The organism is Vineibacter terrae, from assembly GCF_008039615.1.
Classification (GTDB): domain Bacteria; phylum Pseudomonadota; class Alphaproteobacteria; order Reyranellales; family Reyranellaceae; genus Vineibacter; species Vineibacter terrae.
In genome coordinates this window covers 1-110,787 of record NZ_VDUZ01000002.1, presented here as the reverse complement: position 1 = coordinate 110,787, position 110,787 = coordinate 1, and the positions used below count along the sequence as shown (strand labels likewise).

Annotated in this window: 113 protein-coding genes (1 of these 113 only partly in view); 55 read left to right on the top strand and 58 right to left on the bottom strand. The window is 68.2% G+C overall.

All coding sequences use genetic code 11. The features are described from left to right. A protein-coding gene (locus tag FHP25_RS02310) for a Bug family tripartite tricarboxylate transporter substrate binding protein (RefSeq protein WP_178133220.1) crosses the window boundary here: on the bottom strand, positions 1-423 show its 5' end (the start). The gene continues 540 nt to the left of window position 1, outside the view; the window shows 423 of its 963 coding nt (coding positions 1-423); the start codon lies at positions 421-423; its stop codon lies beyond the left edge, outside the window. A 340-nt stretch (positions 424-763) separates the two neighbouring features. Here FHP25_RS02310 and FHP25_RS02305 point away from each other — a divergent pair, with 340 nt between their 5' ends. The 3 genes from FHP25_RS02305 to FHP25_RS02295 all read left to right on the top strand — a co-directional run bounded on the left by FHP25_RS02305 (position 764) and on the right by FHP25_RS02295 (position 4,063). Next, a complete protein-coding gene (locus FHP25_RS02305) occupies positions 764-988 on the top strand; it encodes an acetyl-CoA carboxylase biotin carboxyl carrier protein subunit (RefSeq protein WP_147845271.1) in 225 nt (74 codons plus the stop codon). 192 nt (positions 989-1,180) lie between these two features. Further along, the gene (locus FHP25_RS02300; RefSeq protein ID WP_147845270.1) at positions 1,181-2,407 is read left to right on the top strand and encodes a CaiB/BaiF CoA transferase family protein; all 1,227 of its coding nucleotides are present in this window, start codon (positions 1,181-1,183) and stop codon (positions 2,405-2,407) included. Positions 2,408-2,836: 429 nt separating this feature from the next. Next, positions 2,837-4,063 (top strand): CaiB/BaiF CoA transferase family protein, encoded by a 1,227-nt coding sequence (locus FHP25_RS02295; protein WP_218578137.1) that lies wholly within the window; start codon positions 2,837-2,839, stop codon positions 4,061-4,063. Positions 4,064-4,095: 32 nt separating this feature from the next. Here FHP25_RS02295 and FHP25_RS02290 read toward each other — a convergent pair whose 3' ends face one another. The 3 genes from FHP25_RS02290 to FHP25_RS40605 form a co-directional block, all read right to left on the bottom strand. Continuing rightward, positions 4,096-5,928, bottom strand: a complete 1,833-nt coding sequence (locus FHP25_RS02290) for a glycoside hydrolase family 15 protein (protein WP_147845269.1) — start codon at positions 5,926-5,928, stop codon at positions 4,096-4,098. 280 nt (positions 5,929-6,208) lie between these two features. Continuing rightward, positions 6,209-6,424 carry a DUF1127 domain-containing protein gene (locus FHP25_RS02285; protein ID WP_147845268.1) on the bottom strand — a complete coding sequence of 72 codons (216 nt, stop codon included), beginning with the start codon at positions 6,422-6,424 and terminating at the stop codon, positions 6,209-6,211. Between the two features lie 39 nt (positions 6,425-6,463). After that, positions 6,464-6,640: a hypothetical protein gene (locus tag FHP25_RS40605; protein ID WP_178133219.1), complete on the bottom strand. Its 177-nt coding sequence runs from the start codon at positions 6,638-6,640 to the stop codon at positions 6,464-6,466. 159 nt (positions 6,641-6,799) lie between these two features. On the opposite strand from FHP25_RS40605, the gene FHP25_RS02280 reads away from it, so the two are divergent. From FHP25_RS02280 to FHP25_RS02265, 4 genes are all read left to right on the top strand, one after another. Beyond that, positions 6,800-7,702, top strand: a complete 903-nt coding sequence (locus tag FHP25_RS02280; RefSeq protein ID WP_147845267.1) for a transcriptional regulator GcvA — start codon at positions 6,800-6,802, stop codon at positions 7,700-7,702. Positions 7,703-7,819: 117 nt separating this feature from the next. After that, the gene (locus FHP25_RS02275; RefSeq protein ID WP_147845266.1) at positions 7,820-8,917 is read left to right on the top strand and encodes an LLM class flavin-dependent oxidoreductase; all 1,098 of its coding nucleotides are present in this window, start codon (positions 7,820-7,822) and stop codon (positions 8,915-8,917) included. Positions 8,918-9,070: 153 nt separating this feature from the next. Next, the gene (locus tag FHP25_RS02270) at positions 9,071-9,508 is read left to right on the top strand and encodes a MarR family winged helix-turn-helix transcriptional regulator (RefSeq protein ID WP_147845265.1); all 438 of its coding nucleotides are present in this window, start codon (positions 9,071-9,073) and stop codon (positions 9,506-9,508) included. 472 nt (positions 9,509-9,980) lie between these two features. Next, entirely contained in the window at positions 9,981-11,201 is a 1,221-nt protein-coding gene (locus FHP25_RS02265; RefSeq protein WP_147845264.1) for a hypothetical protein, read from the top strand. Positions 11,202-11,233: 32 nt separating this feature from the next. Here the strand turns inward: FHP25_RS02265 and FHP25_RS02260 are convergent, their stop codons facing one another. The 3 genes from FHP25_RS02260 to FHP25_RS02250 all read right to left on the bottom strand — a co-directional run bounded on the left by FHP25_RS02260 (position 11,234) and on the right by FHP25_RS02250 (position 14,590). After that, positions 11,234-12,235, bottom strand: a complete 1,002-nt coding sequence (locus tag FHP25_RS02260; protein WP_147845263.1) for a 4-hydroxyproline epimerase — start codon at positions 12,233-12,235, stop codon at positions 11,234-11,236. An 18-nt stretch (positions 12,236-12,253) separates the two neighbouring features. Next, entirely contained in the window at positions 12,254-12,835 is a 582-nt protein-coding gene (locus FHP25_RS02255) for a P-loop NTPase family protein (protein WP_147845427.1), read from the bottom strand. 378 nt (positions 12,836-13,213) lie between these two features. Beyond that, on the bottom strand, positions 13,214-14,590 hold the full coding sequence (locus tag FHP25_RS02250; RefSeq protein WP_147845262.1) for an RICIN domain-containing protein: 1,377 nt from the start codon (positions 14,588-14,590) through the stop codon (positions 13,214-13,216). 254 nt (positions 14,591-14,844) lie between these two features. On the opposite strand from FHP25_RS02250, the gene FHP25_RS02245 reads away from it, so the two are divergent. The 7 genes from FHP25_RS02245 (at position 14,845) to FHP25_RS02215 (ending at position 22,863) form a co-directional block, all read left to right on the top strand. Continuing rightward, positions 14,845-15,837, top strand: coding sequence for an AraC family transcriptional regulator (locus FHP25_RS02245; RefSeq protein ID WP_147845261.1), 993 nt, complete (start codon positions 14,845-14,847; stop codon positions 15,835-15,837). A gap of 145 nt (positions 15,838-15,982) precedes the next feature. After that, entirely contained in the window at positions 15,983-17,215 is a 1,233-nt protein-coding gene (locus tag FHP25_RS02240) for a metal-dependent hydrolase family protein (protein ID WP_147845260.1), read from the top strand. A gap of 175 nt (positions 17,216-17,390) precedes the next feature. Next, complete coding sequence (locus FHP25_RS02235; protein WP_147845259.1) at positions 17,391-18,626, top strand: metal-dependent hydrolase family protein; 1,236 nt, start codon at positions 17,391-17,393, stop codon at positions 18,624-18,626. Positions 18,627-18,734: 108 nt separating this feature from the next. Next, complete coding sequence (locus FHP25_RS02230; protein ID WP_147845258.1) at positions 18,735-19,562, top strand: ABC transporter permease; 828 nt, start codon at positions 18,735-18,737, stop codon at positions 19,560-19,562. Continuing rightward, entirely contained in the window at positions 19,562-20,635 is a 1,074-nt protein-coding gene (locus FHP25_RS02225) for an ABC transporter ATP-binding protein (protein ID WP_147845257.1), read from the top strand. Before FHP25_RS02230 ends, FHP25_RS02225 begins: the two co-directional genes overlap by 1 nt. Before the next feature lie 53 nt (positions 20,636-20,688). Beyond that, positions 20,689-21,738: an extracellular solute-binding protein gene (locus FHP25_RS02220; RefSeq protein ID WP_147845256.1), complete on the top strand. Its 1,050-nt coding sequence runs from the start codon at positions 20,689-20,691 to the stop codon at positions 21,736-21,738. A gap of 201 nt (positions 21,739-21,939) precedes the next feature. Next, positions 21,940-22,863 (top strand): ABC transporter permease, encoded by a 924-nt coding sequence (locus FHP25_RS02215; protein ID WP_178133218.1) that lies wholly within the window; start codon positions 21,940-21,942, stop codon positions 22,861-22,863. Positions 22,864-23,085: 222 nt separating this feature from the next. Here FHP25_RS02215 and FHP25_RS02210 read toward each other — a convergent pair whose 3' ends face one another. Beyond that, positions 23,086-24,651, bottom strand: coding sequence for an alpha/beta hydrolase (locus FHP25_RS02210; protein ID WP_147845255.1), 1,566 nt, complete (start codon positions 24,649-24,651; stop codon positions 23,086-23,088). Positions 24,652-24,793: 142 nt separating this feature from the next. On the opposite strand from FHP25_RS02210, the gene FHP25_RS02205 reads away from it, so the two are divergent. Then, positions 24,794-26,032, top strand: coding sequence for an MFS transporter (locus FHP25_RS02205; protein ID WP_147845254.1), 1,239 nt, complete (start codon positions 24,794-24,796; stop codon positions 26,030-26,032). 15 nt (positions 26,033-26,047) lie between these two features. Next, positions 26,048-26,203 (top strand): hypothetical protein, encoded by a 156-nt coding sequence (locus FHP25_RS40600; RefSeq protein WP_178133217.1) that lies wholly within the window; start codon positions 26,048-26,050, stop codon positions 26,201-26,203. 7 nt (positions 26,204-26,210) lie between these two features. On the opposite strand, the gene hslU is transcribed toward FHP25_RS40600, so the two are convergent. The 3 genes from hslU to FHP25_RS02190 all read right to left on the bottom strand — a co-directional run bounded on the left by hslU (position 26,211) and on the right by FHP25_RS02190 (position 29,062). Then, positions 26,211-27,521, bottom strand: coding sequence for an ATP-dependent protease ATPase subunit HslU (gene hslU / locus FHP25_RS02200; protein ID WP_147845253.1), 1,311 nt, complete (start codon positions 27,519-27,521; stop codon positions 26,211-26,213). Positions 27,522-27,585: 64 nt separating this feature from the next. Next, on the bottom strand, positions 27,586-28,134 hold the full coding sequence (hslV, locus tag FHP25_RS02195) for an ATP-dependent protease subunit HslV (RefSeq protein ID WP_147845252.1): 549 nt from the start codon (positions 28,132-28,134) through the stop codon (positions 27,586-27,588). Positions 28,135-28,228: 94 nt separating this feature from the next. Next, positions 28,229-29,062 (bottom strand): helix-turn-helix domain-containing protein, encoded by an 834-nt coding sequence (locus FHP25_RS02190; protein WP_147845251.1) that lies wholly within the window; start codon positions 29,060-29,062, stop codon positions 28,229-28,231. Between the two features lie 149 nt (positions 29,063-29,211). Between FHP25_RS02190 and FHP25_RS02185 the strand changes: the two genes are divergently transcribed. The 4 genes from FHP25_RS02185 (at position 29,212) to FHP25_RS02170 (ending at position 31,732) form a co-directional block, all read left to right on the top strand. Next, the gene (locus FHP25_RS02185) at positions 29,212-29,640 is read left to right on the top strand and encodes a hypothetical protein (protein WP_147845250.1); all 429 of its coding nucleotides are present in this window, start codon (positions 29,212-29,214) and stop codon (positions 29,638-29,640) included. A gap of 128 nt (positions 29,641-29,768) precedes the next feature. Continuing rightward, positions 29,769-30,374 carry an imidazoleglycerol-phosphate dehydratase HisB gene (gene hisB, locus FHP25_RS02180; RefSeq protein WP_147845249.1) on the top strand — a complete coding sequence of 202 codons (606 nt, stop codon included), beginning with the start codon at positions 29,769-29,771 and terminating at the stop codon, positions 30,372-30,374. A gap of 61 nt (positions 30,375-30,435) precedes the next feature. Next, entirely contained in the window at positions 30,436-31,080 is a 645-nt protein-coding gene (gene hisH, locus FHP25_RS02175) for an imidazole glycerol phosphate synthase subunit HisH (RefSeq protein ID WP_147845248.1), read from the top strand. A gap of 73 nt (positions 31,081-31,153) precedes the next feature. Next, entirely contained in the window at positions 31,154-31,732 is a 579-nt protein-coding gene (locus tag FHP25_RS02170) for a DUF1003 domain-containing protein (protein ID WP_147845247.1), read from the top strand. Positions 31,733-31,742: 10 nt separating this feature from the next. On the opposite strand, the gene FHP25_RS02165 is transcribed toward FHP25_RS02170, so the two are convergent. Together FHP25_RS02165 and FHP25_RS02160 are read right to left on the bottom strand one after the other, a co-directional pair. Then, positions 31,743-32,972, bottom strand: coding sequence for a polyhydroxyalkanoate depolymerase (locus FHP25_RS02165; protein WP_147845246.1), 1,230 nt, complete (start codon positions 32,970-32,972; stop codon positions 31,743-31,745). 208 nt (positions 32,973-33,180) lie between these two features. Further along, positions 33,181-33,765, bottom strand: coding sequence for an SCO family protein (locus FHP25_RS02160; protein ID WP_147845245.1), 585 nt, complete (start codon positions 33,763-33,765; stop codon positions 33,181-33,183). A 156-nt stretch (positions 33,766-33,921) separates the two neighbouring features. On the opposite strand from FHP25_RS02160, the gene FHP25_RS02155 reads away from it, so the two are divergent. Then, the gene (locus tag FHP25_RS02155) at positions 33,922-34,557 is read left to right on the top strand and encodes a flavin reductase family protein (RefSeq protein WP_147845244.1); all 636 of its coding nucleotides are present in this window, start codon (positions 33,922-33,924) and stop codon (positions 34,555-34,557) included. Positions 34,558-34,584: 27 nt separating this feature from the next. On the opposite strand, the gene FHP25_RS02150 is transcribed toward FHP25_RS02155, so the two are convergent. Together FHP25_RS02150 and FHP25_RS02145 are read right to left on the bottom strand one after the other, a co-directional pair. Further along, entirely contained in the window at positions 34,585-35,499 is a 915-nt protein-coding gene (locus FHP25_RS02150; protein ID WP_147845243.1) for an SMP-30/gluconolactonase/LRE family protein, read from the bottom strand. Positions 35,500-35,523: 24 nt separating this feature from the next. Next, a complete protein-coding gene (locus tag FHP25_RS02145) occupies positions 35,524-36,786 on the bottom strand; it encodes an NAD(P)/FAD-dependent oxidoreductase (RefSeq protein ID WP_178133216.1) in 1,263 nt (420 codons plus the stop codon). Between the two features lie 102 nt (positions 36,787-36,888). Between FHP25_RS02145 and FHP25_RS02140 the strand changes: the two genes are divergently transcribed. Beyond that, positions 36,889-37,824 (top strand): NAD(P)H-dependent flavin oxidoreductase, encoded by a 936-nt coding sequence (locus FHP25_RS02140; protein WP_147845241.1) that lies wholly within the window; start codon positions 36,889-36,891, stop codon positions 37,822-37,824. A gap of 9 nt (positions 37,825-37,833) precedes the next feature. Here the strand turns inward: FHP25_RS02140 and FHP25_RS02135 are convergent, their stop codons facing one another. The 9 genes from FHP25_RS02135 to mutM all read right to left on the bottom strand — a co-directional run bounded on the left by FHP25_RS02135 (position 37,834) and on the right by mutM (position 48,699). Continuing rightward, positions 37,834-38,592 carry a GNAT family N-acetyltransferase gene (locus FHP25_RS02135; RefSeq protein WP_147845240.1) on the bottom strand — a complete coding sequence of 253 codons (759 nt, stop codon included), beginning with the start codon at positions 38,590-38,592 and terminating at the stop codon, positions 37,834-37,836. A gap of 72 nt (positions 38,593-38,664) precedes the next feature. Continuing rightward, a complete protein-coding gene (gene gyrB, locus FHP25_RS02130; protein ID WP_147845239.1) occupies positions 38,665-41,133 on the bottom strand; it encodes a DNA topoisomerase (ATP-hydrolyzing) subunit B in 2,469 nt (822 codons plus the stop codon). 15 nt (positions 41,134-41,148) lie between these two features. Further along, on the bottom strand, positions 41,149-42,384 hold the full coding sequence (gene recF / locus FHP25_RS02125; protein WP_147845238.1) for a DNA replication/repair protein RecF: 1,236 nt from the start codon (positions 42,382-42,384) through the stop codon (positions 41,149-41,151). Beyond that, entirely contained in the window at positions 42,381-43,496 is a 1,116-nt protein-coding gene (gene dnaN, locus FHP25_RS02120) for a DNA polymerase III subunit beta (RefSeq protein WP_147845237.1), read from the bottom strand. The genes recF and dnaN overlap by 4 nt, the downstream gene beginning before the upstream one ends. Positions 43,497-43,779: 283 nt before the next feature. Then, complete coding sequence (gene dnaA / locus FHP25_RS02115) at positions 43,780-45,213, bottom strand: chromosomal replication initiator protein DnaA (RefSeq protein WP_147845236.1); 1,434 nt, start codon at positions 45,211-45,213, stop codon at positions 43,780-43,782. Positions 45,214-45,301: 88 nt separating this feature from the next. After that, the gene (locus FHP25_RS02110; RefSeq protein ID WP_147845235.1) at positions 45,302-45,766 is read right to left on the bottom strand and encodes a rhodanese-like domain-containing protein; all 465 of its coding nucleotides are present in this window, start codon (positions 45,764-45,766) and stop codon (positions 45,302-45,304) included. Between the two features lie 803 nt (positions 45,767-46,569). Then, a complete protein-coding gene (rpsT, locus tag FHP25_RS02105) occupies positions 46,570-46,833 on the bottom strand; it encodes a 30S ribosomal protein S20 (protein ID WP_147845234.1) in 264 nt (87 codons plus the stop codon). A gap of 148 nt (positions 46,834-46,981) precedes the next feature. Next, positions 46,982-47,761: an enoyl-CoA hydratase gene (locus tag FHP25_RS02100; protein ID WP_147845233.1), complete on the bottom strand. Its 780-nt coding sequence runs from the start codon at positions 47,759-47,761 to the stop codon at positions 46,982-46,984. A 101-nt stretch (positions 47,762-47,862) separates the two neighbouring features. Further along, on the bottom strand, positions 47,863-48,699 hold the full coding sequence (gene mutM / locus FHP25_RS02095; RefSeq protein ID WP_147845232.1) for a bifunctional DNA-formamidopyrimidine glycosylase/DNA-(apurinic or apyrimidinic site) lyase: 837 nt from the start codon (positions 48,697-48,699) through the stop codon (positions 47,863-47,865). A gap of 120 nt (positions 48,700-48,819) precedes the next feature. Between mutM and FHP25_RS02090 the strand changes: the two genes are divergently transcribed. The 8 genes from FHP25_RS02090 to FHP25_RS02055 all read left to right on the top strand — a co-directional run bounded on the left by FHP25_RS02090 (position 48,820) and on the right by FHP25_RS02055 (position 56,247). After that, on the top strand, positions 48,820-49,821 hold the full coding sequence (locus FHP25_RS02090; protein ID WP_147845231.1) for an endonuclease/exonuclease/phosphatase family protein: 1,002 nt from the start codon (positions 48,820-48,822) through the stop codon (positions 49,819-49,821). 73 nt (positions 49,822-49,894) lie between these two features. Continuing rightward, on the top strand, positions 49,895-50,668 hold the full coding sequence (gene ubiE / locus FHP25_RS02085; RefSeq protein ID WP_178133215.1) for a bifunctional demethylmenaquinone methyltransferase/2-methoxy-6-polyprenyl-1,4-benzoquinol methylase UbiE: 774 nt from the start codon (positions 49,895-49,897) through the stop codon (positions 50,666-50,668). Between the two features lie 52 nt (positions 50,669-50,720). Next, a complete protein-coding gene (gene ubiB / locus FHP25_RS02080; protein ID WP_147845230.1) occupies positions 50,721-52,256 on the top strand; it encodes a 2-polyprenylphenol 6-hydroxylase in 1,536 nt (511 codons plus the stop codon). Positions 52,257-52,259: 3 nt separating this feature from the next. Further along, the gene (locus FHP25_RS02075; protein WP_147845229.1) at positions 52,260-52,970 is read left to right on the top strand and encodes a DUF2461 domain-containing protein; all 711 of its coding nucleotides are present in this window, start codon (positions 52,260-52,262) and stop codon (positions 52,968-52,970) included. Positions 52,971-53,108: 138 nt separating this feature from the next. Beyond that, the gene (locus tag FHP25_RS02070) at positions 53,109-54,377 is read left to right on the top strand and encodes a bifunctional phosphopantothenoylcysteine decarboxylase/phosphopantothenate synthase (RefSeq protein WP_147845228.1); all 1,269 of its coding nucleotides are present in this window, start codon (positions 53,109-53,111) and stop codon (positions 54,375-54,377) included. A 92-nt stretch (positions 54,378-54,469) separates the two neighbouring features. Then, a complete protein-coding gene (dut, locus tag FHP25_RS02065; protein ID WP_147845227.1) occupies positions 54,470-54,928 on the top strand; it encodes a dUTP diphosphatase in 459 nt (152 codons plus the stop codon). Between the two features lie 15 nt (positions 54,929-54,943). Next, the gene (locus FHP25_RS02060; protein ID WP_147845226.1) at positions 54,944-55,399 is read left to right on the top strand and encodes an RrF2 family transcriptional regulator; all 456 of its coding nucleotides are present in this window, start codon (positions 54,944-54,946) and stop codon (positions 55,397-55,399) included. An 11-nt stretch (positions 55,400-55,410) separates the two neighbouring features. Further along, positions 55,411-56,247, top strand: coding sequence for an aldo/keto reductase (locus tag FHP25_RS02055; protein ID WP_147845225.1), 837 nt, complete (start codon positions 55,411-55,413; stop codon positions 56,245-56,247). Between the two features lie 176 nt (positions 56,248-56,423). Here FHP25_RS02055 and ybeY read toward each other — a convergent pair whose 3' ends face one another. From ybeY to FHP25_RS02020, 7 genes are all read right to left on the bottom strand, one after another. Then, positions 56,424-56,900, bottom strand: a complete 477-nt coding sequence (gene ybeY / locus FHP25_RS02050; protein ID WP_147845224.1) for an rRNA maturation RNase YbeY — start codon at positions 56,898-56,900, stop codon at positions 56,424-56,426. Between the two features lie 53 nt (positions 56,901-56,953). After that, positions 56,954-57,958, bottom strand: a complete 1,005-nt coding sequence (locus FHP25_RS02045) for a PhoH family protein (RefSeq protein ID WP_147845223.1) — start codon at positions 57,956-57,958, stop codon at positions 56,954-56,956. Then, positions 57,955-59,394 carry a tRNA (N6-isopentenyl adenosine(37)-C2)-methylthiotransferase MiaB gene (miaB, locus tag FHP25_RS02040; RefSeq protein WP_147845222.1) on the bottom strand — a complete coding sequence of 480 codons (1,440 nt, stop codon included), beginning with the start codon at positions 59,392-59,394 and terminating at the stop codon, positions 57,955-57,957. The genes FHP25_RS02045 and miaB overlap by 4 nt, the downstream gene beginning before the upstream one ends. A 99-nt stretch (positions 59,395-59,493) precedes the next feature. Beyond that, positions 59,494-60,240: a lysophospholipid acyltransferase family protein gene (locus FHP25_RS02035; RefSeq protein ID WP_231712182.1), complete on the bottom strand. Its 747-nt coding sequence runs from the start codon at positions 60,238-60,240 to the stop codon at positions 59,494-59,496. A 110-nt stretch (positions 60,241-60,350) separates the two neighbouring features. Next, a complete protein-coding gene (locus FHP25_RS02030; RefSeq protein ID WP_231712181.1) occupies positions 60,351-61,103 on the bottom strand; it encodes a GNAT family N-acetyltransferase in 753 nt (250 codons plus the stop codon). 123 nt (positions 61,104-61,226) lie between these two features. Further along, positions 61,227-61,712 carry a Fur family transcriptional regulator gene (locus FHP25_RS02025; RefSeq protein ID WP_408068515.1) on the bottom strand — a complete coding sequence of 162 codons (486 nt, stop codon included), beginning with the start codon at positions 61,710-61,712 and terminating at the stop codon, positions 61,227-61,229. 131 nt (positions 61,713-61,843) lie between these two features. Further along, positions 61,844-62,272 (bottom strand): MucR family transcriptional regulator, encoded by a 429-nt coding sequence (locus tag FHP25_RS02020; protein ID WP_147845218.1) that lies wholly within the window; start codon positions 62,270-62,272, stop codon positions 61,844-61,846. Positions 62,273-62,381: 109 nt separating this feature from the next. Here FHP25_RS02020 and FHP25_RS02015 point away from each other — a divergent pair, with 109 nt between their 5' ends. Beyond that, complete coding sequence (locus tag FHP25_RS02015) at positions 62,382-62,618, top strand: sulfurtransferase TusA family protein (RefSeq protein WP_147845217.1); 237 nt, start codon at positions 62,382-62,384, stop codon at positions 62,616-62,618. A 37-nt stretch (positions 62,619-62,655) separates the two neighbouring features. Here the strand turns inward: FHP25_RS02015 and FHP25_RS02010 are convergent, their stop codons facing one another. Beyond that, positions 62,656-63,135: a GNAT family N-acetyltransferase gene (locus FHP25_RS02010; RefSeq protein ID WP_218578136.1), complete on the bottom strand. Its 480-nt coding sequence runs from the start codon at positions 63,133-63,135 to the stop codon at positions 62,656-62,658. Further along, positions 63,132-63,881: a tRNA (adenosine(37)-N6)-threonylcarbamoyltransferase complex dimerization subunit type 1 TsaB gene (tsaB, locus tag FHP25_RS02005; protein WP_147845424.1), complete on the bottom strand. Its 750-nt coding sequence runs from the start codon at positions 63,879-63,881 to the stop codon at positions 63,132-63,134. Before tsaB ends, FHP25_RS02010 begins: the two co-directional genes overlap by 4 nt. Between tsaB and ddpX the strand changes: the two genes are divergently transcribed. Then, on the top strand, positions 63,880-64,443 hold the full coding sequence (gene ddpX / locus FHP25_RS02000) for a D-alanyl-D-alanine dipeptidase (protein WP_408068514.1): 564 nt from the start codon (positions 63,880-63,882) through the stop codon (positions 64,441-64,443). The two genes, tsaB and ddpX, sit on opposite strands and share 2 nt — an antisense overlap. A 140-nt stretch (positions 64,444-64,583) precedes the next feature. Here ddpX and FHP25_RS01995 read toward each other — a convergent pair whose 3' ends face one another. From FHP25_RS01995 to FHP25_RS01970, 6 genes are all read right to left on the bottom strand, one after another. Beyond that, a complete protein-coding gene (locus tag FHP25_RS01995; RefSeq protein WP_147845214.1) occupies positions 64,584-65,753 on the bottom strand; it encodes a glucosaminidase domain-containing protein in 1,170 nt (389 codons plus the stop codon). A 115-nt stretch (positions 65,754-65,868) separates the two neighbouring features. Then, entirely contained in the window at positions 65,869-66,423 is a 555-nt protein-coding gene (locus tag FHP25_RS01990; protein WP_147845213.1) for a NifU family protein, read from the bottom strand. A gap of 282 nt (positions 66,424-66,705) precedes the next feature. Next, on the bottom strand, positions 66,706-67,182 hold the full coding sequence (locus FHP25_RS01985) for a universal stress protein (protein WP_147845212.1): 477 nt from the start codon (positions 67,180-67,182) through the stop codon (positions 66,706-66,708). Positions 67,183-67,194: 12 nt separating this feature from the next. Next, on the bottom strand, positions 67,195-67,974 hold the full coding sequence (locus tag FHP25_RS01980; protein ID WP_178133214.1) for a TIGR02186 family protein: 780 nt from the start codon (positions 67,972-67,974) through the stop codon (positions 67,195-67,197). A gap of 149 nt (positions 67,975-68,123) precedes the next feature. Further along, complete coding sequence (locus FHP25_RS01975) at positions 68,124-69,047, bottom strand: sulfite exporter TauE/SafE family protein (protein ID WP_147845210.1); 924 nt, start codon at positions 69,045-69,047, stop codon at positions 68,124-68,126. Between the two features lie 146 nt (positions 69,048-69,193). Next, complete coding sequence (locus FHP25_RS01970; RefSeq protein ID WP_147845209.1) at positions 69,194-69,796, bottom strand: GNAT family N-acetyltransferase; 603 nt, start codon at positions 69,794-69,796, stop codon at positions 69,194-69,196. A gap of 83 nt (positions 69,797-69,879) precedes the next feature. Here FHP25_RS01970 and FHP25_RS01965 point away from each other — a divergent pair, with 83 nt between their 5' ends. Beyond that, a complete protein-coding gene (locus tag FHP25_RS01965) occupies positions 69,880-70,959 on the top strand; it encodes a phosphotransferase (RefSeq protein WP_147845208.1) in 1,080 nt (359 codons plus the stop codon). A 181-nt stretch (positions 70,960-71,140) separates the two neighbouring features. On the opposite strand, the gene araD is transcribed toward FHP25_RS01965, so the two are convergent. After that, positions 71,141-72,877, bottom strand: a complete 1,737-nt coding sequence (gene araD / locus FHP25_RS01960) for an L-arabinonate dehydratase (RefSeq protein ID WP_147845207.1) — start codon at positions 72,875-72,877, stop codon at positions 71,141-71,143. Between the two features lie 89 nt (positions 72,878-72,966). Here araD and FHP25_RS01955 point away from each other — a divergent pair, with 89 nt between their 5' ends. Further along, complete coding sequence (locus FHP25_RS01955; protein WP_218578135.1) at positions 72,967-73,536, top strand: GNAT family N-acetyltransferase; 570 nt, start codon at positions 72,967-72,969, stop codon at positions 73,534-73,536. Positions 73,537-73,578: 42 nt separating this feature from the next. Here the strand turns inward: FHP25_RS01955 and FHP25_RS01950 are convergent, their stop codons facing one another. Further along, positions 73,579-74,601 carry a DUF2333 family protein gene (locus FHP25_RS01950; RefSeq protein WP_147845205.1) on the bottom strand — a complete coding sequence of 341 codons (1,023 nt, stop codon included), beginning with the start codon at positions 74,599-74,601 and terminating at the stop codon, positions 73,579-73,581. A 152-nt stretch (positions 74,602-74,753) separates the two neighbouring features. Between FHP25_RS01950 and FHP25_RS01945 the strand changes: the two genes are divergently transcribed. From FHP25_RS01945 to FHP25_RS01935, 3 genes are read left to right on the top strand one after another with little or no spacing between them, the layout of a single operon-like run. Further along, on the top strand, positions 74,754-75,707 hold the full coding sequence (locus FHP25_RS01945; RefSeq protein WP_147845204.1) for an alpha/beta hydrolase: 954 nt from the start codon (positions 74,754-74,756) through the stop codon (positions 75,705-75,707). An 11-nt stretch (positions 75,708-75,718) separates the two neighbouring features. Continuing rightward, positions 75,719-76,672, top strand: coding sequence for an alpha/beta hydrolase (locus tag FHP25_RS01940; protein WP_178133213.1), 954 nt, complete (start codon positions 75,719-75,721; stop codon positions 76,670-76,672). A gap of 49 nt (positions 76,673-76,721) precedes the next feature. Continuing rightward, the gene (locus tag FHP25_RS01935; RefSeq protein ID WP_147845202.1) at positions 76,722-77,771 is read left to right on the top strand and encodes a uroporphyrinogen decarboxylase/cobalamine-independent methonine synthase family protein; all 1,050 of its coding nucleotides are present in this window, start codon (positions 76,722-76,724) and stop codon (positions 77,769-77,771) included. Between the two features lie 128 nt (positions 77,772-77,899). Here FHP25_RS01935 and FHP25_RS01930 read toward each other — a convergent pair whose 3' ends face one another. From FHP25_RS01930 to trpS, 4 genes are all read right to left on the bottom strand, one after another. Further along, positions 77,900-78,268, bottom strand: coding sequence for a VOC family protein (locus tag FHP25_RS01930; protein ID WP_147845201.1), 369 nt, complete (start codon positions 78,266-78,268; stop codon positions 77,900-77,902). Positions 78,269-78,284: 16 nt separating this feature from the next. Continuing rightward, positions 78,285-78,659, bottom strand: coding sequence for a DUF1127 domain-containing protein (locus tag FHP25_RS01925; RefSeq protein WP_147845200.1), 375 nt, complete (start codon positions 78,657-78,659; stop codon positions 78,285-78,287). A 113-nt stretch (positions 78,660-78,772) separates the two neighbouring features. Further along, on the bottom strand, positions 78,773-79,462 hold the full coding sequence (locus FHP25_RS01920) for a helix-turn-helix transcriptional regulator (RefSeq protein WP_147845199.1): 690 nt from the start codon (positions 79,460-79,462) through the stop codon (positions 78,773-78,775). 228 nt (positions 79,463-79,690) lie between these two features. Then, the gene (trpS, locus tag FHP25_RS01915; protein WP_147845198.1) at positions 79,691-80,755 is read right to left on the bottom strand and encodes a tryptophan--tRNA ligase; all 1,065 of its coding nucleotides are present in this window, start codon (positions 80,753-80,755) and stop codon (positions 79,691-79,693) included. A 426-nt stretch (positions 80,756-81,181) separates the two neighbouring features. Between trpS and FHP25_RS01910 the strand changes: the two genes are divergently transcribed. Next, the gene (locus tag FHP25_RS01910) at positions 81,182-82,123 is read left to right on the top strand and encodes a M14 family metallopeptidase (protein ID WP_147845197.1); all 942 of its coding nucleotides are present in this window, start codon (positions 81,182-81,184) and stop codon (positions 82,121-82,123) included. 216 nt (positions 82,124-82,339) lie between these two features. Here the strand turns inward: FHP25_RS01910 and murJ are convergent, their stop codons facing one another. From murJ to FHP25_RS01870, 8 genes are all read right to left on the bottom strand, one after another. Next, a complete protein-coding gene (gene murJ, locus FHP25_RS01905; protein WP_147845196.1) occupies positions 82,340-83,923 on the bottom strand; it encodes a murein biosynthesis integral membrane protein MurJ in 1,584 nt (527 codons plus the stop codon). A 460-nt stretch (positions 83,924-84,383) separates the two neighbouring features. After that, the gene (locus FHP25_RS01900; protein ID WP_147845195.1) at positions 84,384-84,698 is read right to left on the bottom strand and encodes a type II toxin-antitoxin system RelE/ParE family toxin; all 315 of its coding nucleotides are present in this window, start codon (positions 84,696-84,698) and stop codon (positions 84,384-84,386) included. Then, positions 84,695-84,973: a ribbon-helix-helix domain-containing protein gene (locus tag FHP25_RS01895; protein WP_218578134.1), complete on the bottom strand. Its 279-nt coding sequence runs from the start codon at positions 84,971-84,973 to the stop codon at positions 84,695-84,697. Before FHP25_RS01895 ends, FHP25_RS01900 begins: the two co-directional genes overlap by 4 nt. A gap of 84 nt (positions 84,974-85,057) precedes the next feature. Next, on the bottom strand, positions 85,058-85,717 hold the full coding sequence (locus tag FHP25_RS01890) for a septation protein A (RefSeq protein WP_147845194.1): 660 nt from the start codon (positions 85,715-85,717) through the stop codon (positions 85,058-85,060). Positions 85,718-85,901: 184 nt separating this feature from the next. After that, entirely contained in the window at positions 85,902-86,840 is a 939-nt protein-coding gene (ftsY, locus tag FHP25_RS01885) for a signal recognition particle-docking protein FtsY (RefSeq protein ID WP_218578133.1), read from the bottom strand. Next, on the bottom strand, positions 86,837-88,126 hold the full coding sequence (gene mtaB / locus FHP25_RS01880; RefSeq protein WP_147845192.1) for a tRNA (N(6)-L-threonylcarbamoyladenosine(37)-C(2))-methylthiotransferase MtaB: 1,290 nt from the start codon (positions 88,124-88,126) through the stop codon (positions 86,837-86,839). Before mtaB ends, ftsY begins: the two co-directional genes overlap by 4 nt. A gap of 26 nt (positions 88,127-88,152) precedes the next feature. Beyond that, positions 88,153-89,010: a diaminopimelate epimerase gene (gene dapF, locus FHP25_RS01875; RefSeq protein ID WP_231712177.1), complete on the bottom strand. Its 858-nt coding sequence runs from the start codon at positions 89,008-89,010 to the stop codon at positions 88,153-88,155. 231 nt (positions 89,011-89,241) lie between these two features. After that, positions 89,242-90,162, bottom strand: coding sequence for a hypothetical protein (locus FHP25_RS01870; protein ID WP_147845191.1), 921 nt, complete (start codon positions 90,160-90,162; stop codon positions 89,242-89,244). A 139-nt stretch (positions 90,163-90,301) separates the two neighbouring features. Here FHP25_RS01870 and FHP25_RS01865 point away from each other — a divergent pair, with 139 nt between their 5' ends. Further along, entirely contained in the window at positions 90,302-90,904 is a 603-nt protein-coding gene (locus tag FHP25_RS01865) for a 2-hydroxychromene-2-carboxylate isomerase (RefSeq protein ID WP_147845190.1), read from the top strand. 158 nt (positions 90,905-91,062) lie between these two features. Here FHP25_RS01865 and FHP25_RS01860 read toward each other — a convergent pair whose 3' ends face one another. Continuing rightward, entirely contained in the window at positions 91,063-91,845 is a 783-nt protein-coding gene (locus FHP25_RS01860; protein ID WP_147845189.1) for a CPBP family intramembrane glutamic endopeptidase, read from the bottom strand. 78 nt (positions 91,846-91,923) lie between these two features. Then, positions 91,924-92,733, bottom strand: coding sequence for a helix-turn-helix transcriptional regulator (locus FHP25_RS01855; protein ID WP_331461658.1), 810 nt, complete (start codon positions 92,731-92,733; stop codon positions 91,924-91,926). 103 nt (positions 92,734-92,836) lie between these two features. Here FHP25_RS01855 and FHP25_RS01850 point away from each other — a divergent pair, with 103 nt between their 5' ends. From FHP25_RS01850 to FHP25_RS01785, 14 genes are all read left to right on the top strand, one after another. After that, complete coding sequence (locus tag FHP25_RS01850) at positions 92,837-93,610, top strand: class I SAM-dependent methyltransferase (RefSeq protein WP_147845421.1); 774 nt, start codon at positions 92,837-92,839, stop codon at positions 93,608-93,610. A 469-nt stretch (positions 93,611-94,079) separates the two neighbouring features. Further along, positions 94,080-95,486 carry a signal recognition particle protein gene (ffh, locus tag FHP25_RS01845; RefSeq protein WP_147845187.1) on the top strand — a complete coding sequence of 469 codons (1,407 nt, stop codon included), beginning with the start codon at positions 94,080-94,082 and terminating at the stop codon, positions 95,484-95,486. A 136-nt stretch (positions 95,487-95,622) separates the two neighbouring features. After that, positions 95,623-95,982, top strand: a complete 360-nt coding sequence (gene rpsP / locus FHP25_RS01840) for a 30S ribosomal protein S16 (RefSeq protein WP_147845186.1) — start codon at positions 95,623-95,625, stop codon at positions 95,980-95,982. Positions 95,983-96,001: 19 nt separating this feature from the next. Beyond that, on the top strand, positions 96,002-96,544 hold the full coding sequence (gene rimM / locus FHP25_RS01835; RefSeq protein WP_147845185.1) for a ribosome maturation factor RimM: 543 nt from the start codon (positions 96,002-96,004) through the stop codon (positions 96,542-96,544). Positions 96,545-96,550: 6 nt separating this feature from the next. Next, on the top strand, positions 96,551-97,264 hold the full coding sequence (gene trmD / locus FHP25_RS01830; RefSeq protein ID WP_269434375.1) for a tRNA (guanosine(37)-N1)-methyltransferase TrmD: 714 nt from the start codon (positions 96,551-96,553) through the stop codon (positions 97,262-97,264). 39 nt (positions 97,265-97,303) lie between these two features. After that, positions 97,304-97,786 (top strand): 50S ribosomal protein L19, encoded by a 483-nt coding sequence (gene rplS, locus FHP25_RS01825; RefSeq protein ID WP_147845184.1) that lies wholly within the window; start codon positions 97,304-97,306, stop codon positions 97,784-97,786. 186 nt (positions 97,787-97,972) lie between these two features. Further along, positions 97,973-99,427 carry a 3-isopropylmalate dehydratase large subunit gene (gene leuC / locus FHP25_RS01820; RefSeq protein ID WP_147845183.1) on the top strand — a complete coding sequence of 485 codons (1,455 nt, stop codon included), beginning with the start codon at positions 97,973-97,975 and terminating at the stop codon, positions 99,425-99,427. A gap of 106 nt (positions 99,428-99,533) precedes the next feature. Beyond that, entirely contained in the window at positions 99,534-100,076 is a 543-nt protein-coding gene (locus FHP25_RS01815) for an RDD family protein (protein WP_218578131.1), read from the top strand. Between the two features lie 43 nt (positions 100,077-100,119). Further along, positions 100,120-100,827: an RDD family protein gene (locus FHP25_RS01810; RefSeq protein ID WP_178133212.1), complete on the top strand. Its 708-nt coding sequence runs from the start codon at positions 100,120-100,122 to the stop codon at positions 100,825-100,827. A gap of 89 nt (positions 100,828-100,916) precedes the next feature. Next, entirely contained in the window at positions 100,917-101,816 is a 900-nt protein-coding gene (locus FHP25_RS01805) for a TIGR00266 family protein (RefSeq protein ID WP_231712176.1), read from the top strand. Positions 101,817-101,822: 6 nt separating this feature from the next. After that, complete coding sequence (locus FHP25_RS01800) at positions 101,823-102,344, top strand: RDD family protein (RefSeq protein WP_147845181.1); 522 nt, start codon at positions 101,823-101,825, stop codon at positions 102,342-102,344. A 54-nt stretch (positions 102,345-102,398) separates the two neighbouring features. Next, positions 102,399-103,013, top strand: coding sequence for a 3-isopropylmalate dehydratase small subunit (gene leuD, locus FHP25_RS01795; RefSeq protein WP_147845180.1), 615 nt, complete (start codon positions 102,399-102,401; stop codon positions 103,011-103,013). A gap of 81 nt (positions 103,014-103,094) precedes the next feature. After that, complete coding sequence (gene leuB, locus FHP25_RS01790; RefSeq protein WP_147845179.1) at positions 103,095-104,237, top strand: 3-isopropylmalate dehydrogenase; 1,143 nt, start codon at positions 103,095-103,097, stop codon at positions 104,235-104,237. A gap of 51 nt (positions 104,238-104,288) precedes the next feature. Beyond that, positions 104,289-104,801: an SPFH domain-containing protein gene (locus FHP25_RS01785; protein WP_147845178.1), complete on the top strand. Its 513-nt coding sequence runs from the start codon at positions 104,289-104,291 to the stop codon at positions 104,799-104,801. 23 nt (positions 104,802-104,824) lie between these two features. On the opposite strand, the gene FHP25_RS01780 is transcribed toward FHP25_RS01785, so the two are convergent. Next, the gene (locus FHP25_RS01780; RefSeq protein WP_147845177.1) at positions 104,825-107,038 is read right to left on the bottom strand and encodes a N,N-dimethylformamidase beta subunit family domain-containing protein; all 2,214 of its coding nucleotides are present in this window, start codon (positions 107,036-107,038) and stop codon (positions 104,825-104,827) included. A gap of 265 nt (positions 107,039-107,303) precedes the next feature. Between FHP25_RS01780 and FHP25_RS01775 the strand changes: the two genes are divergently transcribed. After that, positions 107,304-107,675 (top strand): ArsR/SmtB family transcription factor, encoded by a 372-nt coding sequence (locus FHP25_RS01775; protein ID WP_147845176.1) that lies wholly within the window; start codon positions 107,304-107,306, stop codon positions 107,673-107,675. Continuing rightward, positions 107,665-108,156: an SRPBCC family protein gene (locus tag FHP25_RS01770; protein WP_147845175.1), complete on the top strand. Its 492-nt coding sequence runs from the start codon at positions 107,665-107,667 to the stop codon at positions 108,154-108,156. Before FHP25_RS01775 ends, FHP25_RS01770 begins: the two co-directional genes overlap by 11 nt. A gap of 137 nt (positions 108,157-108,293) precedes the next feature. Here the strand turns inward: FHP25_RS01770 and FHP25_RS01765 are convergent, their stop codons facing one another. Beyond that, a complete protein-coding gene (locus FHP25_RS01765) occupies positions 108,294-108,854 on the bottom strand; it encodes a GNAT family N-acetyltransferase (RefSeq protein WP_147845174.1) in 561 nt (186 codons plus the stop codon). A gap of 10 nt (positions 108,855-108,864) precedes the next feature. After that, a complete protein-coding gene (locus FHP25_RS01760) occupies positions 108,865-110,565 on the bottom strand; it encodes a helicase HerA-like domain-containing protein (protein ID WP_147845173.1) in 1,701 nt (566 codons plus the stop codon). Between the last annotated feature and the right edge of the window lie 222 nt (positions 110,566-110,787).

Below are 110,787 nucleotides of genomic sequence, written 5' to 3'. Positions count from 1 at the left end.
CACCAGGTCCTGCACGGAGCGATACGGGCTCTCCTTTCCGACGACGAGGCCGAAAGTCGAACGCAGGAGCTGGCCGATCCCCATCAGCTCGGTGGCGGGATTCACCGACAGCTGGACGCCCGGCAGCTCGGTGATGATCGTCATGTTGCCCGTGGTGCAGAACAGCACGGTGTGTCCATCGGCGGGGCTGCGAGCGGTCGCCTCGGCGGCGATCATGCCGTTGGCGCCGGTTCGGTTCTCGACCACCACGCGCTGGCCGAGCACCTTGGTCGCCACGTCGGCCAGCAGCCGTGCTGCCATGTCGCCCGATCCGCCGGCCGCAAAGCCGTAGTTCATTCGGATCGGCCGGTCTGAAAATGCGGGCTGCTGTGCTGTAGCCGCCTGGAGAGTGACTACGGTGAGCGCCAGTCCCACCAGTGGCATTGCTAGAGCGAGCATCCTGTTGCGCATTACTTTCCCCCGACATGCTTCCTGCGGTCTGCGACCGCAGGCGAAGGGCGGGACCTTATCACTTTCTGGTTGGTAAACAAGTAAATGATCGCCGCATTGATGCGCGCGAGACGCGGTTGGAACCGGGCATCCATTGGCTCGCGAGCTGGCAGGGACATGCTCTGTCTTTGCAAACTTACTTGTACACCAGCAAGTTTAAAGATCTAATCAATTCCGAAGACGGGACGAACCTTAGCCGTTCTCATCTGCAAGACGGGTCCGCTGTCCATCGAAGAAAGCCGGGACCTCGACACAGAGCCTTGAGTAGGGACACATGAGCCACCTTCAAATCAAATCAGAGATCCCGGGAACTGTCTGGAAGATCGAAGCAAAGCCGGGCGATGAGCTGGAGCCTGACGGGACATTGCTGATTCTGGAGGCGATGAAGATGGAGATCCCCGTCTCGTCCCCGCGAAAGGGACGCGTTGTCGACATCCGGGTCGCTGAAGGAGAGGTCGCGGCGGAAGGCCAGCTGCTCGCTGTCATCGATCCAACCTGAGCTTCGGACTCGCCAGAACGGGGTTCGGGCGGGTTCAATGTCGCGGCCGTCGCTGGAGCCGGGCTGCAGGGCGATCGATGCGTCCGTCGATAGCCCGGGTCTGGCTGGATTTTGAAGGTGGTGGCGGCGGCGACGGGGTGGCCGCCATATGCCGCGGCAGGGAGAACGGACGATGAATCGATGGAGGAACGCATGAGCGACGACACGCCGCTTGATGCCGAGCTGCCGTTGGCTGGCCTCACGGTGCTCGACGTCAGCTCCTTCATTGCCGCGCCGGCGGCGGCGACGGTGCTGGGCGATTTCGGCGCCGATGTCATCAAGGTCGAGCCGCCGGGCAGCGGCGATCCGCACCGCAACAGCTTCCAGAACCCCAACTACCCCAGGGCCGATGTCAATTTCGTCTGGCAGCTCGATGGGCGCAACAAGCGCTCGGTCGCGCTCGATCTCAAGCATGCTGACGGCCGTGCCTGCTTCGATCGGCTGGTGAGCCGCGCCGACGTGATGATCGTGAACTTCCCGGCGCCGGTGCGCGAGCGTCTGCGGCTGCGCTGGGAGGATGTCGCACCGGTCAATCCGCGCCTGATCTACGCCTCGCTCACCGGCTACGGCGAGACCGGACCGGATCGCGACATGCCGGGCTTCGACGTCAACGCCTACTTCGGTCGCGCCGGCATCCTCGATGCCCAGCGTACCGAGGACGGGCCGCCGGGCTTCTCGCTGCCGGCACAGGGCGACCGTTGTGCCGCCATGACGATCGTGGCTGCCATCCTGATGGGATTGCGTCGGCGCGACCGTACCGGCCAGGGCGGCTGGGTCGGCACGTCGCTCTACGCCAACGGCGTGTGGTCGAACGGCACGCTGGCGCAGGCGGCCCTGGTCGGCGCCTTTGTCGAGCCGCGTCCGCCGCGCACCAGGCCGCGCAATGCGCTGGCCAACATCTACCGCACGCGCGACGACCGCTGGGTCCAGCTCACCCTGGTGCGCGAGGACAAGGGCTGGGAGCGGCTGTGCCGGGCGCTGGACCGCGCCGATCTGCCGGCCGATCCGCGGTTTGCCACGCGCGATGCGCGCCGGGCCAACAGCGCGGCGCTGGTGGCGATCCTCGATGCTGCCTTCGCGGCCCAGGACTGGGCCCATTGGCGGCGCGTGCTGCGGGCGCACGAGGTGACGTTCGGTGTCGTCGAGCGGCTGCAGGAGCTGCCCCGCGACGAGCAGGCCCGCCACGCCGGCATCATCGCGGAAACCACCAGCCCCAGCGTGCCCTACACGATCAACAACCCCGTGCGACTGGGGTTCGCGCGGCCGCGCCCCGCCGGGGCGCCGCCGGCCGTCGGCCAGCATACCGGCCAGATCCTGCGCGAGATCGGCCTGTCCGACGCCGAGATCGCGGCGCTGCGTGCAGCAGGCGCCGCGGATTAAGCGCTTCAGTGCAGATTGTGACATTTGTCCAAATTGCTTTTTTTCGCTGAGGCTTAGCGGCACGGCGTTGATTTGACGCGGATCATGTGCTCTTCAAATGCCGGAATGAGCGTTTCTTCACGATCGTCTCACGGCCATGGCGCACGCTCCATTCTGCGCATGCGCACTTGTGGGCGCAGCGACTGGACGCGAGATAGCGGGCTGAGTTTGGCCGCGGCGCGTCCGCCTCCTCAGGGACGTTGTCCGGAGCGACCCCGGATGGCGTCCCGCACAAGGGCAATGCGTGGGACTCGCGGCAACGCGTGTCCCACGCGGCCCGTACTGCCATCGCCTCATCCTGTGGTCTTGGCCATCGCGACGCGGGGTTGACCCGCCGCTGCGCCGCCGCGATCCTTGCCGCAATCGTGAGCAATCTCAGGGGAGGAGACTGTGTCCGATACCGCCGACACGGGGGGCGACACCCCGCCGCTGGCAGGCGTGCGCGTCCTGGACGTCGCCTCCTTCATTGCCGGGCCGGCCGCCGCGACGGTGCTGGCCGACTTCGGCGCCGATGTCATCAAGGTCGAGCCGCTCGACGGCGATCCGCTGCGCCGCATGGGCGACGGTGCCGGGATGCCCAAATGCGACGTCGACTATTCGTGGGCGCTGGACAACCGCAACAAGCGCTCGATCGCGCTCGACCTGAAGCGCGCCGACGGCCGCGCGGTGCTCGACCGCCTGATCGCGCGGGCCGATGTGCTGATCACCAACTATCCATTCCCGGTGCGGGCGCGCCTGCGGCTGCGCTACGACGACGTGGCGCCGGTCAATGCCCGCCTGATCTATGCCTCGCTGTCGGGCTACGGCGAGACGGGGCCGGAAGCCGACCAGCCTGGCTACGACATCACGACCTATTTCGGGCGCTCCGGCATTGTCGATGCGATGCGCGTGGCCGATGGGGCGCCGTCGCTCACCCTGCCCGCGCAGGGCGACCATCCCACCGCGATGACGCTGTTCGGCGCCATCATGCTGGCGCTGTTCACGCGCGAGCGTACCGGCCGCGGCGGCCAGGTCGCGACCAACCTGCTGCATAACGGCATCTGGTCGAACGGCATCTTCGCGCAGGCGGCGCTGCTGGGCGCCTATCCCGAGCCGCGGCGCGGCCGTCAATACGCAAAGAACGCGCTCGCCAACGCCTATCGTGCCCGCGACGGACGCTGGCTGTCGCTGGTCATCGTGCGCGAGGAACGGCTATGGGCGGGCTTCTGCCAGGCCATCGGCCTGCCGGGGCTGATCGACGATCCGCGCTTCGCCACGCGGGCGGCCCGGGCCCAGCGCGTGCCCGAGCTGATGGCGATCCTGGATGCGCAATTCGCCACGCGCGACCTGGCGGACTGGCGGCCGCGCCTGGAGGCCGCCGGCATCACCTTCGGCACGCTGCCTGGCTTGCGCGACCTGCCCGATGATCCGCAGCTCGCGGCCAACGGCACCTTCATCGCCACCAGCGATCCGGACGTGCCGCGCACCATCGCCAACCCCATCAGCATGGCCGGCGCGCCGCAGGTGGCGCCGCGCCGGGCGCCGGCGCTGGGCGCGCATACCGACGACATCCTGCGCGAGGCTGGCCACGCCGCGGCCGATATCGCCGCGCTGCGGGCCTCAGGCTCGGTGGGGTGAGGCGCCAGACGTAGAATCGGCACTCCGGCCTGTTACACCCGTTGCGACTCCGCCTTGTCGGCAGTCTTGCCGTCGCGCTGGGCGCGCTGCTCGACCGGCTTCTGCACCTGCGTCAGGTTATAGGCAGTGTTGACCAGGGCGATGTGGGAGAACGCCTGCGGGAAATTGCCCACCAGCCGCTGACGGACCACGTCGTACTCTTCCGACAGCAGCCCGACATCGTTGCGCAGCGACAGCAGCCGATCGAACAGCCGGCGAGCATCGGCGTGGCGGTTCATCAGCACGTAGGCGTCGGCCAGCCAGAAGCTGCAGGCCAGGAACACGCCTTCGCCCGGCGGCAGGCCATCGAGCGATGCCGTCGTGTCGTAGCGCAGCACGAAGTCGTCGACCAGCAGGTGGCGCTCGATGGCGTCGACCGTGCCGCGGATGCGCACGTCGGTGGGCGGCAGGAAGCCGACTGCCGGCAACAGCAGCAGGCTGGCATCGAGCTCCTTGGTGCCATAGGCGCGCACGAAGCTGCCGAGCTGCGGATCGAAGCCATTGGCGCAGACATCGCCGTGGATGGTGCGCGCCAGCTGCCGCCAGCGCTGCAGCGGTGCGTCCAGGCCGAAGGTCTCGGCCCCCTTGATGGCACGGTCGAGGGCCACCCAGGCCATGACCTTGGAGTAGGTGAAATGCTCGGTTGCGTCACGCACTTCCCAGACGCCGGCGTCGGGTTGGTCCCAGATCGTGGCGAGGTGCTCGATCAGGGCCCGCTGCGTCGCCCATGCCGCCGCGCCGCTGTCCAGCCCGCCGCGTCGGGCCTGGTGCAGCGCGTCCATCACCTCGCCATAGACGTCGAGCTGCAGCTGGTTGTGGGCGGCATTGCCGATGCGCACCGGAGCCGAGCTCTCGTAGCCCGGCAGCCAGCCCACCACCCACTCCGTCAAGCGCCGCTCGCCGGCGACGCCGTACATGATCTGGGTCTGGGCCGGGACCCCGGCGATGGCGCGCAGCAGCCACGCCCGCCATGCCTGCGCCTCGTCGTAGTAGCCGGCATTCATCAGCGCCAGCAGCGTCAAGGTGGCATCGCGCAGCCAGCAGTAGCGATAGTCCCAGTTGCGTGCGCCGCCCAGGCGCTCGGGCAGCGAGGTCGTCGGCGCCGCGACGATGCCACCGGTGGGCGTGTAGATCAGGGCCTTGAGCGTGATCAGCGACCGCTTCACGGCATCGGTCCATTCGCCCGCCGGCTTGCATTGCGCAGCCCAGCGGCGCCAGAAGGCCTCGGTGGTGGCCAGCGCGCTGCGCGGATTGACCGGCGGCCGCGACATCGATTGATGCGAGGCGCAGTAGGTGAGCACGAACGGGATCGTGTCGCCCGGCGTGACCAGGAATTCGGCGACGGTGCGCAGACCCTCGCCCCGCAGCGCCACCGGCGTGCGCAGCAGCGCCATGTCCGGGCCGGCCACCGCGCGCAAGGTGCCGTCCTCCATGCGCGTCACCCACGGCACGGTCGCGCCGTAGCCAAAGCGCAGCACCAGCTCGGTGCGGATCGGCACGCGGCCTTCCTCGCCGATCACGATCCGGATCAGCGCCGCCTGCGGATCGCGCGGCGGCATGAAGTCGAGCATGGTCACGACGCCGGTGTCGGTGACGAAGCGGGTCTCCAGGATCAGCGTGTCGGGCCGGTAGCGGCGCGAGACACGCGCCGGCTGGGTCGGCGCCAGAAGCCAGCGGCCATGGTCGGGCGTGCCCAGCAGGGCGGCGAAGCAGGCATCCGAATCGAAGCGCGGCAGGCACAGCCAGTCGATCGAGCCGTCGCGCCCGACCAGGGCCGCGGTCTCGCCATCGCCGATCAATGCGTAGTCTTCGATCTTCAACGCCACGGCGAGCTCCCGTACCGCACGACGGCGATGAGGAGCAAATCCCTGCCGTCTTGCTGATCACGCCACGCGCGGGAACGCACGTCGCCTGGCCATGTTAACGGTGCAGCGCGCGGCCGGTTGCGGCCTTGAGGAGACGGCGTGTGCCGAGCGTATGGCTACGACGGAGGGAATGATGAGTCACGTCTGCGCGATCAACGAGATCGTCGGCACATCCTGACGAAGGAACGCCGGCGGCCGGGGAGGGGCGGCCGCCGGCGTGGACGGCGACGCGGTGCCGTCCTCAAGCCTGCCAGAACGGCTTGCTGGCTTCGTAGCTGATCACGCCGGGGTCGATACCGAGGTCACGCGCGTCGCGGGCGCTGAGCTGCGCCAGCTCGGCGCGCTGCTGCGCGCGCTGGCGCCAAAGCCGCATGACGGCGACAAGCCGGGCTGGCAGGCTTTCGCGCGGCGTTGCGGTTGAGCTGCGGTGTGCGTGGCTGAACGTGATGTAGGCCATGTGACTCTCCATCGAATCGCTGCTGTGACCCACGATGCCTCAGGCGGCTTCCCCGCGGACGCGACCGGCGGCGCTGGGAGCGAACCAGCCATGGATTGCTGCTGATGCGGCCCGCGCGATCCGGCGGATCGCCTCGATCCGCAGCGCGCGGGCGTCGGCCTCGATGGTCGGACGGTCCGGCCGATGGATGAATTTCCCTTGTGACAGGATGGTCATCGTCGTTGTCCGGGTCGGCATCGCGGCCTCCATGGTTGAGGCTTCAATGCTGGCGGATATGCGGCCAAGCGCGGGTCTTTACAAACGACGAAGGGTCTGGGCAGGATAAGAAAACCTCATGTATCGGGCGCGGAATGCCGCGTCGTCCGGGAGAGTCCGATGCGTCGTTCCCTGCCACCGCTCAATGCCTTGCGCGCCTTCGAAGCGGCCGCGCGCCATCTTTCCTTCACGGATGCGGCCGACGAGCTGGCGGTGACGCAGGCCGCGATCAGCCACCAGATCCGCGGCCTCGAGGATCGGATGGGGTTGAAGCTGTTCGTGCGGCGCAACCGCGAGATCCTGCTGAGCGAGGCAGGGCAGGCCTATCTGCCGGGCGTGCGCCAGGCGTTCGACCTGCTGCACGACGCCACCGAGCGCCTGCTGAAGGCCGATGCCAGCGGGCCGCTCACGGTCACCACCACGGCGTCTTTCGCCACCAAATGGCTGGTGCCGCGGCTGGGCTCGTTCCAGCAGGAGTATCCGGATATCGACGTGCGCATCTCGACCAACACGACGCTGGTCGACTTCTCGCGCGACGATGTCGATATCGGCATCCGCTATGGCCGCGGCCAGTGGGCTGGGGTCGCCGCCGAGAGGCTGGTCGCCGAGGATGTCTTCCCGGTCTGCAGTCCCGCCTTGCTGAAGGGCGCCAAGGCATTGCGCCGGCCGTCCGATCTCAAGGGCCACACGCTGCTGCACATCTCGACCTGGCGCGATGACTGGCAGGTCTGGCTGACGGCTGCCGGCGTGAAGAGCGTCGATCCGACCCGCGGCTTGAAGTTCGACCTCGCGCTGGCCGCGATCCAGGCCGCGGTGGACGGGCTGGGCGTGGCGCTGGGCCGCGGCCCCCTGGTCGAGGCCGACATGAAGGCCGGCCGTCTGGTGGCGCCGTTCGACGTCAAGCTGCCCAGCGACAGCGCCTATTACGTGGTGGCGCCGGCCGAACGCCTGCGTCGCCCCAAGATCAAGGCCTTCGTGACCTGGCTGCGCAACACCGTCGCGCGCGAGAAATCGGCAAGCTGATGTCACGCTGACCTGATCGGGCGCCGGTGTCCGCCTGCTCATGCCGGATATATATTTGCATTTACAAATAACATCGATCCAGGTAGGCTTGGTCCCAAGATCAGGGAGGATCGTCTCATGGCGCTTGACTTCGGCTACTTCACGCTGAGCGACAACCGCTACCCGAACAACCCGCGCAGCGCCGAGCAGTTCCTGAAGGATATCTACGCCGAGGCGCTGTGGGCCGAGGCGGTAGGCATGAACTCGGCCTGGATCGGCGAGCATCATTTCAACCTGCTGGGCGTCAATGCCTCGCCGATCGCCATGCTGGCGCAGATCGCCGGGGCGACCAAGCGCATCCGCCTGGCGCCGGCCGTGACCTTGCTGCCCGTGCATCATCCCCTGCATGTCGCGGAGGAGTGGGCGACGCTGGACCTGCTGTCCGGCGGCCGGGTCGATTTCGCCGCCGGCCGCGGCTATGACCGCCTCGAGTACGGGCCGTTCCAGGCCCCGTTCGAGGACTCGGCGGAGCTGTTCGCCGAGGGGCTGGAGGTCGTGTGGCGGGCGTGGACCGAGCCCGGCAGATGGTCGCACAAGGGCCGCTTTTATCAGTTCGACGACATCGAGGTGCGGCCGCGGCCGCTGCAGGCGCCGCTGCGTCCCTACGTCGCCTGCTTCTCGCGGCCCTCGATGGAGCTGGCGGCGAAGAACGACTGGAACATCATCTACGCGCCGTTCGCTGCGGCGATGGTCTACGGCTCGCTGGCGGATGCGGTGCGGGCCTATCGCGAGGAGTGCGAGGCCAGGTTCAATCGGCCGGCGCGGCGTGCGATGTGCTCGTACTTCGTGCACGTGGCATCGACGCCGCAGGAGGAGCGCTACGGCAAGGAAGCGCTGATCCGCTACTTCCACGATGCGCTGATCGCGGCGTTTCCGTCGAACGCCGGCGAGAAGGTGCCGCCGACCTACAGGTACTTCGTCGAGATCGTCAATATCCTGCGTGGCATGAAGGCCGACACGCTGACGACCAAGTCGGTCATCTGCGGCTCGCCGCAGCATATCGTCGATACGCTCAAGGGCGTCGAGGCCGCCGGCATTGCCGAGGTGATCCTCTATTTCAACTACGGCGCCCAGCCGCATGCGATGGTCAAGGAGCAGATGCAGCGCTTCATGGAGGAGGTGGCGCCGGCCTTCGACGGCAGCCATGCCGCCCTGCGCCTGAAGGCCGCGGAGTAAATACCCGGCGGCTGCGCTACAGCACCGCCCGTCATCCTGGGTGCAGCGTGGAATCTTGCCGGTGGCGCACGGTGTGCGTTCTGGGAAGATCCCGCGCGGCGTTCGGCGTGACAGCGAGGCCGCAGCTACGTTCGACGTCAATAGCCCAATCCGATGCTCCCCCTCGACAACTACATTCCCTACCTGCTGAACCGCGCCGGCGCGCGTATCGCGCAGTCGTTCTCCGACGAGATGCGGGCGCTGGGCACCACGCTGCAGGCCTGGCGCGTGCTGGCGGCCTTGCGCGACCGCGACGGCCCGCGCGTATCGGAGCTCTCGGACCGCACCAGCATTGAGATCTCGACCCTCTCGCGCGTGCTCGACGGCATGGAGACGCAGGGCCTGATCGCACGCCGGCGCGCCGCCGATGACGGCCGGGTCGTCACGCTGCACGTCGCGCCCGCGGGCCGACGCCTGACCGACCGCATCGTGCCGATCGCCGAGCGCTATGAGCGCGTCGCCGTCACCGGCCTGAGCAGCTCGGAGACCGAGACGCTCAAGCAGCTGCTGCGGCGCGTCTATGCCAACATGGACGGCCTCGGGGCCCCTTGATCGACAAGAGCGCTCAGTAGGAGGTCGGCCCCCTCAGGCAGCACCCGGATGGGGCGTCGTTCGATGTGGTGTTGCAGGCACCAAGCAGCGCGACAGCGCCGACGAGAAGACAAGCACGCAAAAACAGCCGCATCCCGATGCCCCACGGATAGGAACCCGGGACATGGAACCGGCAGCGGCGCGACGCAAGTCACACCGTCGAGAGCCGGGTCATGGGCGCTGGCGGCGTAACGCTATTGCACCAGGAAACCGCGCGCCGGCCGTCTCGGTCGTCGGCGAAAATGGTGCTACTGTCGTGCCGGCAGCCTTGAGTAATCGCGACAACCAGCACGTTGGGGCCGGGCGAGGGGATGCGGCACGCAGACCTCGCCCGCCGCTGCGGCGTGCCGTGCTGGCCGTACGCTTACCCTCATCCGTTCGGCGGATGACGGCAACAAGCAATTTGCACAATTATGCCGAAAGTGGCTCGTGAGTGGCCGCGGCGGCACAACGGGAGGACGATATGGACCTGACGGAGATCAGCTTTTCGGTCGGTAGAAACGGCGGCAACCTGCCGCTCGACGTCTTCAACGTCGTCACGCGCCTGAACTCTGTCCCGCCGGGGAAGGGCGGGCCTGAGGCGCCGCTCGATGTCAACCGCCTCGTCGGCGACCCCGGCGCTTTGGGCAACGCGATCCAGCGGTTCCAGGCCAAGCAAGGCCTGCCCAGCCGGGACGGCCGTATCGATCCTGGCGGCAAGACGTGGCAGCGCCTCAAGCAGGTCTCCAAGCCGATACCGAACGTGCCGACTCCAAGCGACAGCCGCACGATGGAAGCGTTGCCGGCGCTGCCGCCGACCTGGAGCTTCGACCGCCCCGACAAGAATTTCCAGATGCTGGCGGATCCGCCTGCGGTGACACGGGACTGGATCCTGCCGTTCGGGGGCACACCGGGGCGCGAGTGCGAAATACGGCTGTATCGCATCCCGGCGAAGAACCAGTTCGTCGGTGTCGCCTATCCCAAAGGGGTAGGGACGTTGAAAGCGATCATGATCTACTTCCATCACCCGATGCATCCGGAGGACGTCGAGTACGCCGGCGACCCGTTCGGCTACGTCAACTTCGGCATCGGCGACTACATGGTGGGCCGCATGAAGGTGCTCAAGCAGCTTGCGCGCTCCCGGCGCGACGTTGCCGTCGTGGTGCCGTCGCCATCGTCGACCGGCGTCGGTGAGTTCCAGAGCAACGAGAAGCTGGTGACCGCAGCGCTGCGCGAGATCGCCGAGGATCTCACGGGAACGGCGAGCGACCTGCCTCTGATCCTCGCGCACTACAGCGGCGGCTTCGAGTTCCTGTTCAAATTCGTGGAAGCCTGCCCACAGCTGGCCAAGCGCGTTCGCGCGGTCTACGACTTCGACGGGCGGCACCACGTCAGCTGTCCCAACGGCAAGTTCACCGCGCTGGCGACGGGAGGCGCTCAGGTCATCCAGTATTCGGGCGAGGACGTCGCGCCGGCGGGGAAGCGCACACGAGAGGAGGTGTTGGGAAGCAACGCCGCCAGGAATCCCGCACTGATCAACCTGCCGTATGCACGCTGGGAAGAGAACAACGCCTGGCGGGGCCCGAAGCACCCGTTCCAGCGTTCGTGGGTCCACGAGATGGTGCCGACCTGCATGCTGCTGCACGCGCTCGTCAGCACGCGCTTCCTCAGCTGAAGCACACCCGTCCCGGGGTACGGCGCGCCGCGCTACCGCACCGAAAAGCCGTGCGCCAGCGGATCGCGGTCGTCGACGAAGATGGTGTTGATGCCGTGCTGGCGCGCCCAGCCGGCGATCGACGGCACGATGGCATCGTGGTTGCCGACCTGGGCAGCGGCTTCGATGCGCCCTTCGAACAGCGTGCCGATGATGCTCTCGTGCACGAACTCGGCGCCTATGCCCAGCTCGCCGCGGGCGGCGAGCTGGGCCATGCGGGCCGAGGTGCCGGTGCCGCAGGGTGAGCGGTCTATCGCCTTGTCGCCGTAGAACACGGCGTTGCGCCGGTGCGCCCGGGGATCACGCGCCTTGCCCGTCCACATGACGTGGCTGACGCCCTTGATCGTCGGATCCTGCGGATGCACCGGCTGGAATTTCTCCTGCACCAGGCGGCGCACCACCGGCGACAGGCGCAGCACCTCGCCGGCCGAGATCGACTCCAGCCCGGCGAAGTTCTTTTGCGGCTCGATGATGGCGTAGTAGTTGCCGCCGTAGCTGACGTCGACCACCAGCTCGCCCAACCCCGGCACATCGGTGCGGATGCCGCTGGCCGCCAGGTACGACGCCACGTTGGTGATGCGCACCTTCTCGACGAAGCGGCCGGCGCGTTCGTACTGCGCCACCACGCGGCCGGCCGGCGCGTCTAGCGCCACCTCGCCCTCGCGCGCCGGCATCATCAGGCCGTTCTCCAGCGCCATGGTCACCGTGCCGATGGTGCCGTGGCCGCACATCGGCAGGCAGCCGGAGGTCTCGATGAACAGGATGCCGATGTCGCAGTCATCGCGTGTCGGCGCGTACAGCATGGACCCCGACATCACGTCGTGCCCGCGCGGCTCGAACATCAGCGCCCGGCGGATCCAGTCGAAGCGGGCCTGGAAGTCCTGGCGCCGCGCGCTCATCGTGGCGCCGCGCAGGATCGGCGCGCCGCCGGTCACCAGGCGCACGGGGTTGCCGCAGGTGTGGCCGTCGAGGCAGGTGAAGGTGTGCTGCGCCATGTCGCCGAAGCCCCTTGATCATGCCCGCGCCGGCGCGAGATTCCGTATCCACCGTCGCAGCGCGCCCGGCGACCGGAATACCCGCACGTCGAGCTCGCCATAGATGCCGCTTTCGATGTCGGCGTTGAAACGTTCGCGGTTGCGGCGATGCGTCTTCAGCGCCCACAGCAGGATCGACTGCCGGCTGAAGAAGGAGCGGCGCACGCTCTCCCGGTTGCCGGTGTCCCACAGGTCCTCGCGCGAGATCACGCGGCGCACCGTGCGGCGCAGCAGGCGCCACAGCACCAGCGGCAGCGGGAAGTCGAGCCAGATCAGGGTGTCGGCCCGTCCCCACACCAGGTCGCGCACCTGGCTGTAGTTGCCCACGATGATCCAGTCATTGGCCTGCGTCGCCGTCTCCACCCGATAGCGGAACAGCTCGATCAGGGCCGGCTGCCAGCCCGGCATCCAGAACAGCGCATCGAGCTCGATCGGCGGCAGCGACAACCTGCGTGCCAGCCCTTCGGCCAGCACGCTCTTGCCCGAGCCGGTGGTGCCGACAATGACGATGCGCCGCATCGCGCGGCCGGGCGGCGAGTCCGGGCCGGCGATATCCGTCATCGCGCTGCTGGAAGTCGTCGGGTGCGCCATCAGGGCCACGACTTGGCCAAAGCCCGCGCGAACGTCAAGGGGTGGGCAGTGCGCAACGACGCTGCAGTGAGGCTGCGCTCGCCTGGCTCGCGGCCGTCATCCCGAGCGCAGAGCGATGACTGGGAGAAATCCTTCTCCCCGCGAAGGCGGGGAGAAGGTGCCCGATAAAGGCGTTTCGACGCTTCGCGTCGAAACGCCGGAGGCGGATGAGGGGCTTCGCGCTCTTGATGCAGTTCTCGATCTCACCAGCAAATTTGTGCCGCTCTCAGGCACCGCGAAGCCCCTCATCCGGCGCTGGCGCGCCACCTTCTCCCCGCCTTCGCGGGGAGAAGGTGTGGATCCGCCGGCTCAGAAGCTCGCAAGCCACCTCTGGTTGGCGCCGCCGTGGCACGGATATATCTGTATCGGTGTATTGTCGGCATTGCCGCCGCCGGTGATGTCCATGCACATGTCGCTGTACAGGCGGAATTCCTGACTCGTCGAGTGCGTCCAGAGCTGGTTGTCCGACCCGGTGCAGGAACCGACGATCAGGCGCGCGCTGCGCGAGCCCGTGGGTCCCCATGCCTGGACGTCGCTCGCGCGTGCTTCGAGGCAAAGGCCGTTCCAGCCCCGGATCGTGCCGTTCGGCAGCTGGATCCAGCTCTGGTTGGCACCCATGTGACAGGGAAAGAGCTGAACCGTTGCGTCATTCTGGTTGATGTCCAGGCACTTGCCCCCGGTTCCCACGATTGCCGTTGCGATCTCGACGCGAGAGACCTTGCCGTCGAGGTTGCCCTGGTCGTTGTAGCGCGCAGTGATGACACTGTCGGAGAAGGCGCCATCGGCGAACTCGAAGGTCGGGACACAGTAGGATGAAGAGGTCGTCGCGCGAACCTGTATCTCACTGAAGTCGTCATTTCGGCGACCGCCGGAATTGTCGAAGACCCGTATGATCGTCCCGGCGCTGACGCGATCGAGGCGAAGCGAACGCGCGTCGTCGTTGTCGAACGTATCTGAAGCCGAATCAGTGAAGTCGACCGTGTTTCCGGATCGATCCGTCAGCCGGCCGGCGCTGTCGCCATGGCATCCATTGCGCTTGTGAAATTGGACATTGCCCGACGGCCGGCAGATGCCCGGGCCATTCAGGCCGTTGTCGTCATCCCGCAGCGGGATCGACCTGGTCTCGCAGACACCGGTCGCGGGGCAGGTTGTAGCGGGACTGCAATGGGCCAGATCGGCGCAGAGGAAGGAGCCGTTGGCAAGGTGAATGCCGACAAGGGCTGCGCCGAGCGGACAGGCCGGCACACCGGCCCGCCGAACCGGCTGGGTCACGAACAAGCGGCGCAAGGTGTCAATCCTTCCGAAGCTCGCGCACAGGAAGCTGTTCGTCGCCGCGCCGAATCCGGTCATGAACTGGCCCGAGCCACACCAGTGCATCGGGCTCCCGGTATAGCGGTGGTAGATGCCGGTATTCGCATCCGGTGGCCAGACATTGAAACGGCCGCCCGCCGGAGCGTCCACCGCTTCACCGGTGATCCATCCGGGGCCGTTCCCGACATACCCTGTATCGCAGAGCAGGCTGTTGCTGGCGGCATCGAAGCCTGTGACGATGGCGTGCAGCGGACACGCTGAAACACCCAGGCGAACCGTACTGCCGGCGGGAACCACCACCTCTACGGCCCACCCGGGTGACGCGCCGCAGGCGATGGCAAAGGCCAGGAGCGGGCGGAAAATTCTGGCGCGCATCTCGATCTCCCTTCGATGGAGTTTTGATCAGCACGGACTTGGTCCAGCCATAGCGCCAGTAGGCCCGGTCCATTCACGATCAGCTATCCACCCACCGCACGCGCTATCCGGATGCCGCCGGAAACATGAGAACTCGCGCGGATTTGAGGGGGGGCTTGCTCACATGGCCCGGCGAATGGGAGATCGCTTGTTTATGCGAGCCGGAGAATGCGCTAATATTATGAGAGGGCGCGTGCCGATATTCGGTCGATCGGATGACACGATTCGCGCATCACCTGCCGTTGGCACGGCATTGCGTCTTTGAGAGCACCGCCGCCGACGAGATCCAGGCCTTCCTGGCCAGGAAGCGCTACGATCTGCGGGTCGGCGGCGCATGGCTTGGCGGCTCGCTTGAAGCGCGGATCAACGCGGTCTACCTGCCCAACATGTACATTGGCGCGCTCGCCTATGGCCGACCTGTCGAGATTTCCAGTCAACCCGACCGCGCCGACTACGCCGTGCAGATCCCGCTCGCCGGCGCGTTCGAGGCGCGCACCGGCAACATTTCTCATTCCATAGGGCGCCGGCACGTAGCCGTAGGCTCGCCCGGCCGTGACCAGACCATCCGGTCGGAACCTGATTGTGCGCGTTTGACGATCTCCATCGGCCGTGATGCGCTGGTCAGGCAGCTTTCGGCATTGATCGACGACACGGTCAACGAAGCGCCGGTCTTCGCCACCGCGATGACGCTCGACGACCCGTATGTGGCCAACGTCGTCAGCTTGGTCCGCTGGGCCGTGGCGGAACTGGACCGCAGTCCTTCCCTGCTGCACAACCAGCTCGCTGCGGCGCAGTTCGAGCAGTTCTTTGTGACGGCCTTGCTCCTGGTGCAGGACAGCAGCTGCCGGCGGCGGCTGGAAGCACCGCCGGGGGCCGGCATCTGCGTCCGCAGCGTGAAGCGTGCCGTCGACTACATCGAAGCGCATGCCGCCCTGCCGTTGACCATGGCCGATCTGGTCGCCGTATCCGGTGCGGCAGGGCGCACGCTCTTCAAGCATTTCCGCATGAGCAAGGGCACGTCGCCGATGGCTTATCTGCGGATGGTCCGGTTGCAGAAGGCGCGCGAGGAAATGCTTCGCCGCGATGGTGCAGACACCGTCACCGAAATCGCCCTGCGATGGGGCTTCGACCACCTCGGTCGCTTTGGTGCCGAGTATCGGCGGCGCTACGGCGAAACCCCATCTGCGACGCTGCGCCGGCGGCGATGATCACCACTGCCGACCGACACGCCCCCGCTGTGACAAGGCGGATCGTCATCGGGATTTATACAGAGGACACCGCAATGAGGAGGTGACTTGGCACGCGATGCACAACTAGTCTCGGCTACTCGCAACACGGCTGCCAGAGCGCCCGATGCCTCAGGTTCTGTTCCGTAACGTGTCGCTACTGGACCCGCGCTGGGAGGAAGCGCGCGGTGGCCACGAGGTGCTGGTCGAGGACGACACGATACGCGAGGTGTCCGATCGGCCGATCCGCGCGCCCGTCGCGCGCGTGGTCGATGGCGGCAAGCGGACCCTGATGCCCGGCCTGATCGACTGCCATGTGCACACCATGCACAGCGAGGTCTATGTCAACCGGCTGGAGACGATGCCGCTCACGCTGATGGCGGCGCACGGCGCGGAACGGCTGAAGCGCATGCTGGATCGCGGCTTCACGACGGTGCGCGACGCCGGGGGAGCCGACTGGGGCATCAAGTCGGCGATCGAGGCGGGCCTGGTTCCCGGTCCGCGGCTTTTCATCTCCGGCCGCTCGATCGGCCCCACCGGCGGGCACAACGACCGCAATCGGCGCACCCAGACCGAGCCGGTGTGCGGCTGCTGCAACGCCATGGTGTTCCTGCGCAGCATCGCCGACGGCGCCGACGAGGTGCGCAAGGCGGCGCGCGAGCAGCTGCGGCAGGGCGCCGACCAGGTGAAGCTCATGGTCTCGGGCGGCGTCGCCTCGCCCTACGATCCCCTGGAAAGCCGCCAGTTCACGGTCGAGGAGATGTCGGCCGGCGTCGAGGAGGCCAAGGCCTTCGGCCGCTACGCGCTGGCGCATGCCTACACGCCCGAGGCGATCACGCGGGCCATGACGGCCGGGGTGCGCACCATCGAGCACGGCAACCTGGTCGATGCCCCGGCGGCGGCGCTGATGGCGTCGAAGGGCGCCTACATGGTGCCCAATCTGGTGGCCTATGTGGTGATGAAGGAACGCGCCGCATCCTACGGCATGACCGCCGACATGCTGGAGAAGAACGATCACGTGCTGCAGTCGGGCTACGCCGAGCTCGAGCTGTGCCGGGAAGCAGGCGTGAAGATGGGCTACGGCTCCGACCTGCTGGGAGCGCTGGAGAACGAGCAGAGCCGTGAATTCCTGATCCGCCGCGAGGTGATGCCGGCGATTGACGTGCTGCGCTCGGCCACCCTGGTCGGCGCCGAGATCGTGCGCCGGGAGGGCCGGCTGGGCATCGTCGAGCCCGGCGCCTATGCCGACCTGCTGCTGGTCGACGGTGATCCGCTGCGCGACTTCGGCTGCCTGCAGGATAGCGGCGCCCATATCCACGCCATCATGAAGGGCGGCAGGTTCCACAAGTATGCACTGTGATCCTCCCCAGCGAAGCTGGGGAGGTGGCCCGAAGGGCCGGAGGGGACCCGACGTGGTCTTCGTTGCAAAGATCACGTCGCCTCCCCATCCGGCGCTTCGCGCCACCTTCCCCACGCTATGCGTGGGGAAGGGTATGGCGTAGGCTACCCTAGCCACCGCCGGTCCGGGGAGTCCCATGCAACAGATCCTGTTCCGCAACCTGTCGCTGCTCGACCCGCGCTGGGACGACGCCCGCGATGGCTACGAGGTCCTGGTCGAGGGTGAGGCCATCAAGGAGGTTGCCGACAAGCCGATCAAGGCCGCTTCCGCCCGGGTCGTCGATTGCGGCAAGCGGACCCTGATGCCGGGCCTGATCGACTGCCACGTGCATGTGTTCCTGAGCGAGGTGAACATCCGCAACCTCGAGGCGGTGCCGCTCACCCTGATGACGGCGCGCGCCAGCGAGCTGATGCGCGGCATGATCGACCGCGGCTTCACCACGGTGCGCGATACCGGCGGCGCCGATTGGGGCATCAAGGTCGCGGTCGAAAGCGGCCTGATCGCCGGGCCGCGGCTGTTCATATCGGGCCGCGCGCTGGGTCCGACCGGCGGCCATAGCGACGGGCGGCGGCGCACCGACAACGGCGCCAGCTGCAACTGCTGCAATGCCATGGTGTATTGCATGGAGGTGGTCGACGGTGCCGACGGGGTGCGCAAGGCGGTGCGCGAGCAGATGCGCCAGGGCGCCGACCAGATCAAGATCATGTGCTCCGGCGGTGTCGCCTCGCCCTACGACCCGCTCGACAGCCTGCAATTCTCGCCGGCCGAGATCGCGGCCGCCACCGACGAGGCCGCTGCCTTCGGCCGCTATGTGCTGGCGCATGCCTACACGCCCGAGGCGATCACGCGCGCGGTCGAGAACGGCGTGCGCACCATCGAGCACGGCAACCTGATCGACGCCAGGTCGGCCGGGCTGCTGGCCTCCAAGGGCGGCTTCATGATCGCCAACCTGGTGACCTACTACACCATGAAGGAGCGCGCGGCGCAGTTCGGCATGACGGCCGAGATGCTGGCCAAGAACGACCTCGTGCTGGAAGGTGGGTTGAAATCCCTGGAGGTCTGCAAGCAGGCCGGGGTCGAGGTCGGCTACGGCTCCGACCTGCTGGGCCAGCTGCAGGTCGAGCAGAGCCGCGAGTTCATCTACCGCGCCGAGGTCCTGAAGCCGATCGAGGTGGTGCGCCAGGCGACGACGGTGGCCGCCAGGATCCTGCGCCAGGAGGGCAAGCTCGGCGTCGTCGCGCCGGGCGCGCTGGCCGACCTGATCGTGGTCGACGGCAACCCGCTCAAGAAGCTGGAGCTGTTCCTCGACCAGGGCGCCCACCTGCCGGTGATCATGAAGGCCGGCAAGTTCCACAAGAACGCGCTGGGCTGATGCACGAACAAACCGTCATGTCGAGCGCAGCGAGACATCTCCTGGGGACCGGGGCTCCCGGCGCAGGAGATCCCTCGCTGCGCTCGGGATGACGATCGGGGCGGCCATATGACTTCCAGCGCCCTCCTCGACTCCCGACGGGTGGGGCGTTGGGCGCTGAACGGCGCCGCGGGCCTGGCGCTGGCGGTCATCCTGACGCCGCTGGTCTTCGTCACATGGCTGGCGTTCTTCCGGCAGGAAATTCCGTCGTTTCCGCCCGAGGGCTATTCGCTGCGCTGGTTCGCGGCCATCGCCGATGAGAAGAAGTTCGTCGACGGCTTCTCGCTGAGCCTGCAGCTGGGCGTCATGGCGACGCTCATCGGGCTGGCGCTGGGCGTGCCGGCGGCGCTGTGCGTCGTGCGCTTCCGCTTCCCCGGGCGCGAGGCGCTCGGCAGCCTGCTGCTGCTGCCGCTCATGGTGCCGGGCGTGGTCCTGGGCACGTCGATGTACGTCTTCCACGTCGAGGCCGAGAATGCGCTCGACGTCGATGTGCTGGGCACGTTCTGGGCCCTGCTGGCCGGCCACGTCATCATCGTCATCCCCTGGGTGGTGCGCCTGGTGATGGCAAGCCTGGCCGGCTTCGATCGCACGATCGAGGAGGCGGCGCACAATCTCGGCGCCAATCCCGTCACGACCTTCTTCCGCGTCACCCTGCCGATGATCCGGCCGGGCATCGTCGCCGCCGGCTTGTTCGGGTTCGTGACCTCGTTCGGCAATCTGGAGATGAGCCTGTTCCTGGTCGGACCCGGCCGCACGACCCTGCCGATCGCCATCCTGCAATACCTCGAGTGGCGCATCGACCCCACGATCGCCGCGGTGTCGGTGCTGCAGATCCTGCTGATCGGCGGCGCCATGCTGGTCACCGACCGGTTCGTCAAGATCAGCCGGGTGGTGTGATGGCGCGCTTGCGGCTTGACCACGTCTCCAAGCGCTACGGCGATTTTCACGCCGTGCGCGATGTGACCCTGGACGTTGCCGACGGCGAGTTCGTGGTGCTGCTGGGGCCCAGCGGCTGCGGCAAGACGACGACGTTGCGCATGATCGCCGGCTTCATCACGCCGACGGCGGGCGGCGTGCATCTCGCGGACCGCGAGGTGACCGGGCTGCCGCCCTGGAAGCGCAATGCCGGCATGGTGTTTCAGAGCTATGCCCTGTTTCCCCATTTGAGCGTGGCGCAGAACGTCGCCTTCGGCCTGGAGATGCGCCGCCTGGCCAAGGCCGACATCACCACGCGGGTGGCCGAGGCGCTGAAGCTCGTGCGGCTGGACCATCTGGCCGGGCGCCTGCCACGCCAGCTCTCGGGTGGGCAGCAGCAGCGCGTCGCGCTGGCGCGCGCGCTGGCCATCCGCCCGGACGTGCTGCTGCTGGACGAGCCGCTCAGCAACCTCGATGCCAAGCTGCGCCAGGAGGTGCGGGTCGAGATTCGCGAGCTGCAGCGCCAGCTTGGCCTGACCACGGTGATGGTGACGCACGACCAGGAGGAGGCGCTCACCATGGCCGACCGGCTGGTGGTGATGAACGAGGGGTCCGTGCGCCAGATCGGCGGCCAGCGCGACCTTTACGAACGCCCGGCCGACCGGTTCGTCGCCGGCTTCGTCGGCCGCGGCATGTTCCTGACTGGCCGGGTCGAGGCGCCCGGCCGGTTCCGCACCGAAGGCGGGCTGGCGCTGGCCTGCGACGGCGGCGCCAGCGGCCCTGCCGTGCTGGCCCTGCGGCCCGAGCGCCTGGAAATCGGCCCGGCGCCGCTCAGCGGACTCGACAACAGCCTGCCCGGCACGGTGGAATTCATCTCGTATCTCGGCGCCGCCAGCGATGTGCATGTTCGCCTGTCGCCGTCGGATCGGGTCATCGTCCAGGTCGCCAACCGCGGCGGCGATGCTGCACCCGAGATCGGCGCCACGGTCCATGTCGGCTGGCCGGCGACGGCAGGCCGGCTGTTCGCCCCGGGAGGTGATCCGCCAAGCCTGTGACATTCTCGACGATCAAGGATGCAAGCAAAGACAGCGACAACAGGGAGCCCAGCATGATCGATCGTTTCGTCCTCAAGCGCCGGGCCGTGCTGCACGGCGCGGCTGCATCCGCCGGCGTCGCCGCGCTGGCGTTGCCGGCATCGGCGCAGGCCAGCAAGAAGGTGGTGGTCGGCACCTGGGGTGGCGACTACTCGCGGCTGCTGGCCAAGAACATCGAGGCGCCGCTGCTGATACCCAAGGGCTGGGAGGTGGTGAAGGACGAGGCGCAGGCACCGCCGCGCAAGTCCAAGGTCCAGGCCGAGAAGCCGCTGCGCCGCGGCACCACCGACATCCAGGCGTTGTCCGCCGGCGACATGTACGACATGGAGCAGGCCGGCGTGCTGGAGAAGGTCGACTATTCGAAGATCCCCAACGCCGTCAACCTGCTGCCCGAGATGAAGTACGCCTGGGGGCTGGGCCACATCTATTCGGGCAAGGTGATCCTCTACAACCCCAAGCTCATCGCGACGCCGCCCACCAGCTTTGCCGACACGCTCGATCCCAGGCACGGCAGCAAGCTCGGCATCATCGACATCCAGTACCAGTACACGATGATGGCGGCGGCCATGGCGTCGGGCGGCTCGATGAGCAACTACGAGCCCGGCAAGGCGCGGCTTCTGGAATGCCGCAAGGCCGGTGCGCGCATCTATCCCACCAACGAGGCGCTGGCGCAGGGCTTGAAGAACGAGGAGATCGGGCTCTGCATCATGTGGAAGGCGCGCGCCGTGCAATGGCAGAACGCCGGGATCGAGGTGCAGACGGTCGCGGCCAAGGAAGGCGTGCCGCTGTTCGTGTCCGGCTTCTGCATTCCGAAGAACGCGCCCAACAAGGAGGGGGCCTACACCTATCTCGATGCCATGCTGGCGCCCTCGGCGCAGGAGGCCTTCGCCGTCGACATGGGCTACAACCCGACGGTCAAGAACGCCAGGATGGCGCCCGATCTGCAGAAGCGTGTCGGCTTCGACGAAGCCGAGCAGGCGCGCCTGATGGATCTCGACTATGGCTACCTTTCCTCGAACGACACCGCTTTCAAGGAATGGTGGGACAAGACGTTCAAGGGGTGAGGTGAACCCTCTCCGCCCACGAGAGTGGGGGGAGAGGGAGGGGCCCACGCGAAGCGTGGGAGGGTGAGGTGGGTCGTCCGACAAGCGTGCTGTTTCAACCATGATCGAGTCCGCTGCCGGCACCCACCTCACCCTCCCATCGCTCGCGCGATGGGCCCCTCCCTCTCCCCCCGCTGTGGCGGGCGGAGAGGGGTGATTGCCATGGCCATCGCCAGCACCACCACCGCCCCCGCCGACACCGCCGCGGCCGCGCGCCTGATCGCGGCCGAAGAGCGCGGTGGCGCGCGGCTGACGGCGGCCATGCTGGTGACGCCGGCGACGATCCTGGTCGCCGTCGGCCTGCTGATCCCGCTGGTGATCCTGTTCCGCTACAGCCTCAACGAGTTCGTCACGCAGCGCAAGCTGATGGTCGAGGCGGTGACCATCGCCAACTACGCGAAGTTCTTCACCGACCCGTATTACATCAACGTCCTGGTCCGCACCCTGCGCGTCGCCGTGACCGTCACGGCGATCTGTCTCGTGCTCGGCTTTCCGCTGGCCTATGTGCTGGCGCGCACGCAGAGCCGGTTCAAGAACCTGCTGCTCATGCTGGTGGTGCTGCCGTTGTTCGTGGGCAGCGCCGTGCGCGCCGCCGGCTGGATGACCCTGTTCGGCAGCAAGGGCGCGATCAACGCCACCCTGATGGGGCTGGGCCTGATCAGCACACCGCTCGAGATCATGTACACCGAGACGGCGGTGATCATCGGCATCACCGCGGTCAACCTGCCGTTCATGGTGCTGTCGCTGCAGAGCGTGATCGAGAACATCGGCCGCGACGTCGAGGAAGCCGCTTTCAGCCTCGGCGCCCATCCGCTGGCCATGTTCCGCCGCGTGCTGTGGCCGCTGGCGCTTCCCGGCGTGCTGGCCGGCACGATCCTGACCTTCATCCTGGGCATGAACGCCTACGCCACGCCCGTGCTGCTGGGCGGCCCGAAATTCCAGATGATGGGGCCGCTGGTCTACGGCCAGTTCGCCGGCGTCAACAACTGGCCATTCGGGGCGGCGATCTCCTTCATCCTGATGACCGCCACCCTGCTGCTGACGATCGCTGCCAACCTGATCGTGCAGCGCCGCTACAGGCGGTGAAAATCTCCTCTCCCGCTTCGCGGGAGAGGAAGGGGCCCATCGCGTCAGCGATGGGAAGGTGAGGGGCCAAGGACGAGGTGGAATCAGAAGTGTCATCCCGAGCGAAGCGAGGGGTCTCCCGCGAAAGGACGCACGATGCGACATTTGCGGGAGATCCCTCGCTTCGCTCGGGATGACAGGAACTTGTATCAACACCGCAGCGCAAGGGGAGAAGAAACGGGCCTATTTCGGCGGCTTGTCCGTGAAGCGCGGCGGCGCGTTGTCGCCGAGGCAGGCCGGCACGCGCTTGGGGTCGGGCTGGTCGATGAACTGGCCCAGCAGCGCATCGGCGCAATCGTCGTTGGCGGTGACGGCATGCCCCATGGCGCGAAACTCGATGTGGCGGGCGTTGGGCAGCGTCTGCCGTGCCACCTCGGCCCAGGGCGCGGGGGTCAGCCAGTCGTAGGAGCCGCTCAGCAGCAGCGTCGGCACCTCGCTGCGCACAGGCTGCTTCTCGGCCGGGGCGGCCGCCGGCACCCGCCACACCGGGCACAGGGCCGGACCGGTATTGGCGTGCGCCACCAGGCCGTAGATGCCGGCCCCGGCAATGGCCTTCTCGCGTGCCGGGCCGTCCAGGAAGGCCGTGGTCTCGCGGCATTCGACGGAATAATAGAGGCCCGCCATCTGCTCGATCGGGGCGTCGACGACGCCGCCTTCGCTGTCTTCCAGGTCCTGGGCGAAGACCTTCAGCGCCGCGTAGCTGCCGCGCGCGGCGCGCGCGATCGTGGTCGGCAGCCGGCCGATGTCCTCGCCGCCCAGCCGCATCACATGCAGCATGATCAGCATCGCCTTCGTGCCGTCGACCGACGCCATCGGCCGGCCATTGCCCAGCTTCAGCCGCATGCGCACGGGGGTGCGGTCCAGCCGCGCCACCAGCGCCTCGAGGTCGGCGCGCAGGTTGGGATACTTGCCGGCGCACCAGGCGTCGTTGCTGCACTCCAGGAACAGCCGGTCGAAGGCGCGGCGGACCGCGTCGACCTCCTCCTGGTCGCCATTGATCTGCGGCGGATAGACCGAATCGAGCACCGCCGCGCGCACCAGCGACGGCTGCCGGCGCATCACCTCCAGCGCCCAGCGCGTGCCGTAGCTGACTCCATAAAGGTTGACCTTGGTCAGGCCCAGGGCGCGGGCGAGGTCGCTGACGTCGTCGGCCATAGCCGGCGTCGTATATTGCGTGACGTCGATGCCCTTGCGCTCCAGCTCCGCCCGGCACTTGATCATGGCCCGGCGCTCGTCCTCGACGGCATCGAAACGGCTGCCCAGCCGCGACAGCAGCGCCTTGTGGCCGGCGATGTCGTCGCATTGCAAGGCCGGGCGCGAAAGCTGGGCGCCGCGCTGGCCCAGGAAGATGAAATCACGGCTGCGGCGGATTGCCGCTGTCGAGCGCCACCAGTCGCCGTCCTTCAGCGGGTCGATCCCGGGTGCCGTGGCCGCCAGGGGAGCCTCGCCCGGTCCGCCGGCGAGATAGATCACCGGATCCGGCTCCTTGCGCGGCCCGGTCGCCTTGAGGATGGCGACCGGCAGCTTCACGACCCGGCTGTCCAGGGCCGTGCGGTTCTCGGCAACGATCAGCAGATGGCAGGTGGCGCTGGCGCCGCGCGGCGTCTTGAACCAGCATTTGTGCGGCTCCAGGCGCGTTGGCGCCGGCCGCTCCTGGGCGGTGGCGGGTGCGACAGCCGCGGCAAGCAGGCCCCAGCCCAACCACAGGCCAGACAAGGCCAAGCGCAGGCGAGGCGACAGGGAACTCATGCCGGCGCTATCGGGCTACGAGGGCGGCAAGTCAAGAAAAGTCGTCCTATCGTGAGCTCCATTTGATTGCATATGCACGTGAAGCGGCTCACATGTGCGCGCCCGGCGCGAGGCGCGGGGCTGATCGGGTGGAGGAGGGCGCATGCGGCGCGATTGGTGGGTCCCCGTGGTCTGTGGGGGTATCATTCTGACCATCGGCATCGGGGCACGCCAGAGCTTCGGCATCTTCCAGAAGCCGATCGCGGACGACCTGCAGGTAGGCCGCGAGCTGTGGTCGTTCGGCAATGCGCTCTCCATGCTGCTGATGGGGATGCTGGCGCCGTTCGTGGGTGGCGTCGAGCGCCGCTTCGGCGTGGCGCGGACCGTGGCGGCGGGCGGGGTTCTGTACGTGCTGGGCATGGTCGTCATCGGCGTGGCCACCGAGGGCGTGCTGCTGACGGTCGGAAACGCGCTCACCGGCGTCGGCATGGCCGCGGCCGGCTTCGGGCCGATCCTGGCCGCGATCAACCGCGCCGCTCCCCCTGACAAGCGCTCGCTGGCCCTGGGGATCACCACCGCCGGTGGCTCGTTCGGCCAGTTCGCCGTCGTGCCCTTCGCCAGCATCCTGCTCGAACGGCTGGGCAGCTGGCACGCCACCATCCTGATCCTCACGGCCGTGTCGGCGGTCATGATCCCGCTGGCGCTGGGCCTGCGCGAAACGCGGTCGGCCCCAGCCGCGGCTGGCGGCGCGGCGGCGCCCCAGGGCCTGCGCGAGGCGCTGAGCGAGGCCTTCGCGACGCCCGGATTCTGGCTCTTGACCCTCGGCTTCTTCGTCTGCGGCTTCCATGTCTCGTTCGTGGGGCTGCATCTGCCGCCCTACATCTCCGACAAGAGCGTCGGCATGGAGGTGCTGGGCCGTGCCATCTCGCCCACGGAGCTGGGCGGCTGGGCGATCGCGCTGGTCGGGCTGTTCAACATCGCCGGCGCCATCCTGTGGGGCTGGCTGGGCGGCCGCCATCGTCGCAAGGACATGCTGGTGCTGCTCTACTTCCTGCGGGCCGTGGCCTTCATCATCTTCCTGGTGCTGCCCTTGTCGGCCGCGTCGGTCCTGCTGTTCGCCGCCACCCTGGGCTTCCTGTGGCTGGGCACCGTGCCCCTGACCAGCGGCCTGGTGGCTCTGATGTTCGGTCCGACCTACATGTCGATGCTGTACGGCATCGTCTTCTTCAGCCACCAGGTGGGCAGCTTCCTGGGCGGCTGGGGCGGTGGCCGGCTGTATGATCTGCAGGGCAGCTACGACCTGATGTGGTGGATTTCCATCGGCCTGGGCCTGTTCGCCGCCGTGATCAACTGGCCGATCCGCGAGGCTCCGGCGGCCCGGCTTGCGGCCCGGCCGGCCTAGGCGGATAATTGCCACATGCCGACGCCGACACCCTCGACCAGCGGTCCACCGGCCGCGCTGCTGATCTCGCTCGGCGGCGCGGCGGCGGTGCTGGCGCTCGCCGCGACTTGGCTCTGGGTGACGCGCGGCGCGGCGATCCTGCTCGACCTGGGACAGATGTTCTGCCTGTGACGCCGCGTCAGAGGATGAACTTGCTGAGGTCGGCGTTCTTGGCCAGCACGCTGACGCGCTCGCGCACGTAGCCGGCGTCGATCGCGATCGTCTCGCCGCCGCGGTCCGAGGCGGTGAAGCTGATCTCCTCCAGCAGCTTCTCCATCACCGTGTGCAGCCGCCGGGCGCCGATATTCTCGACCGTGCCGTTGATCTCGGCGGCCAGCCGCGCCAGCTCGTCGATGGCATCGTCGCGGAACTCCAGCGTCACCTTCTCGGTGTCCAGCAGCGCCTTGTACTGCTTCAGCAGGCTGGCCTCCGGCTCGACCAGGATGCGCCGGAAATCTTCCTGGATCAGGCCCTTCAGCGTCACGCGGATCGGCAGCCGGCCCTGCAGCTCGGGCAGCAGGTCGGCGGGCTTGGCGAGATGGAAGGCGCCGGAGCAGATGAAGAGGATGTGGTCCGTCTTCACCGGGCCGTGCTTGGTGTTGACGGTCGTGCCCTCGATCAGCGGCAGCAGGTCGCGCTGAACGCCCTCGCGGCTGACATCGGCGCCGCCGCGGAACTCCGCGCCGCGGGCGCAGATCTTATCGATCTCGTCGATGAAGACGATGCCATTCTGCTCGACCGCCTCGCGCGCCTCGCGCAGCACCCGTTCCTGGTCCAGAAGCCGGTCGCTCTCCTCGCGCATCAGGATCTCGTAGGACTCGGCCACCGTCAGCTTGCGCTTCTTGGTGCGGTTGCCGAAGGCCTTGCCCAGCATGTCGCCGATGTTCATGACGCCGATCTGCCCGCCGGGCATGCCGGGGATCTCGAACGTCGCCGGGCCGCCGCTTTCAGCGACCTCGACCTCGATCTCGCGTTCGGCGAACTCGCCCTGGCGCAGCTTCTGGCGGAACCGCAGGCGCGTGTCGGCCGTGGCCGTCGGCCCGCACAGGGCGTCCAGCACCCGGTCCTCGGCCGCCAGCTCGGCCTTGGCCTGGACATCCTTGCGCAGCCGCTCGCGCGCCAGCTCGATGCCGACCTCGATCAGGTCACGCACGATCTGCTCGACATCGCGGCCGACATAGCCGACCTCGGTGAACTTCGTCGCCTCGACCTTGAGGAAGGGCGCGCCCGCGAGCTTGGCCAGGCGCCGCGCGATCTCGGTCTTGCCGCAGCCCGTGGGCCCGATCATCAGGATGTTCTTGGGCAGCACCTCCTCGCGCAGGGCGGCGGGCAGCTGCTGGCGGCGCCAGCGGTTGCGCAGCGCCACGGCGACGGCCTTCTTGGCGTCGTGCTGGCCCACGATATGGCGATCCAGCTCGGAGACGATCTCCCGGGGGGAAAACTCGGTCATGTCATCCTCGATACGGGCCGGGAGGGCGCCGCAGTCGCGTCACGCCATCGCCGCCCTGTCATGCTCACAGCTTTTCGACGACCACGTTGGTGTTGGTGTAGACACAGATATCGGCGGCGATCTTCATCGCCTTGCGGGCGATCGCCTCGGCATCCAGGCCGTCAATATCGATCAGGGCGCGTGCCGCCGAAAGGGCGTAGTTGCCGCCAGAGCCGATGCCGATCAGCCCTTCCTCGGGCTCCAGCACGTCGCCCGTGCCGGTCAGCACCAGGGAGGCGGACTTGTCGGCCACGGCCATCATCGCCTCCAGCCGCCGCAGGTAGCGGTCGGTGCGCCAATCCTTGGCCAGCTCGACGCAGGCCCGGGTAAGCTGCCCGGGATACTGCTCCAGCTTGGCCTCCAGCCGCTCGAACAGCGTGAAGGCGTCGGCGGTGGCGCCGGCGAAGCCACCGATGATCGAGCCGTCGCCCAGACGCCGCACCTTGCGGGCATTGGCCTTGATCACGGTCTGGCCAAGGCTGACCTGACCGTCACCGGCCATGACGACCTGGCCGTTCTTGCGCACGCTGAGGATGGTGGTGCCGTGCCACACCGGCATTTGGGAGTCGGACATGGGACCTAGATAGGAGCAGTCCCGCCGGATTGAAAGTCCCTCGACGCAACCGAGTCGTGGCCCCCTACGCCGCCGCCTTTCGGGCCTGCGCGCGTCAGCCCCGGGCCAGCTGCTTGAAGAACGCGGTGCTGGCGTCGTCGACCGGGAAGAACGTCTCGATGCGCATCTCCTGCAGCGTGACGTCCTGCGGCGTGCCCACGGTCGAGATCGTGGTCATGACGCGGATGTCCTTGCCGTCCTTCCTGAAATGCAGCGGCAGGATGGGCAGGACGGTGTCGTCGGGCCGTGCGTCGCGCCACGATGCCGGCATGTCGGGATAGCTGGACAGCTCGTCCAGGAACGCCTTGGCGTCGGCATCCAGCCCGTTCAGCGCCAGCTCGGCGGCGGTGCGCGTGACCAGGTAGTGCGCGACCTCGGGCCAGTTCACGATATAGGGGCGCAGCCCGTGCGGCGACAGGGTGACGCGCATCAGGTTCACCGGGCCGGCGACGGCGCCGGCGTTGGCGCCCATCAGGAAGCCGATCAGGCGGCTCGTCGCCCCGTTGCCCAGCACCACGTTGAACAGGCGGTCGATGACGATGGCGGGGTAGGGCTCCTGGTGGTTCAGGATGAGCTCGATCGCCTTGCGCACGTCGGTCAGCTCGGGCGCCTCCAGGTTGCCCTGCCGGTAGACGGGCGCGAATCCGGCGGCCAGCAGGAGCTGGTTCTGGTGCCGCAACGGCACATCCAAGGACGTCGCCAAGTGCATCACCATCTCGCGGCTGGGGCGGGCGCGGCCCGATTCGAGGAAGCTGACATGCCGCTGGGACACGCCGCTGCGCAGCGACAGCTCGAGCTGGCTGGCGCCGCGGCGGCGGCGCCAATCCCGCAGCAGCAGGCCGAAGGGAGCGCGTTCGGCGCCGGAGGGAAGATCGGCTGCAATGCTCATCGTACCCGTCCACCATAGAGCGGACATCGCCGCGTCGAGGAACGCGCAATCCTTAACATGGCGGCGCCGCTTCCTCGATTATTCCGCACGTAATTGCGGGCACATCATCCGTGGCGCCATATCCGCGGTGTCAATCGATGGAGGTGCAGATGACGAACGGAGCTTCGACTGGACTGCTGCGCACGACACTGATGGCCAACGTGGTGTTCTCTGAGCTGTCGGGCGTGGCCATGCTGCTCTTCGGCGGCAGCCTCGCCGCCGCGCTGGTGCCCGGCCTGGGCTCGGCGGGGCCCTGGCTGGTCCGCGGCCTGGGCGCCGGCCTCGTGGTGTTCGCCTTGCTGGTCTGGCGGGTGGCGCGGTCCGCGGCCCCGTCGGTGGGCCATGTCCACCTGATCATCGTGGCCGACATCCTGTGGGTCGCGGCCAGTGTCGATGCGCTGGCCTTTGCGTCCCATACCTTCACCGGCGCTGGTGTTGCGGTGGTGGCCACGGTTGCCGCCATCGTGGCGGTCATCGTGATCTTCGAGCATCTCGGCCTGGTCCGCGCCGTGACAGCCCGCGGCCACGCCGCCGCGTGAGCGCGGTGATGCCCGCCCCGGGGCCGGTCGCGGCCCCGGGGCGGGCCGGCGTCTTTGCCGCGCCAGATATGGGGTACTCCCGCCACCCCCCATCTGTTACAAGGGCGCCCATCATGGGAATCCAGCAGATGTCCGCAGGCGCGGTTGCGCGCACCGCCACGGTGTCGCGCAAGACCAAGGAGACGGAGATCGAGGCGTCGATCAACCTCGATGGCACCGGCACATATGACGTGTCGACCGGTATCGGCTTTCTCGACCATATGCTCGAGCAGCTCTCCAAGCACTCGTTGATCGATATCCGGCTGCAGGCCAAGGGCGACCTGCATATCGATTTCCATCACACCACCGAGGACACTGGCCTGGCGCTGGGCGAATGCCTGAGCAAGGCGCTGGGCGATCGCAAGGGCATCCGCCGCTACGGCAGCGCCCTGATCCCGATGGACGAGACCCTGACCCATGTGGCGCTGGATGCGTCGAACCGGCCCTACCTGATCTGGAAGGTGAATTTCACTCGGCCCAAGCTGGGCGAGATGGATACCGAGCTGTTCAAGGAGTGGTTCCAGGCCTTCGCCCAGACCGGCGGGCTCACCCTGCATGTCTGGAACCAGTACGGCGAGAACAACCACCATATCGTGGAAAGCAGCTTCAAGGGCTTGGCGCGGGCGCTGCGACACGCCGTCGAGATCGATCCGCGTGCCATGGCCGCGGTCCCGTCCACGAAGGGCGTGCTGTAGCGTCGGTGCCGACCGGCACGCCTTCGTCTTCCACCAGTCTCCCGACTTTCCGGTTGCTGCCATGTCCACCGTTGCGATCGTCGATTACGGATCCGGCAATCTGCGCTCGGCCGCCAAGGCCTTCGAGCGCGCCGCGCGCGAGGCCGGCACCGGGCATGCGGTGCAGGTCACCAGCAGTCCACGCGACGTCGCGGCCGCCGAGCGCATCGTCCTGCCCGGTGTCGGCGCATTTGCCGATTGCCGGGCCGGGCTGTACGGCGTGCCGGGCATGGTCGAGACCCTGCAGCGCGAGGTGATCGAGCGCGGCCGGCCGTTCATCGGCATCTGTGTCGGCATGCAGCTGATGGCCTCGCGGGGCGTCGAGTACGGCGTGCACCAGGGCCTGGACTGGATCGCCGGCGACGTCGTGCGGATCGAGCCGGCCGATGCGGCACTGAAGATCCCGCACATGGGCTGGAACGAGCTGCGCGACCTGGCGGCCCATCCGGTGCTGGCCGGCATCGCTGCCGGCGACCACGCCTATTTCGTGCACTCCTACCATCTGAAGGCGGCCAAGCCGGGCCAGCGTCTGGCCGTCGCCGACTACGGCGAGCCGATTGCCGCTGTCGTCGGCCGCGACAACATGGTCGGCACCCAGTTCCATCCGGAGAAGAGCCAGGCCACGGGCTTGCGCCTGATCGCCAACTTCCTGCGCTGGAAGCCCTGACCCGGGCGCCTGTGAGTCATCCTATTGTCAGACGCCTCGCCCAGACGGGTGTGGCCGCGGCAGAGGGGATGGGATGATGGCCGAAGATCGGATGCAGGCGCTGGCCCAACAGCTCATGAACACCAAGCTCGACGAGCTTGGTGCCCTGGAACGGCGCGTGCTGTCGCATATCGCCCGTGACGCGCATATCAGCCGTGATCTCGACGAGGAGTTCAGCGAGAAGCTCACCTGGGGCCAGCGGCTTGCCGATCAGGTCGCGCTGTTCGGCGGCTCGTGGACGTTCATCTCGCTGTTCGCTGTCTTCCTGATCGTTTGGGCGGCCGTCAATTCCGTGCTGCTGGGCGAGAAGGCCGCCTTCGATCCCTATCCCTACATCTTCCTCAACCTGATGCTGTCGATGCTGGCCGCGATCCAGGCGCCGATCATCATGATGTCGCAGAACCGGCAATCCCAGAAGGATCGCCTCGATGCCCGCCATGACTACGAGGTCAACCTCAAGGCCGAGCTCGACATCATGGCGCTGCACGACAAGCTCGACGATATGCGCACCCGCCATCTCACGGAGATGGTCCGGCACCAGGAGGAGCAGATCAGGCTGCTGCGCCAGCTCCTGGGGGCACGCGGCGCTGGCGGCGCGCCAACGCAGGCATAGGCCTGCCTGCTCAGTCGTTGGCGCGGATGAAGTCGCGCACCTGCGGCATGATCTGCTCGCGCCAGCGCCGGCCGTTAAAGATGCCGTAGTGGCCGACGCCCTTCTGCTCGTAGTGAACGCGCTTGTCGGCCGCGATGCTGGGCGTGAGATCGTGCGCGGCGCGCGTCTGGCCGAGGCCCGAGATGTCGTCCAGCTCGCCCTCGACGGTGAGCAGGCCGGGCTTCGAGATCGCGGCGGGATTGATCTTGCGGCCGCGCGAGACCCAGACGCCGCGCGGCAGCTGGTGCTCCTTGAAGACGACCTGGATGGTCTGCAGGTAGAACTCGGCCGTCAGGTCCATGACCGCCAGGTACTCGTCGTAGAAGCGGCGGTGGCTCTCCGCCGGATCGCCGTCGCCCTTCACCAGATGCTCGAACTGCCGCATATGCGAGTTGATATGCCGGTCCAGGTTCATCGTGATGAAGCTGGTGAGCTGCAGGAAGCCGGGATAGACGCGGCGCATGAAGCCCGGGAAGCCCCAGGGCACCGACGAGATCACGCTCTGCCGGAACCACATCATCGAGTTCCGCATCGCCAGGTCGTTGGGCACGGTCGGGCTGATGCGGGTATCGATCGGCCCGCCCATCAGGGTGATGGTGCTGGCCTGCATCGGGTCATTGGCGTCGGCCATGAGGGCGGCGGCGCCCATCACCGGCACGGATGGCTGGCAGACCGCGATCGCATGCGCCCCCGGCCCGATATAGCGCAGGAAGTCGACGACATAGTCGACATAGTCGTCGAGGTCGAAATTGCCCCAGGTCAGAGGGACCTCACGGGCATCGGTCCAATCGGTGATGAAGACCTCATGCTCGGGCAGCAGCGCCTCGACCGTGCCACGCAGCAGGGTGGCGAAGTGGCCCGACATCGGTGCCACGACCAGGACCTTGGGATCGTTGCGCGGCGCCAGCCCGCGCACGTCGCGGCGGAAGCGGACGAGCTGGCAGAACGGCTTGCGCAGGATGATCTCTTCGTTGACGGCGACCTCGTGCCCGTCGACCACCGTCGTGGCAAGGCCGAATGCCGGCTTGCCGTAGTTGCGCGTCAGCCGCGAGACGATCTCGGCGCTCGCCGCCATCGACTTGCCGAACCAGGTTTCCGACATCGGATTGGTCGGGCTGCCGTAGAACTCCTCGATCATGTCGGCCGCCCAGCGCACGGGCTGGGAGAGCTGGCGGTTGGCGACATACAGTGAATAAAGCATGGTCCCCGGCTTCCTGCGCCTGATCAGCTAACGCGAAGAGACCTTCGTGACAGCATGGTCTCTCGGGAATCAAGCGCTCATTCGCAGGACAAGCTTACCTGAGCCGATCTCGAAGTCACGGGGAATTTTGGCAATGCACAATGGAAAAATATGAGAGAATTCAACACATTGCGCGAGAAGCGGCAATATGCTTGAGCGACTGCGGGAGCTACATCAGGGGCTTGATCGCAGCTGCGATATCCTCGGCCCGGCTCTGATGGGTGAAATGCTTGACGAAGCGGCCGCGCTTGTCGAGCAGGTAGAAGATCGATGAATGGTCCATCAGGTAGGGCGCGCCGTCCTTGCCCTCGACCTTGCGGTAGTACACCCGGAAGGCCTTCGCGGCGGCTGCGATGTCATCGGGCGAGCCGGTCAAGCCGACGATGGTCGGTCCGAAATTGCCGACATAGTCCTTGAGCACGGCCGGGGTGTCGCGCTCCGGGTCGACGGTGATCAGCAGCATGTTGACGTTCTTGTCGGCGTCCTTGCCGAGCTGCTCGACCGCGGTCTGCATCAGCAGCAGCGACGTCGGGCAAACGTCGGGGCAATAGGTGAAGCCGAAATAGATCAGGGTCGGCTTGCCCTTGAAATCTGCCTCCGTGACCCGCTTGCCGTTATGGTCGGTCAGGGTGAACGGCCCGCCGATGGTGGGACCACCGCCGGAGTCCTGCGAGAATTGGACGCCGATCCAGCCGGCGAAGCCGATGAGGACGACGATCCAGGCGGCGAGGGCAAGCTTGGCATTACGCGACATGGCAGCAACATGGCCGGCACGCTGGTTGTCGGCAAGCCCGGTGCGCCGTCCTACCGCATGGGGCGCTGGCGTCGTCGTGATGCGCCGGCGATGGCGCGGTGACGCCGCGATCCTCCTGCGCTATTGAGCCTCCATGGCCGTGACGATGGGGAAGGCATGTTCTACGACGCACGCAAACGTGATCATGGGTTCAAGGTCGATCCGCTGAAGGCGCTGATCGTGCCGCGTCCGATCGGCTGGATCTCGACAGTCGATGTCGAGGGGCGGGTGAACCTGGCGCCATACAGCTTCTACAATGCCGTCAGCGAGTTCCCGCCCATGGTCTATTTCGCGATCACCGGCACGTACGGCGACACGCCCACCAAGCATTCGCGCATGAATGCGGAGGCGACCGGCGAGTTCGTGGTGAACATGGTGAGCGACACGCTGAAGGAGCGCATGAACGTCACCACGGCAATGTTCGCCTACGGCATAGACGAGATGAAGGAGGCCGGGCTGACGCCGGCGCCCTGCCAGTACGTCAAGCCGCCGCGTGTTGCCGAATCGCCGCTGGCGCTGGAGTGCAAGTACTGGAAGACCATCGAGCTGCCGATCGAGCCGGGCAAGGAGTCGACGCCCGGCTCGATGGTGCTGGGCCAGGTGGTGGGCATCCACATCGACGACTCGATCTTGAAGAACGGTCGCGTCGATGTGGCCGCGTTCAAGCCCGTCGCCCGGCTGGGCTACAGCGAGTACACCACGACGGACAGTGTCTGGGCCATGCGCCGACCCGACGACCCCCGCTACCAGTGATGCTTGCGCCCGGGGTGACGGGAACCCTCAGAATGTCTTGGCGCCGTTGACGGGCAGCAGCACGGCATAGAGCGACGTGGTGGCGCAGATGAACAGGCGATTGCGCTTGGGGCCGCCGAACACGACGTTGGCGACGCGCTCGGGCACGAGCACCTTGCCGATCAGGGTGCCGTCCGGTTCGTAGCAATGCACGCCGTCGCTGGCGCTGGTCCAGATGCGTCCGGTGTCGTCCAGGCGGAAGCCATCGAACGGGCCGGCCGTGCAGGTTGCGAACAGCCTGCCGCCCGCCAGCTTGCCGTCGCTGCCGACATCGAACACCCGCATGTGCGGCGGGCCGTCGGAGCCGGTCGAGGTGCCGGTGTCCGAGATGTACAAGCGCCGCTCGTCGAGCGAGAACGCAAGGCCGTTGGGGCGCACGAAGTCATCGGCGACAATGCGGCACTGTCCGGTGGCCGGATCGACGCGGTAGACGTGACAGGCGCCGATCTCGCTCTCGGCCTTGTGCCCTTCGTAGTCGGTGTCGATGCCGTAGGCCGGATCGGTGAACCAGATCGAGCCGTCGGACTTCACCACGACATCGTTGGGGCTGTTGAAGCGCTTGCCTTCGTAGCGGTCGGCGATGACGGTGATCGAGCCGTCATGCTCGGTGCGGGTGACGCGGCGGTTGCCGTGCTCGCAGGAAACGAGGCGGCCCTGCCGGTCGATGGTATGGCCGTTGGTGTAGCCCGCCGGCTGGCGGAAGACACCCGTGGTTCCCGTCGCCTCATCCCAGCGCAGCATGCGGTCGTTGGGGATGTCGCTCCACACGAGATAGCGGCCGGCCGGGAAGTATGCGGGTCCCTCGGCCCAGCGGCACCCTTCATAGAGGCGCTCCAGACGCGCCGTGATGCGGACGCACGCCTTGAAGCGGTCGTCGATGATCTCGAAGTCACTCGGCAGCATTTCCTTGCTCCACCTCGTTGATGCCTATCCGAAACGTCCCGGATCGCAGCCTGCCAGCGCCGGCGGCAGCGCCTCGCCGTCCATCATCTGCGCGATCAGCCGACCGGTGGCGGTGGCGAGCGTCAGGCCGACATGCTGGTGGCCGTAGCCGCAATAGACGTTGCGGTGGTGCGGCGCGCGGCCGATCGCGGGCCGGAAATCGGGCAGCGATGGCCGCTCGCCCATCCAGCGGCTGGTTTCGGCGCCGCCGACCCCGGGGAAGATATCCTTCAAATGCTTCACCAGCAGGTCGGCGCGGCGCCACGAGGGTGGCTTGTCGGGTGCCCCGAGCTCGACGGTGCCGGCAAGCCGCAGGCCCTCGCGCATGGGCGTGATGAAGAAGCCGCGCTCGGCCGGCGAGACCGGCAGCTCGAAGCGCACATTGGTGGGCTCCACCATCACATGGTAGCCGCGCTCGGCGACCAGGGGCGCACGGAAGCGGAGGTGGCGCGTCACATCACCCGAGGCGCGGCCGGCGCAGATCGCGACCGCAGCCACTGGCGTGACGCCGGCCGCTGTGCGCACGGCTGTCACGCGATCGCCCGCGACATCGAAGCCGCTCACCATCGCTTTCTCCATGCGCCCGCCTTCGGCCACGAAGCGTTCGGCCAGCGCCGTCACGACGTGATAGGGGCTCACCGTGTGCATGCCGTGCGGGTAGAAGACACCCTTGACGATATGGGCGGCTAGGCCCGGCGCCAGCTCGCGTGCGCGATCGCCGTCGACGATCTCCATTGCCGTGCCTTTGGCCGCCTGCAGCGCGCGCTCCCGCGCGCCGGACTCGAACCCGGCTTCGGTCTCGTAGACATAGAGCGCGCCGCAGCTGCGGAACAGCTCGCCCAGGCCCGAGGCCTGGATCTCGCTCTTCCAGGAGATGTTGGCCGTCTCCATCAGCGCCCCGAAAGCGTCGACGCCCTTGCGGACCTCGCTGTCACGCGCCGCCAGGGCGAAGCGCGTCATCCAGGGCAGCAGCCATATCAGGCTCGGCAGGTGGATGGTGAGCGGCCCATCGGCATCGCGCAGCATCTTCGGCACGCGCCGCAGCACGTCCGGCCGGCACAGCGGCAGCACGTGGTCGATCGCGATGAAGCCGGCATTGCCGAACGACGTCTTGCGCCCGGGCGCCTCGCCATCAAGGACCACGACGGCGCGGCCGGCGCGCTGCAGCGCCCGCGCCGTCGCCATGCCCACCACGCCGGCGCCGATCACGGCGACCGGCAACGACCCAGAAGCCGCTTCGCCGGCCATGTCTCCTCCCGTTCCGTCGGCCGAAACCAAGCATCTTGGCGGCTGGAATGCAAATGGTGGCATGTGCTGCTATCGCGGCCGGCGACAACGAGGTGGAGCAGCATGAACCGTGTCCTGGCGCATACCGGCGCGACCTATCCCATCGTTCAGGCGCCGATGGGATGGATCGCCCGCAGCCAGCTCGCGAGCGCCGTCTCGAACGCGGGCGGGCTCGGCATCATCGAGACCTCCAGCGGCGAGACGGAGGCGTGCCTGGCCGAGATCCGCAAGATGCGCACGCTCACGGACAAGCCGTTCGGGGTCAATCTGCCGCTCCTGTTCCTGCGCGACCCCACGGTCGTCGACAAGGTCTGCGACAGCGGCGTTCGGTTCGTGACCACGTCGGCCGGCTCGCCCGTCAAGCTGCTGCCGCGGCTGAAGCAGGCGGGACTCATCGTCTACCATGTCGTGCCGACCCTGGCCGCGGCGTTGAAGGCGGCGGAGGCCGGCGTCGACGGCCTGATCGTCGAAGGCGGCGAGGGCGGCGGCTTCAAGAACCCCGATGACGTCTCGACCCTGGTGCTGCTGCAGGCGGTGCGTGAGAACGTCGATCTGCCGCTGATTGCCGCCGGCGGCATCTGCGACGGCCGCGGCATGGCGGCGGCGTTCGCGCTCGGGGCCGAGGGCATCCAGATGGGCACGCGCTTCGTGAGCGCCCAGGAAAGCCCCGTGCACGGCAACTACAAGCAGGCGATCGTCGATGCCGCCGACACCGGCACCGTGATGCTGAACCGCAAGTCGACGCCGTGCGTGCGGGCGCTCAAGACGGAACGCGCCAAATCGATCGCCGATGCCGGGGTGATGGACCGCGCCATCTTCGGCACGGTGAGGGACGTCTATTTCGGTGGCGACATGGAGGCGTCGCTGGCCCTGGCGGGCCAGACCGCCGGCCTGATCCATGAGGTGCTGCCGGCGGCCGAGATCATCCGGCGCACCGTCGAGGGCTTCCATGCCATCCGCAAGCAGCAATGGGAGCGCTCGGCCGCGGGCGAGTTCTGAGGCAGGCCTTCAGGCGGGCGCCGCGCGGTAGTAGTGGCGGTAGGCCTCGCGGAAGCCGAGCTTGTCGTACAGCGCGATGGCACGCGCGTTGTCGGCGACAACCTGGAGATAGGCGCGGGTCGCGCCGCGGGCGCAGCCCCAGGCCATCAGGCCTTCGACCACGCGGCGGCCGTGGCCGGCGCGCCGTTGCGCGGGATCGCTGACGATGTCGAACAGGCCGACATGGTCGCGCTCGGCGACGCCCAGGCCGAAGGCGGCCGGCATGCCGGCCGCGTCCATGGCGGTGGCGAAGCCCGCTTCGGGCGCGATCGCGTCCAGCATGCGGTCATGGATCGCCTGGCGCTCGGAAGGCACGCCGTTGAACGTGCTGTATCCCTGCGACCACGCCGCATCGCGCGCCGCGGCCACGACGACCGCATCCGGCATCGGCATCGCCGCCAGGTCGGCTGTCATGATGATGCTCTCGTCGAACGCCGCCCATCCCTTGGCCTGCAGCAAGGCGTCGACCTGCGGGTCCAGCAGCGGCGTGATGCGGAACACGCAGCGCTGCCCGTGCCGCGCATATTGCGCCACGGCCCCGGCGATGCGCTGGTCCAGCAGCGACGGCGGCGTGCCGCGAACCGGCGCCAGCGCGTTCACGGAGTTGGCCCGCTTGGTGTAGCCGTCGGCGAACCGCAGGATCCAGTCGCCTTGAAGGATCGTGCGCAATGCCGGCCAGGCGTTGAAGCCGAAATGCTCAAGCTCGTGGATGGTGCGCAGGTCGGACATGCGGCGAAACAGCGGCAGTTCATGCCGGACGGTGGGCCGCGCCTGAGCCGCCCGGCCCCCGTCCGGGGATGCTCACACGTCGAGGTTGGCCACCTTCAGCGCGTTGTTCTGGATGAACTCGCGGCGCGGCTCGACGACCTCGCCCATCAAGGTCGTGAAGATCTCCTCGGCCTCGTCGGCATGGTTGACCTTCACCTGCAGCAGGGTGCGGGCGGCAGGGTCGAGCGTCGTTTCCCAGAGCTGATCCGGGTTCATCTCGCCCAGCCCCTTGTAGCGCTGCACCGTGACGCCCTTGCGGCCAGCCTCCAGCACCGCCGCCAGCAGCTCGGTGGGGGCGTTGATGGTCTTCTGCGCATCCTTGATGCGCAGTGTGGCCGGCTTGAGGTAGGTCGCCTGCAGCTCGTCAGCCAGAGCATTGAGCTTGCGGGCTTCGGCCGAGCGGATGAGCGCGCCGTCGATGACGTGCCGCTCGGTGACGCCGCGCAGCGAGCGTTCGAAGACCAGCCCGCCGTCGTCGGTCGGCACGCCGTGCCAGCCGCGCTCCAGCTCGGGGCTCACGGCATCGAGGCGCTGGGCGATGTAGGTGGCCGTCTCGGTGGCCCGGGAAAGGTCGGCCAGGATCTCCGGGTTCAAAGCGCCGGCGATGGCGGCCTGCTCGATCACGGCCTGGCTGGTCACCCGCCGGCTCAGCGACAGCGGCCGCGTCAGGTTGGCGACGGAACGTGCGATGTCGACGGCGCGCCGCAGATCCAGTCCCGCCACCTGGGCACCATCGTGCAGCTCCAGCACCATGGCCTCCAGGCCGCCGGTGATCAGGTGGTCGTCGAGCGCACGCTCGTCCTTGAGGTAGACCGACGACTTGCCCTTGGTGGCCCGATAGAGCGGCGGCTGTGCGATGTAGAGATAGCCGCGATCGATCAGCTCCGGCATCTGCCGGAAGAAGAAGGTCAGCAGCAGCGTGCGGATGTGCGAGCCGTCGACATCGGCATCGGTCATGATGACGACCTTGTGGTAGCGCAGCTTGCCGATGTCGAAATCGTCGTGCCCGATGCCGGTGCCCAACGCCGTGATCAGGGTGCCGATCTCGGCTGAGGACAGCATCTTGTCGCGGCGCACACGCTCGACGTTCAGGATCTTGCCGCGCAGCGGCAGGATCGCCTGGAAGGCACGGTTGCGGCCCTGCTTGGCCGAGCCGCCGGCCGAATCGCCCTCGACCAGGAACAGCTCGCTGAGCGCCGGGTCACGCTCCTGGCAGTCGGCCAGCTTGCCGGGCAGGGACGCGATACTGGTGCGGGTGGTGATCTCGCGTGCCTTGCGCGCCGCCTCGCGGGCGGCTGCGGCTTCCACCACCTTGGAGACGATCTTGCGCGCGTCGGCGGGATGCTCCTCGAACCATTGCGCAAGCTTGTCGCCGACCACGGCCTCGACGACCGGCCGCACCTCCGACGACACCAGCTTGTCCTTGGTCTGGGACGAGAACTTGGGGTCCGGCACCTTGACCGAGAGCACGCAGGTCAGGCCCTCGCGCATGTCCTCGCCGGTCAGCGCCAGCTTCTGCTTCTTGGAGGTGCCGCTTTCGTCGGCGTACTTGTTGATCGTGCGCGTCAGCGCCGCGCGGAAGCCGGCCAGGTGGGTGCCGCCGTCGCGCTGCGGGATGTTGTTGGTGAAGCACAGCATCGTCTCGTGATAGGTGGTGTTCCACACCATCGCGACCTCGACGTCCATGCCGTCCTTCTGGGCGCGTATCGAGAGCGGCGTGATCAGCGCGTCCTTGTTGCGGTCGAGATAGCGCACGAAGGCCTCGACGCCGCCCTCGTAGAACAGCTCGACGACATTGGGCTCGACGCCGCGCAGGTCGGTCAGCACGATCCGCAGGCGCGAGTTCAGGAACGCGAGCTCGCGCAGCCGGTGCTCCAGGGTCGCGAAATCGAACTCGGTCCTGGTGAATGTCTTGGGCGACGGCAGGAACGTGACCGACGTGCCGCGCTTGTCCGGCGGGGCATCGCCCACGAGCGCGAGGTCCTTCTCCGGCTCGCCGTCGCGGAAGCGCATGTGATATTCCTTGCCGCCGCGCCAGACGCGCAGGTCGAGGAACGTCGACAGCGCGTTGACCACCGAGGCGCCGACGCCGTGCAGTCCGCCCGAGACCTTGTAGGCGTTCTGCTCGAACTTGCCGCCGGCATGCAGCTGGGTGAAGATCACTTGCGCGGCCGACACGCCTTCCTCGGGATGCAGGCCCGTGGGCACGCCGCGGCCGTTGTCGGTGACGCTGGCCGAGCCGTCGCTGTGCAGCGTCACCTCGACCCGGTCGCAGAAGCCGGCCAGCGCCTCGTCGATCGCATTGTCGACGATCTCGTAGACCATGTGATGCAGGCCGGTGCCGTCATCGGTGTCGCCGATATACATGCCCGGTCGCTTGCGCACGGCATCCAGCCCGCGCAGCACCTTGATGGCGTTGGCGCCGTAGTCGCCAACGGCATCGGGCACGAGCGGCAGGTCGATGTCGATCGAGGGCTTGGAATCGTTGGTGTCATCGGCCATGTGGCTATCCGGGCGTCAGGAGGGAGCGATCTCGCCGGCCTCGATGCGCAGGAACTGCGCCTGGCCGGCAAGCGGCGCGAAGGCCGCTGCATCGGTGCCGGTCATCCAGGCCTGGGCGCCCAGGGCAATGATCTCGGCGAACAAGGCGGCGCGCTTGCGCGCATCGAGGTGGGCGGCGATCTCGTCGAGCAGCAGCAGCGGCGGGCGGCCGCGAGCCAGCGTGGCCAGCCGGGCATGCGCCAGCACGATGGCCACCAGCACCGCCTTCTGCTCGCCGGTCGAGCCCTGGGCCGCGGGAATGTCGCGGTCCAGGTGCCGCACGGCAAGATCGGCGCGATGCGGCCCGCACAGGGTGGCGCCCGCCTGGGCGTCGAGCCCGCGGTTGGCGGCCAGCCGCGCCCGCAGCTGGTCTTCGGCGTCCAGGGCCGCCATCGTCGCCACCCAGGCCTCGACCTCGCCGGTCAGCGCCAGGCTGGCGCGTGGGAAGGGGCCGACGCCCAGCCGCGCCGCCTGGTCGAGGCGGGCCACGAGGTCGTGCCGCGCGGCGGTGAGCGCCACGCCGTGGCGCGCCATCGTGTCCTCGACCGCGGCAAACCAGTGCGCGTCGGTGCGGCCCTCGGCCAGCAGGCGCGCGCGCTGGCGCATGGCCTGGTCATAGGCCGCCAGGCTGCCGGCATGGGCCGGGTCGAAGGCCGACACCATGCGGTCCAGGAACCGGCGCCTGTTGCCCGGGCCGTCGACCCAGATGCGGTCGAGCTGCGGCGTCAGCCAGATCGCGGCCACGTGCTCGCCCAGCGCCAGCTGGCTGGGGGCGGCGCGGCCATCGATGCGCACCACCCGGCGCGTGGCCTCGCCATCGCCATTGGCGGCCGGCGCGTTCTCCAGCCCGGTGCCGATGGCGACCCGGCCGCCCGGCACGTCCAGGACGGCGGCCACCGCCCAGCCCGACAGCGGCGGCGGTTCGGACGGCCGCACGCCACGCTGCACCTCGTCCAGGCGGCTGCGGCGCAATCCCCGTCCAGGCGCCAGGAACGAGACCGCCTCCAGCAGGTTGGTCTTGCCCGCGCCGTTGTCGCCGACCAGCACCACAGATGTCGGCTCGAGCTCGACCCGCAGCCGCTGGTAGTTGCGGAACTCGGTGAGCCGCAGCTGCCGCACCGCCAGCGACCCGGCCGCCGGCGCGAACGGCAGCGCCGGCGCGGTCGTATCGGCGGTCGGGTGGGCGAAAGCGGGACGGGCGCCGCCGCTCATACGCGCATCGGCATCAGGACATAGAGCGCGCTGTCGTCGGCGGCGTCGCGCACCACGGTCGGCGAGCCCGCGTCGGCCATCATGAAGCGGGCATCGGCGCCGGAAATCTGCTGTGTGATATCCAGCAGGTAGCGCGAGTTGAAGCCGATCTCGATCGGCGCTCCACCGTAGCCGACCTCGATTTCCTCGGTGGCGCTGCCGGCATCCGGGCTGGTCGCGGACAGGGTCAGCGCATTGTTGCCCAGCGACAGCTTGATGGCGCGCGACTTCTCCGTCGAGATCGTGGCGACACGGTCGACCGCAGCCGAGAACTCGGCGCAGCGCACTTCCATCATCTTGTCGTTGCCGCTGGGAATGACCCGCTCGTAGTCCGGGAAGGTCCCGTCGATCAGCTTCGACGTCAGCGTGATGCTGCCCAGCGAGAAGCGGATCTTGGTCTCCGACAGCTCGACGTCGACGGCGCCCTCGTTCTCGTCGATCAGCTTGCGCAGCTCGCCCACCGTCTTGCGCGGCACGATCACGCCGGGCATGTCGGCGGCACCCGCCGGCAGCGGTAGCTCGACCCGGGCCAGGCGGTGGCCGTCGGTCGCGACCCCCCGCAGCACGTCGACGCCGTCGGCCTTGGCGGCATGCACATAGATGCCGTTGAGATAGTACCGGGTCTCCTCGGTCGAGATCGCAAAGCGCGTCCGGTCGATGATCGTCTTCAGGTCGGCTGCCGCGATCTGGAACCTGTGGGGCAGGTCGCCATCGTTCATCTGCGGGAAATCACTCACCGGCAGGCACTGCAGCGTGAAGCGCGACCGGCCGGCGCGCAGGGTCAGGCTGCCGTCGGTCCCGGCCTCGATCTCCACCTGCGCGCCATCGGGCAGCTTGCGGGCGATCTCGTACATGGTGTGCGCGGGGGCGGTCGTCGATCCCGTCTTGGAGGACGTGGCGTCGACCTGCTCGACGATCGTCAAGTCCATGTCCGTGGCTGCCAGCCCCAACCGCCCTTTCTGCGCCGTCAGCATGACATTGGACAGAATCGGAATGGTGTTGCGGCGCTCAACGACAGACTGGACGTGCGTCAAGGCCTTCAGGAGGGCGGCCCGTTCGATGGTCAGTTTCATGGCCGGGATAAGTGCCCATGGCGGGTGGTTGAATGGCCGGGAGACCCGGACCGCTTCACGGTGCGCCATGGCCGGTCGGAACCGGCATCGGCACGGCGCAGGGCCAGCAGCAGGCGAACCCGCAAAACGATCGCAAACTATACCATGCCAGGGTCGCTTGGATAGCGCATTTCGCTGCGTTTTCCGCCTGTTAGCGCCGGTTTCGGCAAGCCCGGGAAGGGCTTTCCCAAGAAAAAGGGGCGCCGCATGGCGGCGCCCCCGGGGATGTGGCAGGGCAGGACGCCTAGCCCTGCAGCAGCTTCTTCAGCAGCTCGACGTCCTCGCCGATGGCGCCGTCGGTGACCTTCAGCTCCTCGATCTTGCGCACCGCATGCATCACGGTGGTGTGGTCGCGGTTGCCGAACTTGCGGCCGATCTGGGGCAGGCTGCACTGCGTGAGAATCTTGGCCAGGTACATGGCCACCTGCCGCGGCCGGGCGACCGAGCGCGAGCGGCGCGGCGAGTGCATCTCGCTGATCTTGATGTTGTAGTGCTGCGAGACCCGCAGCTGGATCTCCTCGATGCTGATGCGCCGGTCGGCGGCGCGCAGCACGTCGTGCAGCACCTCCTGCGCCGTCTCCAGGTTGGTCTCGCGCCCGACCAATGTGGCGTGGGCGATGACGCGGTTCAGCGCACCCTCCAGCTCGCGCACGTTGCTGGCGATCTTGTGGGCGAGGAACTCCAGGACCCGCTCCGGCACCTTCGCCTTGGAGCGCTCGATCTTGCTGTGCAGGATGCCCAGACGCAGCTCGTAGGTGGTGGCATGTATGTCGGCCACCAGCCCGTGCGACAGGCGCGAGCGCATGCGGTCCTCGATGCCGTCCAGCTCCTGCGGCGCCTTGTCGGACGACAGCACGATCTGCTTGTGCTGGTCGACCAGCGCATTGAAGGTATGGAAGAACTCCTCCTGGCTGGTGTCCTTGCCGCAGATGAACTGCACGTCGTCAACCATCAGCACGTCGACACCGCGGAACTGCTCCTTGAACGAGATGGTGTTCTTCGCCCGCAGCGCCTGGATGAAGCGGTTCACGAACGTTTCGGCCGAGAGGTAGAGCACCCGGCGCTGCGGTTCGCGCTCGCGGATGGCATGCCAGATGGCGTGCATCAGGTGCGTCTTGCCCAGGCCGACGCCGCCGTACAGGAAGAGCGGGTTGAACGTCGGAGTCTCGGATTCCGCGACGCGCCGAGCGGCAGCGTAAGCGAACTCGTTCGACTTGCCGACGACGAAGCCATCGAAGGTGAAGCGTGCGTCGGGCTGGCCTAGCAGATCGTCATAGCTGCGCTCGGGCGTGCGCGAGGCCGGCGGGCCGGTGCGCGGCATCGGCGGCGCCACGACCGGCTGCACCGCGGGGCGCGGGCTGGCGGCAATCGAGGGGGAGTCGGCGATCTCCGGGCCACGCCGCACGACGATCGGCGGCTGCACGACGATCTCCAGTGTCCGGACGCTCGGGTTCTCGCGCTGCCACAAGGCGCGCAGGCGGTCGACATAATGGCTGCTGACCCAGTCACGCATGAAGCGCGTCGGCAGCGCCAGCCGCAGCCGGCCCTCGCGGTAGTCGCCCAAGGTCAGGGGCGCCAGCCAAGTGCTATATGCCTTCTCGCTTACTTCTGCCTGCAGCCGTTCCTGAACCCGCGCCCATTGCGCCTCCAGAGTCCCCCTGAAAATATGATCAGCCATGCCCGTCCCCGCTGTCGTTGCGACCTTGTTGTTGGTTTCGGGATGATAATCGGATTTTGCCAAACCCTGTTTCACCGCAGCCCCCATCCTACTTCTGACTCCATGGCAGTCCATCTGCTTTCCAACCTGATGCGCTGCCGCGATGGCCGGCCGCATCGAGGATTCCTTCGAATCCGCTCGCTACGTTGAAACAACATCGATAGCCGGCGGCGGTCATCGCCGTCGCTGCGGCTGCCGAACGCGCACCACTACGACACAACATCAGCAACGGCATGTCGCGCGCGCCGACATGCTGCGCCAGCTTCGCGACGAAACCGGGATCGATCTGCATCGACGGAAACGTCTGCCACTCGATCATCAACGGCGCCTTGCCGATCGTGCGCAGGTCGGGGCCACCGACATAGGCCCACTCCGCTGTGGTGCGCACATCGATCAACGTCGCATCTGCAATCTCGCTGAGCATGCGCCACGCGCTGGTTGGCGATACATCGCCGGCGTAGCCATTGGCGAGGGCGATCTCATAACGTGCCGATATGTCGATCGCCTGGCTCATGTGTCCCCACCCACACTTCCGCGGCACATGGTCGATGGGAATGCTGAACCGGTCTGGCCACGCGGTGCGAGGGAGATATCGAGCGGACGGCAGACTTCAACCAAGGGGCATAGCCCCGAGTCGGAACGTCGTGCCGACAGCTCCCCTGACCAACAATGTATTTTGTGCGGCGGTGTTAGCGCCGAGACCGGTTCGCGAAGTACGACCCCACGCTCGCGAACGGGCAAACCTTAGACGCCGTGCCCGGCCATCGCAACGATCACGACGGCGCTACCGGAAAATAAATCGATGCCGGAGTCGGTACGATCGTGTGACGGAGTCTTGACAAGCCATCGTGCAAGTCGACGCCTCATGTCGTGACGCTGCAGCGCTTCGCATTCGATGTAGTGGCGTCAGCTACATGTAGCGACGCGCCGCTCTGCTTGCGCAACGGAGGCGATTTGCATGCGGCGATGCGACATTCGAGGCCACGCTTCGTTCGTTTGCAGGCACCAATGTGAATAGCGTGAGTCACGGGATAGCGCTGCGGTGCTCGATGCTGCGGCGGTGTCTCCATCGACGACTCGCAGGATGCATGGTGGCGCCGCGCGCGCCATCGAGCTGCCTGCATATGCAGGCAGCAGAGTGCAGCGACGTGCGAACGAAGGCGTCGATGATTCGCGTCGATGATGTCGATGGTGATCGCGTCGACAATGCGTGCGCGTGGTGCTGTCGTCGTGACGGTGTCGACCGATGGAGCGTCGACAAAAGAAAAGCGCCGGCTCGATGGCCGGCGCTGCTGTCGTGTGTGACGTGATGGCCGGTCAGGCCATCTTGTTGATCCGGGCCGCGAGCCGCGAGGTCTTGCGCGCCGTCGTGTTGCGATGCGCGACACCCTTGCCGGCGCCCTTCGCAAGCTCGCTCTCCGCCGAGCGCAGGGCACCCTGCGCCGCCGTCTTGTCGCCGCTGCGGATCGCCTCTTCGACCTTGCGCACCGATGTGCGCATCCGCGACCGGCGCATCTGGTTGACGAGGGTCCGGCGCTCGGTCTGGCGGGCGCGCTTTTCGGCGGATTTGTGGTTAGCCATGTCGTTCCATCCGGCGGGCCCAGGGACCCAGGAAATTGCTGATCTCGTGAAGGCGCGGCTTATACCGGTGGCGCCGGGAGGCGTCAAGGCTGTGGCCATGCCTCCTTAACGCGTTGAATCAGCACATTTCCGGGCCCTGAATGATCGTTCAGCGGTGTTTCCAGGCAGCTTTTCGCTTGTCGGCGAAGGCATTCATGCCCTCGACGCGGTCGTCGAAGGCGAATGTCGCATGGAAGGTGCGACGCTCGAACCGGATGCCGGTGGCCAGCGGCGTCTCGAACGCCTGGTTGACCGCTTCCTTGGCGACCATGGTGGCGGGCAGCGACATCGACGCGATCTTTTCGGCCGCTGCGATCGCCTCGTCCATCAGCTTGTCCAGCGGCACGATGCGGCTGACCAGGCCGCATCGCTCGGCTTCGGCGGCATCCATCATGCGCCCGGTCAGCACCAGGTCCATCGCCTTGGCCTTGCCGATGAAGCGCGGCAAGCGCTGTGTGCCGCCGGCGCCGGGGATGGTGCCCAGCGTGATCTCGGGCTGTCCGAAGCGCGCATTGTCGGCCGCAATGATGAAGTCGCACATCATGGCCATCTCGCAGCCGCCGCCCAAGGCGTATCCTGCGACCGCGGCGACGATGGGCTTGCGCACCTGCGACACCTTTTCCCAGCCGACCGTGATGAAGTCCTGCAGGAAAACGTCCTGGTAGGATTTCTCCTTCATCTCCTTGATGTCGGCGCCGGCGGCGAAAGCCTTGTCGCTGCCGGTCAGCACGATGCAGCCGACGCCTGGGTCCGCCTCGAAGGCGTCGAGCGCATGGCCGAGGTCGACGATCAGCGCCGCGCACAACGCGTTCAGCGCCTTCGGCCGGTTCAAGCGCACGATGCCGACCCGGCCTTTCGTCTCGACCTGGATGTTCTCGTAGGTCGTCATCTCATCCTCCCGCAAAATGGCGTCGGCCGGTTCCTATCGAGAATCCGTGGCGGCGGCAATTGCCCACCGTGCCGTTGCACGCCGGCGTCCGACGGCAGGCGTCAGCGCTGCCGCACCGGACAGAAGAATGTCGAGCGCCCCGCCTGGACGATGCGCCGCACGCCCTTGCCGCAGGTGCAGCCTGGGCATGGCTGGCCTTCGCGATCGTAGACGACGAAGCGCGTCTGGAAATAGCCCAGTTCACCGTCGGGCTGCTTGTGGTCACGCAGGCTCGAGCCGCCGTCCGCGATCGAACGCTGCAGCACGTCCTTGATGCTGGCGGCCAGCCGGTCGGCGCGCTCGCCGGACACGCTGTGCGCCGACCGGCGCGGCGAAATGCCCGCCAGGTGCAGCGCCTCGCAGGCATAGATATTGCCGACGCCGACCAGCACGCGCTGATCCAGCAGCGCGCTCTTGATCGGCGTGCGCTTGCCCTTCAACCGCGCCGCCAGCGCCGGTCCGTCGAACGCGTCATCCAACGGCTCCGGTCCCAGCGGCTTGAACAGCTTGTGGGTCTCGACATCATCGTCGCGCAGCAGCAGCATCAGCCCGAAGCGCCGTGCATCGTTGAAGCGGATCTGCCAGCTGTCCTCCATGTCGAACACGACATGGTCATGATTGTCGAACGGCTTGTGGTTGGCCTCGCCGTTGAGCAGCAGCAGGCGTCCCGACATGCCCAGATGCACGACCAGCGTGTGGCCGTCCTCGAGCCGCCACAGCATGTACTTGGCCCGCCGGTCGATCGTGGTGACGGCGCGGCCCTCGACGCGGGCCGCGAAGCGGTCCGGCAGCGGCAGCCGCAGGTCCTTGCGTCGCTGCGTGAGGCGCACGATCCGGCGTCCGGCCAGCCGGGGCATGAGGCCGAGGCGGACGGTCTCGACTTCAGGCAGTTCAGGCATGCTTCCTCGTAGCACGTGTTCCGGATCGGATCCTACCTTATACATGCCGGCCAGCGGCCGCGCGGCGGCAGCGAGCGAAAGGGGGCTGTCGTGGTGGCGCGTGTCGGGCGAGCCCGGGGGGTGACGCGCTGGCTTCGACCGGCCGACGCGTTCGCCCCGGTGGTGCTGTTCGTCTGCGCCTTCGCCATGCTGGCGCTGCTGGGCGGCTGGTGGCCGCTGCTTGACTTCTACGGCCAGCTCCAGGCCCAGGCGCTGGTTTCGACGGCGGCTGCCGGCCTGGCAGCAATTTCCCTGCGGCTGTGGTGGCCATCTGCATGCAGCGTCGGCTGCACGGTGGCGCTGGGCTGGAGCCTGATGCCCTATTGGACGCTGCCGCCCCGGGGCGACCCGGCCCCTGGCGCCGGGCCGCCTCTGCGCATCGTCTGGGCCAATCTGCAGAACTGGACCACCAGCAGCGTGGCGCTTGCGCGGTTGTTGGACAGCGAGACGCCGGCATTCGCGGTCTTGACCGAGCTGTCGGCGCGGCACCGCGCGGCTGTCAGGGCGGCCACGGCCTATACTTTTCGCACCAGCTTTCCGGCCGGCAGCGCCTTCGACGTGATGCTGATGAGCCGCATCCGTCCGACGGACATACAGTTCGACTACACCTATGGTGTCGGCTATCCGGTGATGCTGGCGCGGTTCTGCGGCATCGGCGGTTCCAGCGGCTGCCTGGCGGTCGTTGCTCTGCACGCGGCGCATCCGCCGCTGCCCGGAGGCGCGCGTGGCTTGCCTGCCACGCAGCGCGATGGCCAGCTCATGCTGGCGGCTGCGATCGCGCGGCGCCGGCTGGATGCCCAGGATCATGTGCTGCTGGTCGGCGATTTCAACGCCACGCCCTACTCGAGCGCCTTTCGCGCGATGCTCGCCGCCAGCGGCTTGGCCGACAGCGCCGTCGCCGCGGCCGAGCGGCCGCGACGTCCGCAACCGACCTGGTTCTCGTCCTGGCCCGGTGTCGGCTTGCCGATCGACAATGCGCTGGTGAGCCCGGGTGTGCGCATCGTCGAGCGCCGCGTCGGGCCCGGCATCGGCTCGGATCACCGGCCGCTGGTGCTGCATGTCCGTCTCGTCGAGGGACCGTGAGCTGCCGGCGCGACCGTCCGAGGCTGCAACGCCCGTGGCGTCGAGGCCCGGCCCGGACTATATGCATGGCAGCATGACCGACCCCGTCGACGATCCCGCCACTGCCGCAGCCACGGCGCCGTTTGGCTATCGCGAAGTGCCGGCCGCCGAGAAGGCGAGCCTGGTGCGCCGCGTCTTCGACAATGTCGCTGCCCGCTACGACCTGATGAACGACCTGATGTCGCTGGGCGTGCACCGTTTGTGGAAGGACGCGATGGTGGACGCGCTGGCGCCGCGCGCCGGCATGTCGATCGTCGATGTCGCCGGTGGCACCGGCGACATTGCGTTCCGCATCCACGCCCGGACCAGGGGCGAGGCTCGCATCGCCGTCTGCGACATCAACCCGACAATGCTGGCCGTCGGCCAGGACCGCGCCATCGACCGCGGCATCCTGCGCGGGCTGGCGCTGGTGGCGGGCGATGCCGAGGCGCTGCCGTTCGCGGACCGGACCTTCGACGCCTACACCATCGCCTTCGGACTGCGCAACGTCACGCATATCGAGCGAGCCCTGGCCGAGGTGCGCCGCGTGCTGAAGCCGGGAGGACGTTTCCTGTGCCTGGAATTCTCCAAGGTCACCTTGCCGCTGCTGGGCCGCATCTACGACACCTACTCCGCGACGATGCTGCCCACCCTGGGCGGCATCGTCGCCGGCGATCGCCAGTCCTATCGCTATTTGCATGAGAGCATTCGGCGTCACCCGCCGCAGGAGAAGCTCGCTGCCATGATGGCCGAGGCCGGCCTGGCGCGCGTCACGTGGCGCGACATGTCCGGCGGCATCGTGGCGTTGCACGGCGGCTGGCGGATCTGACGATGAAACGTGCCGCCGACATGATGCAGCGGGAAAGGAGCTAGCGGTCGCGATGCTCCGGTTCGTGCGCAATGTCCTGCGGCTCATGCAGCTCGCTTACACGCTGGCGCGGCACGACGCCTTGTTCCCGCTCGAGACCCTGCGCATCGCGCCCGGCATCGTGGCGTTGGCGCGGCTGGTGCGCCGCCGTGGCGACACGCGTCGCCCGGGGCAGCGGCTGGCCGAGGCGTTCACCGACATGGGGCCGAGCTTCATCAAGTTTGGCCAGGCTCTCTCGACGCGCGCCGATCTGCTGAGCGAGGAGGTCGCGCTCGACCTCGGGCAGCTTGCCGACCATCTCGCGCCGTTCTCCGGCGATGCGGCCCGCCGCACGATCGAGCAGGAGCTGGGCCGGCCTGTCGGGGAGCTCTTCTCCAGCTTCGATGACATCGCCATCGCCGCTGCTTCGATCGCCCAGGTGCACTACGCGGTGACCGCGGACGGCCGCGAGGTTGCGGTCAAGGTTCTGCGGCCGGGGATCGAGGACGCGTTCGCGCGCGATCTCGACTTGTTCTACTGGCTGGCCGAGCTGGTCGAGCGCACCCAGCCTCGCTTCCGCCGCCTGCGGCCGTCGGCCTCGGTGCGCGCCTTTGCCGACGTCGTGCGGGTCGAGATGGACCTGCGCATGGAGGCGGCCGCGGCCGAGGAGCTGGGCGCCAACTTCGCGGGTGACCTGGGCTATCGCACGCCGACCGTCGACTGGGATCGCACGGCGCGGCGCGTGATGACCATGGAACGCGTGCGCGGCATCCCGATCGGCGACCGCGAGAAGCTGCTGGCAGCCGGCCATGACCTCAACGCCGTGCTCAAGAAGAGCGCCGAGGCATTCTTCTTCCAGGTCTTCCGCGACGGCTTCTTCCATGGCGACATGCATGGCGGCAACGCGTTCGTCGAGGAGTCGGGATGCGTCGTGCCGGTCGATTTCGGCATCATGGGCCGGGTCGACGCCGACACCCGCGGCTACCTGGCCGAGCTTCTGATCGCCTTCCTGCGTCGCGACTACCGCACCGTGGCCGAGGTCCAGTTCCGGGCCGGCTACGTGTCCCCGGACAAGTCGGTGGAGGTGTTCGCGCAGGCCTGCCGCTCGATCGGCGAGCCGATCTTCGGCAAGCCATCGAGCCAGATCTCCATCGCGCGCCTGCTGGCGCAGCTGCTGCGTGTCACGGAGCAGTTCGAGATGCACGCGCAGCCGCAGCTCCTGCTGCTGCAGAAGACCATGCTGATGGCCGAAGGCATGGGCACCAAGCTCAATCCCGGCGTCAATATCTGGGAGCTGGCGCGGCCGCTGATCGAAGACTGGATGCGCACGCATTTCGGACCGCGCGCCCGCCTGGAGCGGACACTGGGCGAGACGGTCGATGCCGTGCGCAAGCTGCCGCGCCTGGTGGACACCGTCGAGCAGATCGCCGAGCGTGAGCGTCGTCGTGCCGAACGCGAGCTGGCCATGTCGCTTCCGGAAGCGGCCCCCGGCCGCTGGCCGCGAGTCGATTGGGTGATGCTGGTGGCCATCGCCGCGCTGGCGATCGCTATCCTGGCGTGGCTGGACTGAATCATGGCGGCACGACGATCGCGGGCAGCGGGTGATCAGACGACGGCAGCGATGGCCTTCAGCGCCGACACGTTCCGTTTCCTCAAGGCGCTGGACTTTCACCAGGACCGGGCCTGGTTCCAGGCCAATCGCGAGATGTACGAGCAGACCGTGCGCTCGCCGATGGTCGCCACCGTCGACGCCGTGACCGCGGTCATGCGCCGGCGCAAGCTGCCGTTCCTGGGCGATCCCAGGACCGCCATCCTGCGCATTCATCGCGATGTCCGCTTCACGAAGGACAAGCGGCCGTTCAATGCCTATGCCGCCATGATGCTGACACGCACCGGCAGGCGCGAGTCGGAAGGCAAATTCTACCTGCAGATTGATCCCAAAGGGTCGTTCGTCGCCGCCGGCTTCTATCGTCCCGCGCCGGCTGACCTGCTGAAGCTGCGGCGCGCCATAGCGGCGCGGCCGGCTCGCTTCCTGGCGATGCAGACGGCGCTGAAGCGCGGCGGCCTCGCCCTCGACCCGGAGGAGCAGCTGACACGCCGCCCGTCGGGGTTTGCCGAGCCGGACCCGCGGATCGAGGCCGCCATACGGCTGAAATCCTTTTTTGTCCTGCGCAACCTTGCCACGGCCGACATCGTCGATCCGGCTGTTCTGACCACCGCCTGCGTCGGCTTCGCTGCCGCAGCGATGCCTCTGATGCGCTTTGGCTGGGATGTGCTGGCTTGAGCGCCGCGAGGGAATGCCTGGCGCGCGCCGCGTCGGCATGCGTGCGTGCGAAGCACGGCTTGCTGTCGAATGGAGACTCCAATTCGGCGTGATGTCTCGCTACGCTCGCAGGGCACCGTCAAGCGTCACGGGGGAGTCATGCTGACCGGCAAGCGTATTCTGCTGATCATCACCGGGGGCATTGCTGCCTTCAAGTGTCATGACCTCGTCCGGCGGCTGCGTCAGAGGGGCGCCTTTGTGCGCTGCGTCATGACCGAGGCGGCGACGCGATTCGTCACGCCGCTCTCGCTGCAGGCCCTGTCCGAGGACAAGGTCTATGCCGACATGTTCTCGCTCACCGACGAGAGCGAGATGGGGCATATCGAGCTGTCTCGCGAAGCCGATCTTCTGGTGGTGGCGCCGGCCACGGCCGATATCCTGGCAAAGATGGCCGCAGGGCTGGCCGACGATCTGGCCTCGACGGTGCTGCTGGCCACCGACAAGGCGGTGCTGGCGGCGCCGGCGATGAATGTCCGCATGTGGCTGCATGCTGCCACGCAGGCCAATGTCGTGACCTTGCGCAGCCGCGGCGTGCTGTTCGTGGGCCCCAATGAAGGCCCGATGGCCTGCAATGAATTCGGGCCGGGCCGCATGTCGGAACCGCTGGAGATCGTCGCCGCCATCGAGGCTTTCTTCACCGGCCTGCTGCCGGCCCCGGATGTGCACGCCGCGCTGCCGCTGCCGCCCGAAGCGATCTCGCTGCCGCATCAGCCGCTGCTGGGACGTCGCGCGCTGGTCACCAGCGGCCCGACTCGCGAGGCGATCGATCCGGTCCGCTACATATCGAACCATTCCTCGGGCCGTCAGGGCCACGCCATTGCTGCGGCGCTGGCCCGGCTTGGTGCCGACGTCACGCTGGTCTCCGGTCCGGTGTCGCAGCTCGACCCGGCCGGGGTGCGGGTCGTCAAGGTCGAGTCCGCCGATCAGATGCTGAGCGCGTGCCAGGCGGCGCTGCCGGTCGATGTGGCGATCTGCGCCGCCGCGGTCGCCGATTGGAAGCTCGCCAGGCTCGCGGGCTCCAAGCTCAAGAAGAGCCCGGGCGCGCCGCCGCCGTCGCTCGAGCTGGTGCCCAATCCCGACATCCTGGCCACCCTGTCCGCAGCCGGGAACAGCCGGCCGCGTCTTGTGGTCGGGTTTGCCGCCGAGACCGAGGAGGTGGTGGCCAACGCGGTCGCCAAGCGCGCGCGCAAGGGCTGTGACTGGATCCTGGCTAACGATGTGTCGCCGGCCAGCGGCACCTTCGGCGGCGAGAATAACACCATACACCTGGTGACCGCCGATGGGGTCGAGGACTGGCCGACGCAGTCGAAGGACGCTGTCGCCGCCCGTCTCGCCGCCCGTATTGCCCAGCATCTGACGGCAATCTGACGTCGCCGCGATCGTCCGAGTTAAGTTATGCATGCCATCCGCTTGAAGATAGTTGCGATCCACGTGGCCGATATGTGAAATTTCGGCCCACCATGTCGACGCCCGTAACCATCGAAGTCAAACGCCTGGCCCACGCTGGCGACCTGCCGTTGCCTGCGTACGCCACCACGCTTGCGGCGGGGATGGACCTGCTGGCTGCCGTTGGCGCCGACGTCGTGCTGCCGCCGCTGGGGCGGGCGATCGTGCCGACAGGGCTGCAGATTGCGTTGCCGCCGGGATTCGAAGCGCAGGTGCGGCCGCGATCGGGGCTGGCGGCCAAGAATGGCGTCACGGTCGCCAACGCACCGGGAACGATCGATGCCGATTATCGCGGCGAGGTCGGGGTGATCCTGGTCAATCTCAGCAACGAGCCGTTCACGGTGACACGTGGCATGCGCATCGCACAGATGGTCATTGCGCGTTGCGAGCAGGCGCGGTGGCTGGAAGTGGAGACGCTGTCGGCAACGGTCCGTGGGGCTGGCGGTTTCGGCTCCACCGGCACACAGGGGTGAGGCGGGAGCCAGGCGATGCCGCGGTTGAGCAAGAAGACGATGTTCGCCATCGAAGCCGTGCTCGACATCGCGATGAACGGCGGCGATGCACCCGTCCGCAGCGGCGACATCACGCGCCGCCAGAACATCCCGAAGCGCTATCTCGAGCAGGTCCTGCAGCATCTGGTGCGCGAAGGTGTCCTGGCCGGCAAGCGCGGCCCGCGCGGCGGCTACATGCTCGGCCGCGAGCGGCGGCGCATCAGCCTGGGTGACATCATCCGTGTCGTGCGCCAGCTCGAGGTTGAGACCGAGCCGCAGGACGAGACCGTGGGCTCGGCGCTTGCCCATATGGTGGTGTGGCCGACCTGGAACCGGTTGCGTGACGAGATGATGGCGCGCATGGACGGCATCACCGTCGAGGACATGGTGCGAGATGCCCGCGAGCGCGGCGTGCAGACCGAGGCGGCGCAGCGCCTGGAATTCCATATCTGACGGTGCCTGCCATGACGATTCCGACCGTGGAGCTGCCATCCGGCGCACGCATGCCGACCTTCGGGATCGGCACGTGGCGCATGGGCGAGGATCGGCGCCGGCGCAAGGACGAGACCGACGCCATTCGCCACGGTGTGGATCTGGGGTTCACCCTGATCGACACCGCGGAGATGTACGGCGACGGCGGCGCCGAGGAGGCGATCGCGGATGCGATTGCCGGCCGCCGCGACGGCCTCTTCATCGTCAGCAAGGTCTACCCGCACAACGCCTCGCGGCGCGGCGCGGTGGCGGCCTGCGAGCGCAGCCTGAAGCGGCTCCGCATCGAGCGCATCGACCTCTACCTGCTGCATTGGATCGGCAGCGTGCCGTTCGAGGAGACGATCGCTGCGTTCCAGAAGCTGAAGGACGACGGCAAGATCGGCGACTGGGGCGTCAGCAACTTCGACGTCGACGATCTGCAGTCCTGGGACGAGAAGGATGGCGGCCGCTGCGCCGCCAATCAGGTGATGTTCAACCTGGCGCGCCGCGGCGTGGAGTTCGATCTGCTGCCCTGGATGCGGCAGCGCAGGATGCCGCTGATGGCCTACTCGCCGTTCGACCAGGGACCGCTGGCGCGCGACCGGACGCTGAAGGCGATTGCCGATCGTCATGGCGCCACGCCGGCGCAGATCGCGTTGGCCTGGCTGCTGCAGCTGCCCGGCGTGGTGGCGATCCCGAAATCGGCCGACAAGGGGCGCCTGAGCGAGAATTTCGCGGCGCTGAAGGTGAAGCTCACGGACGCTGATCTTGCCGAGCTCGACCGCGCCTTTCCGCCGCCGCGCAACAAGCGCTCGCTGCCGATCGTTTGAGCCGCTGCGCCAAGCGACCATCGACGGGGTTACATGTCATCCCGAGCGCAGCGAGGGATCTCCCGCGAATGGCGCACCGTGCGCCTTGCCGCAGGAGATCCCTCGCTGCGCTCGGGATGACAGGCAACGTCTTGTCTTCCGAGGATCAAATCGCCAGCGATGAATGGTGATGGCGCCTACGCATACGGATCGGCCACGCCCAGGCCGGCGAGGATGCGGACCTCCAGCGCCTCCATGCGCTGGGCCTGGGCTTCGACCTCGTGATCATAGTCCAGCAGATGCAAGGTGCCGTGCACCACGAGATGCGTCAGGTGATCGGCGAACCGTTTGCGCTGCGCCCTGGCTTCGCGGGCGACGGTCTGCCGGGCCAGCACGATGTCGCCGAGGAAGCGTGGCTGGCCGGGCAGGGTGGCGCGCGCATCGGCCGGGAACGACAGCACGTTGGTGGGCTTGTCCTTGTGGCGGAAGTCGCGGTTCAGCGCGCGGACCGCAGCGTCGCCGGCCAGCGCGATCACCAGCACGGCGGCGGTCTTCGGGCGCCGCGGCGCCTCATGAAGAGCGGCTTGCGCGGCGCGGCGGCAGATGGCGCGCGCCGTGCGCAGCTGCGCCAGCCAAAGCCGGTCCTGGATATCGATATCGATCGTTGCGGACATGACGGCCTTGGGCGCCGTCAGCCGCGTCGCGTGCCTCTGCCCCTTCGCCGTTGTCACAGCCTGGGCTTGCGTTGTGCCTCGCGGCCATCGCGAGCGTCGTAAGCCCTCACGATGCGCGCAACCAGATCATGGCGCACGACGTCACGATCGGTGAAATGTACGAAGCGAATACCCTCGACGCCGCTCAGCGTCTCGATCGCGTCGCGCAGGCCTGACGGCACGCCGGACGGCAGATCGACCTGCGTCAGGTCACCCGTGACGACCATGCGTGCGCCTTCGCCGAGCCGGGTCAGGAACATCTTCATCTGCATCGCCGAGGTGTTCTGGGCCTCGTCGAGGATCACGAAGGCATGGGCCAGCGTGCGGCCGCGCATGAACGCCAGCGGCGCCACCTCGATGTCGCCGGCGGCCAGGCGGTTGGCGATCTGGTCGGCCGGCAGCATGTCGTGCAAGGCGTCGTAGAGCGGCCGCAGATAGGGGTCGACCTTCTCCTTCATGTCGCCGGGCAGGAAGCCGAGGCGCTCGCCGGCTTCCACCGCCGGCCGCGACAGCACGATGCGCTCGACCGTGCCGGCCAGCAGCATCGACACCGCCATGGTCACGGCAAGATAGGTCTTGCCGGTGCCGGCCGGGCCGAGGCCGAACACCAGATCGCGTTCGCGGATGGCCTCGACATATTCGCGCTGGGTTGGCGAGCGCGGCTGGATCACGCGCTTGCGCGTGCGGATGGCATGCGCGTCGGCGGGCCGGGAATCGGCGCCGACACGGGCGAAGCGGACGGCAGCATCGACCTCGGCCTGGTCGACGAGCTGGCCGCGCTTGAGCCGCTCGTACAGGGCCAGCAAGGCCGCCCGTGCCAGCGCCGTCTCGTCGGCTCCGCCCGAAATGGCGATCTGGTTGCCGCGCGAGCTCAGCTGCACGCCCAGAAGCTGCTCGATGCGCACGAGATGCCGATCGTGCTGGCCATAGAGCGCCGGCAGCAACGCGTTGTCATCGAAGGTGAGCCGCCGCACATCGGCGGCGCGCGCGCCGCTGCTCACGCCGCTGACGTCGCTCATGCCGCTACCTCGATCGGCTTGGCAGCGGCGGTGCGCGTCGAGGCGAAGTCGCCGACGACAATCTCGCCCGACAGGCTCACGGCGTGCGCCGCGACAATGCGGACATCGACGATCTGGCCCAGCAGCCGGGCGTCGCCGTCGGCATGCACCGATTGCAGCCACGGCGACTTGCCCAGCAATTGTCCGGGCTTGCGGCCGGACTCCTGGAACAGCACCGGCACCGTATGTCCCACCAACGTCGCGTTGAAGCGGCGCTGCTGCTCGCCCAGCAGCGCCTGCAGCGCCTGCAGGCGCGCGTCGCGAACCGCTTCGGGCACCTGCCGCGCCATCATCGCGGCCGGCGTGCCGGGGCGGGCGCTGTACTTGAAGGAGAAGGCGGCAGCGAAGCCGACCTCGCGCACCAGGCGCATCGTGTCGTCGAAATCGCTGTCGGTCTCGCCCGGGAAGCCGACGATGATATCAGTCGACAGCGCCATGTCCGGCCGCGCCGCGCGCAGCTGATCGACGAGCCGCAGGTAGTGGTCGCGGCCGTGACCGCGGTTCATGGCTTCGAGCACCCGATCGGCGCCCGACTGCACCGGCAGGTGGAGATAGGGCATCAGGGCCGGCACGTCGCGGTGCGCCGCGATCAGAGCCGCGTCCATGTCGCGCGGGTGCGAGGTGGTGTACCGGATGCGGGCCAGCCCCTCGATTTCGGCCAGCGCGGCGATCAGGCGGGCCAGCGTCCAGGTCGAGCCGTCGGGGGCAGCGCCGTGCCAGGCGTTGACGTTCTGCCCCAGCAGCGTGATCTCGCGGGCGCCGGCCGCGACGAGCCCGCGCGCTTCGGCGATGACTGCGGCGGCAGGACGCGAATACTCGGCACCGCGCGTGTAGGGCACGACGCAGAACGTGCAGAATTTGTCGCATCCCTCCTGCGCCGACACGAAGGCGCTGCCGCCGCTCACCGTCGTCGGGGCCGGCAGATGATCGAACTTGGGCTCGATCGGGAACTCGGTGTCGAGCACACCGGCGCCTTTCATGGTGCCGGGCCGCCGGCTGGCGGCAGCCCGCGCCGCGCGCGCGACCATCTCGGGAAGGCGGTGATAGGCCTGCGGGCCAACCACGATATCGACTGCCGGCTGGCGGCGCATGATCTCGGCACCTTCGGCCTGGGCGACGCAGCCGGCCACGGCGATCACCAGGTCGTCGCCGGCCTGCCGCTTCTGCGTCTTGAGGTCGCGCAGGCGCCCGAGCTCCGAGAACACCTTCTCGGAAGCCTTTTCCCGGATGTGGCAGGTGTTGACGATCACCATGTCGGCATCGTCGGGCGTCGATGCCGGCGCGTAGCCCAATGGCCTCAGGACGTCAGCCATGCGCTCCGAATCGTAGACATTCATCTGGCAGCCATAGGTGCGGATGAATAGTCCTTTCTTGCGTGCCGTCGGCGCCTCGGTCATCGAGCTTTTCAAGTTGCTGTCAGGGCGACGGATTCGCCCAAATCCGCGCGCTTTCTATCACCAGCCCCGTGGCCGGTCGAGTCGCCGCCGGCGGCCTGCCTATGCGGCGGCCGGCGGCGGCAGTTCGTCGTAGCGCCCGCGGTTGATCGACTGCATCGACCGGGAAACGGTACGGAAGCAATGCTCGCTCAGCTTCTTGCGGTCGCCCAGCCGATCGATGTCCACGGAGTCGTGGAACACGACGATCGCGGCCACTTCCCCCATCGCCATCATGTTCCACAGGTGCGGTGCCAGCTCCATGTCGCCGAACCAGGCGAAGAAAGGCCGGCACAACCGGCCGACGGGGATGCCATCGAGCCGGGCATAGGCAATGGTGAACGGCTGCACCGGCACCGGCTCGCGGCCGTGCCGCATCTGCGTGGCGCCCAGCAGCGCGCTGCGGAACGGCAGCACGCGTGTGCCGTCGCCGCTGGTGCCTTCCGCGAACAGCACCAGGTCGTCGCCGGCATCGAGCCGCCGCTGGATGCCATCGCGGCCTTTGCCGGTGGCCCGCTGGCGCCGCTCGATGAAGACGGTGCGCTGCAGCCGGGCCAGCCAGCCGAAGAACGGCCAGCTCGCGACCTCCGACTTGGCGATGAACGACACGGGCAGGATGGACGACAGGACCTCGACGTCGAGGTATGAGACGTGATTGCCGACAAACAAGGTCGGCGTGGCGTGTGACGGCTGGCCGTAGACCTCGATCCGGATGCCGAGGATATAGCAGACGACCCGATGATAGATCACCGGCAGCCAGCGATAGAGCGGACGGATGCGCAGCAACACCGCCACGAACTGGAGCGGCATTATCGGCAAGGTCCACAGAGCGTACAGAAACAGGCGGATGAAGCCGCGGGTAGGGGAACCGATGGACATGGATCAGGGGCGATGAACCGGCAAAACGTCGAGCACGTCGACTATATGGCTCCCGTCTCGCGCGCAACGCGCTCGTAGTGGCGATAGTATTTCTCGGTGATCAGGTCGGTCTTGACCACGATGCAGACATCGGTCGTATCGAACTGCTGGTCGATCACGGCGCCGTCGCCGACGAAGCCGCCCAGCCGCAGATAGCCTTTGATGAGAGGCGGCACCAGCCGTTCGGCGGCCCGCAGGTCATAGGAGCCGGGCGGCAGGATGCTCATGTCGACGTAGCGGGACGGCAGGGCGCGGGCCCGCAGCTCCGACGGCGCCAGATGGTTCTGCGCCAGGTAGGAAAGGGGCAGTGCCAGGCGATTCAGGTCGGTTCCCGGCAGGCTGGCGCAGCCGAACATGATCTCGATGTCGTAGTGGAAGACGTAGGTGGCGATGCCGCGCCACATCAGCTGCATCGCCGGCATGCTGCGCGCCGAGGCATCGACGCACGAGCGGCCCAGCTCCAGGATCTCACCCGGCCAGTCGATCAGGGCCTGGACGTCATATTCGGACACGGAATAGAAGCTGCCGCGCTTGGCGGCGGCGGACCTGCGGATCAGCCGGTAGGTCCCCGTGATGCCGGACAGGCCGGGCCGCCGCCTGTCGATGAACAGCAGGTGGTCGCACAGGGGGTCGAAATCGTCGTAGTCACGCCGCATGGCCGCCATTTCCGGGGTCGGCTTGGCGGTCATCTCTTCGTAAAACACCCGGTAGCGCAGCTCCTGCGCGGCTTCGACCTCGGCGTCGTTGCGCGCCAAACGCACCTCGAAATCGCCAGCCACGATCGGTGGCAACGCATCTGCGCCCGGACGTAGCGCGGCAGCGCGAAGTGCGACGCTGGTCATTACTCCATTATCAACTGGATTAGGGTTCGCGGCCAACTATTTGTTTCGACTTTTCCGCCGGCTGGCCGAATCGGCTCCCTGGAGCGGTACGGCGTACAGCTCCAGCCGATGGTCGACCAGGCGGTAGCCGAGCTTTTCGGCCATGGCCTGCTGCAGCTGCTCGATTTCCTCATTCTGGAACTCGATCACCCGGCCCGACTGGATGTCGATCAGGTGGTCGTGGTGCATCTCGGTATGTTCTTCGTAGCGCGAACGGCCGTCGCGGAAATCGTGCCGCTCGATGATGCTGGCCTCCTCGAAGAGGCGCACGGTGCGATAGACGGTGGCAATGGATATCTTCGGATCAAGCTCGACGGCGCGACGATACACGGCCTCGACGTCGGGATGATCGGTTGCTTCCGACAGGACGCGCGCAATCACCCGGCGCTGGCCGGTCATCTTCAGTCCCTTCTCGATGCAGCGCGCCTCGAGGCGCGATTGATCCGGCACCGGTAAAGCCTCCAAGACTGTTTTCCTTCTTATGGCGGTCGTTATACAGCGTTTGCGACAGGGCCAGCCAGCCCTTCCGGTGGTGGTCGGAACCCTCTGGTCGTGGACAGGTCAGTGGTCCTGACTGTCAGGTCCCGAACAGCTTCCACAGCCTGAGGCGGGCCTCAGGGCTTGGCGCGCGCGACGCGGGCGCGCATGCGCTTTGTGCCCAGTCCGACCTTCTTTGCAAGCGCGCTGCGGACCTTGGAATAGTTCGGCGCGACCATCGGATAGTCGGCCGGCAGGCCCCACTTCTCGCGATACTGCTCCGGCGTCATGCCGAAAGCGCTCATCAGGTGCCGCTTCAGCATCTTGTGCTCGGTGCCGTCTTCCAGGCAGACGATATAGTCGCGCTTGATGGATTTGCTGACCGGAACCGCAGGCTCAGGCTTGGCCGCGGCGCGGCCGTTGCCGACCGAGCTGAGCGAGGCATGCACCTGCTCGATGAGTTTTTGCACGTCGGCGACCGAAACTGTGTTGTTCGATACGTGCGCGGTGACGATCTGGGTCGTAAGGGTAAGAAGATCCGCGTCAGGTTTGTTTTGTTCGCTCATGTTTTTCCTTCATATGCCGGCAGAAATTACTGAACAGTTCGCATATAGTACTGTCACGATGAGCGATCAACCTTGACTTTGGCCATCAAGAAATAAGTGTGTAGATGCAATGAGTCCGGAAGCCAGCATCGATATCACCGGCGACGTATGTCCCATGACATTCGTGCGTGTCAAATTGGCGCTCGAGAAGCTGCCTTCCGGCGCAGTATTGAGAGTGCGGCTCAACGCAGGAGAACCGCTGCGCAACGTGCCGCGCTCGGCGCGTGCCGAAGGTCATGAAATCCTGGAACTTGTTCCGGAAGCGGAAGGATCAAGCATACATCGGCTGATGCTTCGCCGGTCATGAGATAGAAATCTGACAGTTGTCCAGCTTCTTTTTGCGCTCAATTCTTGCCTTGAAGATCGAGCCGCATGATCAGCGCTGCAACGCGCGCCTGCTGGCCGCGATCGAAATAAGCATTGCGCCGGCCGACCACGACAAAGTGATGTCTTTGGTAAAGACGCTGCGCTGTCGGATTGTCCTCGGCTACTTCGAGGAAGATGTTTTGCGCCCCACGTCGGCGGCAGCGTCGGCCGATCGCCGACAGCAATTGCGAGGCGCCACCGCGGCGGCGTGCATCAGGCGCGACACCGATGGTGAGCAGCTCGGCTTCGTCGGCAGCGACCCTGGCGAGCGCCATGCCCATTGCCTGACCGTCGAGGATCAGCATTAGCCCGAAGCAGCCCGGTGTTGCCAGGAGCCGGCCGAAGGCATCGGCGCTCCACGGACGTTCCCAAGGGGCATCGAAGCAGCGGGCATGGAGAGCCGCCGCTGTCGCGCAGTCGTGCGGGCGCAATGCTCGGACGACGCTCGACATCATCATCCTGCAGCCTTGGGCAAGGTGACGTCGGCTGGCCGCAAATAGAGCGGCCGCGGCATGCCGTCCCTGCGGTTGGCCACGCGCCAATGCTCGACGTCGTGACGCAGGGCCAGCCGGGCCAGAACACGCGCATCGGGTGCCGTCGGTCCCGGGACGGGGAGCGCATCGACGCCGCGCTGCATCAGGGCAGGACACAGCGACGTGGCGCCGTCGCCGACGACCAGCACCGATTCCGTTGCGGCACGGATTGCGATCAGCGTCACGTCAGCAACGAGAAGTTCTGACGCGCCATCGAAGCCGACATAGTAGTCGCCGCGATGCGTGTCGATCGCGGCCAGAACGCGCCGATGGCGCGGCTGTGATTGTTCTTGGCTCATCGCTGTCGCGCCGGCGAGAAGCGCGTCGATCGTCGTCAATCCGGCCACCGGCACGTCGAGCGCCAGGGCAAGGCCGCGTGCGGTGGCCAGGCCGATGCGCGCGCCCGTGAAGCTGCCGGGCCCGATGGTGACGGCGATCAGATCGAGGTCGGCGGCACGGACATCGGCCGCCGTCAACGTCGTTGCGATCATGGGCGCCAACGCGGCCGCATGGCCGCGCTGCATGACCTGCTCGCGGTGCGCCAGCACGATCAATTCGTCGACGTCGCTTCTCGTCGCAACGGCAACCGAGCAGGCCGCGCCTGAGCAGTCGAAGGCGAGGACGGTCGGTGCGGTCACGGGTTGCTGGCGTCGCGTCGGCGATGTGGGCATGGTGCGTTCCATGGATATCGTTGAAATTGCGCCACCAGGCTTCGACGTGGAGATCGCGTTGGCCTACGCGACGGCGGCCAACATAACCGGACTACCGATCTACCGGAATCCCCGCTGCTGGCTGCACTGCACGGCAGCGCAGCATCTGCAGCGGGCGATTGCGCTGGCCGCGCCGCTGGGGCTGCGCCTGCGGATCTTCGATGCGTTGCGCCCGACGGAGGCGCAATGGAAGCTGTGGGACGCCGATCCGAATCCGGATTTTCTCGCCGATCCGCGGCGCGGCTCGCCGCATTCGCGCGGTGTCGCTGTCGACCTCACGCTCGTCGACGACGCGGGGCACGAGCTGGACATGGGCACACCATTCGACGATTTCACGCCCCTGGCGCACCACGCCAACACGGATGTCGGCATCCAGGCGCAACGCAACCGCCTGCTGCTGCTGGGTGTGATGACGGCAGCGGGCTGGGACTTCTACCGCAATGAATGGTGGCACTATCAGCTCTTTGACGCCCGCCGCTTTCCGCTGATCGCCGATGCCGACCTGCCGCAGGGCATGATGTGATCTTTCTATCATCCCGAGCGCAGCGAGGGATCTCCCGCGAATGGCGCGCCGTGCGTCTTGCCGCAGGAGATCCCTCGCTGCGCTCGGGACGGCAGAAAGGCCAAATGCAACCGTTCTGGGCGCGCGCTCCCGGCGATGCTTCAGATGGGCGGCAGCTTGGCGCGGTCGAAGTCGGACAGCCGGTTCTCGCGGATCACGCCGCGCACGAAGCTGATGTAGGTCCGGCCGAGCTCGGAGTAGCGCAGGAGCTGACCGATCAGGTGATAGCCATCGGGGCCCTTGCCACCGGCACGCAGCCGGGTGCGCTCGGCGCGGAAGCTGGCGTAGGCAAAGTGCGTGTTGAGATTGAGGAAATAGGCGTCGACCGATTCGGCGACATTGGCGAACGAAGCCGGTATCTGCCGGCTGCCGGCCCGGATCTGTCCGAACAGCGAATTGCCGACGCGCGCGGCATAGGACGTGCCCCAGCCGCTTTCCACGCCGGCTTGGGCGATGGCCATCGATGGCGGCACCGCGTCGACACGGTTGAGCAGCTCGTCGAAGTCGGTGGAGTCCGCGCCGTAGCGGTCTGCGACTTCCGCCAGCCACATGCGCTCGATCACGCTGAGGCTGCGTCCCGCGGCATGGCGGTCGTACAGGCGCAGCAGGTGGTCGCGGTCGGCGAGAATGCGCTCGTTGGCTTCGAGCACGATGGGAAGCAAAGCCCTGATGAACAGCGCCTTGCGCTCGTTGCCGTCCCTGATGTTGGCGAGGTCGCTGGGTACACGATGGATCTGCAAGGCCGGGACCGGCTCGCCGCGGCGGGCCTGGTCGAGCGTGTAGTCATGCGCCTCGAAGAGGCGTGTCAGCTCATCGCTGCTGGCCACCCGCATCGCGGTGACCTGCCGGCGGGTCGGCCCCGCCGCGTGCGACAGGCGGCCGTGCAGCGGCCGGGGCTCGTCGCTGACCACGGTGCCGTTGACGGGTGTCGCCCATAGCTGCAGCTCAGCCGGATCGAGCGGCGCGTAGTCCGCCATGGGCAGGTCGGCGACGGCAAGCTCGAGCGTCGGCACCTGGAAGTCGACGTAGGGCGCCTCCTCGGGCAGAGGCAGATCGATCTCGCCTCGCTCCCACGAGACGGTGCTGGCAAGCATGGAGAGCGGGGCATCCTGGGCCGCGGGATGGGTGTTGACCGCTTCGTGGGCGGCAGCGACGCCGACATACGTCATTCCCGATGGCATCGCCCAGGCGCCCAGTAGACATGTGCCGAACGCACCGATGAGGGCATAGTTGCGGCCAAAATCTGCCGCACGGGCGATGCGCTCGTTCATGAAGGGTGACCTGCTGAAATAAGTTGGAATTCCGACAAGCGCCCTCGTCCGGCGGTCTCACGCACGAGACCGCCGGCGGCACAGCCGCCGGTACTGAACGCTGAAACCTAGTGGACTACGCGACTGGCCGGACCTCGATCACTTCCGGCACGTAGTGCCTGAGAAGGTTCTCGATCCCCATCTTCAGCGTCGCCGTTGAGCTGGGACATCCCGAGCAAGAGCCCTGCATATGCAGGTAGACAACGCCGTCCTCGTACGAATGGAACACGATATCACCGCCGTCCTGGGCAACGGCTGGACGGATACGCGTGTCGAGCAATTCCTTGATCTGCGCTACAATTTCGTCATCCTCCTCGGCGGACACCGTCGCGTCCGATGTCTCGTCGGGCTGTAGGACAGGCTCGCCCGAGGTGAAGTGCTCCATGATCCCGCCCAGCACGGCGGGCTTCATGATCTGCCAGTCTTGCGTCACGGCCTTGGTGACGGTGACGAAGTCCGAACCAAGAAACACCCGCTCGACGCCCTCGACCTCGAACAGCCGGCGCGCCAGCGGCGAGCGCGTTGCGGCGTCGACAGTGGCGAAATCAGCCGTGCCTTGCTCGAGCACCACGCGCCCGGGCAGAAACTTCAGGGTCGAAGGATTTGGGGTCTGTTCGGTCTGGATGAACATGCCTGGCTCCGGGTCAGGTGGATCCGCAATCTCCGACCCGATCGGGTGGGCGCCGCGTGATCCGACTATGTCGGATCACTTGGAACCCTTCTGAGTTAGGCGGCATTCAATGCGCCTTCAAGACAAAAAAAATGATCATGCGTTCATTTATTATGTAAAAAACAGGTAACCCCCAGAATTATCTATCCAAAAAACTTGGATGAGCAACCCGCGAAAAATCTAAACTGCTTGAGAGTCAATCTTCTTCGGGTGCTCGAAATGAGGCATTGTGCCGCATATCCATCAGCTGATTGCTTCGATTTGGGCATCCGTAAGGCTGCCGGGCACGATGGTGAGCGGCACCCTGAGCGTGCCGGCGTACTTGCTGACGATGGATGAAACGAGAGGCCCTGGACCTTCGCTGCCGGTGCCGGCCGCCAGCACCAGGACGGAGATCGACGGGTCCTCCGTCAGCAGCTTCAGGAGCTGCTCGCGCCGTCCGCCTTCGCGGAAATGCAGGATCGGCGGCAGGCCGGTCGCCGCCACGACCTGGTCGGCGTGGCGCGAGACGATTGCCTCCGCCTTCTCGCGCGCCTCCTCGCGCATGAGGTCGCCGATGGATTCCCACTGCTGTGGTTCGGGCGGCTCCATCACGTAGAGCAGCGCCACACGTCCACCGGTGCGCTTGGCGCGGCGGCACGCGTAGCGCAGCGCCACGCGCAGCTCCGGGGTCTCGTCGACGACGACCAGGAAGACCCGGTCGACAGGTGCATCGCTCATCGTGAGCCTCCGCTACAATCGTCTCGCCGCCACGCCGGCCAGCCACCCGATGGCCAGCGCCAGGGCGATGGCGGTGGCGCCGTAGACGGGCGCGGCCTCGTGCGCCGCCTCCGATACCCGGGCGCTGAACCCCGCCTTGCTGACGACCAGCGGGCGCGACACGGCCGCCACCGCCTGGCCGTCCCGGAAGACATAGGCGCGCACCTCATAATCGCCCACTGGCAGGCGTGACGGAAACCGCAGCTCGACCCGGAACAGGCGGGAGCCGACCAAAGTGATGGTATTGACCGTGTCGGGGAAGAGGCCTTCACGGCGCTTGGCGGCCACCAGGCCCTGGCGGAAGTCGGTGAGGTCGAGCGGGCGCCGTCGCTGGGCATCGACCGCGCGTACCGACTCGAGGCGCTCCTCGAGGGTGACCGGCGTGCCCGGCACGCCGCCGGGCGGCAGGATCTCTTCCAGCGGCCGGGTGGCGGCGATGGCGTAGTAGGCGGGCACGTCGTCGAAGGCCTGCCTGCCGGCATTGACCCAGAGGCCGAACACCCGCTCCTTGCGCAGCACCGTCTGGCGTGTGGAGGCGCCGCTCACGGTGATGACCACGTCGCCGGGCCCGTCGATGGCGCCGAAGACCAGAACGTCGGCGCCGCGGAAGGCCGATGTGATCGACACCCGTGGACGGGACAGGTCGACCAGCAGCGGCTGCGCCAGCGCGGGGGCTGCCAACGTCATCAGCAGCGCGATCAGCAGGGCGAGGCAGGCCGGCCGCCGGGCGGGGTGGTCGCATATTGCCCTCATGTCATCCCGAGCGTAGCGAGGGATCTCCTGCGGCAGGGCGCACGATGCGCCATTCGCGGGAGATCCCTCGCTGCGCCCGGGATGACAGGAAATTTGCCGGCGTGGCGTTGCGCCGGACGCGACTGCCTTGGGCTGTCGTGGAGCGCGCGTCATGGCATGCGCACCATGTCGCCCAGCGTGTGGATCGCCGTCGGCGGCGCGACCAGCTCGAACATCAGCTCCAGCGCCATGGCCAGGATCAGCAGCGCCAGCAGGCCGCGGAGCTGGAAGCCCGGCAGGTTGGCGGCCACGCGCGAGCCGATCGGAGCGCCGATGGCGCCGCCCAGGATCAGGACCAGGGCCAGGACGATATCGACGGTCTGGTTCTGCGCCGCCTGCAGGAACGTGACGTTGATGGCCACGAACAGGATCTGGAAGAGCGAGGTGCCGACCACCACCACCGTGGGCATGCCCAGCAGGTAGATCATGGCGGGCACCAGCACGAAGCCGCCGCCGATGCCCAGGATCGCCGACAGCACGCCGATGGCGAAGCCCATGCCGGCCGGCAGCAGGGCGCTGATGTACAGCTTGGATTTATAGAAGCGGACCTTCAGCGGCAGGCGATGGACCAGGAAATGCTGATGCAGCTTGCGCCGCGCCGGCACGTTGGCCCGCCGTCGCCGCCAGGCGCGCCACGACTCGACCACCATCATGCTGCCGATGGAGGTCAGCAGCAGCACGTAGCCGATGTTGATGACGAAATCGATCTGGCCGAAGCGCTTCAGCACGGCGAAGAGCTGCACGCCCGCGGTCGAGCCCACCAGGCCGCCGGCCAGCAGCACCAGCCCCATGCGCACATCGACATTACCGCGCTGCCAGTGGTTCAGCAGGCCGGTGACCGAGGTGGCGATCACCTGGTTCGCCTGGCTGGCGACGGCCACGGCCGGCGGCACGCCGACGAAGATGAGCAGGGGTGTGAGCAGGAAGCCGCCGCCGACGCCGAACATGCCGGCCAGCACGCCCGCCACGCCGCCCAGCCCGAGCAACAGGAACACGTTCAGCGACAGCTCGGCGATGGGCAGGTAGACATCCACGGCGGGCCCGATCCTCCGACGGGCCAGATGTCCGCTCCGGTTGCCTTGCAACGCCGCTACGACCCGCTCTCGACTTATTGCGCCCGGCCACGGCGCGATGCAAGGACAGGTGTCGCCAGCCCCGGCTTTTCCTCGCCAGGGTGCCGCTAGTCAGAAATCGGCCGGATCATCGGCACTTGCGGCGCGGCATCCGTTGGCAAGGTGCCGTCCAGGCGCGGATCGTCCTCGATCTCGACCTGCCGCCGATAGGGCACGAAGCCCGAGCGCTGATAGAACGCCAGCGCGTCGGGATGATCGAGGGTGCAGGTATGCACCCAGACCCGCCGCGGCTGCGCGGCCCAGGCCCGCTCGAGCGCGACGTCCATCAGCAGGCGGCCGGCGCCGCGTCCGACCTGCTCGGGAGCGACGCCGAAGAAGGCCAGCTCGACCTCGCCGGGCACGCGGAAATCCAGCTCCAGCAGGCCTTCGTCGCGGCCCTCGACCGTCAGGGCCGACACCTCGACGGCGGGGTCGTGCAGGATCGCGCCCAGGCGCGCATCGTCCAGGCGCAACCGGCTGAACCATAGCCAATGGGTGCCGATGCGCCGGAACAGGTCGCGGTACCAGTCGAGCGCCGGCCGCGCGACGCGGCGTACGGCAAAACGGTCCGTGGCGGGAACCGGCCGGCGCGCCGGCCTGGCGGTCATCTCCAGGGCCGTCACGACGCTGGCGATCTTGCCCGGCGCGACGTCGAGCCATGTGCTGGTCATGAGTCGAGTTAGAGGAGGACGGCGCGGCGTGTCAAAGCCGATCCCGGGTTGCCGGCCGGGCGCCCGGTCGCTAGCGTGCGGCCATGGCCCCGGTGCCTGACGCATCTGTTGCGCAGCTTCTGCTGGCTCATCTGCGGGCCGAGGCCCAAGCGCCGCGCCTGGACTATGCCGAAGCGCCGCAGCGCGTGGCCGGCGGCTTCGAGACCACGATCTTCCGCTTCGCGCTGGCCGCGCCGCCGGCGTGGCTGGCCGGCCCGCTGATCGTGCGCATCCTGCGTGCGCACTACGATCCAAGCCAGGCCCAGGCCGAAGCGGCGATCCAGACCGCGCTGTCGGCGCTGGGCTATCCGGCGCCGCGCGCGATGCTTGTCTGCACCGATCCCACGGTCCTTGGCGGCGCCTTCATGGTGATGCAGCGCCTGCCCGGCCGGCCGCTGGCCGAGGGCATGGAGGCCATCGTCACCGGTGCCGGTGTCGGGCGGGTGCTGCGCCTCCTGGGCGGCGTCTCGCGCGTGCTCGAGCGGATGACGGTGGTGTGGGCCGAAGCGCAGCTGCGCCTGCACGCGCTGCCGCCGGCGCCCGTGATCCAGCGGTTGGAAGAGGCGGGATTGGCGCCCGAGGCCTATACCTACGAGGGCAGGCTGGCCGCCCTGGGCCAGGTCGTCGACAGCCTCTGCAACGACAGCCTGGCGCGCGCCCATGCCTGGCTGCAGGCGAACCGGCCGTCCGCGGCGGCGGCGCCCGCGGTCTGCCATGGCGACCTGCACCCGTTGAACATCCTGGCGCAGGACGGTGCGATGACAGGCGTCATCGACTGGGGCAACACCACGATCGCCGATCCCGCCTTCGATGTCGGGTCGACCATTGCTGCGCTCCGCACGACGCCGCTCGACCTGCCGGCATCGGCGCTGCCGCTGGTGCGCGGGCTGCTGCGCTACCTGCTGTGGCGATACCGGCGCGCCTATGGCCGGCAGCGCGTGGTCGACGAGGGCGCGGTCCGCTACTACCAGGTGTTCCGGCACGTGAGCCATCTGGCGGGCGCGCTGCGCAGCCAGCACGTCGGCGGCGCGCCGGCGGGCACGCACCAGCTGCCGGCAGCGCGGCGGCTGCTGATCGCGCGCATCCGGGCCCTGAGCGGCATCACGGTGTCCGTCGCGCCCTGACCTCCACTGCGTCCTGTTCTATATCGCCAAAAACAAAACCGCGCCGGTAAGGCGCGGTCCGTCTTCGGGCGACTGTCCCCGACCATCACATCGTCGGTCCCGGCCGGCCATCACATCGCCGGCTCGCCACCGCTCCTATATGGCGATGGTATGCGTCAGCTTCAAGACAGCGGTGGCGATCTCAATGGATTTCAGGCTCCGGCACCGGGGCGCCGGCGTCGCGGCGCAGGAAGTCGAAGTCGCAGCCCTTGTCGGCCTGCTGCACATGGCGCGCGAACAGCCAGCCATAGCCGCGTTCGTAGATCACAGGCCTGGCCTTCCATGCGGCGCGGCGGCGGGCCAGCTCGGCGTCGCTCACCTGCATGTCCAGCGACCGCTTCTCGACGTCGAGCGCGATGAGGTCGCCGGTGCGCACCAGCGCCAAGGGACCGCCGACATGGCTTTCCGGGGTCACGTGCAGCACGCAGGCGCCGTAGCTGGTGCCGCTCATGCGGCCATCCGATATGCGCACCATGTCGCGCACGCCCTGCTTGAGGAGCTTCTGCGGGATCGGCAGCATGCCCCATTCCGGCATGCCTGGTCCGCCCAGCGGGCCGGCCTGCTTCAGCACCAGCACGGTGTCGGCGGTGACGTCGAGGGCCGGATCGTCGATGCGCGCGGCCATGTCGTTGTAGTCATCGAACACCAGGGCAGGGCCGACATGCCGGTGCAGGCGCGGATCGGCCGCGGCCGGCTTGATCACCGCCCCGTCGGGCGCCAGGTTGCCCTTCAGCACGGCAAGCGAACCGTCGGCCTTCAGCGCCTTGTCGGCATCGAGGATGATCTCGGGCAGGAAGGTCTCGGCGCCGGCGATGTCGTCGCCCAGCGTCTTGCCGCTCACCGTCGGCGCGCTCAGCGTCAGCAGCGGCGCCAGCTTGGCGAGGAAGGCGCGCATGCCGCCGGCGTAGAAGAAGTCCTCCATCAGGTGCTGGCCGGCAGGCCGGATGTTGGCGATCAGCGGCGTGTCGCGCGCCAGCCGGTCGAAGCGCTCGAGGTCGAGCGGCACGCCGGCGCGGCCGGCCCAGGCCAGCAGGTGCACGATGCCGTTGGTCGAGCCGCCCAGTCCCATCAGCGCGCGGATCGCGTTGTCGAAGGCGGCCGGCGACAGGATGTCGGATGGCTTCAGGTCCTCCCACACCATGTCGACGATGCGCCGTCCGGACTCTGTGGCCATGCGCGCGTGCCCCGAATCGGCGGCCGGGATCGACGACGCGCCCGGCAGCGTGAAGCCCAGCGCCTCGGTCACCGACATCATGGTGGCGGCCGTGCCCATCACCATGCAGGTGCCGAAGCTGCGGGCGATGCCGTCCTCCATCTCGTCCCAGTCGGCCTCGCTGATGCCGCCGGCTTTCATCTCGGCCCAGTACTTCCATACGTCGCTGCCCGAGCCCAGGGTCTTGCCGCGCCAGTTGCCGCGCAGCATCGGCCCGGCCGGCACCACGATCGCCGGCAGGTTCATGCTGATCGCGCCCATCAGCAGCCCGGGGATGTTCTTGTCGCAGCCGCCCAGCAGCACGGCGCCGTCGATCGGGTTGGCGCGCAGCAGCTCCTCCGTCTCCATCGCCAGCAGGTTGCGGTACATCATGGTCGTGGGCTTCATCATCGGCTCGCCCAGCGACATCGCCGGCATCTCCAGCGGGAAGCCGCCGGCCTGCCAGATGCCGCGCTTCACCTCCTCGGCGCGCTGGCGCAGATGCACGTGGCAGGGGTTGGCCTCCGACCAGGTGTTGATCACGCCGATCACCGGCTTGCCCGCCCAGTCCTGGCGCGCGAAGCCCATCTGCTTGGTGCGCGAGCGATGGCCGAAGGCGCGCAGGTCCTGCACGCCATACCAGCGGTAGCTGCGCAGGGTCTCGGCGGTCTTGCGGCGCATGGTCATGGGGCTTCCTCTGCGATGCCGTGTTTGTCCGGAAGGTTGTGGCCATCGTAGGATGAGCCTGCATCCCAGTTCAAATGGCGAGACGGGCCATGAAGATCGCCTGCCGCGAGCTGACCCCCGGACTATGGCCCGACCTGGAACGCTTGTTCGGGCCGCGTGGCGCATCCGCCGGCTGCTGGTGCATGTTCTGGCGGCTGGAGAAGGGCGAGAAATGGCCCGACGTCCAGGGCGCGCCCAACAAGCGCCGCTTCCGCAAGCTGGTGCATGACGGCAAGGTGCATGGCGCCCTGGCCTACGCCGGCGACGAGCCGGTCGGCTGGGTGTCGTTCGACCGCCGCGTCGACTTCGCCAAGCTCGACCGGGCGCCGAGCCTGGCGTGCAGCGATGCCGAGCGCGTCTGGTCGGTGCCGTGCTTCTTCGTGAAATCGGGCTGGCGCGGCAAGGGCGTTGCCGATGCGCTGCTGGCCTTCGCCATGAAGACCATGAAGCGTCACGGCGCCGAGATCGTCGAGGGCTATCCGGTGAAGACCGACGGCGGCAAGAAGGCGCCCGCGGCCTTCGTCTACACCGGGCTCGAGCCGATGTTCGCCAAGGCCGGGTTCACCAGTGCTGCACGGCGGGAGCGCGGCAAGCAGCGCGTGCGCCTGGCGCTGCGGTGAAGGGCGTCCTCCTGCGCGCAATGGCGATCGCCTTCGGCACGATCACTTCCGCAGGATGTCCGCCACCTCGCGCAGCTGGGTGCGGGCGCGCAGCAGGTAGAAGCCCTGCGCCACCAGATGGCTGGGCAGGAACTGCGAGTCGGCGGCGCCGTTGACCACCACCCAGGGCTGCAGGGTGGCGGCGGTCCGGAACGTGTCCATCATCTGAGCCCACGGGCCGGCCATGTCGCGCTCGCGCAGCACGCTCTGGTAGTCGTTGCCCAGCTCCTTGAGCAGCATGTAGTAGGCGTAGAGCTGTCCCTTGTTGGCATAGAACAGGTTGTCGGCGTAGAAGTCGAGCAGGTCGCCGCCATGGTCATGGATGTGGCGGTCGATCTGCGCCGAGGTCGAGCCGATGTCGCTGGCGACGCGCTCGAGGAACGCCTGCAGGTTGTCGGCGCGGCGCTCGAAGCTGGCCTGGCCGGCGGCCAGCCGCTTGTTGTAGGCGATCAGCGCCGCACGGCCGTCGCGATACTGCGATGTCGCCGTCACGCTGGGCCAGATCGACATCGATGGCGTCCACACCCATTGGCGCGGATCGGCGTTGAGCCGCGCCGCGGCGCGGTCGAGGTCGGGGTCCTGCGGGCTGGAGCCGCGCGAGCGCGCCAGCTGGTCGCGCATCTCGACACCGAAGCGCGCCAGCGCCTTCATGATCCCGGCCTGGTAGTTGGGCATGTTGTCGAGCCAGGCGCCGGGCAGGAAGAAGGGATCCATCGGCGTCCAGTGATGGTCATCGACCTCGCGCGTGATCAGCGCGGCGGCCACGGCCACCGCCCGGCTCTCGCCGGGCTGCACGTTCTGCGGCTCGAAGTCGGGCCGGTCGTCGATCCGGTGCAGCCACAGGCCGCCGCCGACATAGTAGACGATCGGGATCAGGATCAGCACCGCCGCCACGCGCTTCCAGCGGCCCTTGGGCACCAGCACCGCGGCGGTGCCGGACCACGACAGCTTCGGCCGCCACCCGAGCGCACGGCGCCACCAGGGTTGCGTCGGGCGGGACAAAGGGGCGTCGGGCTCGAACGTCATGCATCCTCAGCGGCGGTTGCGGTGGCAGTGTGGCGCCGGATGGCGTGCGCGCAGCTTAGCACGGCTATGCCGATATGGGGTGTGTCCAACCGTTGCGCCATGCCGCGCCGCGCGGCCATGATCGTGCCACAACCATGGTGGGGAACACGAATATGGCGCTCGATCCAACCATCCGCACGCTGCTCGACATGGCCGCCGCGTCGGGCCGTCCGGCGATCAACAGCCTGCCGCCGCCCGCGGCGCGCCAGATGATGCGCGAGACGCGCCCGCCGGTGCAGGGTCCGATCCTTGATAGCGTGGTGACGGACGATCGCCGCATTCCCGGCCCGGCCGGCGAGATCCCCGTGCGCATCTATCGCCCGAAATCGGCGGCGGCGGGCAGCAAGCTGCCGCTGCTGGTCTACTTCCACGGCGGTGGCTGGGTGATCGGCGACATCGAGACGCATCACACCATGTGCCAGCGGCTGTGCGAGGCCGGCAGCCTGGTCGTCGTCTCGGTCGACTATCGCCTCGCGCCGGAGCATCGCTTCCCCGCCGCCGTCGACGATTGCTGGGCGGCCACGGTGTGGGCGGCGGCGAACGCGGCCGCGATCGGCGCCGAGGGATCGAAGGTCGCGGTCGGCGGCGACAGCGCCGGCGGCAACCTCGCTGCCGTGATGGCGCTGATGGCGCGCGACCGCGGCGGCGTGCAGGTCGGCTTCCAGCTCCTGCTCTATCCGGCCGTCGATGCGCTCGCCAACACCGGCTCCATGGCGATGAACGCCGACGGTTATCTGCTGACGCGCGAAGCCATGGTGTGGTTCTACGACCACTACGTTCCCGACGCGGCCGACCGCAGCGACTGGCGCGCCTCGCCGCTGCGGGCCCGTAGCCTCGCGGGCCTGCCGCCGGCGATGGTGATCACCGCCGGCTTCGATCCGCTGCTCGACGAAGGCCGCGCCTACGCCGAGCGGCTGGCGCATGACGGCGTGACGGTCGAGTATGTCGCGTTCGGCAGCCTGATCCATGGCTTCCTCGGCATGCCCGGCGTGCTGCCGCAGGCGCGCCGCGCGCTGGCGATGGCCGGACAGACCGTGCGCGAAGCACTGGCCGGCAGCGCCGGCTGAGGAGGAACGACGTGCCGCTCGATCCCGAAGCGCAAGAGGTGCTGGAGCTGCAGGCCGCTTCCGGCCGGCCCGCATGGTCGTCGATCGGTCCGGTCGCCGCCCGCCAGCAATTTGCCGAGACCCGCACCGCCTCCGGCGGCGTCCGTCCCGATACGGTGCGCGCCAGCGACCACGTGATCCGGCGTGACGGCCGCGACCTTGCGGTCCGGCTCTATCGTCCGGCCGCGGCCTCGCCCAAGGCGCTGCTGCCGACCGTGATCTGGGCCCATGGCGGCGGCTGGGTCGTGGGCGACATCGACACGCATGACGGCACCTGCGGCCAGCTCGCGGCGCAGGCCGATGTCGCGGTGCTGTCGGTCGACTACCGGCTGGCGCCGGAAGCGCCGTTTCCGGCGGCCTTCGATGACATGGTGGCGGCGCTCGACTGGGCCAGCCACGAAGGTGATTCGATCGGCATCGACCCGCATCTGCTGGCGCTCGGCGGCGACAGCGCCGGCGGCAACCTGGCGGCGGCCGCGGCGCTGTGGGCGCGCGATCGCGCCATGAACAACCTGCGCTTCCAGCTCCTGGTCTATCCGGTGACGGATTGCGCGACGGGCACGGCGTCGTACGCGCGCTTCGCCGACGGGTTCGGGCTGACGCGCGACTCCATGCAGTGGTTCCTCGATCAGTACACCCCCCGCGCGTCCGACCGCAGCGACTGGCGAGCGGCGCCGCTGCGGGCGGCGAGCGTCGCCGGCGCCTGTCCAGCGATGCTGATCACGGCCGGCTTCGATCCGCTGCGTGACGAAGGCCGTGCCTATGCCCGGCGCCTGCGCGACGAAGGCGGCGGCTGCGACCTGGTCGAGTTCGGCGGCATGATCCACGGCTTCTTCGGCATGTCGGCGCTGCTGCATGGCGGCCGCCGTGCCATCGCCACCGCGGCCCTGGCATTGAACGAGGCGCTCATCGATCGCGCCGAGTAGCGGGTCGGGCCGCGCCGCTCAGCGGCGCCTGTCTGGGGAGGAAGCCGCCATGTCCCAGCATCCCGGTGTCCATCTGATCGGCAGCGTCGCCATGCCGGATGCCGAGTCGGTGTTCCGCGTGGTGGCGGGCGAGCTGGGGCCATGGCTGCGGCGCATCCCCGACGGCGAGACCGGCGCGCGCCATCGCTGGATCTACTGGCAATACGAGATGCTGGCCCGGCATCCCGACATGGAGATCGATCCCACGATCGCGCCGATGCCGCTGCCCCAGTGGGACGGCGTCGTGATCCGCCACATCGAGCAGGTGCGCTTCAAGCCCGGAGTCGATCCCGCCAAGGTCGTGTTCGAGACCGGCTATGCGCCGGCCGCGATCGGGTCATATGCCGTGTTCAGGCGCCTGCGCGATGCCGGCGTGATCCCGCCAGGCGTGCGCTTTCAGGTGGCGCTGCCGACGGCGATGGCATCCGGCTTCATGTATGTCAGCCCCAAGGCGCTGGACGATTATCTGCCGGTCTACGAGCGCGCGCTGCTTGCGGCGCTGGACGACATCCTGGCCGCCATCCCGCACGCCGATCTCGCCATCCAATGGGACATCTGCCAGGAGGTGCTGGTGTTCGAGAACTACTTCGAGCACCGGCCGGCCGACTACAAGCAGCGCATCTTCGCCGAGCTCGCACGGCTGGCGGCGCATGTGCCGGATGACGTCGAGCTGGGCTACCATCTCTGCTACGGCTCGCCGCGCGACGAGCATCTCGTGATGCCCAGGGACGCCGCGATCCTGGTCGAGATGGCGAACGGCCTCGTGCGCGGCCTGCCGCGCCGTCTCGACTTCCTGCATCTGCCGGTGCCCAGGGACCGCGCCGACGACGCCTACCTCGCGCCGCTGCGCGGCATGACCCTGCCGGATGACGCCACGCTCTATCTCGGCCTCATCCACCACGACGACGAGGCCGGGGACCGGGCGCGCATAGCGGCGGCGTCGAAGGTGGTCCCACGCTTCGGCTTCTCGTCCGAGTGCGGCTGGGGCCGCACCGACCCGGCGCGCGTGCCCGGCCTGATCGCCGCCCATCGGCGCGCGGCAGAGGCGCTGGCGTCATAGAGCCGAGCGACGCGGTCGCCGGGTGCGATGGGGCGCAGCGGGACAGCCTTGCCGTGGCTCCTGCATGAAGCCGCCGGTGACGCAGTGGCGGACATGCTCGGCGCACGCCACGGCGATCCGGCTGCGGCTCATGGCGACACCGCCGCGAAGACCCGCAGCCGGTGGCCGTCGGGATCGAGCGCGACGAATGTGTGCCCGAAATCCATCTTCGTGGGGGCCTGCGCGATCGGCAGTCCCCGCAGGCGCCAGTCGGTGTATGTGTCGAGAAGCGCGTCGGTATCCGCCACGGTGAATGCGATCTCGCCGCCCCCGGCCGGCGTCGCTGCCGGCGCCACGGTATGGCGGGACCACAATCCCAGCATCACGCCGCTTTCGAGCGCGAACATGGCGAAGGTCGATGAGGCTTCGACCGGCGCCCTGCCCAGGAGCCCGATGTAGAAGCCGGCGCTGACGGACGGGCTCTCGACATAGAGGATGATGATGCTGGGATCGGCCACGGTGCTGTCCTCCCGCTTACGCGCTGGTGGTCCGATGCGCGTCAACGCGACGTGAGCCGGCGTGACGCTGCGCTTGCTCCTTCATCTCCGCGCCATGGACGTACCGCGCGGCGTGCCAGTCGAGCAGCGGCCGCCACGACGACCGCCACAGCTCGTACTCGACCTGCTCGGGCGCGATGCCGATATCGCGCAAGGTGCGCGCGTCGAGCCCCGCCAGGGCCTGCCGCGCTGCGCGGCGCTCGCGCCAGATGCGCCACATCGCGCCGATCGTCTGCAGGATGGTGCGTCGCCGCGGCGCTGGCTGCGGCACCGCGCGATATGCGCAGGCGTCGGTCGTGTCGGCGCGCGAGAGGGCTGAATCGGTGACTTCCAGTCGTTGCACGATAGCCATGGTGATCTCCTTCGCCAGGGCGAGGAGAATGGCCGGACAGGCTGTCAGTTTCCGTCAGGAGCGATCGCTGCCGAGCGGCAGGAATGTGCTGGCGAATGCGAGATGTCGCCGGGTCAGATCTGCTCGGGAATGCTCTCGCGCTTGCGCCACTCCGAGACCAGCGCCATGCGCCGCCGCGGATAGCGCTCGTCCGTGGGCTGGGCGTGAAGGATCCGGTCGGTGCGGAAGTGGCGGAAGTCCTGGCGCGTCTCGCACCAGGCGGCAACGACCTGGGCCCTGTCGAAGAAGGCGATCGCGATGGGCCAGATCGTGCGCTCCGTGCCCTTGCCTTCGGCGTCGGCGTAGGAGATCCGCAGCTTGCACTCGGCGCGGATGATGCGCCGGAGCATCGCAACGTCGGTCGTCACCTGCGGCGCGCGGCTGGCACCCGCGACCAGGCTGGCGTTTTCCGCCGTGTCGCGCAGCGCCGGCGGCAGCACGGCCGCGACCTTGGCCAGCACGTCGGCGGCGGCCGTCGTCAGCGGCGCATCGGCGCGCTGCGCCACCAGCCGCAATCCCAGCACCAGCGCCTCGATCTCGTCGTCGCTGAACATCAGCGGCGGCAGCATGAATCCCGGCCGCAGGACGTAGCCCAGGCCGGCTTCGCCGTCGATCGGCGCGCCCTGGCCGATCAGCGTGGCGATATCGCGATAGATGGTGCGCTCCGAGACATCCAGCTCGACCGCCAGGGCCGCAGCAGTCACCGGCCGCCGGCGACGGCGCAGGGCCTGGAGCAGATCGAAGAGGCGCGTGGACCGGGACACGGCATCCGCCGGGATGAAGGTGGATTGCGATAGTACCACCCGAACCGCGCCGCGCGCGCCTAAGAGAGAGCTTTCGTCCCCAAAAATAGGACCGTCATCCCGAGCGCAGCGAGGGATCTCCTGCGAGTGGCGCACCGTGCGTCTTTCGCAGGAGATCCCTCGCTGGCGCTCGGGATGACAGTGAAGATGTGTGAATGCCGTAGCCCGCTTGCGGGAGAGGAAGTGACCCTACGGCCTCAGGAAGCCGACGATGCGGTAGACCTCGTCGAGGATCGGCTTCGCGAGGGCGTTGGCGCGCTCGGCGCCGTCGCGCAGCACCGAATCGACGTAGCCGGGGTCCTTCACCAGCCGCTGCATCTCGCTGCCGACCGGTCCGATCCTGGCGACGGCCAGGTCGGTGAGCGCGTTCTTGAAGGCCGAGAACTGCTGGCCGGCGAACGCGCGCACCACGTCGGCCTTCTCCTGGTCGGCGATGGCGGCGTAGATGCCCAGCAGGTTGTCGGCCTCCGGCCGCTTCTCGGCGTCGGCCTCGGTCTCGGGCATCGGCAGCGGGTCGGTCTTGGCCTTGCGGATCTTCTGGGTGATGGCGTCGGCATCGTCGGTGAGGTTGATGCGCGAATAGTCGGAGGGATCCGACTTGCTCATCTTCTTGGTACCGTCGCGCAGGCTCATCACGCGGGTGGCGGCGCCGAAGATCAGCGGCTCGGTGATCGGGAAGAAGTCCGGCGCATTGAAGTCGTTGTTGAACTTCATCGCGATGTCGCGTGTCAGCTCGAGATGCTGCTTCTGGTCCTCGCCCACCGGCACGTGCGTTGCCTTGTAGAGCAGGATGTCGGCCGCCATCAGCGAGGGATAGGCGAGCAGGCCCAGCGAGGCGTTCTCGCGGTCCTTGCCGCTCTTCTCCTTGAACTGCGTCATGCGGTTCATCCAGCCGATGCGCGCCACGCAGTTGAAGATCCAGGCCAGCTGGGCATGGCCGGGCACCGAGGACTGGTTGAAGATGATGTTGTTCCTCGCATCCAGCCCGGCGGCCAGGAACGCTGCGGCGATCTCTCGCGTCTGCTGCGTCAGCTCCTTGGGGTCCTGCCACACGGTGATGGCGTGCTGGTCGACGACGCAGAACAGGCAGTCGTACTGGCCCTGCAGGCGCACGAAGTTGCGGATCGCGCCCAGGTAGTTGCCGAGGTGGAGGTTGCCGGTCGGCTGCACGCCGGAGAAGATGCGGCCCTTCAGGCTGCGCGCCGTGTAGGCGGCAAGATGCGGATTGGGTGCCGCGCTGCTGGCGTCGGGCATGGATATGGACTCCCGTCAACACAGGGGTGGCGCGGCGCTGTGGACGCCCGCGCGCCGCCCTGGTGGAGCGGGCGGCGGCGCGATATCGCCGAAGACGCCCTGCCGGTCAAGCGCCTCCCGTCCCGGCCCAGGGCATTCGCATATGGAGCCGTTTACCCCTCGCCCCGCGGCAGCGGGGAGAGGGAGGGGCCCATCGCGAAGCGATGGGAAGGTGAGGGGTACGAGCGATCAGTCCCCATTTTTGCCGCATGGCTCGATCGTTCCTACCCCTCACCTTCCCATGCCTTCGGCATGGGCCCCTTCCTCTCCCCGCTGCCGCGGGGCGAGGAGACGGCGTCGGTGCTCCATATGTGAATCCCCTGCGTCCCGGCCCGGGTTTACTCGCGCGCCCCGGCCGCTAAGCTGGGGCAGCACAAGGAGAGCGTCGTGACGGAGCATCCCATCGAGTTCGAGTTCCCCGACATCACGCCCTGGCGCGCCGGCAATGCCGGCACCGAGTTCGTGCATGTGCTTGAAAGCACCGAGCCGGGGCCGGTCGTGATGGTCAACGCGCTGACGCATGGCAACGAGGTGTCGGGCGCGATCGTGGTCGACGCGCTCCTGCGGCACGGCCTGAAGCCGCGGCGCGGCACGCTGATCCTGAGCTTCGCCAATGTCGCGGCGTATGTCTCCTTCGACAAGGACCGTCCCTTCAAGTCGCGCATGGTCGACGAGGACTTCAACCGGGTCTGGTCGCGCCTGGACCAGCCGGGCGACAGCGTCGAGCTGCGGCGTGCCCGCCAGCTGCGGCCGTTCGTCGAGCGCGCCGACCTGCTGCTGGACCTGCACTCCATGCACGACGACTGCGTGCCGCTGATGCTGGCAGGGCCGCTGCAGAAGGGCGTCGACCTGGCGCGCCGCGTCGGCACGCCCATCGACATCATCCGCGACAAGGGTCACCCGTCCGGCCGGCGCATGCGGGACCATGGTGGCTTCGGCGACCCGGACAGCCCGAAGGTCGCGCTGCTGATCGAGACCGGCCAGCACTGGCGTGCCGCCTCCGTCGCCGTGGCCAAGGACGTGACGGCGCGCTTCCTGGTGCTGACGGGCGCAGCCGAGCCCGCCGACCTGCCGGTGGATTGGCAGCAGAAGCTGCCGCCGGCGCAGCGCGTCGTCGAGGTGACTCATGCCGTCGCCACCCGGCAGGGCAACTTCACGTTCGTGAAGCGGCACAACGGCCAGGACATCGTCGCCGAGGCCGGCACGGTGCTGGGCCATGACGACGACACGCCGATCGTCACGCCCTATGACAATTGCGTGCTCGTGATGCCGTCGAACCACCGCGTGCGGGCCGGCGTCACGATCGTGCGCATGGGCCGCGTCGTCTGACCGCCTATGGCGTTTCTGTCGTCCTGTGCATTGCGGTGTTGGCGCGGGCACCGACGGGCCTGGTGACGGCCGGGACCGCGCCGCTCCAGCGGCGCTCTTGTGCACGATCCGTCATGAGCGTCGCTGGAGCGACGCGGTCCGACCCGTCATCATCGCCGTCAGTGCCCGCGCCAACACCGCAGTATCCTTCGCTTCGCCCAGGACGGCGAAGAAGGCTCAATCGACGTCGGTGGACTCTCGTTTCGCACCCGGCTGGCGGCGCAGCAGGGAACGCAGCTCGGCCAGGCGCAGCACGCCCAGCAGCATGCTGGCAGCGCCGTAGATCAGCCCGCCCGCCAGGCACACGCCGGCCAGCGTGAGCCCGCCCACCAGGGTGCCGCCATGCAGCGGGCCCGCGAGCCAGCCGACGGCCAGCCACAGCGCCGCCGTCATCGCCGCGGTGGCGATGACGATCCGGGGGGCATTGCGGCGCAGGCGGGCGTCGCTGGCGAACTGGCGGCGTGCCCGCAGCGACAGCCCGAGGAACGCTGCGTTGACCCACCCCGACAGCGATGTGGCCAGCGCGATGCCGACATGCTCCAGCCGGGTGCCCAGCAGGAAGCTCACGTTCAGGGCCACGTTGACGACGATCGCCACGATCGCGGCGTAGAGCGGCGTGCGCGTGTCCTCGCGGGCGTAGAAGGCGGGAATGAACGCCTTGACCAGCACGAACGCCGGCAGGCCGGCGGCGAAGGCGGCCAGCGCCGCAGCGGCGCGCCGCGTGTCTCCGGCGCCGAAGCTGCCGCGCTCGAACAGGATGCGCACCACCGGCTCGGCGAGCACGGCCAGCGCCAATGCCGACGGCAGCGTCAGCAGCAGCGCGAACTCGACGGCCCGGTTCTGGTTGGCCTGTGCCGCGGCATCCTCGCCGGCGCGCATCTGGCGCGCCAGCAGCGGCAGCAGGGCCGTGCCGATCGCCACGCCGACCACGCCCAGCGGCAGCTGCGCCACGCGATCGGCATACCATAGCGCCGAGATGGCGCCGGCCGGCAGGAACGACGCCCACACCACGTCGAGCATGGTGCCGATCTGCTGCACGCCGCCGGCGATCGCGGTCGGCAGCGCCAGCATCAGCAGGCGCATCACCCGGGCGCTGCGCACCGGCCGGGTGAGGCCGACGCCGACCCCCTCGCGCCGGCAGGCCCAGATCAGCCACAGGAACTGCACCAGACCGGCGATGAACACGCCAGTGGCGGCGGCATAGCCGCCATTGGGCATGACGGGCGTCAGCCCCAGCACCACCGCGATCAGCGCCAGGTTGAGCAGGATGGGGGTGGCGGCGACCTCGCCGAAATGCTCGATGCTGTTGAGCACGCCGCCATAGAGCGCCACCAGCGAGATGAAGAGCAGGTAGGGAAAGGTGATGCGCCCGAATTCGACGGCCAGCGCGAAGGTCGCCGGATCGTCGGCCAGCCCGGGCGCCAGCGCGCGCATCACCCACGGCATCAGCACGATCAGCGCCGCCGTGAACGGCAGCAGCACCACCAGCAGCGCCGCCTGCGCCTCGCGCGCGAAGGCGACCGCCGACGCGCGGCCGCCGGCCTGCAGCTCCTTGGCGAACAGCGGCACGAAGGCCGAGGCGAACGCGCCCTCGGCGAACAGGCGGCGGAAGAAGTTGGGCAGCTTGAAGGCGATGAAGAACGCGTCCGCGACCGGACCGGCGCCGACCACCGCGGCCATCACCATGTCGCGCGCGAAGCCGGCGATGCGGCTCAGCATGGTGAAGCCACCGACGGTGGCGACGGCACGGGCGAAGCTCATCGGGGATCAGGCCAGGCGATAGGGCAGGTCGGTGGCGGGGCCCCGAGCGTGCGGTGCAGGATGTGGCGGCAGCATGGCGGCGTTCATCGGCAGAGGGGGCTTTTCGTTGCGCTTCTTGTGCCATGTCCAGCCCCCGGCCGCCATCGCGCTGACGTGGAAGCTTCACACGGCCGTCATCATCGCCGCCTAGTCTTGCCGGTGGTGGCGCCCGGCGACGTAGGGGCCGGGAGCACCGCCACCACCTTCTCTTTCAGCTTTCGCCCCGCAATTGTCATCCCGAGCGCCCCTCCGACAGCTCAGGAGAGGGATCTTCGGCGGATGGCGCACTGTACATCTCTCGCAGGAGATCCTCGCTGCGCTCGTGCCGGCGCTGGCTAAGCCCGTCGGAAATCTCCAGTACTCGGTCATCACGACGCTTCAGCCAGAGCGCGCATCCGGCGATCTCTTGATTCGCCGTTGTTCAGGTCCAGAAATCTTCGTGAAACCGTTCGATTTGATGCATTCGACGGTGCAGAACCGTCACGATGCCGACACCACCGTCCGCAAGAAGCCGCCAGTAGATGAAGTGTTCTTCATAGCGACAAAAGTAGCCGTCAACCTCGAATGCTGCCGGAACGGGACGCCAGGGGAACCGCCTCGCTGCGATGGCTTCAAAGCGATCGAACAGGCCTCGAATGTAGTGCTTCGCCTGAGTCTCACCCCAGACATCGCGCGTATACGTGTAAATCTCGTCGATCCGGTGGCTGGCGCGTTCCTGGATCCTGTACGAGGTCATCTTTTCGCGGGCCGGCCGTTGCGCGCGATCACCGTATCTGCATCGAGTTGATGATAAGTGCTGTCAGGCGCCGCGAACCCATGAGCCAATTCCGCCTTGAGCCGAGCGAAGGCTTCGGCCTCGGCACGCTCCTTGTCGCGCCGGATAAGGTCGCGAACATATTCGCTGACATTCTCATAGGCGCCTGAGGCGCCGACGTTTGCTGCGACGAAGTCCCCGAGCGAGCCACGGATGCGCACATTCAGCGTCATGCTCTTGGTCGCCCTCTTGGCCATCACCTTGCTCCCGGAAGCTCCGTCCCAATATATTGGAAAATTGTGGACGCCGGCAAGATAGTCGGCGATGCCTCCGGCAGGAGGCTACCCCGCCTTGAACGGGTTGTCCTCGCCGTCCCAGTAGCGCTTCAGCACCGGTGTCTGCGCCAGGGCGAAGGCCAGGGTCAGAGGCATGCTGAGCGCCATCTTCGACAGGATCCAGGTCTCGGTCGAGAAGAAGCGCCACATGATCTCGTTGATGATGGCCAGCACGAAGAAGAAGAAGGCCCAGCGCCTGGTCAGGATCGTCCAGCCCTGGTCGGTCAGCCGGAAGGCGGCGCCGAACAGCGGCTTGAGCAGCGGCCGGCCGGCCATCAGGCCGCCGGCCAGGATGACGCCGAACAGGCAGTTCACGATCGTCGGCTTCATCTTGATGAAGAGCTCGTCCTGCAGCCACAGCGTGAGTCCGCCGAACACCAGGATGAAGAAGCCGCCGACCATGGGCATGATCGGCCAGCGCCCTTCGATGCGACGATAGGCCGGCAGCGCGATCGCGGTCGCGATCATGAAGATCGCCGTGCCGGCGAACAGCCCGCGGCGCGTCGGGTCGAGGTCGGCCGCGCCCAGCGGCGCCGCCACCGCGTCGGCGAGCGCCGCCAGCGGCCCGTAGCGGCCGTTGACCAGAAAGAACAGGACCAGCGGTCCCAGTTCGCAGACCAGGCTCGCCAGCTTGCGGCTGCCGCCCGACCGTTCCTGCTCGCTCATACAGCTCCTTTCAGATCAACCCTTGTTGGCGCGACCGTCGTCCCGCTTCACTGTCGTCCCGCTTCACTGTCGTCCCGAGCGTAGCGAGGGATCTTTTGCGAATGGCGCACCACGCCGCGTCTTCCTCGGGAGATCCCTCGCTGCGCTCGGGATGACGGAAGGCCGTATTGGCCGCGGTCGTGCATCACGCCGCCGTCTCCAGCCCCATCAGGCTGCGCGCGAACTGCTTGGCATCGAACGGCCGCAGGTCGTCGATGCCTTCGCCGACGCCGATCGCCACCACCGGCACCTGGAAGCGCTCCGCCAGCGCCACCAGCACGCCACCCTTGGCCGAGCCATCGAGCTTGGTGACCACCAGGCCGTCGACGGCCACCATCTCGCGGAACACCTCGACCTGGTTATGCGCGTTCTGGCCCACCGTGGCGTCGAGCACCAGCAGGCAGGAATGCGGCGCGCTGCTGTCGAGCTTGCGCATCACGCGTACGATCTTGGCCAGCTCTTCCATCAGGCCGGTCTTGTTCTGCAGGCGTCCGGCAGTGTCGATCAGCAGCACGTCGGCGCCCTGCGCGCGGGCCTGCTCCAGGGCCTCGAAGGCGAGCCCCGCGGCGTCCGCCCCGGTGGCCTTGGCGATCACCGGCACGCCGGCCCGCTCGCCCCAGATCTTGAGCTGCTCGACGGCGGCGGCGCGGAACGTGTCGCCGGCCGCGATCAAGACCTTGCGGCCGTCCTCGACGAACTGCTTGGCCAGCTTGCCGATGGTCGTGGTCTTGCCGCTGCCGTTGACGCCCACCACCAGAACGACATGCGGCTTGCGGCCCGGATCCAGCGTCAGCCGCTGGGCCACCGGCGTGAGGATCTGCGCGATGTCGTCGGCGAAGGCGCCGCGCACCTCCTCGTCGGTGACCTCCTTCTCGAAGCGCGTGCGGCGCAGGTTCTCGACCAGGCGGCCGGCCACGGGCACGCCGAGGTCGGCCTGGATCAGCACCTCCTCGAGCTCGTCCAGCGTCTTCTGGTCGAGCTTCTTCTTGACGAAGAGGTTGGTGATGCTCTGCGTGATCCGTTGCGTCGACTTGGAGAGCCCCTCCTTGAGTCGCGAGAACCACGATTTCTTTTCGCCGCTCATGCCGCCTCTCGCAGAACAGGCAGCCCTGCCAGCATGCCCTGTTCGATATGGGTGATCTCGACTTCCATCAGTGTGCCCGGCGCGCATGCCGCGCCCGGCCGCACCCGTCCGAAATGCTCGCTGTGGCCGGTGCCGTCGCGCTCCATCACGATGCGCGCCCGCCTGCCGACCTGCGCCGCGCGCCACGCCTGGGCCTGCCTGTCGCCCGCCGCCCGCAGCGCCGCGGCGCGTGCCCGGCGTACCGCGCCCGGCACGGCGGGCATGCGGGATGCCGGCGTGCCGGGGCGGGCCGAGTAGGGGAACACGTGCAGCCAGGTCAGGCCGGCCTCGTCGACCAGCCGCAGCGTGTTGTCGAACATCGCATCGGTCTCGGTCGGGAACCCGGCGATCAGGTCGGCGCCGAAGACGATGTCGGGCCGCCGCGCGCGCGCCCGGTCGGCCAGCCGCAGCACGTCGTCGCGCAGGTGGCGCCGCTTCATGCGCTTGAGGATCATGTCGTCGCCGGCCTGCACGCTCAGGTGCAGGTGCGGCATCAGGCGGGGCGCGTCGCCCAGCAGCCCCAGCAAGGTGTCGTCGATCTCGACCGGATCGAGCGACGACAGGCGCAGGCGCGGCAGGTCGGGTACCAGCGTCAGCAGCCGCCGGCACAGGTCGCCCAGCGCCGGCCGCCCGGGCAGGTCTGCGCCCCAGGCCGTCAGGTCGACGCCGGTCAGCACGATCTCGGTGTAGCCCTTGGCGACCAGCGCGCGCGCCTGGGACACCACGGCGCCTGCCGGGACGGAGCGGCTGGGGCCGCGGCCGAAGGGGATGACGCAGAACGTGCAGCGATGGTCGCAACCGTTCTGCACCTGCAGGAAGGCCCGGCTGTGGCCGGCGAGGTCGACCGACGGCTGCGCCGCGGCGGGCGCGGCCATGATATCACCGACCTGGACCCGGCCGGTCGTGGCGAAGGCGTCAGTCGTCAGCTTCTCGCTGTTGCCCAGCACGCGATCGACCTCGGGCATGGCGGCCCAGGCGGCCGGGTCGATCTGCACGGCGCAGCCGGTGACGATGATCCGGCGATCGGGATGCGCGCGCCGCAGGCGCCGCACCGCCTGCCGCGCCTGCCGTTCCGCCTCGACGGTGACGGCGCAGGTGTTGATCAGCACCGCGTCGGTGAGTCCCGCGGCGGCGGCCCGCGCCTGCATGAGCTGCGACTCGACCGCATTGAGGCGGCAGCCGAAGGTCACGACGTCGAGCGCCGGGTCCCTCCCTGTCGGCGGCGCGGTGGCATCACCATGCGTCATGTGCGATCGCCCCGCGTCGCCGGACATCACGCCAGCAGCGACGGATCGAGCGTGCCGGCGAAGGATTGGGCGACGTCGCCGGTCATCATCACATGGCCATCACGCTGCCACTCGATCGTGAGCGTGCCGCCGTCGACGATCACGTCGGCCTTGCGGCCGGCCAGCCCACGCCGCGCCGCGGCGACCAGGGCGGCACAGGCACCCGAGCCGCAGGCCAGCGTCAGGCCGGCGCCGCGCTCCCAGACCTTCAGGCGGATCCGGTTCTCGCCGGTGATCTGGGCGAAGCCGATATTGGCCCGTTCGGGGAACAGCTTGTGGGTCTCGAGCTGCGGCCCCAGCGTGCTCACGGGGACCGCCGCGAGATCGTCGACGAAGAAGGTGGCGTGCGGGTTGCCCATCGAGGTGCCGACGGGGTCGGCGACCGGCCCCAGCGCCAGCGGCAGGTGCAGGGTGTCGCAGGCCTCGCTGACCGGGATGTCGCGCCAGTCCAGCCGCGCTGCGCCCATGTCGACGCTGACGATCGGCAGGCCGTTCGCGCCCGTGCCGGCCTTTTCCGAATCGAGCAGGCCGGATACCGTCTGCACCACCACCGCGTCGCTGTGACGCTCGCCCATCAGGACGTGCGCGACGCAGCGTGTGGCATTGCCGCAGGCGCCGGCCTCGCCGCCGTCCGGGTTGTAGATGCGCATGAAGACATCGGCCGTCCGTTCGGTGGGAGGCTCCAGCACGATGAGCTGGTCGCAGCCCACCCCGGTCCGGCGGTCGGCGATCGCGCGCCGCCGCGCCGGCGTCAGGTCGAGCGGCCGCGTCCGGGCGTCGAGCACGACAAAGTCGTTGCCCAGCCCGTGCATCTTGCGAAACGGCACGCCCGGTTCCATGGTCATGGGCGGCTATATGGCGCGCGGGGGGCCCGGAGTCCACCATGTCCCTGGAGGGCCTTGCCGCCCGCCCCGCTGTCATCCCGAGCGCCGCGAGGGATCTCCCGCGAATGGCGCACCGTGCCCCCTGCCGCAGGAGATCCCTCTCCTGAGCCTGTCGAAAGGGGCGCTCGGGATGACAGCCTCAGCTCCCTCTTGAACATATACAGGTCAGACCCTTTCCTCCGGGAAAGGAAACTACACCCTGAACGCCTCCGGCGTGCGGGGCCGGCTGCGGTCCTCGCCTGGCGGCACGTAGCGCACCGTCATCGGCCGGATCGTGCCGTCATCGGGGCCGCCGATCTGCACGATGTCGAAGCTGGGCACGGTCTTGGTGTAGATCGTCATGTGCAGGATCCCGAGGGGGTCGTGCGGCAGCGACGGCTCGACGAACAGCCCGCGCCCGGTGTCCCATGCCGGCAGGGCGTGGTGCACCGGCCAGTTGCAGGTGCTTGGCAGCGCCTCGGCAGCGAGGCCGCGCTCGTAGACCGCGACGTTGAGCGCGATCTGGTCTGTCATGTTGGTGGAGCGCTGCAGCGCCTCGTCCAGCACCGTGGCCCAGGCGCCCCAGGCCGGCGAGCCGGCGCGGATGGCGAACACCCCGGCGTTGATCAGGGGGTAGCGCACCAGCCTGTCGGCCAGCGCGGCGCCGAACGCCTCGCGGAAGGCGGCGCCGTTGACGGCGCTGAACTCGGGCCAGGCGTGGCGGTAGTGCCGGAAGGCGCGGTGGATCTCGGGCGCCACGGCGATCGCCTGCCGCACCGCGCCGCGCCGGAAGAGGTCGACGGCGAACCAGTGCTGCACCCAGCAATCGGCATCGAGCCAGAGATACGTGTCATATCCGGGGAAATAGTCCGGCAGGAACGGCCGCGCCGTCAGCGCCTTGAAGGCCTCGCTGCAGCCGGCGCGGCCCGGGAACTCGAAATCCCAGCGCGGCGCCACGAGCTGGGCCCCGTGGCGGCTCAGCCAGCCGCGCTGCTCGGCGTGCAGGCCGCAATCAAGCACGCCCAGCGCGACGTCGCGCCCCTCCGGCTTGTCGCGGATCGAGGCGACGCAGCCGCGCATGAGGTCGAAATAGGCGGCATCGCCGCCGGTGATCGCGATCCAGCGTCTGGTCATTGCGGCATAGTGGCGGCTGCGACGCACGCCGGTCGAGGACAATCCATCGGGCGACCGCCATCCGAGCGTCCGACTCCGCTTGCTCCACGGCGGCCGATACCGCAGCATGCGGATTGACCCGCCGAAGGAAGCCGGATCAATGCCCAAGCATATCGACTACTATGTCTCGCTGATGTCGCCCTGGACCTATCTTGGATCGGCGCGCATCGAGGCCCTGGCCGCGCGGCATGGCGCCAGCATGACGATATGGCCGGTCGATTTCGGCCAGGTCTTTCCGGCATCGGGCGGCCTGCCGCTGGCCAGGCGCGCGCCGCAGCGGCAGGCCTATCGCATGATGGAGCTGAAGCGCTGGCGGGCGCATCTGGACGTGCCGATCAACCTGGAGCCGAAATTCTTTCCCGGCAACGAGCTGCCGGCCGCGCGCAGCGTCATCGCCGTGCGCGAGAAGATCGACGGCGCCAAGGCCATCGCCCTGGCGCACGCGGTGCTGCGCGGGGTCTGGGAAGAGGACAAGGATGTCGGTGCGCCTGACGTCCTGGCGGCTATCATCGCCGGTGCCGGCCTCGACCCCAGGCAGGTGATGGCGCTGGCCGAATCCCCCGAGATCGCCGGCCGGCGCGAGGCGGATACCAGGCACGCGATCGATCTCGGCGTATTCGGCGCGCCCAGCTACGTCATCGACGGCGAGATCTTCTGGGGCCAGGACCGGTTGGAGTTCGTCGATCGCAAGCTCGCTGCGTAGCAAGACGAAGGTTCGTCAAGACTGTCTTCCCGAGCGCAGCGAGGGATCTCCCGCGAATGGCGCACCGTGCGCCTTGCCGCAGGAGATCCCTCGCTGCGCTCGGGATGACAGCTGAGCCATCGGCGCGATTCCGGCATTGGAGTCCACCGGTCGATCGCTCACGAATCCAGATAGGCCCAGCACACGACGACGATGTTGTTGATCATGTGCGCCAGCACGCAGGGCCAGAGCGAGGCGCTGCGCATGCGGACCCAGCCCAGCAGCACCCCGATCGGGAACACCAGGGCGACGTGGGCCGGCTCGGCGTGCGCCAGGGCGAACAGGACCGAGCTCGTGGCCCAGGCGGCTCGGGCGCCGAAACGGCCGTCGACATAGCCATAGATCAGGCCGCGGAACAGGAGCTCCTCGGCGAACGGGCCCAGCAGGCCGATGGCGGCCGTGGCTGCCAGCGCCAGCGGCAGGGTCGTGGCCAATCCGGCGATGACCTGCGACGTCTGCGGTGTGAGGTCGACGCCGGCCAGGGCGCGCACCAGCCGCAGGAATCCTTCATCCAGCGCCACCGACAGCAGCAGGATGCAGAGCGGCGCCAGCCACCACCAGCGCCCGCTGAAGGGGCGCAGCGCCAGCAGGCCGGGCGCGGCCCGGCCATGGCGCACCACGCCCACCCAGACGGCGATCACGACCACCGCGAAGAAGACGAAGAACAGCAGGATCAGGCCTGCCGGATCCTTGCTGCTCATCACCATGGTCAGCCGGTCCGGCCCCAGCATGACCTTCAGCCCATGCAGCGCTGCGACCAGGCACAGGCCGCCGGCCACCAGGGTCAGGACCAGGTCGAGGAAATGCAGCCGCGGCTGCGGTGGCGGCGATGATTGGGCGTCCGTCGGGGTGGTTTGCGGCGGGACGGATGGGGTGGCCTCACTGCCGGTGGTCGAACTCATGTGGGTGGGGAGCCCTCCATTGCTTCCGTCCGTCAGTCGATCGTGCTGCAAGTCGTATCCGGACGGCACCGCCGGCTGTCAACGGCCGGCGGTCGTGCCGGCCATGCCGCCGACCAGCACCGTCAGCTTGAGGTCCGGCTGGGCGGCGACGTCGAACGTCACCTGCTCATAGCGCAGAAAGCCATCGCTGGGGTGGTGGAACGTGCGCTCACCACCCTCGCGCCCCACCACGTCGTGCTGGTCCCAGAAGTGGCTGAACGCGGGGCTGTGCTGGCGCAGGTCGGCGATCACACGGCGCAGCCCCGGATCGCCCAGATGGGCGCTGCCGGCTGCCCGGAACTCCGCCACGACCCGGCGGGCGCGTGCCTCCCATTCACAGATCAACGAACGCGCCGCCGCAGACAGGAAGATATAGCGCAGCAGATTGCGCTCGGCGTCGCCGTCGAGCCACCCCACGAACAGCCGCGTCGCCGGCGCGTTCCAGGCGCGGGCCGTCCAGCTGCGGTCCAGGACATAGGCCGGGGTCGCGATCGTCTCGAGGCAGGCCAGCACGGCGGGAGGCACATCGACCGTCTCGGCCTCGTGCTGATCGGGGTCGCGCTTGGCCGCCAGCTCGAACAGATAGGCGCGCTCGGCGCGTCCCAGCCGCAGGATGGAGGCCAGCCGGGCCAGGGCCGAGGGCGATGCCGACACGTCCCGGCCCTGCTCGATCCACGTGTACCAGGTGACGCTCAGGCCGCAGAGCTGCGCCACCTCTTCGCGCCGCAGTCCCGGGGTCCGCCGCCGCGCGCCTGCCGGCAGCCCCGCCATCGCCGGCGTCAGCCTCTCGCGCTGCGCGCGGATGAAATCGCCCAGCTCCCGGCGCTGCTCGATATCGGTAATCATCATCGTGGTGGCAATCATACCAGTATAAATAGCCGTCTTATACCAGTTAGCGGAAGCTGATACGGGTGGCACGCACCCCTGGTCGTGAGGCACCCCGATGAACCCGATGACGAGCAAGACCCACGAGGCTCTGGTGGCGGGGCAGTTCGGATCTCGTGCCGATGCCTACCTGACCAGCGCGGTGCATGCGCAAGGCGCCGACCTGCAGGCCCTGGCGGCCATGGTTCGCGGACAATCGCAGGCCCGGGTTCTCGATCTCGGCTGCGGCGGCGGCCATGTCAGCTTCAATGTCGCCGCCCATGTCCGCGAGGTCGTCGCGTATGACCTGTCGCCTGACATGCTGCAGGTGGTCGGACGTGCGGCACGCGAGCGTGGCCTGAAAAACGTCACCACCGCGCAGGGCGTGGCGGAAGCGCTGCCGTTCGAGGACGCCAGCTTCGACTACGTGCTGAGCCGCTACAGCGCGCACCACTGGCGCGACTTCGAGGCGGGCCTGCGCGAGGCCGCGCGGGTCCTGAAGCCGGGCGGCACGGCCGGCTTCGTCGACGCGGTCTCCCCGGGGCCGGCGCTGCTCGACACCTACTTCCAGGCGATCGAGGTGCTGCGCGATCCCTCCCATGTCCGCGACTACGCGCGCGCCGAGTGGGAGCGGGCGCTGACCGGCGCCGGCCTGATCCCGGGCGCCACGGCGGCATATCGGGTGCGGCTCGACTTCGCGGTCTGGATCGAGCGCATGCAGACGCCGAAGGTCCAGGCCGATGCCATCCGCGCCCTGCTGGCGGCGGCGTCGCGGAGCGTGACCCGGCATTTCGAGGTCGGGCCCGACGGCAGCTTCACGATCGACGTCGCCTTCTTCCAGGCCGCCAAATCGGCGGACTGAATATCATTGTTCTTCTTTGGAGAAACTACTATATTGCTTGCAGAGAGGAAGTCCGATGCTGAGGCCGGGGGTGGTTCGTGCCAGGTCGGGGCTTCGCGCTAAAGGCGCAATCCGCGCAGTGGCGCGTGCGGCCTGGGCAAGCTGTTGTGATCATTACAGGAAAAGTCTCTCCGCTTATGGCGCAATTGGCGCAGGCGGCGTTCGGCGGGGTGTCCCGTATTTCGGGGTGTATTTGCGGACAGGACGGCGTGCCGCCCGGTTGGCGGCACCGTTTGACTCGGCACGCTCGCCGCGCGTATACACCCGCCGCTCACACGGGAAGGCGATTTCCCGGTCCGGACTGGTCAGGCGCGCTGCGGCGGGCCGACTCCAGAGGGGCCCCATCGATCCGCGAGGTTTCGCGCATCGGTGCGCTTGTCGTATGGGCGTTCGGGCGGCCCGCCGGGCAGCCAGGAGTTGATGGACGGCAATGTTCGACGGTCTGAGCAAGAAACTCGGTGATGTGCTGGGCCGCCTGCGCGGCCGCGGCGCGCTGAACGAGGCCGATGTCGACGCCGCGCTGCGCGAGGTGCGGCTGGCGCTGCTGGAAGCCGACGTCGCCCTGCCGGTGGTGAAGCAGTTCATCGACGGCGTGCGGCCCAAGGCGGTCGGCGCCGAGGTGATCCGCAGCGTCTCGCCCGGCCAGATGGTCGTGAAGATCGTGCACGACCATCTCGTGGAGATGCTGGGCGGTGAGGCGAGCGAGCTCAACCTCAACGCCGTGCCGCCGGTCGTGGTGCTGATGGTCGGCCTGCAGGGCTCGGGCAAGACCACCACGACAGCCAAGATCGCGCGCCGCCTCACCCTGGGACCGCAGGGCATGGCTGCCGATGCCTTCGGCGGCTCGTTCAAGGAGCGCAAGAAGGTGCTGATGGCGTCGCTGGACGTCACCCGCCCGGCGGCGCAGGAGCAGCTGCGGATCCTGGGCGAGCAGGCCGGTGTCGCCACCCTGCCGATCGTGCCTTTCGAGCAGCCGCTGGGCATCACCCGACGCGCGCTGGATGAAGGCCGCCGCGGCGGCTACGACGTGATCATGCTCGACACGGCCGGCCGCCTGGCCATCGACGAGCAGCTCATGGCCGAGGTCGCCGCCGTGCGCGACGCCTCGAAGCCGACCGAGACGCTGCTGGTCGCCGACGCCATGACCGGCCAGGACGCGGTCAACACCGCCCGCGCCTTCAACGAGAAGGTGGGCATCACCGGCATCGTGCTGACCCGCGTCGACGGCGATGCGCGCGGCGGCGCGGCGCTGTCGATGCGCACTGTCACCGGCCGGCCGATCAAGCTGCTGGGCGCGGGTGAGAAGATCGACGCGCTGGAGCAGTTCCACCCCGATCGTATCGCCACCCGCATCCTGGGCATGGGCGACATCGTCTCGCTGGTCGAGCGCGCCGCCGAGACGATCGAGAAGGAAGACGCCGAGAAGCTGGCCGCCAAGGTGCGCAAGGGCCAGTTCGACCTCGACGACCTGCTGCAGCAGCTGCGCCAGCTGCGCAAGATGGGCGGCCTTCAGGGCCTGATGGGCATGCTGCCCGGCGCGGCCCAGGCCAAGGCGGCGATGCAGAAGGCCAATCTCGACGAGAAGGTGATCAAGCGGCAGGAGGCGATCATCCAGTCGATGACGCCCAAGGAGCGCCGCAACCCCGACATCATCCACGCCTCGCGCAAGAAGCGCATCGCATCCGGCGCCGGCGCGCAGGTGCAGGAGATCAACAAGCTGCTCAAGCAGCACGCCGAGATGGTCAAGATGATGAAGCGGGTCAACAAGATGGGCGAGAAGGGCTTCATGCGCTCGTTGGGCAACATGATGCCGCCCGGCGGCGGGTTCCCGAGGTAACCGACCATGTGTTCCCGTCATCCCGAGCGCAGCGAGGGATCTCCCGCGAACGGAGACTCCACTCCAGGGAGATCCCTCGCTGCGCTCGGGATGACGGTTTGATCTTCACGCGTTCAGGTAAGGAGCAAGCAACTCAATGCTGGCTATTCGTCTTTCTCGTGGCGGCGCCAAGAAGCGCCCCTACTATCACATCGTGGTCGCCGACTCGCGCAGCCCGCGCGACGGGCGCTTCATCGAGAAGATCGGCGCCTACAACCCGATGCTGCCGCGTGAGCACGCCGACCGCATCAAGGTCGATGCCGAGCGCGCCAAGTACTGGCTGGGCGTCGGCGCACGGCCCAGCGACCGCGTGGCCCGCTTCCTGACCGGCGTCGAGCTGATGAAGGCGCCGGAGCGCCGTGAGCAGCCCAAGAAGTCGGCGCCCAAGGCCAAGGCGCAGGAGCGCGCGGCCAAGGCGGCGGAAGCCGCAGGCGGCGAGGCAGCGGCGGCCGGCTGACCGGCCGCGCTGAGCTGCCATGGCGGCACGCGTCGATCGCAAGGTGCTGCTGGGCGTCGTGCAGGCGGCGCACGGCGTGCGGGGCGAGGTTCGCATCCGCAGCTTCTGCGCCGAGCCGGCCGATATCGGATCGTACGGTCCGCTGTCCGACGAGACGGGGACGCGGCGCTTCACGGTCCGGCCGACCGGCATGTCGGGCAAGGGCGATGTGCTCGCCCGGATCGACGGCGTGTCCGATCGCGATGCGGCGGAGGCCTTGCGGGGCTTGCGGCTCTACGCGCCGCGTGCCGCGCTGCCGGCGCCGGCGCCGGGCGAGTGGTACGAGGACGACCTGATCGGGCTCGCCGCGCGCGCGCCGGATGGTCGGGACTGGGGCACGGTGCTGGCGCTGCATGATTTCGGGGCCGGCACCATCCTGGAGCTGTCGGGCGGCGGTCATGGACGGTCGTTCATGGTGCCGTTCAACGCCACGGCGGTCCCCGCGATCGATGTCGACGGCGGCACGGTCACGGTCGATCCGCCGGCGGGGCTTCTCGATGATGGGCGGAAAGGAGAGGATTGAGAGCGCGTGTGGCAGGCGACGGCGTTGACCATCTTTCCCGAGATGTTCCCGGGACCGCTGGGGCTGAGCCTCGCGGGGCGGGCGCTTGAGAGAGGCCTGTGGTCGCTGGCGGCGGTGGACATCCGCCGGTTCGCCAGGGATCGTCATGGCACGGTCGACGACACGCCCTTCGGCGGCGGGGCCGGCATGGTGATGCGTCCCGACATTCTGTCGGATGCCATCGCCGCGGTGCAGGCGCCGGGCCGGCCGACGATCTACTTCAGCCCGCGCGGCAGGCCTTTCGATCAGGCCCGCGCGCGGGCGCTGGCGGCAGGCCCCGGGGTGACCCTGGTCTGCGGCCGGTTCGAAGGGATCGACGAGCGGGTCATCGAGGCCCACGGGCTGGAGGAGGTGAGCGTCGGCGACGTGGTCCTGTCCGGCGGCGAGATTGCGGCCCTGGTCGCGCTCGACGCGTGCGTCCGGCTCCTGCCGGGCGTGGTCGGGGCCGCTGCATCGCTGACGGAGGAGAGTTTCGAGGAGGGTTTGCTGGAGTATCCGCTCTACACTCGGCCGGCGACTTGGACGGGGCCGGACGGCGTCGAGCGGGCGGTGCCGGAGATCCTGCAGACGGGCCATCACGCGAAGATCGCGGCCTGGCGCAGGGCGAAGGCGGAAGAGATCACGCGGCAGCGGCGGCCCGACCTGTGGGCACGGCACGTCGCTGCGCGGCGAGGCGATTGAATCGAAAGACAGGGTTTCCGTGAGGAAAGGACAAGAACCATGAACCTGATCAAGCAGCTCGAGGACGAGCAGGTCGCGAAGCTGGTGGCCGAGCGGGCCGTGCCGCGGTTCGAGCCCGGCGACACGCTGAAGGTCCACGTCAAGGTGCAGGAAGGCAGCCGCGAGCGCATCCAGGTGTTCGAGGGCGTGTGCATCGCGCGCCGCAACGCCGGCCTGAACTCGTCGTTCACCGTGCGCAAGATCTCCTACGGCGAGGGCGTCGAGCGCGTCTTCCCGCTGCACAGCCCGTCGATCTGGGAGATCGAGGTGGCGCGCAAGGGCATGGTGCGTCGCGCCAAGCTCTATTATCTGCGCGGCCTGCGCGGCAAGGCCTCGCGCATCGCCGAGGATGTCGACGCCCAGCGCCAGCTGGTCGCCGAGCAGGCGGCGCTGGCCGCCAGCCAGCCCAGGCGCGAGAAGCTCAAGAAGGAACGGCCGCAAGCCGAGCGGGCGGTGCGCGCCGCCAAGGGCGGCAAGAAGTAGTTAATCCTTCCCCCGGAGGGGGAAGGTGGCGCGAAGCGCCGGACGGGGGATGCCGGAACGGATTCGATCCCAGTAGGTCGGCCGAATTCGTTCGAACATCCCCCTTCCGCCCCTTCGGGGGAAGGGTTCGTTGGTCCGGCCCGCAGCGGAGCGGCGCCGACGTCGCGTATCGGAGGGACGAGAACCATGGCGAGGAAGCCGACGGCGGCACCGGTCGAGCCGGCAAAGCCGCGCACGCTGTTCGACAAGATCTGGGATGCCCACGTCGTGGAGCGCCGCGACGACGGCTCGTGCCTGATCTACATCGATCGCCACCTCGTGCACGAGGTGACCAGCCCGCAGGCGTTCGAAGGGCTGCGCGCCAACGGCCGCCGGGTGCGCCGTCCGGATCTCACCGTCGCCGTCGCCGACCACAACGTGCCGACCACCAATCGCGCCGCCGGCATCGACGACGAGGAGTCGCGCATCCAGATCGAGACGCTGGAAGCCAATGTGCGCGAGTTCGGCGTGCCCTACTTCGCCATGGACGACATCCGCCAGGGCATCGTGCACATCATCGGGCCGGAGCAGGGCCTGACCCTGCCGGGCATGACCATCGTCTGCGGCGACAGCCACACCTCCACGCACGGCGCCTTCGGGGCGCTGGCCTTCGGCATCGGCACGTCCGAGGTCGAGCACGTGCTGGCGACGCAGACGCTGATCCAGCAGCCGGCCAAGAACATGCGCATCACGGTCGATGGCGATCTGCTGCCGGGCGTGACGGCCAAGGATCTGATCCTCAACATCATCGGCACGATCGGCACGGCCGGCGGCACCGGCCATGTCATCGAGTATGCCGGCCGCGCCATCCGCAACCTGTCGATGGAAGGCCGCATGACGGTCTGCAACATGTCCATTGAGGGCGGTGCCCGTGCCGGCCTGATCGCGCCCGACGAGGAGACGTTCCGCTACATCGAAGGCCGGCCCTATGCGCCCAAGGGCGGCGCCTGGCAGGTGGCGCTGGGCGTCTGGCGCCGGCTGCCGTCGGACAAGGACGCGGTCTACGACAAGGAGATCGTGATCCCGGCCGCCGACATCACGCCGCAGCTCACCTGGGGCACCAGCCCGCAGGACGTGGTGCCGATCACCGGCGTCGTGCCCAACCCCGATGAGGCGCCGGACGATGATCGGCGCAGCGCCTGGGCCCGGTCGCTGGACTACATGGGGCTGACGCCCGGCACACGCATGACCGACATCCGCATCGACAAGGCCTTCATCGGCTCGTGCACCAACGGCCGCATCGAGGACCTGCGCGAGGTCGCGGCGATCGCCCGCGCCGCCCTGGCCAAGGGCCGCAAGGTGGCCGACCACGTGCACGCCATGATCGTGCCGGGCTCGGGCTTGGTGAAGGAGCAGGCCGAGCGGGAAGGCCTCGACAAGGTCTTCGTCGAGGCCGGCTTCGACTGGCGCGAGCCGGGCTGCTCGATGTGCCTGGCGATGAACGCCGACAAGCTGCAGCCCGGCGAGCGCTGCGCCTCGACCTCGAACCGCAACTTCGAGGGCCGGCAGGGACGCGGCGGACGCACGCATCTGGTCAGCCCCGGCATGGCGGCGGCGGCGGCGATCGCCGGTACTTTCACGGACGTGCGTGATTTTCGCTGAATTACGGGCGCTTGCGCCGCGATAGGTGTGAGCGCCCGATCGTTTCTGGGGTGGCCGAGGCCCGGCTCAGATGATAACCTCCTGCGCCTTGGGAGAGGGGGAGATCATGGCCAACCAGTATCCTTCGCCGCCGCCACCACCGCCACCTCCGCCCGGCTACCCCGGTGGTCCGGCGTCCGGCTATCCGAACCCGCCAGGCTATAGTCCGTATGGCCAGGCGCCGATGCAGGGGCCCGTCTATGCCGGCTTCTGGTTGCGCTTCGTTGCCTACATCATCGACGCGATCGTCGTGAACATCGCAGCATACATACTGGGCTTCATCGTCGGCCTCGCAATCGGCTTCGGCGGCGGCAGGGACGCCCAGGCCATGCAGCTGGTCATGGGCATCCTGGGCATCGTGCTGGCGTGGCTGTACTTCGCGCTGCAGGAGAGCTCGGCGGCTTCGGCCACGCTCGGCAAGCGCGCCCTGGGGCTGCGCGTGCTGTGCAGCGATGGCGCGCGCCTGAGCTTCGGGCGCGCGACAGGCCGGTTCTTCGCCAAGATCATCTCGGGCATCATCCTCATGATCGGCTACATCATGGCGGCATTCACCGACCGCAAGCGGGCGCTGCACGACATGATCGCCGATACGGTGGTGATCAAGGGATGACAGCCGTGCGATGCCGCCGGCCCATAAGGGGAGAACAAGTCACATGAGCAACCAGGGACCGCAGCCGCCGACATGGCAGCAGCAGCAGGGGCAGCAGCCGGGCGGCTATCCGCCGGCTCCGCCACATCCGGGCTACGGTCAGCCGCAGCAGGGCTATGGCCAGCCACCGCAAGGTTATGGCCAGCCGCCGGGCTATCCGCCGGCACCGCCGCATCCGGGCTACGGCCAGCCGCCCGGCTACCCGCCGCCGGGCTACGCGCCGCCAGGCTATGCCGGCGCGCCGGCCGGCGTCGTCTTCTGCGGCTTCTGGGTCCGTGTCGCCGCCTACCTGATCGACGGCTTCATCATCGGCATCCCGATGGTGATCGTCATCGGCATCGTGTTCGCCACCACGCTGTCGGGCGCGATGTCGTCGGGCGACGAGCAGGAGATCGCGGCGGCCGCCGTGGCCAGCGCCGGCGTGTTCATCATCGTCTATCTGCTGATATTCGTGGCCGTCTGGCTCTACGAGGCGATGATGACCAGCTCCGCCGCCGGCGGCACGATCGGCAAGCGTGCCATGGGCATGCGGGTGGTGCGCGGCACCGACGGCTCGCGGCTGTCGTTCGGCCGCGCCACCGGTCGGTTCTTCGCCAAGGCGTTCATCACCGGCATCATCCCGTTCGGCATCGGCTTCATGATGGCCGGGTTCACCGACCGCAAGCGGGCGCTGCACGACATGATCGCCGACACCGTCGTGATCAAGAAATAGGTACGGCCGCCGCGACGCCGTAGCACGAGGGCCGGCCGAGCGTCGGCCCTTTTGCCGCCCGGCGCCGGCATCTGGTCAGGAGGAGCTTCATGCCGTCGTGGATCCCGCCATCGGGCGGCCAGCCGCCAGCGCCGCCACCGGGCGCGCCGGCGCCGCAATGGGGCGCGCCACCGCCCGGCTCGGGCGCTGGCATGGATGTCATCGACTACCGCATCCACGGCCAGGAGATGCAGTATGTCGAGGTCGAGCTCGATCCCGGCGAGGCTGCGGTCGGCGAGGCCGGCAGCCTGATGTACATGGATGCCGGCATCGGCATGGAGGCGGTGTTCGGCGACGGCCGCAAGACCGCGTCGGGCGGCTTCTTCGACAAGCTGGTCGGGGCGGGCAAGCGCCTGCTGACCGGCGAGTCGCTGTTCACGACCGTCTACACCAACCAGTCGCCGCACAAGCGGGTCATCGCCTTCGCCGCGCCCTATCCCGGCACCATCATCCCGATGGACCTGCGCCAGCTGGGCGGCATGCTCATCTGCCAGAAGGATGCCTTCCTGTGCGCTGCGCGCGGCGTGCAGCTGGGCATCTACTTCCAGCAGAAGCTCGGCGTCGGCTTCTTCGGCGGCGAAGGCTTCATCATGCAGAAGCTGGAGGGCGACGGGCTGGCGTTCGTCCACAGCAGCGGCGCCATCATGCGGCGCGAGCTGGCGGCCGGCGAGATGCTGTTCGTGGACACGGGATGCCTGGTGGCGCTGACGCCCAGCATCCAGTTCGACATCCAGTATGTCGGCAACATCAAGACGGCGCTGTTCGGCGGCGAGGGCATCTTCTTCGCCCGGGTCATGGGGCCCGGCACGGTATGGCTGCAGAGCCTGCCGTTCTCGCGCCTGGCATCGCGCGTCTTCGCGGCGGCGCCGCAGCGCATGGGCGGCAGCAGCCGCGAGGAGGGCAGCGTGCTCGGTGGCCTCGGCAATCTGTTCGACGGCGACAACCGCTAGGGTCAGGTGGCCGGCGGGCGCTCCCTTTCCATTCCTGCCGTCGTCTGGCGGCGGCTCGCGGCCGGCGTGATCGACGCGCTGCTGCTCGTCCCGCCGACGCTGCTGATCATCTGGCTCACCGGCGACAAGGGCAGCCTGACGCCGGTCGCGGCGCTGCTGGTGGCGCTGCTCGACCTGGTCTACCGCGCCGGCCTCGAATCCTCGCGCTGGCGCGCCACCCTGGGCAAGCGCTGGCTGGGCCTGGCCGTCGGCACGCTGGCCGGCGAGCGCCTGTCGGTCGAGCGGGCGGTGGTGCGTACCTTGCCGTTCTGGGGCGCCACCCTGGTCGCCGTCCTGACGCCGGTCCTGGGCACACCGCTGTTCAGCCTGATCGCATGGCTGGTGGCGCCGGCCTGCCTGTTGTGGCTGCCGCGCACGGGCTGGCGCCAGGCGCTGCACGACCAGTGGGCCGGGGCGCGGGTGGCGATGGCCGCGGCGCAGCCGACACCGGCCGAATCGGCATCGGAGCCACCCGTCGCCGCGCCTTGACCTGGGCCGCGAATCCCCGTTTATTCCGGGCCGTTTCCGACCGGAGGAGCGATCATGGACAAGTTCACGACACTGACAGGCGTGGCAGCGCCGCTGCCGATCGTCAACGTCGACACCGACATGATCATTCCCAAGCAGTTCCTGAAGACCATCAAGCGTACCGGTCTGAAGGACGGCCTGTTCTACGAGATGCGCTATTCGGCCGACGGCAAGAAGCTCGATTTCGTGCTCGACCGCCCGGCCTATCAGAGCGCCAAGATCCTCGTCGCCGGCCCCAATTTCGGCTGCGGCTCCAGCCGCGAGCATGCGCCCTGGGCGCTGCTCGATTTCGGCATCCGCTGCGTCATCAGCGAGAGCTTCGCCGACATCTTCTACAACAACTGCTTCAAGAACGGCATCCTGCCGATCAAGCTGCCCAAGGAAGACATCGCCAAGCTGATGGACGACGCCGAGCGCGGCGCCAACGCGATCATCACCGTCGATCTCGTGAACCAGGAGATCAAGGGGCCGGACGGCGGCACCGTGAAGTTCGACATCGATCCGTTCCGCAAGCAGTGCCTGCTCGAGGGCCTCGACGACATCGGCCAGACGCTGCAGGCGGCGCCGGCGATCGATACCTACGAGTCGGCGCATAAATCGGCGCAGCCCTGGCTGTCGATGAGCCGCTGAAGAACATCTTTCGCATATGAAGCGGAGCGCCCGGCGTCGGGCGCTTTCGCGTTTCGGGAAATCCGTTAGGAGGACGACACGATGGCCGATTCCAACCGCACGCTCCTGGTCTTGCCGGGCGACGGCATCGGGCCCGAGGTGATGAACGAGGTGCGCAAGGTCATCGCCTGGATGGGCAAGAAACGCGCTGTCGGCTTCGACATCAAGGAAGATGCGGTCGGCGGCGCCGCGCTCGATAAGCACGGGCTGCCGGTGAGCGACGACACGGTCAAGGCTGCCCTGGAGGCGGATGCCGTGCTGTTCGGCTCGGTCGGCGGTCCGAAGTGGGACACGCTGCCGTTCGAGAAGAAGCCGGAGCGCGGCCTGCTGCGCCTGCGCAAGGAGATGGACCTCTTCGCCAACCTGCGGCCGGCGAAGGTGTTCGATGCCCTGGTCGACGCCTCGACGCTCAAGCCCGAGATCGTCAAGGGCCTCGACATCATGATCATCCGCGAGCTCACGTCGGGCGTGTATTTCGGCGAGCCGCGCGGCATCAAGACCCTGCCCAACGGCGAGCGCGAGGGCGTCGACACGCAACGCTACACCTCGGGCGAGATCCGCCGCGTCTGCGCCGTGGCCTTCGAGCTCGCCCGCAAGCGCCAGAACAAGGTCTGCTCGGCCGAGAAGGCCAACGTCATGCACACCGGCGTGCTGTGGCGCGATGAGGCCACGAAGCTGCACAAGGAGAGCTACGGCGACGTGCAGCTCAGCCACATGTATGCCGATGCGCTGGCCATGCAGCTGCTGCGCTGGCCGCACCAGTTTGACGTCATCGTCACCGACAACCTGTTCGGCGACATCCTGTCGGACGAGGCCTCGATGCTGACCGGATCGCTGGGCATGCTGCCGTCGGCCTCGCTGGGCGCGCCCGACGCCACGGGCCGGCGCAAGGCGCTCTACGAGCCGATCCACGGCAGCGCGCCCGACATCGCGGGCAAAGGCATCGCCAATCCGCTGGCCGAGACGATGAGCTACGCCATGATGCTGCGCTACTCGTTCGACCTGTCGAGCGAGGCCGACCTCGTCGAGCGCGCCGTCGAGAACGTGCTGGCGGCCGGCTACCGTACCGCCGACCTGCTGACGGGCGGTCTCGACGACAAGGCCGCCGCGGCCAAAGGGCTCAAGAAGGTCGGCACCCAGGAGATGGGTGATGCGATCGTGAAGGAGCTGGATCGCCTGGTGTGACGGCCGGCCGGCGCGTTCCGGCGTATCCGCGACGGAGATGGGGAGGGAGTCATGGACTTGACCGGGTTCCTCGCCATCGCCGTCATCGTCGTGCTGGCCATCGTATTGCTGCGGGCCAGCTTCACGAAAGTGCCACGGGAAGCAAACTGGACGGTCGAGCGCCTGGGCCGGTTCAACCGCGTGCTGACGCCGGGACTTCATTTCGTCGTGCCGATCGTGGAACGGATCGGCGCCAGGCTCGACATGCGGGAGACGGCGCTGGACGTGCCGCCGCAGCGCGCGACCACCCGAGACAATGCCGAGGTCGAAGCCGGCGCGGTCCTGGGCTACCGGATCGTTGATGCCGTGAAAGCCACCTACGAGGTGGCCGACCTGCAACCCGCGCTCATCCAGTTGGTCGGCACGCACATGCGGGATGTCACGGCGACCCGCACGATCGCGGAACTCGCGACCGACCGCGCTGCCGTCAATGTGGCCCTGTTGCAAGGCGTCGAGCCGGCCGCCGATGCGTGGGGCGTGAAGGTGTCACGCCTCGAGCTCAAGGGCATCATGCTGCCGGACTGACCGGCAGCAGGGTGCTTGCGGCGTTATTTCCACGCCAGTCCCAGCTCGCCGAAACGGTTGAGCACGTTGAACACGATGCGCGAGATGTTGTTGTCGTAGCCGTTGTGCGCAAGGCTGCCGCAGAACGTGATCGAACCGGTGGCGAAGACGGCGCCGCCGTTGGGCGCGTCGAAATAGGTCATGTCGGCGCGGATGAGCTGCTGCGCCGGCACGCCCGGCACAGTCGAGGCGAGGCCGAGCACGTCCTCGGGCACGGCGACGAAGTGGTCCTGGTGCTTCTCGGACGCGGCGATCACCACGGCATTGTACGGCGTGCCGAGCAGCCGGTCGGTGCGGTCGAGCTCGAAGCCGGCGGCACCGCCGCCGCTCAGCCCGAAATCGCCCAGGATCTCGTCGCCGACGCCGTCCATGATCCAGGCGACCCGCGGGTCATCCGCCGCCGGAAGACGGCGATAGTACGAGCCTTCGAACAGGCCCTGCGCCGAGAAGCCGATCCCGGCCAGCATCTGCGGCGGCCGGCCGTTGTGGCGCCACAGCCCGCCATAGCCGCCGTCGAGCGCATGGTGATACTCGCCGGGCTCGGCGGCCCAGGTGCGGATCGCGGCGCCGGCGCGGCGGATCTCCAGCACGCCGGGCAGCTTGGGCGAGCGCGCCACGCGCCAGTAGAAGCCGTTGCCGCCGAGATAGACGAGCCGCCCGCCGCCGTCGACATAGGCCTGCAGCGCGTCGAGCGTGCCCGGGGTGTGGTATTCGGGATGCGAGCCGGTGACGACGACCTTGTAGCCCTTGATCAGCTCGAGGCCATGATCGTCGAGGTCCTCGTCGGTGATGACGTCGAACTCGATGCCCTTGGCCTCCAGCCAGTCGAGCAGGTGCGTGTCGGCCGGGAAGTGGCGCAGGCCCGAGCCGCGCGGGTCGTTGAAGGTCATGAAGCCGGGCCGGAAGGTCAGCGCCGGCCGCAGCCGCGACGAGTAGCACACGCCGCTGAGGTCGCTGTGCCGGTTGTAGGTCGACAGGCCGAACTCGGGATGGTCCTGCGGGTTGGACGGCGCCGCGTTCCACGCCGTCATCCGCTGCCGCATCGCCTCGTCGAGATTGCCGCGCGCGAAATTGAAGTAGACCTGGTAGGTGAAGGTCGCGGCGAGGTAGGCGATCCTGGCCGACGGCTTGCCGCGCGGCGGGCGCACATAGAACGGGATCGTGTCCCGGTGCGGGCCGCAGCTCAGCTGCATGCCGTAGACGCCGCTCCTCAGGTCGGCCGGCACGGTGAAGCTGAAATCGGTCTGCCAGCCGCAATCGTGCAGGTCGTCGTCATGGAAGTGGATCGCCGCATACTGCCGTGGCGTATCGCTCCAGCGCATGTCGCGGCCGGTCCAGGTCGAGGCCTTCATGGCCCGCGCCGGCAGGTTTACCAGCACGCCGTGCAGGCGCTGCGGGCCGACATCCTCGATGTCGATGCCATCGATGCCGCGCGAGAAGTCCCACGCCGCCAGCGTGTCCGCTGGCAGCTTCGCCGGGTCGAGCGTCAGGTCCGCCGGGCTCGCGGGCGCGGCGCTCAGGATCATGGGATCCTCGATCTTGCCGTTGAAATACCGTCGCGCCGGCGCCGCCTGCTGCGCCGCGATGAAGACCGGGCGGCGGGCGTCGGGGGCCAGGCCGGCATCGAACGGGGCCCAGGCCTCGCCGGAATCGTCGCACAACGCTTCGGCCCGCAGCGGCCTCTGGCCCACCCGCACCGACCGGGTGGCAGGGTCGATCACCGCCCAGACACGGTACCAGGCGCGCACGCGCAACGGCTTGCCGGTCTCCAGGCGTAGCGGCGCGCCCGCCGTCCGGCCGATCTCCAGCGCCAGGCCGCGCGGCGTCGCCAGCAGCGCGATGCCGATGCCGGCATCGGCATCCCAGCGCGACAGGATGCATTGATCGCCGCTGTCGGGCAGCGTCGGCCAGATCGTGGCGACGACGGTGATCGTCGCCAGCGGCGACAGCGCCGCGGCGCGTTCGACGACCGCGTAGGAGCCGGGATAGGACCGCTGCAGGCGCGACGCGAAGCTGTGGGTGAAGCGCGACGACAGGTCCTCGAGCTTCATGCCGGGACCGTCGGGATTGGGATCGCCGCTGCGGATCCGCACCAGCCGCGCCTGGCACGGCTCGGTGCCACTGCTCGATATCTTGAACGCAATGCGCTCGCCGGCCGTCGCCGACAGCCGATCCGTATATCCCGTCAGAGCAATCATCGTCGCGTCGCCTCCCGTCCAGGCGGCGGAAGCCTATCGGCATCACCTCGCGGGCGTAAATCGACGTCGCCCGATGGACCACCTGCGCCGGGCGCATGGCGCTGGCATGTCAGTTGACAGAATGTGGTTGGCAGGCGGTGGTCGGCGCTGCCGTTCGCGTCGATGGCGGCGTGGTCGATACGATCGCGTGACGCTCGCGGTTCCTCGGCTTGACACCGCCGGCGGTTCGGATATCGTTCAACCTCAGAGTTGAATGAAATCCACGATGACAACACCTGCCGGTCTCGACCATACGTTGACGGCGCTGGCCGATCCGACACGGCGCGCCATCCTGCAGCGCCTCTCGGCGGGCGAGGTACGCGTTACCGACCTGGCGCAGCCTTTCGCCATGTCGCTCAACGCGGTGTCGAAGCACGTCCGGGTGCTGGAGCGTGCGCAGCTGGTGACGCGCCGGCGGGCGGGGCGGGAGCACCTGCTGTCCTTCAATCCGAAGCCGCTGGACGAGGCGGCGGCATGGATCGAGACCCAGCGCGCGCTCTGGACCACCCGTCTGGACGCCCTCGAGGCGCTGCTGCGCGCCGAGGATCGCGTGGCCGCGCCGACGCGCCGGAACAAGGGAACCCGCCATGAGCGATGACGGCCAGCTTGGCACCGACACGGTGGTGCGCTTCGAGCGTGTGCTGCCCGGCCCGATCGAGCGGGTCTGGGCATACCTGACCACCAGCGCGCATCTGGCGGGCTGGCTGGGGGAGGGGACGATCGAGCCGCGCGCCGGCGGCGCCGTCGATATCGGCAAGGGCCATATCCGCGGCATCGTCACGCAATGGAAGCCGCCGCGGCTGCTGGCCTACACCTGGAACGTGTTCGGGCCGGACGATGTGGAGTCGCCCTTTCCGGAATCCTACGTGATGATCGAGTTGAAGCCGCATGGCGATGACGTGCTGCTGACGTTGACGCACCGCCCCATCCTCGCCGGCTTCGAAGGCCTGACCCGGACGGGCTGGCATACGCTTCTCGACATGCTGGGCGCGCTGCTGCGTGGCGAGGAGCCCGAGCCGCGCCAGGTGCTGATGGAGCGCAACCGCCTGCGCTACGGCGTCGAGAAGCTGCCGGGGTAAGCTACCTTGAAGCTGTCATCCCGAGCACAGCAAGGAATCTCCCGCGAATGGCGCACCGTGCGTCTTGTCGCAGGAGATCCCTCTCCTGAGCCTGTCGAAGGGGCGCTCGGGATGACAGTCCTGCCCTCTCTATGGCGTCAGCCTGTCCTGGCTTTCGCCGCGTTCCACTCCGCGCGCGTGATCTCCCAGATCTCGGTGGCGAAGCGGCCACCGACATAGTCGCGCTCGGTCAGCGCCACGCACCGCATGCCCTGCTTCTGCGTGATGCGGCTGGAGCCGACATTCGGCACCGCCTTGGATGTGCGCAGGGACGCAAAGCCGAGCGTGTTGAACCAGAAATCGGTGGCGGCATCGGCGGCCTCGGTCATCAGCCCCTGGCCCTGATGCGTCGGATCGATCCAGAAGCCGCGGTTGTCCATCTCGGCGTCCTTCGGCGCCAGCAGATGGATCAGCCCGATCAGCGTGTCGGGCGCCGTCCTCAGCCGCAGGCTCCACAGCCATTCGTCGCCGCGCTCGATCGCGGGCAGCCCGATGTCGCGCACGAAGACCTCGGCGCCGTCCGACGGGTACGGCCAGGGCACGCGCGGATTGAGGTAGCGCACGATCTCCCAGCGCGGGAACAGGCGCTGGATCGCCGGCGCGTCCGCCTGCGCCAGCGGCAGGAGCAGCAGCCGGGGTGTTTCCAGCCGCGGCGTCATGACGGGCGGCCTATTTGAGCAATCCGCCCAGCACGCCACGCACGATCGAGGAGCCGATACCGCCGCGGCCGAAGATCGCCTTGGTGGCCTCGCGCACCACGACATTAGTGACGGTCCGAGCGGCCGTTTTGGTCATCGCATCGATGACACTGTCGCTGCGGCGTGCCGGCGCGCGCGGTGGCGGCGCCTCTTCCGGCGGCAGCGAGCGGCGCAGGCGCGGCTGGGCCTGGGGCGGCGGCGGCGCGTCGTAGGTCGGTGGCTGTTGCGGCGGCGGATTCCATTGCGGCTGCGGTTGCTGTTGCTGCGGCGGCGCTCCCCAGGGGCCGCCGGGTGCCGTATCCGGTAGCGGCGGCGCACCGTACTGCCCGCGGCGGCGCGGGGTGCTGGGCGCCGCCGGCGGCGTCATGTCCGCATCCTGATGCTGGCCGGCGCCGGCGCGGCCCATCAGCACCTCGTAGGCCGAATCGCGATCGACGACGCGTTCATACTTGCCGGCGAGCGGACTGGCCTTGATCACCGCCTGCCGCTCCGCGTCGGTGGCGGGGCCGATGCGCGATTGCGGCGGCGCGACGAAGCAGCGCTCCACCGGTGTCGGGGCACCCTTGGCGTCAAGGAACGAGACCAGCGCCTCGCCCACGCCGAGCTCGATGATGGCGTCGGCGGCGTCGAACTTCTTGTTGGGCCGGAAGGTCTGCGCCGCGGTCTTCACCGCCTTCTGGTCCTTGGGCGTGAAGGCGCGCAGCGCGTGCTGGACCCGGTTGCTGAGCTGCCCCAGCACGCTTTCCGGCACGTCGAGCGGGTTCTGCGAGATGAAGTAGACGCCGACGCCCTTGGAGCGGATCAGGCGCACGACCTGCTCGATCTTGTCGATCAGCGCCTTGGGCGCGTCGTCGAACAGCAGGTGTGCCTCATCGAAGAAGAACACGAACTTCGGCCGGTCGGTGTCGCCGACCTCGGGCATCGTCTCGAACAGCTCCGACAGCAGCCACAGCAGGAACGTCGCGTATAGCCGCGGGCTTTGCATCAGCTTGTCGGCGGCGAGCACGTTGATGCAGCCGACGCCGTTGGCGTCGCGCATGATCATGTCCTTCAGGTCGAGCGCCGGCTCGCCGAAGAACTGCTGGCCGCCCTGCTGGTCCAGAACCAGCAATGCGCGCTGGATGGCACCGATGGTGGGCTTGGTGACGTTGCCGAACTCGGTGGTGAGCTGGGCGGCGTTCTCCGCGCACCACTGCAGCATCGACGTCAGGTCCTTGAAGTCGAGCAGCAGCAGGCCCTGCTGGTCGGCCACCTTGAAGACGATGTTCAGCACGCCTTCCTGGGTCGCGTTGAGGTCGAGAAGGCGCGACAGCAGCAGCGGTCCCATCTCCGACACCGTGGTGCGGATCGGCTGGCCCTTCTCGCCGAACAGATCCCAGTACATCGTCGGGAAGGCCCGGCCGCCATAGCCGTCGATCTTGAGCAGCCTGGCGCGCTCCACCGCCTTGGGATTGTCGCCGCCCTTCTGCGACATTCCGGAGAGATCGCCTTTGACGTCGGCCAGGAACACCGGCACGCCGTAGGCTGCGAAGCCCTCGGCCAGGGTCTGCAGGGTGACGGTCTTGCCGGTGCCGGTGGCGCCGGCGATCAGGCCGTGGCGGTTGCCGTATTTCAGCAGCAGATTCTGGTCAGTGTCGCCCGCGCCGACGAAAATCGACAGGTCCTCGCTCATGGTGCCGTCCCGGTGTTCGTTGGATCGGGTATGGCCGCCAATAAAGCACAGGACGTCGGCGTTCCGCCATTATGAGTCGTCGCCGGCAGGCCCGGCTAGCAGCCTGTCGGACTGAGGTTATTGGGTAGTTGATTGAGTGATTTTGAAAGCACCGAGGTCATGGGTCGCGATTTTTGGTGGTACTTTCCCCGTCAGGCGTGTGCGAGGGTGAACATCCGCTTG

What these genes read in the sequence shown, in the direction of transcription:
- FHP25_RS02255 (WP_147845427.1), bottom strand. Translation starts at nt 12,835, where the DNA reads ATGACGGATATCGCCGGCCCGGACTCGCCGCCCGGCCGCGCGATGCGG.
- leuC (WP_147845183.1), top strand. Translation starts at nt 97,973, where the DNA reads ATGGCGAGGAAGCCGACGGCGGCACCGGTCGAGCCGGCAAAGCCGCGC.
- FHP25_RS01895 (WP_218578134.1), bottom strand. Translation starts at nt 84,973, where the DNA reads ATGGCCAAGAGGGCGACCAAGAGCATGACGCTGAATGTGCGCATCCGT.
- FHP25_RS02135 (WP_147845240.1), bottom strand. Translation starts at nt 38,592, where the DNA reads ATGTCCGACCTGCGCACCATCCACGAGCTTGAGCATTTCGGCTTCAAC.
- ftsY (WP_218578133.1), bottom strand. Translation starts at nt 86,840, where the DNA reads ATGAGCGGCGAAAAGAAATCGTGGTTCTCGCGACTCAAGGAGGGGCTC.
- FHP25_RS02055 (WP_147845225.1), top strand. Translation starts at nt 55,411, where the DNA reads ATGACGATTCCGACCGTGGAGCTGCCATCCGGCGCACGCATGCCGACC.
- FHP25_RS01855 (WP_331461658.1), bottom strand. Translation starts at nt 92,733, where the DNA reads ATGATGATTACCGATATCGAGCAGCGCCGGGAGCTGGGCGATTTCATC.
- FHP25_RS02020 (WP_147845218.1), bottom strand. Translation starts at nt 62,272, where the DNA reads ATGAGCGAACAAAACAAACCTGACGCGGATCTTCTTACCCTTACGACC.
- FHP25_RS02280 (WP_147845267.1), top strand. Translation starts at nt 6,800, where the DNA reads ATGCGTCGTTCCCTGCCACCGCTCAATGCCTTGCGCGCCTTCGAAGCG.
- FHP25_RS02305 (WP_147845271.1), top strand. Translation starts at nt 764, where the DNA reads ATGAGCCACCTTCAAATCAAATCAGAGATCCCGGGAACTGTCTGGAAG.
- FHP25_RS01980 (WP_178133214.1), bottom strand. Translation starts at nt 67,974, where the DNA reads ATGAGGGCAATATGCGACCACCCCGCCCGGCGGCCGGCCTGCCTCGCC.
- rpsP (WP_147845186.1), top strand. Translation starts at nt 95,623, where the DNA reads ATGCTGGCTATTCGTCTTTCTCGTGGCGGCGCCAAGAAGCGCCCCTAC.
- FHP25_RS40605 (WP_178133219.1), bottom strand. Translation starts at nt 6,640, where the DNA reads ATGACCATCCTGTCACAAGGGAAATTCATCCATCGGCCGGACCGTCCG.
- FHP25_RS01870 (WP_147845191.1), bottom strand. Translation starts at nt 90,162, where the DNA reads ATGACCAGACGCTGGATCGCGATCACCGGCGGCGATGCCGCCTATTTC.
- FHP25_RS01770 (WP_147845175.1), top strand. Translation starts at nt 107,665, where the DNA reads ATGAGCGATGACGGCCAGCTTGGCACCGACACGGTGGTGCGCTTCGAG.
- mtaB (WP_147845192.1), bottom strand. Translation starts at nt 88,126, where the DNA reads ATGACGCATGGTGATGCCACCGCGCCGCCGACAGGGAGGGACCCGGCG.
- gyrB (WP_147845239.1), bottom strand. Translation starts at nt 41,133, where the DNA reads ATGGCCGATGACACCAACGATTCCAAGCCCTCGATCGACATCGACCTG.
- FHP25_RS02220 (WP_147845256.1), top strand. Translation starts at nt 20,689, where the DNA reads ATGATCGATCGTTTCGTCCTCAAGCGCCGGGCCGTGCTGCACGGCGCG.
- leuD (WP_147845180.1), top strand. Translation starts at nt 102,399, where the DNA reads ATGGACAAGTTCACGACACTGACAGGCGTGGCAGCGCCGCTGCCGATC.
- FHP25_RS01890 (WP_147845194.1), bottom strand. Translation starts at nt 85,717, where the DNA reads ATGAGCGAGCAGGAACGGTCGGGCGGCAGCCGCAAGCTGGCGAGCCTG.
- FHP25_RS02205 (WP_147845254.1), top strand. Translation starts at nt 24,794, where the DNA reads ATGCGGCGCGATTGGTGGGTCCCCGTGGTCTGTGGGGGTATCATTCTG.
- FHP25_RS01805 (WP_231712176.1), top strand. Translation starts at nt 100,917, where the DNA reads ATGCCGTCGTGGATCCCGCCATCGGGCGGCCAGCCGCCAGCGCCGCCA.
- FHP25_RS02190 (WP_147845251.1), bottom strand. Translation starts at nt 29,062, where the DNA reads ATGAGCATTGCAGCCGATCTTCCCTCCGGCGCCGAACGCGCTCCCTTC.
- FHP25_RS02235 (WP_147845259.1), top strand. Translation starts at nt 17,391, where the DNA reads ATGCAACAGATCCTGTTCCGCAACCTGTCGCTGCTCGACCCGCGCTGG.
- mutM (WP_147845232.1), bottom strand. Translation starts at nt 48,699, where the DNA reads ATGCCTGAACTGCCTGAAGTCGAGACCGTCCGCCTCGGCCTCATGCCC.
- FHP25_RS02140 (WP_147845241.1), top strand. Translation starts at nt 36,889, where the DNA reads ATGAACCGTGTCCTGGCGCATACCGGCGCGACCTATCCCATCGTTCAG.
- FHP25_RS01950 (WP_147845205.1), bottom strand. Translation starts at nt 74,601, where the DNA reads ATGACGTTCGAGCCCGACGCCCCTTTGTCCCGCCCGACGCAACCCTGG.
- FHP25_RS02215 (WP_178133218.1), top strand. Translation starts at nt 21,940, where the DNA reads ATGGCCATCGCCAGCACCACCACCGCCCCCGCCGACACCGCCGCGGCC.
- FHP25_RS02270 (WP_147845265.1), top strand. Translation starts at nt 9,071, where the DNA reads ATGCTCCCCCTCGACAACTACATTCCCTACCTGCTGAACCGCGCCGGC.
- FHP25_RS02165 (WP_147845246.1), bottom strand. Translation starts at nt 32,972, where the DNA reads ATGCTTTATTCACTGTATGTCGCCAACCGCCAGCTCTCCCAGCCCGTG.
- FHP25_RS02045 (WP_147845223.1), bottom strand. Translation starts at nt 57,958, where the DNA reads ATGAGCGACGTCAGCGGCGTGAGCAGCGGCGCGCGCGCCGCCGATGTG.
- FHP25_RS02070 (WP_147845228.1), top strand. Translation starts at nt 53,109, where the DNA reads ATGCTGACCGGCAAGCGTATTCTGCTGATCATCACCGGGGGCATTGCT.
- trpS (WP_147845198.1), bottom strand. Translation starts at nt 80,755, where the DNA reads ATGCCCGACGCCAGCAGCGCGGCACCCAATCCGCATCTTGCCGCCTAC.
- hisH (WP_147845248.1), top strand. Translation starts at nt 30,436, where the DNA reads ATGTCCACCGTTGCGATCGTCGATTACGGATCCGGCAATCTGCGCTCG.
- FHP25_RS01815 (WP_218578131.1), top strand. Translation starts at nt 99,534, where the DNA reads ATGGCCAACCAGTATCCTTCGCCGCCGCCACCACCGCCACCTCCGCCC.
- FHP25_RS01900 (WP_147845195.1), bottom strand. Translation starts at nt 84,698, where the DNA reads ATGACCTCGTACAGGATCCAGGAACGCGCCAGCCACCGGATCGACGAG.
- hslU (WP_147845253.1), bottom strand. Translation starts at nt 27,521, where the DNA reads ATGACCGAGTTTTCCCCCCGGGAGATCGTCTCCGAGCTGGATCGCCAT.
- hslV (WP_147845252.1), bottom strand. Translation starts at nt 28,134, where the DNA reads ATGTCCGACTCCCAAATGCCGGTGTGGCACGGCACCACCATCCTCAGC.
- FHP25_RS02230 (WP_147845258.1), top strand. Translation starts at nt 18,735, where the DNA reads ATGACTTCCAGCGCCCTCCTCGACTCCCGACGGGTGGGGCGTTGGGCG.
- FHP25_RS02245 (WP_147845261.1), top strand. Translation starts at nt 14,845, where the DNA reads ATGACACGATTCGCGCATCACCTGCCGTTGGCACGGCATTGCGTCTTT.
- FHP25_RS01865 (WP_147845190.1), top strand. Translation starts at nt 90,302, where the DNA reads ATGCCCAAGCATATCGACTACTATGTCTCGCTGATGTCGCCCTGGACC.
- FHP25_RS01785 (WP_147845178.1), top strand. Translation starts at nt 104,289, where the DNA reads ATGGACTTGACCGGGTTCCTCGCCATCGCCGTCATCGTCGTGCTGGCC.
- FHP25_RS02155 (WP_147845244.1), top strand. Translation starts at nt 33,922, where the DNA reads ATGTTCTACGACGCACGCAAACGTGATCATGGGTTCAAGGTCGATCCG.
- FHP25_RS02160 (WP_147845245.1), bottom strand. Translation starts at nt 33,765, where the DNA reads ATGTCGCGTAATGCCAAGCTTGCCCTCGCCGCCTGGATCGTCGTCCTC.
- ubiB (WP_147845230.1), top strand. Translation starts at nt 50,721, where the DNA reads ATGCTCCGGTTCGTGCGCAATGTCCTGCGGCTCATGCAGCTCGCTTAC.
- FHP25_RS01775 (WP_147845176.1), top strand. Translation starts at nt 107,304, where the DNA reads ATGACAACACCTGCCGGTCTCGACCATACGTTGACGGCGCTGGCCGAT.
- FHP25_RS01970 (WP_147845209.1), bottom strand. Translation starts at nt 69,796, where the DNA reads ATGACCAGCACATGGCTCGACGTCGCGCCGGGCAAGATCGCCAGCGTC.
- dapF (WP_231712177.1), bottom strand. Translation starts at nt 89,010, where the DNA reads ATGACCATGGAACCGGGCGTGCCGTTTCGCAAGATGCACGGGCTGGGC.
- FHP25_RS01990 (WP_147845213.1), bottom strand. Translation starts at nt 66,423, where the DNA reads ATGTTCATCCAGACCGAACAGACCCCAAATCCTTCGACCCTGAAGTTT.
- ubiE (WP_178133215.1), top strand. Translation starts at nt 49,895, where the DNA reads ATGACCGACCCCGTCGACGATCCCGCCACTGCCGCAGCCACGGCGCCG.
- FHP25_RS01765 (WP_147845174.1), bottom strand. Translation starts at nt 108,854, where the DNA reads ATGACGCCGCGGCTGGAAACACCCCGGCTGCTGCTCCTGCCGCTGGCG.
- FHP25_RS01780 (WP_147845177.1), bottom strand. Translation starts at nt 107,038, where the DNA reads ATGATTGCTCTGACGGGATATACGGATCGGCTGTCGGCGACGGCCGGC.
- FHP25_RS02185 (WP_147845250.1), top strand. Translation starts at nt 29,212, where the DNA reads ATGACGAACGGAGCTTCGACTGGACTGCTGCGCACGACACTGATGGCC.
- recF (WP_147845238.1), bottom strand. Translation starts at nt 42,384, where the DNA reads ATGAGCGGCGGCGCCCGTCCCGCTTTCGCCCACCCGACCGCCGATACG.
- FHP25_RS02260 (WP_147845263.1), bottom strand. Translation starts at nt 12,235, where the DNA reads ATGGCGCAGCACACCTTCACCTGCCTCGACGGCCACACCTGCGGCAAC.
- rplS (WP_147845184.1), top strand. Translation starts at nt 97,304, where the DNA reads ATGAACCTGATCAAGCAGCTCGAGGACGAGCAGGTCGCGAAGCTGGTG.
- FHP25_RS02110 (WP_147845235.1), bottom strand. Translation starts at nt 45,766, where the DNA reads ATGAGCCAGGCGATCGACATATCGGCACGTTATGAGATCGCCCTCGCC.
- FHP25_RS01925 (WP_147845200.1), bottom strand. Translation starts at nt 78,659, where the DNA reads ATGGCTATCGTGCAACGACTGGAAGTCACCGATTCAGCCCTCTCGCGC.
- leuB (WP_147845179.1), top strand. Translation starts at nt 103,095, where the DNA reads ATGGCCGATTCCAACCGCACGCTCCTGGTCTTGCCGGGCGACGGCATC.
- ffh (WP_147845187.1), top strand. Translation starts at nt 94,080, where the DNA reads ATGTTCGACGGTCTGAGCAAGAAACTCGGTGATGTGCTGGGCCGCCTG.
- FHP25_RS02225 (WP_147845257.1), top strand. Translation starts at nt 19,562, where the DNA reads ATGGCGCGCTTGCGGCTTGACCACGTCTCCAAGCGCTACGGCGATTTT.
- FHP25_RS02010 (WP_218578136.1), bottom strand. Translation starts at nt 63,135, where the DNA reads ATGATGATGTCGAGCGTCGTCCGAGCATTGCGCCCGCACGACTGCGCG.
- FHP25_RS02060 (WP_147845226.1), top strand. Translation starts at nt 54,944, where the DNA reads ATGCCGCGGTTGAGCAAGAAGACGATGTTCGCCATCGAAGCCGTGCTC.
- FHP25_RS01945 (WP_147845204.1), top strand. Translation starts at nt 74,754, where the DNA reads ATGGCGCTCGATCCAACCATCCGCACGCTGCTCGACATGGCCGCCGCG.
- araD (WP_147845207.1), bottom strand. Translation starts at nt 72,877, where the DNA reads ATGACCATGCGCCGCAAGACCGCCGAGACCCTGCGCAGCTACCGCTGG.
- FHP25_RS01985 (WP_147845212.1), bottom strand. Translation starts at nt 67,182, where the DNA reads ATGAGCGATGCACCTGTCGACCGGGTCTTCCTGGTCGTCGTCGACGAG.
- FHP25_RS01935 (WP_147845202.1), top strand. Translation starts at nt 76,722, where the DNA reads ATGTCCCAGCATCCCGGTGTCCATCTGATCGGCAGCGTCGCCATGCCG.
- ddpX (WP_408068514.1), top strand. Translation starts at nt 63,880, where the DNA reads ATGGTGCGTTCCATGGATATCGTTGAAATTGCGCCACCAGGCTTCGAC.
- FHP25_RS02150 (WP_147845243.1), bottom strand. Translation starts at nt 35,499, where the DNA reads ATGCTGCCGAGTGACTTCGAGATCATCGACGACCGCTTCAAGGCGTGC.
- FHP25_RS02285 (WP_147845268.1), bottom strand. Translation starts at nt 6,424, where the DNA reads ATGGCCTACATCACGTTCAGCCACGCACACCGCAGCTCAACCGCAACG.
- FHP25_RS01995 (WP_147845214.1), bottom strand. Translation starts at nt 65,753, where the DNA reads ATGAACGAGCGCATCGCCCGTGCGGCAGATTTTGGCCGCAACTATGCC.
- FHP25_RS01860 (WP_147845189.1), bottom strand. Translation starts at nt 91,845, where the DNA reads ATGAGTTCGACCACCGGCAGTGAGGCCACCCCATCCGTCCCGCCGCAA.
- FHP25_RS02240 (WP_147845260.1), top strand. Translation starts at nt 15,983, where the DNA reads ATGCCTCAGGTTCTGTTCCGTAACGTGTCGCTACTGGACCCGCGCTGG.
- FHP25_RS02075 (WP_147845229.1), top strand. Translation starts at nt 52,260, where the DNA reads ATGGCGGCACGACGATCGCGGGCAGCGGGTGATCAGACGACGGCAGCG.
- FHP25_RS01965 (WP_147845208.1), top strand. Translation starts at nt 69,880, where the DNA reads ATGGCCCCGGTGCCTGACGCATCTGTTGCGCAGCTTCTGCTGGCTCAT.
- rpsT (WP_147845234.1), bottom strand. Translation starts at nt 46,833, where the DNA reads ATGGCTAACCACAAATCCGCCGAAAAGCGCGCCCGCCAGACCGAGCGC.
- rimM (WP_147845185.1), top strand. Translation starts at nt 96,002, where the DNA reads ATGGCGGCACGCGTCGATCGCAAGGTGCTGCTGGGCGTCGTGCAGGCG.
- tsaB (WP_147845424.1), bottom strand. Translation starts at nt 63,881, where the DNA reads ATGCCCACATCGCCGACGCGACGCCAGCAACCCGTGACCGCACCGACC.
- dut (WP_147845227.1), top strand. Translation starts at nt 54,470, where the DNA reads ATGTCGACGCCCGTAACCATCGAAGTCAAACGCCTGGCCCACGCTGGC.
- FHP25_RS02300 (WP_147845270.1), top strand. Translation starts at nt 1,181, where the DNA reads ATGAGCGACGACACGCCGCTTGATGCCGAGCTGCCGTTGGCTGGCCTC.
- FHP25_RS02100 (WP_147845233.1), bottom strand. Translation starts at nt 47,761, where the DNA reads ATGACGACCTACGAGAACATCCAGGTCGAGACGAAAGGCCGGGTCGGC.
- FHP25_RS02275 (WP_147845266.1), top strand. Translation starts at nt 7,820, where the DNA reads ATGGCGCTTGACTTCGGCTACTTCACGCTGAGCGACAACCGCTACCCG.
- FHP25_RS01760 (WP_147845173.1), bottom strand. Translation starts at nt 110,565, where the DNA reads ATGAGCGAGGACCTGTCGATTTTCGTCGGCGCGGGCGACACTGACCAG.
- FHP25_RS02035 (WP_231712182.1), bottom strand. Translation starts at nt 60,240, where the DNA reads ATGCCGCTCCAGTTCGTGGCGGTGTTGCTGCGCATCCGTCCGCTCTAT.
- FHP25_RS02170 (WP_147845247.1), top strand. Translation starts at nt 31,154, where the DNA reads ATGATGGCCGAAGATCGGATGCAGGCGCTGGCCCAACAGCTCATGAAC.
- FHP25_RS01850 (WP_147845421.1), top strand. Translation starts at nt 92,837, where the DNA reads ATGACGAGCAAGACCCACGAGGCTCTGGTGGCGGGGCAGTTCGGATCT.
- FHP25_RS02250 (WP_147845262.1), bottom strand. Translation starts at nt 14,590, where the DNA reads ATGCGCGCCAGAATTTTCCGCCCGCTCCTGGCCTTTGCCATCGCCTGC.
- FHP25_RS01955 (WP_218578135.1), top strand. Translation starts at nt 72,967, where the DNA reads ATGAAGATCGCCTGCCGCGAGCTGACCCCCGGACTATGGCCCGACCTG.
- ybeY (WP_147845224.1), bottom strand. Translation starts at nt 56,900, where the DNA reads ATGTCCGCAACGATCGATATCGATATCCAGGACCGGCTTTGGCTGGCG.
- FHP25_RS02210 (WP_147845255.1), bottom strand. Translation starts at nt 24,651, where the DNA reads ATGAGTTCCCTGTCGCCTCGCCTGCGCTTGGCCTTGTCTGGCCTGTGG.
- dnaA (WP_147845236.1), bottom strand. Translation starts at nt 45,213, where the DNA reads ATGGCTGATCATATTTTCAGGGGGACTCTGGAGGCGCAATGGGCGCGG.
- FHP25_RS40600 (WP_178133217.1), top strand. Translation starts at nt 26,048, where the DNA reads ATGCCGACGCCGACACCCTCGACCAGCGGTCCACCGGCCGCGCTGCTG.
- dnaN (WP_147845237.1), bottom strand. Translation starts at nt 43,496, where the DNA reads ATGAAACTGACCATCGAACGGGCCGCCCTCCTGAAGGCCTTGACGCAC.
- hisB (WP_147845249.1), top strand. Translation starts at nt 29,769, where the DNA reads ATGTCCGCAGGCGCGGTTGCGCGCACCGCCACGGTGTCGCGCAAGACC.
- FHP25_RS01810 (WP_178133212.1), top strand. Translation starts at nt 100,120, where the DNA reads ATGAGCAACCAGGGACCGCAGCCGCCGACATGGCAGCAGCAGCAGGGG.
- FHP25_RS02145 (WP_178133216.1), bottom strand. Translation starts at nt 36,786, where the DNA reads ATGGCCGGCGAAGCGGCTTCTGGGTCGTTGCCGGTCGCCGTGATCGGC.
- FHP25_RS02015 (WP_147845217.1), top strand. Translation starts at nt 62,382, where the DNA reads ATGAGTCCGGAAGCCAGCATCGATATCACCGGCGACGTATGTCCCATG.
- murJ (WP_147845196.1), bottom strand. Translation starts at nt 83,923, where the DNA reads ATGAGCTTCGCCCGTGCCGTCGCCACCGTCGGTGGCTTCACCATGCTG.
- miaB (WP_147845222.1), bottom strand. Translation starts at nt 59,394, where the DNA reads ATGACCGAGGCGCCGACGGCACGCAAGAAAGGACTATTCATCCGCACC.